The organism is Paenibacillus sp. P3E (genome assembly GCF_001909045.1).
Classification (GTDB): domain Bacteria; phylum Bacillota; class Bacilli; order Paenibacillales; family Paenibacillaceae; genus Paenibacillus_AQ; species Paenibacillus_AQ helianthi.
This window is the reverse complement of sequence record NZ_LVWH01000003.1, coordinates 1-115,343: the sequence shown is the minus strand read 5'-3', so window position 1 is coordinate 115,343 and position 115,343 is coordinate 1. Positions and strand designations below refer to the sequence as shown.

Below are 115,343 nucleotides of genomic sequence, written 5' to 3'. Positions count from 1 at the left end.
CTTCAATAATGTACTTTGGGGTCCCTAATCATGTAAAATATAATTAATACTGCTTATTTTGACATAGGAGGTTTACCCTATATGCCCGTGCGTCAAGAATCCATGCAAATTATGAACGCTGTTCGCAATAATCTGGAATCCTGCATCCTTGGTAAATCATTTGAAATAGAGCTGCTGCTCACTGCTCTCCTTGCCGGCGGACATGTCCTGATTGAGGATGTGCCGGGAACGGGCAAAACCCAACTGATACGGGCCCTGTCCAGATCCATGTCCGGTGAATACCGCCGGATTCAGTGCAACCCGGATATTCTTCCAAGTGACATTACCGGTGTCTCCGTCTATCATCCGCGCGATGAAATGTTCCATTTCCGTCCGGGTCCGGTCATGACTAATATTCTGCTTGCGGATGAGATCAACCGTGCCACCACCAAAACGCAGTCCGCACTGCTTGAAGTGATGGAGGAACGGAACGTTACTGTAGATGGAGAGACGTACCCGCTTCCGCATCCTTTCATGCTATGTGCAACGCAGAACCCGATTGATTTTGAAGGTACCTATACGCTGCCGGAAGCCCAGCTGGACCGCTTCATGCTGCGGATTAGCCTCGGTTATCCGGATGCAGATACCGAGAAGAACCTGCTGCTCAGCCATCAGGAGGGCCAGCCGGTGGACAGGCTGACTCCAGTGACGGGAATGGAAGAGATTGCTTCCATTCAGGAAGAGATCCGTTCCGTCTATATCAGTGATCCTGTGCTGAACTATCTGCTGGATGTGGTCCGGCAGACCCGGGAGCATCCTCTGGTGCTGCTTGGGGCCAGCCCACGGGCGTCCCTGTCATTCATGATGGCCTGCAAGGCATATGCCTTCCTGCAGGAGCGCGATTATGTACTGCCCGATGATGTTAAGATTCTAACGCCCTATGCCCTGGGACACCGTATCCTGCTGCGGCCGGAGTCGCGTCTGGATAACGTGAATGTGGATTCGCTGCTCCAGAAGCTGCTCCAGAGCATTCACGTGCCCGTCACGATGAGGCAGTGATATGAAAAGCTATCTGTCTGGGGCGGCCGCGCTTCTTCAGCCCCGCAAAATGGCCGGCGTTCTCGCCATTTGGGGCATCACGCTGCTTTATGTACTTTTTCAGGGCGGCAAAACTTCCTTTATGCTCTTTATTATGGTCACTGTGCTGCTTCTTTATTTAATGATCGGAGGCCTGGGCGGTGTCCGCCGCGCCAAAGGCACCCGCAGCCTGTATTCGGAGCAGGACAAGCCAGACTTATTATATGCGGGCGGGTTCCTGCGGGTGAAGCTGAGCATCACGATCCCGGGCTTTTTGCCCTTGCCGTATGTAGTGGTGAGAGAGATACTGAAGCGCCACAACGGCGAAACATGGGTGTTTGAAGAAAGTCTCATCCCCAGCCTGAAGGGCCGGGGAGAACTGCACTTCCAGACACCGGCGCTTGAGCGGGGCCATTATTCCTTTGAAGGTACGGATATTCTCTCCGAGGACATCTTCGGGCTTGTGGAGCACAAAGGGACCTTTCAGGCAGAGGGCCAGTTCCGTGTGCTGCCGCGCTCAGTATTTGTGCCGCGCTGGCAGCTGTATGAGCGGAGAGCCCGGCTGGCCGGGCCTCAGGCATCACTGGTCCCTTCTCGCCGCGAGACTACACAGATCAACGGTGTCCGCGATTATGTCTACGGTGACCGGCTGACCCGTATTCACTGGAATGCAACGGCGAAGACCGGCGACTGGAAATCGAAAGAATTCGAGCATGAATCTATTCCCAAAACTGTGCTTGTACTGGACGGAAGTGCGGCATCCTATGGCAGTTCGAATCATTTCGAGCTAGCTGTTTCGATTACAGCCTCGCTGCTGGGTTATGGAATTCGTGAACGGATCGGTATCGGCCTGTGCTGTCTGGACAAGCATACCAAGATGTTCGCACCTGCCGAAGGTAGTGCAGAACGGCAGAAAATGATTCAATATTTGATCGATATCAATGCTGAGGGCCGCGGACCGCTGATTACCAGACTGGAAAAGGCGTCCCGTATGTTTCCCAAGGGCTCATATTTTGTGCTGATCAGTCCCCAGTCAGGCCAGCCTGTTCTGGATGTGCTGCGCTGGGCAGAGAGCCGGGGGATGACGCCCTCGCAAATTCATGCACGTAATCCGGCGTCCATGAAGCGTACTCAGGAGTGGATAGACGTACTGGGATCACGCGGGATTACTGGCTACAGCGTCAGTTCGCTGCAGGAGCTCCCCGCTGTGCTCGGAGGTGATAAGGTCATATGATACGCTGGTTGAATGGAATTAAATCCTCCTGGCATCACTCTTTCAGCCTGCTGTGGCTGATGGTGATTGCACTGCAATGGATTTCTTACACAGAAACCTTCTGGCTTGAAGTGACCACCGCGTCGGTGCTTCTGGCACTGGCTGCCGCGGTGGTTATTGAAATACTTATACCCGCCAAAGCGGTCTACCGGCTGCTGCTTGAAGCTGCGGCTGCGTTATACCTTACCTACCGGATGGTACTTCATTACGGGGCCTACGTTCCTGATCCCTGGATGCCAGGGCTCCGTGACCGGTTGCCGGATATCCTTTCGCATATGGCACCCTATATCTGGTTTGCTTTTGGGGCGCTGGCCTTGCTTCTTATATCCTCTTGGTGGGTATCCTCGAAAGCGCGGATTCTGATGTTTACCGGAATGAATATTGCGGCATTTGCTGCGCTGGACTCTTTCACTTCTTCTATATTATGGCAGGAGGTGGCCTGGACAGTTTCTGCCGGGATGGGCTGGCTGGTGACCCAGCATTTAAGAAGCTTTCAGCTGCAATACCCGCGCGGTTGGACTCATTTGCTGAAATATCCTTTTAAAATCGCCATTAATGTAGCCATTATCTTTTCTCTTGTGATTATTACCGGTGTGAATATGCCTGAGGTGCGCCCAACGCTCACTGATCCGTATACGGCATGGCAGGAATGGAGCGGCAATGGCGGTACTCCAGGCTCCGGCAGCTCCGGCCCGTCAGGTAACGGAACGGGTACAGCCTCCACTGGGAGCACAACCTCTGGTTATAGTACAGATGACAACAATCTCGGCGGGGGCTTCAATTTCGATTATTCACCGGTGATGACGGTGGCCTCGGATCTGCGCACGTACATGCGGGGAGAGACACGCAGCGTATATTCCGGTAAAGGCTGGAGTGATGACGACCCTGAAGCCAGAGGAGGGGTGACAGGGGCTGAAGTTGGACAGAAGCTGGACCGGAATACAGCTACCAAGGTGCAGACCAAAGAGCTGAAGCAGACTGTAAAAGTGCTGGGAGGCAAGTCCTACCCTGTGCTCTTCGGAGGCTACTCCATCTCGAAAGTGAATTCGGTGAATGGACAGAATACAAGCAGCGGCCTGTCCTGGAGAAAAGAAGGCAGCGAACTGCTATGGGAATCGGAGGGGAACGGCAAGGCTTTCCCCCGAGAATATGTGCTGACCTCACAGGTGCCGGTTGTTCCGATACAGGAGTTGAACAGACAGACTTACCAACAGCTGTATGGCGGGGTAAAGATTGATCAACAGTACCTGCAGCTGCCGGACAACTTCCCGGAACGGGTTAAAGAGCTGGCGGCGAAGGTCACAGCCCAGGGGAAGACACCTTATGAGAAAACAGCCCTTCTGCAGCAGTACCTGCAGCAGAGCTTTCCATATACGAACCAGCCAGATCTCTCACGCCGCAAAAGCAAGGATCTGGTGGACAGCTTCCTGTTCGAAATTATGGAAGGGTATTGCGACTACTACTCAACTGCGCTGGTCACCATGGCCCGTTCACTGGAGATTCCGGCCCGCTGGGTCAAGGGCTATGCGCCGGGGGAACAGGCGCAGCTTCCGGACAACCTTGCGATCCAGCAGGGGAGCGATCTCATCAATAACAACTACACGATAACCAATGCAGATGCCCATTCCTGGGCCGAGGTCTATTTTGGGGATTATGGATGGATTCCTGTCGAGGCGACTCCAGGCTTCACGGCACCTCTACTGACACAAAGCCAGGAAGCAGCGCCTGAAGAAACCGCGGCACCAGAAGAAGAAGACACCCAGCCTAAGTCGGAGAAGGTGAACAACGCTTCACAGGAGCAGGGCTTTCATATGGGAACATGGATGGTAGCAGCGGCAGCCGTTGTGCTTTTGTCCTGGGCAGGCTTCCTGCTCTGGCAGCGCCGCTTCAGCCTGCGCTTCTTCATCCAGCGGCTGCGCAACGGCCAGCCGTTGTCTCCCGTTCAGAAAGTTGAGGCGGAAACGGCGCGCTGGGTAAGGTATGCTCGCAGAAAGGGCATGCTTAAGGAAGAACACGAAACGCTCCGCGAATCCGTCGATCGCTGGAGACACGAACGCCCTGCGGCTTCTGGATCTCTCACAGCTCTGCTGGGGATGTTCGAACGTGCGAAGTACAGTCCAGAGGTTATTGAAGACAAAGACTGGCGCAGCGTGTATACTGAAGCTTTGCGGCTGCGCAAAAGCATAAAGTCCGGCAAGTAGCGGCAAAGGTGTCAAATGGCCGTTCCGGATTCATTTGCGAAGCGTAAAGAGTATGATATAGTTTTTCGTATGAAATCGAGGTGAACGTATTGTTTGAAAGGTTAATCCCCAAACTCCGGGTGAATACGGTATTCGACATTGCTCTTGAAGAGCTGTACGCTCTTGGATACCGAGGTATCATTACGGATCTGGATAATACGCTGGTCGGCGCCAAAGCGCCTCTGGCCACTCCGGAGCTATTGTTATGGTTCGCGAAGGTGAAGGAGCTGGGTTTCAAGCTCATCATTGTATCGAACAATAACATGGACCGGGTGTCACGCTTTGCAACGCCGCTTAATATTGAGTTTGTGCACCAGGCACGCAAGCCCAGCAATACACCATTTCTAAAAGCAATGAAACAGATGGGGCTGAAGCCGGAGCAGACCATTGTTGTCGGCGATCAGATGCTTACTGATGTATACGGCGGCAACCGCCTGGGGCTGTATACAGTGCTCGTGCTCCCTATCTCTGTGAAGGATGAAGGGATCGGCACCAGATTCAACCGCCAGGTTGAGCGTATAGCGACTACACGGCTTCGCAAGCAAGGATTGTGGCACGAGGAGGATAAATCTTAATGAATTCAACAAATGAAACCAAGCGCCCTGAGAAATGCAGCGGCTGCGGCATCAAGCTGCAGACCACGGACAAGGACATCCCGGGTTATATACCGGAGGTGGCTTTTGAACGGGAACCCGTGATTTGCCAGCGCTGTTTCCGAATTAAGAACTACAATGAAGCGTCTTCCGTATCGGTGGATCAGGATGAATTTTTGCATCTGCTGAGCGGTGTTGGTGAGAAGAATGCGCTTGTCATTCATATTGTCGATCTTTTCGACTTTGAAGGCAGCTTGATTTCCGGCCTGCAGCGTTTCGTAGGCAACAACCCTGTCATTCTGGCAGTCAACAAAAGTGATTTGCTCCCCAAGGTAACCAACTGGAATAAGCTTCGCAATTGGATGCAGCAGCGCTGTAAGGAGCATGGCCTGCGGACTGCGGAGATTGTTCTCTGCAGCGCTAAGCGCAATCAGGGTTTCGACCGTTTGCTTGAAGCCGTCACCGAGCTACGGGGCCAGCGCGACGTGTATGTTGTCGGTGCTACTAATGTAGGCAAGTCTACGCTGATTAACCGGCTGATCTCCGATTACAGCGATCTGGAGCAGGAGCTGACTACCTCCCGTTACCCGGGTACAACCCTCGATACGGTGAAGATCCCACTGGATGACGGACACTACATCATTGATACTCCGGGGATTGTATACCCTTGGCGGTATAGTGAACTGGTGGAACGCAAAGATCTGGGAGCCGTAATGCCCGAAAATCCGCTTAAACCGGCGGCATATCAGCTGAACGAGGGACAATCGCTGTTCTTCGGAGGTCTGGGCCGCTTTGATTTCGTGAAAGGTGAACGGCAATCCTTCACCTGCTATATCAGCGGAACGCTGAAGATTCACCGTACGAAGCTGGAACGTGCGGATTCCCTCTATCAGGAGCACCGCGGCGAGCTGCTGTCTCCGCCGGGAACCGCTGACATGGATAAGCTGCCGCAATGGCAGCGCCACGAGTTCCGCATCGGCCGGAACAGCCAGACGGATCTCTTCATTTCCGGCTTGGGCTGGATCAAGGTGAACGGTACAGGCGGGGCAGTTGTAGCCATCCATGTTCCGCGGGGAATCAAGGTTCTGACCCGTCCATCGCTGATCTGACCTATAGGAGGGCGAATAAGCTGTGACAAGCGCAAGCAGCGATTACAGGAATAAGGATATATTACTTGGGGTCATGGGTGATCCCATCGTCCAGTCCAAATCCCCGGTTATGCACGGAGCAGCACTGAAGGCGCTCGGCATTTCCGGGGCCTACGTGCCGCTGCATATTACACCCGGCCAGCTGGGTGAAGCCATTCAGGCTATCCGTACCCTAGGTTTCCGTGGGGTGAACGTGACAATTCCGCATAAGGTTGCAGTAATGGAGTATATGGACAGGCTGGATGACAGCGCGCTGATTGTCGGTGCGGTGAATACAGTTGTCAACGACGATGGTGTGCTCACCGGATATAATACGGACGGCATTGGATATGTCCGCTCACTGAAGGCGGAGGCGGCGCCGGAATTATCTGGCACCCGCGTTCTGGTCATTGGTGCCGGTGGGGCGGCAAGAGGGATTATTGCCGCGCTGCTGGAGGATCATCCGCTCGAAGTGATTATTGCCAACCGGACAGAGGATAAGGCGAAGCAGCTAGCTGCGGCCTTTCAGTCGAAAGGTGCGGTCTCCGGAATTGGAATGGATGAAATCCCGGCCCATATTCCCGGAATGGATATTGTGATCAATACCACCTCTGTCGGTATGTATCCTCACACCGATGCCACGCCGATTGACCCTGCTTTGCTTCGGGAAGGAATGATCGTCAGTGATCTGATCTATAATCCGCTGCATACCAGGCTCCTTACGGAAGGACAGAAGCGGGGCTGCAGGATTCATGGCGGCCTTGACATGTTCGTCTATCAGGGAGCCTATGCGCTTGAGTACTGGACCGGACGAAGTGCACCGGTAGATATCATGCGTCAGACGATTATAGATTGTCTCAGGCACGACTGATATGCAACTTACATCTCTTCGCCTGCTGGTACACTCTTTTCTCCCGTTTTGGCTTATTAGTTCGGTATAGTTAGGGTAATAATATTTGTTAATTAAGGAGCTTGTTCATTTATGTTAACTGGAAAACAAAAACGCTATCTCCGTTCGCTTGCCCATCATCTGGATGCGGTATTTCAAGTCGGCAAGGGCGGTGTCAACGATCATCTGATCCGCCATATCGAAGAGGCTATTGAGAAACGCGAACTGATGAAGATCAGTGTGCTGAATAACAATGCGGATGATCCGAAGGAAATTGGCGCTGCACTTGCGGAGCAGTCGGGTTCCGAGCTGGTGCAGGTTATCGGCAAGACCATCATTCTGTACAAGGAATCACGCGATAACAAAACCATCGAGCTGCCCCGTTAATACGGCCTTCGCAGCTTGCGGGAGAGTGTAGTTTACCCTGATAATAAGAGGAGGTAGACCTCTTGAAAGTTGGAATTATGGGAGGGACCTTTGATCCTCTTCATATCGGCCATATGATGGCAGCGGAGACGGCGAGGGAGTCCTATGCGCTGGAAGAGGTATGGTTCATGCCGTCGCATATCCCGCCGCATAAGCATGAGGCAGGAGCATCCGGCGAGGAACGGCTGGCCATGGTTGAGGACGCAGTCAGGGATCACGACGCGTTTGGCATTCTGGACCTGGAAATCGCCAGAGGAGGCGTCTCTTACACCTTCGAAACCATCACGATTCTGCAGGAAAAGTATCCGCAGCATGAGTTTTTTTTCATTGTCGGAGCTGATATGGTCCAGTATTTGCCAAAATGGCACGGGATTGAAGAGCTGGTTCGGCGTCTTACCTTTATCGGAGTCGGCCGGCCGGGCACTCCACTGGATCTTGAAGCGTTGCCCGGCTTTATTGCCGAGAAGGTACTGCTGGCGGATATGCCGCTTGTAGATATCTCCTCCACGATGCTGAGAGCCAGAGCCGCTGAAGGCAAGTCTATTCGTTATATGGTGCCTGATGCTGTATACGATTATGTTCAAAGGAGTGGATTGTATGGCATTCAGCCGCGAAGCGCTGATTGAAGCGGTCTCCGCCCAGATGCCCGACAAACGCTGGAAGCACACACTGGGCGTGATGGAGACGTCGGTGAAGCTGGCAGAGCGCTATGGCGGGGATCCGGTCCGTGCGGAAACAGCAGCGATCCTGCATGATGTGGCCAAATACTGGCCGGTGGAACGAATGAAAGAGATTATTGAGCAGAACGGGCTGTCCGCCGAGCTGCTGAGCTATGATAAGCAGCTGTGGCATGCGGAAGTTGGCGCTTTCGTTGCCGAGCATGAGTATGGAATCACCGATCCTGAGGTGCTGGATGCGATCCGTTTCCACACTTCCGGACGTGAGAACATGGGCCTGCTGGAGAAAATCGTCTGTCTGGCTGATTACATCGAGCCGGGAAGGGATTTTCCGGGAGTGGAAGACATCCGCAAGCTGTCCAAGGTAAGCCTGGAGGAAGGGCTGATCGCAGGGTTCGACTCTACCATCAGTCTGCTGCTTCAGAAACGCCGCATTGTGTTCCCGCTGACTATGCTGGCCCGCAATAACTTAGTTAGAATAATGGAGGATAAAATATGAGTGTAGAATCAAGCAAGCTTTTGCAATTGGCCCTAAAGGCCGCCGATGATAAAAAAGCAATGAACGTGGTCGCGCTTGACTTGCGCAGTGTGTCACCTATCAGTGATTATTTCGTCATCTGCCACGGGAATTCCGATACACAGGTTCAGGCCATTGCCACTGAGGTGCGCAAGGTTGTTCATGAAGCCGGCGGGGTCATCCGCGGCATTGAAGGTATGGATGCAGCCCGCTGGGTGCTGATGGATCTGGGAGATGTGATCGTACACGTATTCCACCGCGACGAGCGGGAATATTACAACATCGAGCGTCTGTGGTCCGACGCCAAGGTTGTGGAGACGGTATGAGTCTGATTGCCGGAACTACGGTTACCCTGGAAGTCTTGCGTGAGGTATCCCCTTACGGCTACTTTCTGGGCGCTGGTGACCAGGATGTGATGCTGCATTATACGGAGCTTGTTGGCAGTAAGCCGAAGAATGGCGACAAGGTTGAAGTGTTCATTTTCTTCGATACAGAGGACCGTCTGGCGGCCACAATGAAGAAGCCGTTCCTGACCTTGGGTGAAATGGCTCTGCTCGAAGTGGCGGATATTCACCCCCGTCTGGGCTGCTTCCTGGAGATGGGACTCGGACGGCAGCTGCTGCTGCCGATCCGTGAGCTGCCGGAGCTGATTGAGCTGCGCCCGCAGGTGGGGGACAAGGTTTTTGTACTTATGGAGCATGATAAGCAGGGACGTCTGCGCGCCAAGCTCGCCGGAGAGCAGGAGCTTGCGCCGCTGTCGCTGCCTGCACCAGAGTCCTGGATGGGACAGACCGTTAAGGCAAGAGTGTACAAACCGCTTCAGATGGGTACTTTTGTACTTGTTGACGGCGGCGTGCTGGGTTTCGGAATCATCGGTATGGTGCATACCTCAGAGCGTACCCGCTTGCTCCGGCTTGGCGAGGAATTCGAGGCTAGGGTCTCCCATATCCGTGAAGACGGCCGTGTGAATCTGTCTATGAGCCAGCGTAAGGAAGTGGGCCGGGATGTCGATTCCGCAGCGCTGCTGGACTTCCTGAACGAACGGCCTGGCGGAGCGATGCCTTATTCAGATGCCACGCCTCCCGACATCATCAAGCAGCGGTTTGGCATCAGCAAATCGGCATTCAAGCGTGCGCTTGGCAAGCTGATGAAGGAAGGGCTGGTTACCCAGAAGGAGAACTGGACCTATCTAGCCCGGAGCGAAGAGGCCGGAGCAGACCAGAGCCCAGCCAAGGATAACCAGGAGCCTGAACATTAATAATCCGGAAACGGAAGAACAGTTATACAGTTTCATTCACAGAAAGTCGGTGTAAGCCAGTGTCTTCCTATGGGAAATTTGCTTATGTATACGATGAGCTGATGGCGGATATGCCCTATCCGGATTGGCTGGCCTTTGCGGAGACGGCCTGGAATAAATACGGCAAGCCGTTGACGGTGGCGGAGCTGGGATGCGGAACCGGAAGCATTACGATCCCGCTTGCCGCTGCAGGCTACCACATGACAGGAATTGATCTGTCTTCGGATATGTTGTCTGTAGCGCAGATGAAGATGGAGCGGCATCCTCAGGGACGCCGTTTCCTGCGTGAGGGCAGTGTCCGCTGGGTACGGCAGAATATGAAGGAGTGGGAGCTGCCGGAGCTTGTCGATTCGGTTATTTCCTTTTGTGATTGTCTGAACTATGTGCTGGAGGAGCAGGATATCCGGTCCGTATTTAAACAGACCTATGCCGGCCTTAAGCCGGGAGGAAGCTTCCTGTTCGATGTGCATCATCCCAATACACTTATCCGCTACGAAGAGGAGCAGCCGTTTGTGCTGGACGAGCCTACGGTATCTTATATCTGGACTTGTGAAATGGATGTGCCCCGCCGTGAGATTGAGCATCACCTGTCCATTTTCGCCCGTGAAGAGGGAGGAAGCGGCCTATACCGCCGTTTTGAAGAGACTCACATCCAGCGGGCTTATGATCCTGAGTGGATGACAGAGGAGCTGCGGAAGGCCGGCTTCAGTGAAGTGAAGGTCTATGCCGATTTTGAATGGGTGGAGGCCGACGAGAGTGCCGGACGGCTATTTTATGTAGCTGTAAAATAAACACTAAGTATTATGAGGTCCTTACCTGTATCAGGGTAGGGCCTTTTTGATGTCCCTGCACCAGGATTGGATATTTGTCGAAAAAAAACCGGCTCTGTATACCTACAGGGCCGGCATCTTTCAATCTTGTTAGCGGTGCTCGAACAGATCAATGGCTCCCAGCACGATGTGGGCTATGCCAAAACCAAGAATACCTGTAGCGGCAATCTTATATCTGCTGCCAAGAAAAGCTGCGCTTGAAGCGGTGACTACAGTTCCGAGAACGGTGGGAATCATACCTTCACGCATTCGAAACACTCCCTCTTTAGCTGGATTGAAAGACCTAGTTAGTGTGGGTTAAAGTGAGGACATTTATACGGTGGGGAAGGTCACCATCTCTTCCATCAGTTCCAGGCAGCCTCCCCGGAAAGTTCATCAACCTAGTCTGCGAGGGGAGGTGTAAGCCGGGAAGCAGCCTCTTCAACCTCATGTACATTGTAGAGCACACGGGCCATCAGATCCTGGCTATAGTTGCCGAAATGCTTGCCATAAATCGTCAATCCGCGTTTGTTGACCGGTTTGTCGGTGACGGCAATACGGAAGGTCAGCTCGCTTTTGTAATCCAGCTTGATATCATCCAGTGTAATATCTGAGATACGGCAGCCGTCGATAAAGCTTCCTTCATTGTTGATGCGGATAAGCTTCAGCATTCCGTACTGGTTAAGGTGAGGAGGCCACCAGTCTGGATTGAAGGTGCCGCGGGCATCGCCGAAGTCGCCGGGACTCGTCCAATAGCCGATTTCGATACCATTTACATAAAAATATAAATCCGAGGGATAATTGTCGTTGAACCCAGGTGCCTCCGAACCAATCTCCATGGAGAACTGAATTTCGCGGAAGGTCTGGTTCGCTTTCAGATAATTCGGAATCCGGTATTCAAGAAATCCTTCTGCCATCCAGATAATCTCGGATTCAATCCGCTGGGGATCGGCAAAATAGCGCGGTTCGTCAAAGTCTCCAATGATACTGTCTTTCGTGGCAAGCCCGCAGGTAGGGACCGCCTGATAATTGCTGTAATGCCCAACCTGGATTTCGACCTCGTACAAATTGTCGGTCTCCTTGCTTCGCAAATCTACCATTAGTTTGTCTTTATTCAAATAGCACACCTTTTGGATACCATGCTTGCCGACAGAAGTATTGATCTCAATCAGCCCACTATCCTCAAGCTTCTTGATATGCATTGTGATGGCACCATTGCTGAGATTCAGCTTCTTGGCGATTTCATTGAGGTTAAGGGCTTGATTCGTAGCAAGCAGCTCCAGAATCTGAATCCGGATCTCGGAGCTGAGAGCCTTGAAGATATCAATCCCGCTCATTAGATCTTTAATATAAATCATGATTACTGTACCTTCTTCCGCAGACGTCATTATCAAAACTGTTTTATAAAATTATAAACTAATTAACCTGAAAAGGGAAGTATTCTCCAGTTATTTGTCTATTTGTTTAAAAATTAAGTTTGTTTCAAACTAATTTGTACCTTATATTCATAAATTACTAAAGATAATTCCGTAAAAATGGGGTGTGAAGGGAATTTGTATCATAAAAAAGCTATGTTTTGCATTTTGTTTTGAATACATATGAATAGGTTTAGACAAATTTGTTTACAAGGTACCTCTTGTATGTTATTTTATAACTGTAAGCGAATACATTCAAATGTTTTTTAATTATTTAATGAAGATGTGAAAGAAGAAGCGGCTGCCAGCCACATCAAAAAGGCACAGCCTGCGAAGAGGGAAGAGTTAATTGTTTGCAAAAACATTTTTGTAGATGATTCACTAAAATTATTTCATTAGGAGGAGAAAGTGTGAAGAAAAAATGGGGGCTTTCAGTATTAATGCTTGTTCTAATGTTATCAACAGTATTGGCGGGGTGCGGAAAAGATAATTCAAAGACAATTACGTTCTGGACGCCACTGACTGGTGACGACGGTGCCTATATGGATCAACTTGTAAAGGATTACAATGCCACCAATCCTGAGATTAAAGTGAAACATGTAATCACCTCCGATATGTACACCAAGCTGTCCACGGTACTTAACTCCGGCAAAGGTGTTCCGGACTTAACCATTATTCATGCGGACCGTGTTCCCGGCTATGTCAAGCAGGGTGTACTTGAGCCTATGACAGCCGTAACCGCTGCACAGCCTGAGATCAAACAGGAGAATTATCTGCCGCAAGCATGGTCGACAGGCACAATTAACGGTACTCAATATACAGTTCCTCTTGATATCCACAGTAACGTAATGTACTACAACAAGGATCTGCTTAAGAAATATGGTGCTGAATCGTTCCTTGATGATAATGTGGTAACCATTGATGAAATGCTCTCCTTAAAAGGAAAGCTGGCTGAAGGCGACTACGTCGTTAATGATGCACTGCTGGGCTGGGTTATCCTGGCACAGATCCAGAACCTGGGTGGAGATATTCAGGAGAATGGCAAACCAGCCGTTAACACTCCAGTAATGAAGCAGGCCTTCGAGGATGTGAAAAAAATCAACGATGCGGGACTGATGACCCCTTTTGGTGAAGACGGATACCTGATGTTCCAATCAGGCAACGTATTGTTCTCCACAGACGGTACTTGGAGTTCTACTGCACATGCAAAGGTAGAAGGCTTGAATTTTGGAGTAACGAATGTATATTCGCCAACACCAGATAAGTTTACCAACAGATCGTCCTCCCACTTGTTCACAATGATGAAGAATAAAGACAGATCCGAAGAAAAAGTAGCAGGCATCGGCAAATTCCTGGAATTTATCCGCGAGAATTCAATCGAGTGGGCTAAAGCAGGACAGATCGTAGCCAGTAAGCAAGTCAATGAAAGTCCTGAATTCAAGAACTATATGCAGTCCTTCTTCACTTCCAGTGAAAAAGAAATTAAATCCCTGTACATTTACACCTATGAGTACTATCCGTACATTGCTGAAGCTGTAGATACGTATTGCGGGGACATTGTACGCGGTAATGTAGACATCGATGAAACTCTGCAGACCATGCAGAAATTTGTTGAAGACAAAATCGCCGAAGGAACCAGCGGAACAGCAAAATAACAGAATAGCGGAAATGATAGCATGAAGCAATGGGCCGTAATCCGGAACATTGCTTCATGTCAAAGGAGAAATGAATGCCTATGAAAAAGAAACTGAATCTCGCGCCTGCCTTCTTTGTCGGTCCCCATGTTATCCTGTTTGCTGTTTTTATTTTGCTGCCGACATTCTACGGGATTTATGCTTCGTTCACCAAATGGAATTTGATGAACGAGCCGGTCTGGGTGGGGTTGGATAACTATAGAACTATTCTTTTTGACAGCAAATCGACCTTCCATACGCAATTTAATAACGGCCTTAAGAACACGTTTATATTCGTCCTGCTGAGTGTTCCGCTGTTAATCATTATTCCATTGCTTGTTGCGGTGGCGCTTGAACACAAAAAAGTCAAAGGGAAAAGCCTGATCCAATCGATTATTTACGTTCCAGGCTTAATCTCCATATCTGCTGGGGCGCTGATCTGGCTGCTGCTCTTCAACAAGCAACTGGGGATGGCCGGCAATGTCTTTGGTTCGAATGTTTCCTGGCCGGCGCACCAGCCTTATGCCTGGATCCTCGTTATTATCATCACGATCTGGGGTGGGGTCGGCGGCAACATGATTATTTACCGTGCCTCTATCAGCGGTGTATCGCAGGATTTGTATGAATCGGCAGAGATGGACGGAGCCGGAACGATACGACGATTTACGAGTATTACGCTACCTTCGATCCGTTTCCCGCTGATTTACACCTTTGTTATGACAACTGCCGGGGCTTTCAACGTATTCGGGCAGCCTTTGATGATGACTGACGGAGGACCACGCCAAAGTACACATGTACTCATGATGTATATCCGCCAACTGGCATTCGGTAATGGGGAGTCCATTGCGGGTATGGCTTCGGCTATGGCTGTATTGCTTGGATTGGTTATCCTGGCCATCTCGGCTCTGCAATATTATGTAATGAACCGGAATGCGGCTTAATTTACGATATGGCAAGGAACCCAAAGTGGAATTTAAAAAGGCAGGTGTACCCGTATGTCCAATCAGATGACGCAGCAATACGATAAACGTCCCCGCGTCAAAGAACAGGCAGTGAAAGGAAAAGCCTCGGGGATCAGCATCTCGAAATATGTATCTTACTTGTTTTTGATCGTGCTTTGTATTATTTGGATCATTCCGGTTATTTTTGGCATCACGACTTCCTTCCGGTCACAGTCGGAGGTAGTCTCTTCCGGATTTAGATTATTCCCTAAAAAATGGATTCTTGAAAACTATACCGCAATTCTGGATAATACCTCAACCGCTCCTATACTGCGTTGGCTGATGAACTCGTTATTCATTGCAACGATGCATACTCTTTTTGTGGTTGTAGTTATTTCCATTACCGGTTATGGCTACTCACGGATGAAATTTAAAGGCAGAGATACACTCTTTTTCACTTTGCTAGGCATCTCGTTTTTCCCTGGCGTGGTGAATCTGATCCCTTCCTACAAAATTATTGACGCGTTAGGCTGGGTCAACACCTCGTGGGCGATGATTATCCCGGGACTAGCAGGCATGGGCAATATCTTTCTGGTCAGACAGTTTATGAACGGAATTCCGAAGGACCTTGATGAATCCGCTCACGTGGACGGTGCAGGACATTTCCGGATTTATTTCTCGATTATTATGCCTCTCGTCAAACCTGTATTGATCGTATGCGCCTTGTTCTCCTTCACCGGATCATGGAATGACTTTTTGTGGCCTGTAATCGTGTTTACGGATGTGGATAAAATGCCGGTTACTGCGGGGCTGTTATTGCTTCAGGACATTTATGGGAATTACCGTATGATCGGGCAGTTGATGGGTTCAGCGGTCTTGGCGATTATTCCAACCTTGCTGTTGTTTATGTTCGCACAGAAATACTTTGTCCAATCGATCAATCTGAATTCAGGTATTAAGGGTTAAGTAAATAGAGAACGGGTAAGGAGAGAGAAACAATGACTGTGAAGATGAGAATTCTATCAGATCTGCCCAAAAGTACAATCAATAAAAATATCTACGGGCACTTTGCCGAACATCTCGGCAGATGTATCTATGAAGGGATTTGGGTGGGTGAAGATTCTCCCATTCCCAATACGGATGGTATCCGCAATGATGTCATAGCTGCGCTGCGCAAGCTGGATATTCCCGTGCTTCGCTGGCCGGGCGGCTGCTTCGCCGATGAGTATCACTGGAAGGACGGCATCGGCCTTCCCGAAACGCGCAAGCGGATGATCAACACCCACTGGGGCGGCGTAGTCGAGAACAACCATTTTGGCACGCATGAATTCTTCCGGCTCTGTGAGCTGCTGGAATGTGAACCGTATATTTGCGGTAATGTCGGCAGCGGCACTGTTCAGGAGATGTCCGAATGGGTGGAGTATATGACCTTTGACGGCGAATCTCCCATGGCAGGACTGCGGGCCGAGAATGGGCGGGAACAACCGTGGGCACTGAAATATTTTGGCGTCGGGAATGAGAACTGGGGCTGCGGAGGCAACATGCGTCCGGAATATTATGCCGACCTGTATCGCCAATACCAGACGTATGCGCGTAATTATGGTGACAACAAGCTCTACAAAATCGCCGGCGGCGCTAACGTGGACGACTATAACTGGACGGAAGTACTGATGCGCGAAGCCGGACGGTTTATGGATGGTCTGAGCCTGCATTCTTACACGATTCCGGGAAGCTGGGAAGAGAAGTGTTATGCACTCGGCTTCGATCAAGGCGAATGGTTCGAAACGATGAAGAAATCCCTCCATATGGACGAGCTGATTACCCGGCATTCAGCGATCATGGACAAATATGATCCGGAGCAGCGGGTAGGATTAATTATAGATGAATGGGGAACCTGGTTCCTCAGTGAACCGGGAACGAATCCGGGGTTCTTGTATCAGCAGAATACACTGCGTGACGGGCTCGTGGCCGGGATTCACCTGAATATTTTCCAGAATCACAGTAAACGGGTGCAAATGGCGAACATTGCACAAATGGTCAACGTATTGCAGGCGCTTATCTTAACCGAAGGCGATAAAATGCTGCTTACGCCTACTTATCACGTCTTTGAGATGTACAAGGTGCATCAGGATAACGAGCTGCTTGAGGTGGCTTTTGAGAGTCCGGTGTACAGCATGGGCGGAGAGTCTCTGCCTCAGGTAAGCGTGTCTGCTTCCCGGGATGCTGCCGGCAAGATTTACATTTCGCTCTGCAACATCAGCCATGCGGACAGTGCCAGCCTAAGCATTGAGATGATCGGCACTTCGGCAGGAAGCGTATCGGGCCAGATTCTGACCCATTCTGACCTGAATGCCCACAATACCTTCGAAGCACCGGAAACTGTGGGTACGGCTCCTTTCACGGAGGCTGCACTGAAGGACGGAGTGCTGGACTGCCAGCTGCCTCCCGCATCGGTTGTTGTCCTTACCCTGGAGTAAAAGAACGATATAAAGGAGAAACATTATGAGTAGGAATAGAGAATATAGCAATCCGCTTGTGGAGCAGCGTGCGGATCCTTGGGTCTATAAGCATACGGATGGTTATTATTACTTCACGGCTTCGGTGCCGGAATACGACCGGATTGAAGTACGGCGGGCCAAAACCATTGAAGGCCTCCGGGATGCCGTACCTGCTGTGGCCTGGCGCAAATATGAGACCGGGCCGCTCAGTGCCAACATCTGGGCTCCCGAGATCCATTATATTCAAGGCAAGTGGTACATTTACTTCGCGGCTGCCCGGACTACGGAGACCAAGGAAGGGCTGTTCGATCACCGTATGTACGCACTGGAGAACGAATCCGCGAATCCGCTGGAGGGACACTGGGTGGAGAAGGGCCAGGTGAAGACAGCCTGGGAGTCGTTCGCTCTGGACGCAACAACCTTCCAGCACAAGGGAGTGCTCTACTATGTATGGGCACAGAAGGACCCGGATATTCCGGGGAATTCCAACCTGTACATTTCAGAGATGGAGAATCCGTGGACACTGAAAGGCCCGCAGACCATGATATCCAAACCGGAGCATCAATGGGAAATTATCGGATTCAGTGTCAACGAAGGTGCGGCCGTACTGAAACGGGGCGGCAAAATCTTCATGAGCTTCTCGGCCAGCGCCACGGACCATAATTACTGCATGGGGCTGCTGACAGCTGACGAAGACAGCGATCTGCTGGATGCCGCTTCCTGGAACAAACACCCTGAGCCTGTATTCCAGACCAGTGAAGTGAACGGACAGTATGGTCCAGGTCACAATAGCTTCACGGTTAACGAAAATGGGGAAGACGTGCTGATCTACCATGCGCGTAATTACAAGGAGATCACCGGAGACCCGCTCTATGATCCGAACCGCCATACCCGCGCCCAGGTGCTGGAGTGGAATGAAGACGGCACGCCGAATTTCGGAGTGCCGGTGAAGGATGGCGGGAAGTAAGGAAGCAGATGTAGGTATCATAACATTGGTATATGAATAGCTATTAGGCAAGTAACAAAAGTGTCCTGCCAGCCCTAATTAGGGTTGCGGGGCACTTTTTGCTGTTAAAAGAAAATATACGATTAGACTAAAAAATAAAATGAAGTCCTTAGGGTCTAATATGTGATTTACCAAACTGTGGGAACGCATATACTCCGAATGGTTTCCGACTTCTGAATAAGAACAGGTTGAAGGCCCGAATTTCGAAATGTATTATGGAATGGCACGGCATGGGAATGGTACGGGCGAAATTTGGATACCAGTGAAGGAAAAGTAACGCTCTGACTCGAGTGAAACGTAGGTATTGCAATAAAGAAGATGATAGTTGAGCATACCCAGATTAAAAAAAGGGCCATCCGGCGATGGATGGCCCTTAAACTTGCCGTTACAGACCGTACCACAAGCATAGCCAAAGCCGTCATTACAAGAGCGGAACACAGGCCACCAGCCTTGTGTCCCGCTCTTATTCACGTTTACTCATTCTTTTGCGCCTTCTCATACTCCACCTCGATCAGCTTGAAAAAGTCGGCCGGCTTGATTTTTAGTCCATTGCAGAGGTCAAAAATTTTTGTGACGGAAGGTTCGTTTCTGCCAACCTCAATCATGGAAATATAGGATCGGTCGACATTGCATTCATGCGCTAGATCTTCTTGGCTTAAGCCTTGTTTGATACGTATCGCTTTCACGGTTTTACCGATAATTTGCTTAATGATATTGGACGGATCGCTCAAGGAAATTTACCCCTTTTAAGTCCATTATCAATCTGATATAATGACCACAACAGATAAAGTATTCAACAAAAAGTAAAATATATACAATTTATGAAGTTGTTTATGAAAGCCCTATAGCACACTCTCAATCCTCCCAAGTTACTCAACCTGCAAATATATCTCACAAATAACGTACCCTCAAAAAGCAAAAATATTCTTTTAGCCCAAAGGAGGCTCTACCCGTGCGCCTATCCTTCCTGAAATCAATCAATCCGGATGTTATTGTGGAGATGTTAGAGATGGCTTGCCGCCTGGAGAAGTGGAACAAGGTGATTGAGACGGCAGAGATTTTGCATGAATGCGTGCAGTGCTTGTACCAAGAGCAGCAGTATCGGAAGGCTAAGTCCTTGCCGCTGCTGACATTCGAGCTGGAGCATCCAATGGTCTATTACTACGGGTTCAGTCATCTGATGCGGGGAATGGCTTGCCAGGAGAAGGGACAGTATGCAGAATCACAGGCGTACATTGATAAGTATGCCGAGCTGGGATGGCTGGAGGATCTGGGTGAGGATGGGCTGGAGGTTGTAGAGGAATACCGATTCCTGGCTGAGGCGAACGGGTATGCGCTGGAGCTGCTGTCTGGTCGTGTGGAGGTGCTGGCTACCTATACTGACTTTTTACAGGAGAATCCTGAAGAAGTGCTACCGGGGCTGGATACAATTCTGCGGGCCGCGCTGCGGCATGGACTGAATGTGGATGAGCTGCTGGTGACGTTTGCGGAACAGACGGCTGAATTCGGTACATATGAGGATGAGGGCAATCTGGCACACTATTACCGCTTCAGCCATCATCTGGCGTTGTATCAGAAGCGGGCGGGAAGAACAGAGGAGGCACTGGAGCAGGTATTGCAAGCCTTAAGGCTTGCCCATCGGTCGGGGAATGATAGTTATTTTACAAGAAGTCTGGCGCTCTTCGAATCGCTGCGGGATTGGGCGGCGGCGGAGCAGGTGCTGGAGGTTCAGGGAATGATTAAGGAACGGTGACCCAAGGCGGTTCGCCGCTCCATTCATGAAAATGATGCCTTCACTTACAGTAATTTTACTAATCTCCGCAAGCTACAGTTAACAGCATTGTTTTCCTAATGGGAAGCCCTCTTTAAATACCTTAGTTATAGTGGTTTGAACTATTTTACGTTTCAAACTGGGCGTTTGCCGTTACTAGGGCAGGTGTCCCTACATAGAAATAAGCTAATGAGAAAGGCTTATGTCATGAGTAGGGATGGTGTAAAGTAGATGGCACAAAAGTTGAAAAATAAAAGTACACGGTTAACCGGAAGGATTGTAATTCCGGGCAATCCGTCATACAATACGGCCAGAATGGAGTTCAATAGGCGCTTTTCTAAATTTCCAAGGGTCATTGTTTTTTGTCAACGAACTCAGGATGTGATCAACGCAGTCAAATGGGCTCGTGAGCGGGGCATACGGCTGCGAGTGCGTAGTGGACGGCATAGCTATGAAGGCTTCTCAGCTGTAAATGGCGGTATTATTATCGATGTGAGCGAGATGAATAAGGTTAAGGTTGATCGGAAAAATAGAGTGGCCATTGTACAAACGGGAAATCCACTTGCCCGTGTGTACAAAAAACTGTGGAATAAGCGGGTGGCAATTCCGGCGGGGACTGCGCCCGACGTAGGCGTAGCTGGGCTTACCCTGGGAGGCGGCGTTGGACTACTTTCCCGCAAATATGGACTTACGTGCGATAACTTGAAACAAGTGAAGATGGTCGTAGCTTCGGGGCGATATGGGGCAAAGGCGATTGTGGCAAACAGAAGGAAACATTCCGATCTGTTGTGGGCATCACGAGGCGGAGGGGGAGGGAGCTTTGGTGTTGCTACAGAATATACTTTTCGGGTCAGACCGATTTCATCGGTTTCTATATACAGTATTAAGTGGAAATGGAGTGATCTTGAGAAGGTGTTACCGGCTTGGCAACGCTGGGCCCCATCTGTCACAAACCGCTTAACCTCAACAATTGAGGTGGCTGCCAAACAGGTGGGAACTATTGTATCTACCGGGCAATTGCTTGGCGGTGCAGAGGAGCTGCGTCGATTGATTAGACCGCTCTTGCGAGCAGGCACTCCGGTGAAGGTAATGGTGAAGACAGTGCCTTTTATTGAAGCAACCAAATTTTTTGCCGAATCGGACCTGAATTTGGAACCAAAGTTTAAAATAACCGGGGCCTACGGGTTCCAACCTTTACCGCCTGAAGGAGTACGAATTATATGCGACTTTTTATCTAAAGCACCCAACAGGCATTCTAGTGTGTGGAGCCAGAGCTTAGGTGGTGCAGGAAGCGCGGTGAGCCAGGTATCGCCTACTGAAACGGCCTATCCTCATCGGAAGGCTGAGACAATCTACGAACTGTCAGCCCGGTGGAGAAATAACAGGGAGCAGGAGCGGAATATTCAGTGGGTGAAAAGGTTCCGCAGAGCGTTGCGTCCCTTTGTTAAAGGAGATTATGTGAATTTTCCCGATTTGCAGATTAAGAACTGGCCCAAGGCGTATTATGGCGAGAACTTTGGCAGATTGAAGCAGGTGAAACGAAAGTACGATCCTCATAATGTGTTTCGTTTTGCTCAGAGTATTCCAGTGGGTAAACAGGTCAGAAAATGACAATACGCACACCAGATCGAATTAAAACAAGGAGCTGTCGACGGCAGTTCCTTTAGCAATTTCTAACCATACGATCAACTGGAATAGTCCAATGCAAACGAAGAAAACAACACATTGTGTGGCATGCACTCGTGTTGCTTTCCGTGTTTTAATATTATATATGTTGTTGCTAGATAGGCTTGCCCGGCTTTTAAAGATGCGAACCGCCACTTGCGTCGATCAACTGACCGGTTACCCAGCGGCTGTCCGGAGAAGCGAGTAAGGCGGCGATATCCGCAACGTCTCCGGGTTCTCCCCAACGGTTGAAAACGGACAGGCCTGCCGCATATTTTTGTCCATCTGGATCGCTCAAAGTTCCTTCATTCATCTCGGTGTTGATGATGCCGGGTAGGATGGAGTTGACCGTAATATTTCTGCTCCCCAATTGCTTGGCCAGCAGCAGTGTAAAGGTATTGATCGCTCCTTTTGTCATGCTGTAAGTGAAGACACCTGGGGAAGCTACCCGCGTCACGAAGGAAGAAATGTTAATGATGCGCCCGCCGTCCTTCAACCGAGGCAAAGCTTGCTGCGTTACAAAAAACGGCGCTTTGACGTTAATCGTCATCACTTCGTCAAAAGTAGCTTCCGTCGTTTCTTCAAAAGTAAGAATTTGCCCGATTCCCGCGTTGTTGACCAAAATATCGAATCCGCTGTCGTCCCCGTGCTCTCGAATTGCTTCGTCCAGCGCCGTGATCAACTCACGAATGCCTTCAGGTGTGCTCAAATTGGCGCCAATCGCACGGGCGTTTCCTCCATTTTGGACGATTTGTTGCACGACCGCTTCTGCTTCATTGCGGCGTTGGCCGTAATGTACGGCGACAAAAGCGCCCTCCTGCGCAAGACGCAACGCGACGCTGCGCCCGATTCCCCGGCTGGCCCCCGTTACTAACGCTATTTTTCCTGTTAATTTGCTCATCAATTCTCAGCTCCTCATCCTCTGTTCCTCTACAGTTATAACATAGGAGTGCTGTTGAAATGTTGCTATCCTATTGCTTTGGATTAGCGGTAAGGTCCATTGCGATGGACCAATGCAAAGCCATAAGTACATTAACCCGAAGGCAGAAGTAGCTTTCACTTCGATAAAGCTTCCGCAATGAAGTCTTAATATTCATCAAATAGATGATATGGAGAACCCTACCATCAGTAACGGCGAAAAAAGGGAGTGTGCGGACACTCCCTTTGAGCTAATATTGTCTGTTATCCAATAATACTTAATTTGCCGTCTTATTGACAAAATCAATCTCATTTCTGATCCCTTTATGGGCGTCATTCCACAGGCCCTTTATCAGGCGAATGCGCAGCAGGCATGTGTTAGGGTCTTCGTCGTTATTGGCTTCGTTATACCACCCGGCGAATATTGTGCGCAGCTTTGTCATCATCTCCGCGTTTTTCTCGTCACATACCCAGCCCAGGTTTTCACCGATCCCATCGGCCGTAAAGTTTTCGACGATGATGCAAACGGCGACTTCGGGGTTTTGGGCGATCTGCTGCATCTTGCCTGAGGTCGCGTAAGTGACGGTGTAGAACGCGCCGTCCTCATAATAGGCGTCCACAATGCGGGCGGCGGGACGGCTTTTGCCATTGGCCCCCGGTTCAAGTGCTATGGTGGACAGAGTGATCAGGCCGTCCTTGTTACCCACTTGTTCTTCGAGCAGCTTCATGGCTTCGTCGTACTTGCTCATTATATTACCTCCTAAAATGTCGTAAGGCATACAATATTAAGCTTATCATTGTAAAATCTTAGTTCATGTGAAGAATAATACGAAAAAATATTAAATCGCTATCATAATCCTCTGCCCGACTTAGGGTGGAATTGCCGCGAATGATATCCCCTTAGGCAGTGGAAGAATTAATTATTCACTGTGGAGCGGAGGGGGATTCTTTATGTCTTCCGTATTTTGAGAGGATTTTGAGAGAAGGATCTTATAACATGCAGGGAGGGTATGTATGAGCCAAGGAAGAGGGGAGTAAAAGTAATGAATCAGAAGAGTACGTTTCATTTCACAGGAAAACAGTGGGTATCGGTCATTTTAATTTTTATGGTCTCTATCTCATTATTTGTTTTTCCTGTGCAAGCGGCAGATCAATGGAGTCAATATGCCAAGATCGGACAAGCAGGCAATAAATTTCTTGGAGCGTTTTCTAATCCGTACAGTGTAACGGTAGACAGCAGCGGGAATGTATACGTGGCCGATTTTGAAAACCATCGCATCCAGAAGCTGACGGCCGCGACAGGCGTGTGGAGCGAGTGGAAGAAGGATGGCGGCGGATCAGGCAGCGGTCTGGGGGAGTTTGCCAACCCTAGCGGCGTGGCGGTAGACAGCGGTGGAAATGTATATGTGGCGGACTATTATAACCACCGTATTCAGAAGCTGACGGCAGCTACAGGGGTATGGAGCGAGTGGAAGAAGAGCGGCGGCGGATCAGGCAGCGGCCTGGGAGAGTTTAGTTATCCCCGCGGCGTGGCAGTAGACGGCGACGGGAATGTGTACGTGGCGGATTCTAAAAATCACCGCATCCAGAAGCTGAATGTTGCCTCAGGTGTGTGGAGCGAGTGGAAGAAAAGCGGAGGCGGGACGGGCAGCGGCTTAGGTGAGTTTAATGAACCCTCTGGCGTGGCAGTAGACGGCGACGGGAATGTGTACGTGGCGGATTCTAAAAATCACCGCATCCAGAAGCTGACGGCAGCTACAGGGGGGTGGAGCGAGTGGAAAAAAAGCGGAGGCGGAACGGGCAGCGGCTTAGGCGAATTCAATCAACCCTCTGGCGTAGCGGTAGACGGCAGCGGCAATGTATTATATGTGGCGGATTCTAAAAATCACCGCATCCAGAAGCTGGATGTCTCCTCGGACGTGTGGAGCGAGTGGAAGAAAAGCGGCGGCGGATCAGGCAGCGGTCTGGAAGAATTTAATAATCCCAAGGGCGTGACGCTGGACAGTAGCGGGAATGTGTATGTGGCCGATTCCGGAAATCACCGCATCCAGAAGCTGACGGTAGCTGCGGGACTATGGAGCGAATATGGGTATCAGGGAGCAGTTGCTGGCACAGGTTTGGGCGAGTTTAGTTATCCAGCCGGTATGGCGGTGGACAACCAGAATAATCTGTATGTAGCCGATTTCGATAACCACCGCATTCAGAAGCTGGATGTCGACTCGGGCGTGTGGAGCGAGTGGAAGAAGAGCGGCGGCGGATCAGGCAGCGACCTGGGAGAGTTTGATTCTCCAACAGATGTTGCTGTAGATAGCAGAGGAAATATGTACGTTGCAGATCCATATAACCACCGCATCCAGAAGCTGACGGCAGCTACAGGGGTGTGGAGCGAGTGGAAGAAGAGCGGAGGCGGAGCGGGCAGTGGCTTGGGCGAGTTCTGTTATCCCGGTGGCGTAGCGGTAGACAGCAACGGGAATGTGTACGTGGCCGATTCCAGTAACCACCGCATCCAGAAGCTGACGGCAGCTACAGGGGTGTGGAGCGAGTGGAAAAAGAGCGGCGGCGGATCAGGCAGCGGCTTAGGTGAGTTCAATGAACCGTCCGGTGTGGAGGTAGACGGCGACGGGAATGTATATGTGGCGGATATGGGAAATCATCGTATCCAGAAGCTAACGGTAGCTACAGGCGCGTGGAGCGAGTGGAAGAAGAGCGGCGGTGGAGCGGGCAGCGGCTTAGGCGAATTTAATGAACCATACAGCGTGGCGGTAGACGGCAGCGGCAATGTATATGTGGCCGATTCCAATAACGAGCGCATCCAGAAACTGACGGTAGCTACAGGGGTATGGAGCGAGTGGAAGAAGAGCGGCGGCGGAGCGGGCAGCGGCCTGGGCGAGTTTAACAGTCCACTCGGCGTGGCGGTAGATAGCAACGGGATCGTATACGTATCCGAATTCAGCAACCACCGCGTTCAGAAATTGAAAATCGTGTCTGTCCCTTCGGACGCGCCGACTGCAGTAACGGCTGAGGTAGCGAATGGCGAATCGCAAGCCACCGTGAGGTTTACAGCCCCGGTTAGCAATGGAGGCAGCGACATAACCGGCTATACCGTGACCTCAAGCCCGGGGGGCTTGACGGCTAGCGGTACAGGCAGTCCAATCACGGTTACCGGTTTAACATACGGAACGACGTATACCTTCACTGTCGTTGCAATAAATGGCGTAGGGAGCTCGGCCGCTTCGGCTCCTTCGAATAGCGTCACGCCGACAGCATCGACAGCGCCTGCTGCGGTACCTGACGCGCCGACTGCAGTAACGGCTGAGGTAGTGAATGGCGAATCGCAAGCCACTGTGAGGTTTACAGCCCCGGTTAGCAATGGAGGCAGCGACATAACCGGCTATACCGTGACCTCAAGCCCGGGGGGCTTGACGGCTAGCGGTACAAGCAGTCCAATCACGGTTACCGGTTTAACGTACGGGACAACGTACACCTTCACTGTCGTTGCAATAAACGGCGCAGGGACCTCGGCGGCTTCGGTGCCTTCGAATAGCGTCACGCCGACAGCATCGACAGCGCCTGCTGCGGTACCTGACGCGCCGACTGCAGTAACGGCTGAGGTAGCGAATGGCGAATCGCAAGCCACTGTGAGGTTTACAGCCCCGGTTAGCAATGGAGGCAGCCACATAACCAGCTATACCGTGACCTCAAGCCCGGGGGGCTTGACGGCTAGTGGTACAGGCAGTCCAATCACGGTTACCGGTCTAAAGTACGGGACGACGTATACCTTCACCGTCGTTGCAATAAATGGTGCAGGGAGCTCGACCGCTTCGGCTCCTTCGAATAGCGTGACGCCGATTGCGCCTCCAACCGCGCCGGGCGCACCGACGGGCGTAACCGCCGTTGCGGGCAACCGTGAAGCGATTGTGACCTTCACCGAACCGGCCAGCAATGGAGGCAGTCCGATCACGGGTTACACCGTCGTGGCAAGTCCGGGCGGCATAGCGGCAACGGGTACGGGCAGTCCGATCAGAGTGACCGGCTTAACGAATGGCATAACCTATACGTTTACGGTAATTGCGACCAACAGTGGCGGCAGCAGCACCGCTTCCGCCGTTTCTAACGGCGTAATACCCGAAGCTCTTCACGTTGACAGCGGTGGAGACACCTCGCCGCAAGGAAGTGCGCCGGCCCAGCCAACAGCCAAATCTGATGAAACGGCTGCTATCGTTCTTGTTAACGGCCAAACGGAGAGTGCAGGAACAGCAAAGGTAACAAGCGTAAATTCACAAACGGTAACAACCGTCACGATTGACGAGAAAAAGCTGGAAGATAAGCTCGCGAAGGAAGGCCAGCTTGCCGTAGTAACGGTTCCGGTGTACACCAAATCCGATGTCGTGATCGGAGAGCTCAACGGACAGCTAGTCAGGAAAATGGAAATGCGGCAAGCGATATTGGAAATAAAAACGGATCAAGCGACCTTCCGTTTACCAGCTGAGCAGATCGACATCCAAGCGATCTCGGAGCAGGTAGGCAAAGCGGCAGCACTGCAAGATATTAAGGTTCAGATTGAAATTGCTAAGCCCAGATCGCCGATTCCATGGGTTCCAAATGAAGCTGCAGAAGGAACGGTGGGAATTGTCGTTCCACCGCTTAATTTTACGGTAAGAGCTCTTTATAAGGACACCACCATTGAAGTCACTGAGTTCAAAGCTTATGTTGAACGTACAATGGTTATTCCGGAAGGTATCGATCCTGGTAAAATCACGACTGGAGTCGTCATTGAAGCGGATGGAACGCTGCGCCATGTGCCGACAAAAATCGTACTCCTGAACGGCAAGTATTATGCCAAGGTGAACAGCTTGACGAATAGCAGCTATTCTGTGATATGGCATCCGCTTGAGTTCAAGGATGTAGAACGGCACTGGGCTAAAAAAGCCATAAACGATATGGGATCACGCAAGGTCATCAATGGCGCTGCCAAAGGTCTCTTCAATCCTGACCAGGACATTACGCGTGCGGAGTTTGCGGCCATCCTGGTTCGCGGTTTAGGACTAAAACTAAAAGCAGGGGTACCGCCTTTCAGTGATGTTGATCGGAAGGATTGGTTCGCCGATGCGATTGGGACGGCATTCACGTACAACCTGATCAGCGGATTTGATGATGGCAGCTTCCGCCCGAATGATAAGATGACACGCGAACAAGCGATGGTCATTCTGGCAAGAGCGATGATCATTACCCGGCTTGAGGTGATGGATCACCAGATGACAAAGCAATTTCCAGACTCTTTCACTGATGCGGAGACGATATCGACTTGGGCAAAGAGCGGGGTTTCCGACTGTTTGAAAGCCGGGCTTGTTTCGGGACGAAACAGTGGTGAGCTGGCTCCAAAAGCCTTCATAACAAGAGCGGAAGTCGCGGTTATTGTTCAAAGACTTCTGCAAAACTCTAATCTAATCGATAATTAAATAGTTGCCCTACTCGAAATATCCCTCGACCGATAGAATCCGGTTTGAGGGATATTTTTCATCCAGCCGTTATAGCGTGCAAGGAGAGCCTTATCATAAGTAACGGCAAGTTATTGAGTTTTTCAGCAAAGATTTGACGATAGAAGAACCTTTGCAATAATCTACTAATTGCGTTATTAATGGAATATTTAGACGTCCATCGTGGGGCTTCCGATCCTGTTGTTTTTTGTTTTTGTCCCCATTTTCGCGCCTGGGCTGAAGGAACCGTTTGTTATGGATGTGATTGGCATCATTCCTTCGCACCATTTCATGGAGGGGTTGTCAGCTCTTGTTCTGGACAAGGGGTTGGGGCAGATCTGGCTGAGCCTTGCCAACTTGCTCGTATGGATGGTTCTTCCCACGTTGCTGGTCTTCATAATTTACGCTGGCAAACGTTTTGACAAGTAGCGTCACTAACGGACTTTGCAAGGGGAGGAGACTTCGTATGAGCAAGGGGACGAAAAATGTAATCCTAGGTGTGATAGTACTCGCCGTCGTATTGTTTATCAAATGGCTTTGGCTCACGGGCGGGATCATCGGTAAAATTATATATTCCACAATCAGGAGACGTTGATAAAAAGCGGATACTTCACACATGGGGTATCCGCTTTACTTTACCTATGTAGACTAAGGCCTTACATTACAATAAACACTTTATGGCTCTGCTTAAAGCAGTGTTCCAAGGTCTTGATTCGATCAATTCAATCCCATTTCGCTTACAGGTATCCGCTATCCAATCTCCATACGAAATACTTATTTCAGCTCTATAATGTTGTAATTCGCCACCTTCTCTTGCTAAATAATTCTGCACTATTTGATTTTTGTCTGATTCCTGTATAAATATTGATTTTACCTCCGGGTTATCGAAAGATAATGTAAATTCAGGATCAATAAAATCACCTTCAATAATGATAGGTACTTTATCTTCAATATGCCTGTTTACGAGTTTTTTTAATACTGGAGCCATTTCTTTGCTTACACCAATCAGCCAGTCGATATTGCCGTCAACTCCAACATCTTTCCAGTCAATACCAGAATCCCAATAATGAATTACAGGAAAATGCTCCTTTGCTGTAACTGTTTTTACGGATAGGTGAACATCATCTACTTCCAAGACATTCACACCATAAAATCGAGCAATTTCATAAGCGATACTTGATTTACCTATTCCCGATGCTCCACCAATAAACAAAACTGTCCAGTTTCTATTATTATTCATTTTGCCAACCTTCCAACCTCATTTATATATTCATCCGAATAATGTTATGTAGTTCGGTATTTTTCTACTATTCCCTTTTTTTCCTACATTGGGCCGCGCTGCGGCATGGACTGAATGTGGAAAGGTTGCTGGAGACGTTTGCGGAGCAGACGGCTGAATTCGGTACATATGAGGATGAGGGCAATCTGGCACACTATTACCGCTTCAGCCATCATCGGGAGTTGCACCTGGAGGTGTTCAAGCGCCGACGGCTCCTCCACCGCAATTCATACCCAAATGTCGGCCACCACATTTGCCATCGACCCCGGCGTTAATGTAGCGTATCAGTTTAGTAAAAAACTAATAGAGGTAAAGGGACTTCATTCCGTATCGGAATGAGGCAATACCCATATGCTGTACCCATTCGAGGGGGACTTTTGCAGATTCACAGCAAAAGTCCCTTCCGTCGGTTCGGCAGGGCAGGTCTAGCCCGAATCCAATCTATAAGCAAAAATGTAAGCAATTAATTCGCATATTTTCGTATCTGATGAAAAAAATAACAATGATTTTCCGTAAAAATTCTTTTATAAAACTAACGTATGATGTAAGATGTATTCTAACCTTCTTTAATGCGGTGAACCGCAAAATCAGATGGAGAGAAAGGGCTGAAGCACATGAGCATTACAGAGAACGTGGCACTGGCGCAAGAGACCTTAAACCCCTTTGAAATTGTGCAAAAACAGATTGATGAAGCGGCTGCCTATTTGCAGCTTCCGCAGCATATTACCGATATTCTGAAAAAACCGAAACGTGTGCTGACCGTCAACTTTCCTGTCAAGATGGACGACGGCAGCGTGGTCGTCTTCGAAGGTTACCGTTCCCAGCACAACGATGCGATCGGTCCGGGAAAAGGGGGCATTCGTTTCCACCCTGACGTTACGCTGGACGAGGTCAAAGCATTGTCGATGTGGATGTCCTTCAAATGCGGCGTTGTGGGTCTGCCTTACGGTGGCGGCAAGGGCGGGGTTATCTGTGACCCGCACAAGCTGAGCAAAGGCGAACTGGAACGCGTCAGCCGGGGCTTTATGGAGGCTATCGCCGATTTCATCGGTCCCGATAAAGATATTCCAGCGCCGGATGTCTACACGACACCGGAGATTATGGGCTGGATGATGGATACATACAGCCGCCTGAAGGGCGTCAACACGCCGGGCGTCATCACAGGCAAACCGCTCATCCTCGGCGGCTCCAAAGGACGGAATGAAGCAACGGCACAAGGCTGCGTGTACACAGTGCTTGCTGCGCTCAAGGAGCTGGACGTATCTCCGGAAGGCGCAATAGTTGCGGTGCAGGGCTTCGGCAACGCCGGACGGATTGCGGCTAAACTGCTGGCCGAACAAGGCTGTAAGGTTGTTGCGGTCAGCGATTCGAGGGGCGGATTGTATCAGGCGGAGGGTCTTGACTTGCCGAGAGTCTTTGCGCTCAAAGACCATGCCAAGCTGGCTGACTACGGCGAGTCTTACGTGATTACTAACGAAGAGTTGCTGGAGCTGGATGTCGATATCCTTGTCCCCGCGGCACTGGAGAATGTGATTACCGGCGCCAATGCAGCCAACATCCGGGCCCGGATCATCGCCGAAGCGGCCAACGGCCCGACCACTCCGGAGGCGGACAAAATTTTGCAGGAAAAGGGCGTGCTAGTCATTCCCGATATTCTGGCAAATGCAGGCGGCGTCACCGTATCGTATTTCGAATGGGTGCAAAATCTGGCCAACTACTACTGGACGGAAGAAGAGGTGCTGGAGCGTCTGTCGCAGCGGATGTACGCTTCCTATGATGCGGTCCGTGCCTTATCCCGTGAGCACGGTACCAATCTGCGCACCGCTGCTTTTATGATCTCCATTAAACGGATTAGCGAAGCGATGAGTGCCCGAGGCTGGATCTGATCCAGCATATTATGAAATGGAGGACACAATAACCATGACCCAACCTATTTCCATCGGCATCGTCGGCTACGGCAATCTCGGACGTGGCGTCAAGGCGGCAATCCGGCAAAATCCTGATCTTCGGCTGGAAGCGATTTTTACGCGCCGCGATCCCCACACGTTAGAGACGGGCACACCGATGGTGTCCATTAACGATATTGAGGCTTATCGGGGAAAAATTGATGTGCTGATCCTATGCGGTGGCTCCGCAACCGATCTGCCGGAACAGGGCCCGGCTCTGGCAAAGCTGTTCCATACGGTTGACAGCTTCGATACCCATGCGCGAATTCCGGAGTATTATGCGGAAGTGGATGCCAGCTCCAAGGCGGCGGGGACTGTCAGCGTCATTTCTACCGGCTGGGACCCGGGACTGTTCTCACTGAACCGTCTGCTGGCAGAAGCCGTGCTGCCGGAAGGCAGCGAGTTCACCTTCTGGGGTAAAGGCGTAAGCCAGGGTCATTCCGACGCCATCCGCCGTGTTCCCGGAGTCAAGAACGGCATCCAGTACACTATTCCGCGTGAAGAAGCGGTGGCGCGCGTACGCAGGGGGGAGAACCCGGTGCTGGCTACCCGCGACAAGCATCTGCGCGAGTGTTATGTAGTGGCAGAGGAAGGCGCAGACCGCGAGGCGATTGCGGAGACGATCCGCAGCATGCCGAATTATTTTGCCGATTATGAGACTGTGGTTCATTTCGTGAGCGAAGAGACGCTGGCTGCCGAACATGGCGCAATGCCGCATGGCGGCCATGTTATCCGAAGCGGGCGGACCGGGGAGGGGAATACGCAGATCGTCGAGTTCAGTCTGAAGCTGGACAGCAATCCCGAATTTACCGCCAGCGTGCTCGTCGCCTATGCCCGCGCGGCCTACCGTCTGGCGCAAAAGGGAGAGTCCGGCGCGCACACCGTCTTCGATATCCCGTTCGGCCTGCTCTCGCCGAAATCGCCGGAGCAGCTCCGCAAGGAACTGCTGTAACGTTAGTGGAGATCCTAGTGGAAGAAAGAAGTTCGTGCAGGAAAAATCGCAGAATCAGCAGGACGTGCATGAGCTAAAAAGAGGAAGCTTAAGCTAGGTGTAGCTTGAGCTTCTTCTTTTTTTGTTGCCGCAAAGTTTTATTATACAGAAAGCAGCACAACGGCGAAGAGCTGGAGTGTGATGAGGAGTTGTCATATCGCATTAAATGTCTGGAGGACGATATCCCGTATATGGGATTTTTCCATGATATCTACTCGTGTGAAGAACCCTTTGAGTATGAGGGCCTGCACGAAGTATAGGCAAAGTCGTCGTTACAAGAGCAGAGCACAGCACAGGTTAACAGCCTTACGTTCCGCTCTTATTTGCATTCACTCATTCTTTTGCGCCTTCTCATATTCCACCTCGGGTCAGCTTGGAAAAGTCGGACGGCTTCACTTTTAACCCTTTGCAGAGGTCGATAATCAAGACTATTGATTTTAAAATTCAGATACGTGGTTGTAATATTCGGAAAAAACTTTTAGTTTAACCTATATATCTTTAATAATATAGATTGTTGGAAAATCTATTAATAAATATAATAGTAGCAAATATAGTTAGCCAGGAAGGGAAGCTTATTATGATTCCATTAGACGACGTAGACAAATGCTACCCATTAATAAATGAGCGAGCACAACGTTTTTTGAGCGAGCAAGAACTGAAGCAATATCGCTCTCTCCCACAAAACGAGGTTGAACACCAGCTTAAACTGTTGCTGGAAAGTCCGATTGCCCACTTTACCGTTGTAAATGAAGTCTACTTCAGAGCGCGTTGGGCAGAGGTTTTTGAAGCGCTGCAGTTGGGAGATGACCTGACATTATTGGAGGTGGCTTCCGGCGATGCAGATATGGTTCCCCAGGTCATGGCACGAACCCATCCAAACAGTACATACATAACGGCCAATATGAATAAAAGCCTCACCACCAGTTTGCTGCAGAAAACGCTGGGCCTTCCCCTGCATATGAAAGTCATAGAGGAAGATGCAGCTTATCTCGAAAAACATCTGCCATCCGGGTCAGTGGATCTTATCGTTTTTCAGCATGCGGTCAATGATATCATCCAGGCGATTTTGTGCGGACAGGCTGGAATCGACACCATCCATACGGATTGGATGGAAACTTTGCCGGCCATGATCAAACTTCTTCAGCAGGAGGTTGCCTCAGGTACACTCGAAGTTCATGCCATGCAGCCTTTTATCACCTTGATCCACACTTTATTGAAATCTCTGCGGACAGATGGCATTATCGCTATGAATCATTATATGTTCCAATTGGACCTTGACTGGGGCTACCCGGTAGATTTGTTTGAGAATATCATCCCCCTGACCAGACGCTGGTTGAACGGGATTCAGGGCTGCGAAGAGATTTTTATTCCCGGTTTTGACCGGCAATGGTGGATCTTTTTGCAAAAAAGATAAGGATGCTCCACAATAGTAAGAACAGCCCCTGGAGATTTTTCCTGGGGCTATAATTTTGCTGTAAAAAAGGACCAAACGGTAAGGGGGATTGGCTTTAGGTCACGAATATGATATATGTACCAAAAATTGCTTGAGCCGGTTTTAAGCATACTGGCAGGATAGCAGATTCAACAGAAGGATAAGCAGGATATATAATGGAACTATTATATTGCGATACTTAACAAAAAACGTTCAGTTCTTGCAAAGCGATGTCATGAAAATATTCCTATAATTTTATTAGAGAGGAGGTGCATAGTGGATAATCTTAATGCCTTTGAGAGTGTAGTGGAATACTTGGAGAATATTATACCGACTTCAGATGAGGTTGATTATAGCGTTATTTCTAAAATTGCTGGTTGCCCTGCCCCATTATTTCAGCGTATTTTCACATATATTTCAGGAATTTCAATTAATGAGTACTTAAGGCGGCGGCGATTAACCCTAGCGGGTCATGATTTAAGAAATAGCAGTGAAAAAATCATCGACATAGCTATAAAATATGGTTTCAATTCTCACGCTTCTTTTACAAGAGCTTTCAGGGAGCATCACAATGTTTCTCCCTCTAGTGTTAGGAAGGACAGAGAGAAACTTAGTGATCATCCACGCACCTCCTTTACAAACATTAGAATTGTAGGAGGTAAACGAATTATGGCAGAGCTAAAAAAAATCGAGTATGCACAATTTGGAAGTCGAAAAATTGTGGGCATGATGAAAATGACCTCATTTCAAAAAGCGGGAGAAGAATGCTGGGGTTCAGCAATCAAGGAAGGCGTTTTTGATAAAATACAACAAGAAGTTGGAAAGTGGATTTGCAAAGATATTGATGACTATTTTGGACTTGGGCATATGAGTAAATTTGAAGGGAAAGATAATTTTCAATATATCATTGGTAAATATGTAGAACTTGATGCACCTGTTCCAGAAAATATGTATGCAGCAGATATACCCGCTGGAACGGTTGCTAAGATATGGATTGAAGCCGACTACCTTAACGATATTATTGATAGTGCATACTTAATTTGTTCCGAAGCAATCGAGAAAACAGGATACAAAATTGACTTTGGAAATTTTTATTGGTGTGATGTCTATACATATGACCGATACTGCACACCGCTGGAAAAGGGACAGAAGATTATTCTTGATTATTTGTTGCCTGTTATCAAAGATGAATAGCTGAATACCGTTCAGCTGACGGAGACGACAGTCGAGGAAAATGAAAGAGGGCCATCCCACAATGGATGGCCTTTAAATTTTCCGTTACAGATAGTGCGGTGAACCGTACCACAAGAGGGACAATATGTTAATGCAAGTCTTAAGTATTACCTTCTTGTGGTAATATAAGTAAGTCAGAGTGTATTCTGAATTTCGGGAATTAAAGAGTCAACTTGAATACGGGCCATTAATGGATTGGAGTGGTTTAAGTGAATCAATTTCTTCAGATGGGAGCAAATACAACCTTAAGTGCCGCAAAAGGTAATATTACGATTAGTCACGAAATTTCTACTTTAATAGATATTTCACTAACAGCATTCCTTTTAACGGATTCCGACAAGGTACAAGGAGATAGCGGGGTTATCTTTTATAATCAACCAAAAAGTTCCTCAGGTGTAGCTACTCTTTTACCATCCGAGAAAGTGGGCCATACAAAAGTTCATAAAATTAATTTCGACATGGGTAAAGTCCCTCAAGGTATAACAAAAATAGCTATAACTCTGACAGAGGATCACAGCACGGGATTTTCGAATGTAAAGAATTTAACAGCCGAGATATGTACCGAAAATACGATTATTCAGTTATCACCATCCAGTTTCACGCACGAAAATGGAATCGTAGTTTTGGAATTATATCTAAGAGATGGTCAGACGAAGGCAAAATCAATCTGGCGCGGATTTGATTCCGGGCTTGAAGGGTTATGTAAAAACTATGGTGTTGAGGTTGAAGCTGATGAGCCAGACAAGCATTCCGAACCTCAGACAATTCAAAATCATACCTCAAAAGAGCCTGATTCGAAGTTATCAATAAGCCTTGAAAAGGTAAAGGGTAAGATAAATCTCGATAAAGGGCAAAAACCGGTTATTATTGATAAAACACCAGAAATCACGGCTACTGTATCTTGGAAGACTGGGACGGATTATGATATATATGCTTTAGTCTACACAAAGGATGGAAAGCAGATTGATGTAGCTATGTTTGGTGCGGAGGGGACACCTCCTCTCAAAAGTTTTGGTAACGGGACTGTGGAACATATGGGCGATGTCGGGAGAAGCAGCAAAGCAATGAAGACAGAGGTTATAAAATTAAGATTAAAAGATGATATTCTTGCAGTTGTTCCTGTGGTTTATTCAGCTCAGTCCAATGGAACCGGTTCATTCTACAGATATAAGGTGTCCATGAGTATAGATAATCATAATGGAACGTCCGTTACGATATCCGCCAAGAATGCCAATAATAATGATAAGATTTATACCTGTGTACCCGGAATACTTCATAATACGCCAGACGGCGTTATTATAAGCCCATTGGAGCTTTACAGTAGACCGAATTCGGAGTTTAGGCCTATTCTCAGGATGGGACCTTCAAATATGGTAGAAGTTATAATGGATCAAGGGCCCTTAAATGATTATAAATAGTTTGTCGTAGTCTGAGTAAGGAAATGAAAAAAGCTCAAGCACAAGTGGCTTGGGCTTTTTTCATTAGGTTATTGCTTCTAGTACTGCCTAGTTGAATAAAGAATGGATTTTATTCTCTTGTCCTGCTAAACACTAATGAAATTGTCGTACCAGTCCCCAATTGGCTCTCTATTTCGATCTGTCCCCTGTGTTGGATCACAAGCTGCTTGGAAATTGCCATACCGAGTCCAGTACCTTGGATTAATTCATCCGTATTGGTACCGCGATAGTAGCGTTCGAATAGCAGTTCCTTCTTTTTAATATCTATGCCTACCCCGTTATCTTGTATCTGGATTACAAATTGCGAAACGTTATTCTTAACTATAGAAACGTTGATCCATGTACCTTCAGGATTGTGGAGGGCAGCATTTGCAAGCAGATTCTCCAGTACGCGTCTGAAGTATCTGGCATCTATCGGATAGGTAATCGGTGCTTCCGAAGCCTTATAATGAATCGGAACATTGGCGAATTGAGGATGCTGTTTCCACTTTTGTATGGCTTGATCGATGAATTCATTCATGTCTGTCGGGATGAATTCAAACGCAAAGGCATCGTTTTTCAACCGGTAGGTTAAGGTTAAATCGTTAATCATTTCATCCATATAAGTGGATTTCTCACGCATAATGGCTGCAAATTCACGAATTTCTGCTTGTGACCATTCATACGTTCTCGATTCCATGAGATGTGCATACCCCATTATGGAAGACAGCGGTGTCTTCAAATCATGCGACACACCTGCAATCCAGTCTTCTCTTGTGATCTCCAGCTGCTTACGAATATGCTCGTTCTTCTGTAATGTCTCTGTTAAGTGAGCTAAGGATTGTATCAATTCGGCATGTACGCGGAATCTTTCTTTTAAATGTCCAGACTGCTTACGGCTAAGAGGCATCCCATTGGAGTTAGGACTGGTCGGTTCACGTAATTCCCCCTTGGCCAAAGAGTGAAGCCAATCAATCATATGCAGAATAGGTGTCCCAAACCGGTGACCGTACCAAAGAGCAAGAAGCAGGAAGAGAATAAGAATCATCACAAGCAAAGCAGCAGATCTCCAGAAGAATACAGTAATATCTTCCTTATACGTATCGCCATTGACCCATGAAGCCACCGTTGTAGACAGAGGAGCATGAATGACCCAGGTGCTGCCTGCCGCAGAATCATAAACCGTAAATGATTGCATGCCATAACGTTCCGGATATTGGTTACGCAGCATCAAATCCTGAAGGCTATAATGATCTGGCGCTTCGCCCCTTTGTCCGTAACCTCCTAGTACCTTCCCATTCCCATCGAGAAGCTCGATCCAGCCATGAATATCATTAAGCTGCTGCTTGAAGCTCTCGTTCACTTCAATCTTGCCCGCTCTCCATGTCACTTGCTGCAGCAAGTTTTTTTTGAGCATGGCAATATCATTCTTCACTCCGTATAAGAGGGTATAGGCTTGTCCATCCAGCTCTTGAATCCATGCATATAGTCCGTAAGGGAAATCCTTCTCCGCTTTCCAATAGCTCATCAGCTCACCAGGAGTGTAACGTTCTGGTACATCAGCTGGAGTATGGTAAGCGGCAATAGTCTCTCCAGCCTTATCTATAACCTGTAGCCAGCCCCCCTGCTCGCGTACCTCGGCAAGAAGTTTCGGATCAAATTGTATTTTACCGTCATGATGGGTAATAGAGTCTGTGAGCACAGGCAAACTGGGCTGAATGGAGTCCAGTTGTTGATCAAGCCGCTCCAGCTTTACAATGCTTAAAGTAAATGTACCTAAAAATAGAACAAATAGTAGGACGCCGATAAACAACAATTGCCTAATATATTGAAGGATAAACCTTTTCTTGATGTTCATCGCATTAATTCTCAGATTCACGAACAAGTTTGTAACCTAGGCCACGTGCAGTAATCAAATATACTGGCTCACTGGGATTGGGTTCAATGCGCTCGCGGATACGATGGATATGAACCATGACTGTATTGTCATCACTAAGACTTTGCTCGCCCCAAACTTGCTCGTACAGTTGTTTTTTACTGAATACCCGGTTGGGGCTTTGGCAAAAAAACAAGAGGAGCTGAAAGACCTGAGCCGGACAATCGACGGTGACATCATTCACGCGAAGCTCTCCAGCATATTCGTCCACTTGAAATGTTCTGTAAGTGTATATCCGGTTCATAGTGGGAACATCGGCAGTTTTGAGATACCGGCGCAGCTGTGCCCGGACACGCGCAATCACTTCTAGCGGATTGAACGGCTTCGTAATGTAATCATCGCCCCCAACGGCAAAACCGGTCAATTTATCAAAATCGCCTATCCGAGCCGTTAAGAACAGGATAGGGGCATCCGTCGTTTGCCGAATCCATGGACAGATCTCGAAGCCGTTTTGCTTCGGCAGCATAACATCAAGCAGGATGAGGTCATACTTGGTGGTTTGGCAGGCTAGTAAGGCCTGTTCGCCTGTTGTGGCCGTATCGACGAGTGGAAATCCCTCTTTATTTAACACGGTTTTCAATAGTTTTAGAATGGACGATTCATCATCCACAATTAGAATCTTTGATTGATTCATCGCTTCCTTATCTCCCTATTACATAACTTGGTATTCATTTAAATATATCATTCATTTTGTTTCAGCAGCACAATATAAATCTTAACGGAACCTTAACTTTTCAATCTCCTGATTAATACAATCATAAGGTTTCGTTTCGCAGGTATTAAACTTCATCGCATACACTTATCCGTGAAACCCATATAAAGGAGAGAAAACGGATGAACAATATCATTAGCAAAAGAAATCTGATGCTGCTTAGCCTCGCTGGCATACTGACTGTGGGCTCACTCGCAGCCTCGGCGTCGGCTGAGTCCGCCAAGCCTGAGGTTGTATCAGCAAGCTCTGTCTCGAAAGTAGCAGTAGCCGCTGCTTCCTTCCGGCCGGACCAACTTTTAAAACTGCTGCAGCAAGAGAAATATGAACGTATTTATGGACAACTCGGAGCCGAATTCAAGAAGCAATTCTCGTTAAAGGATTTCAAGAAACAAGTCAGCCTCAACCACAAGAACGTCACATCCTATAAACTGGTTAGTCATTTTCTTATAAACAATACCAGCTACTATGCTTGGAAGGACCCCAAAGGAAAAAAAACGATACAAGCTCTGTTTGACAGAAACAACAAGATAGAGGGCCTGATATTTAATACGATGCAGCAGTATCCCGAGACGGATGCGAAGCGCACTCAAACGACTTTTGAACTTCCTTTTCAAGGGAAATGGTTTGTCTATTGGGGGGGGACGAACGAGCTAATTAATTATCATTACGGGGCTGAGCAGCAGCGGTATGCGTATGATCTCATCGTGGTGAACAATGGGTTCAGCTATAAAGGCGACGCCACCAAAAATGAAAGCTACTTTGCTTTCGGAAAACCTATTCTGGCTGCCGCAGCGGGTAAAGTCGTGAAAATCGTCAATGACATCCAAGACAATAAGCCTGTTGGTAAGGAGAATACGGAGCAGATCGCCGGGAACCACGTCATTATCGATCATGGCAACGGAGAGTTCAGCTACTATGCTCATCTGCAAAAAGGATCGGTCAGCGTCAAAGCCGGCGACGTAGTGAAGGCCGGAGATACGCTGGGTAAGTGCGGTAACTCGGGTAATTCCAGCGAACCACATCTTCATTTCGAGGTTGCCAACAGCGCGGAACTGTACACTACGAAGTCACTGCGCGTTCACTGGAAGGACGCCGATGATTATGAGCAAGGTGCCTATATATTAGCGCCCTAACCGGACTTCAGTACCGAAGAGTAGAAGATGATACAATAATTTCAAATGTTAAAGGACGGCAGAGATGCCGTTCTTTTGGTGCGCCCAGCCATGAGGCAGTAGTAAATCATAAGTAACGGCAATTTTTTTGGCGTCTTCACATACCATATCCAGTCGGTTCTTTAATAGGTATATCTATCATGTGAAATGTGAATTTATGTCGAATCATGTTGAAAAAGGTGCCGGTAATTATCTCGTAATCGCTATATGAGCGCTTGGTTTCCTGTATAATTTACGAATATGCAGATAGTTGAAGCTGCTGATTCCTGATCGCAACCAATCCCTCACGAAAGAGAGCAGTGACATGAAATCCATCGCTTGGGTAACCGACAGCACCAGCACAATTGACTCTGAATTCGCCATAAATAACCATGTATATATTGTTCCTCTCCGTCTAATTGTCAATAATGAATGTTATAAAGAAAATATCGAAATCACCGCCGACCAGTTCTATGATAAAATGCGCCAGAATGACAAGGTTGGCAGTTCCCAGCCGCCGATCGGTGAGTTCGTAGAGTTATACGAGCACCTGAAGGAAGAGTATGACGAAATTATTGCGATCCATTGTTCCTCCGAGCTTAGTGGTACTTTCCATACCTCTATACAGGCAGCGGATATCGCTGGAGTTACCGTAATTGGCATTGATTCCAAGGTAGGCGCTTACCCGATCCGTGAGATGATTCTGCGCGGCGTTCACTGGCAGCAGGCAGGTTGCTCAGCGCTGGAGATTAAGAGCAGAATCGAAAATATCATTGAAGAGATGTCTTTCTATCTGATCCCTGCCAGTCTCAGCCAGCTGCACCGCAGCGGGCGACTCTCTGGCTCCCAGCTTGTACTGGGCCAGCTGATGCGGATTCATCTGCTGCTGAAGTTCGATGAAGGCAAAGTTGTCGTTGTGGACAAAATCCGCACCTTCAAGAAGACGAAGCAAAAGTTGCTGGAGACACTCCACAAGGATATCTGGCGGATCCAGGATATTTGCATTATGCATGCCAACAATATGGAAGAGGCGCTGAGCCTGGAGTCGGCCATCAAGGAAATGTCGCCTTCTGTGCGTACAGAAATCATGACTTTTGTTCCGGTAGTAGGTGTTCATATGGGCGAGGGAACGCTCGCGCTTTCATGGATTAATAATACAGCCCTTAACAGTATCACTGTTCAGGATAAAGTACTGGAGCCTATGCTTTGGGATTGAGTCCCGCTCGGCCAAATTGCTTGCATACAAAAAACCAGCAGGTCCCGGAGTGGGTCTGCTGGTTTTTTGCGAACCATGGGAGTCCAAATTAATCTCTTCGCCAGGTCATAAAAAATGCTGTTCTGGAATCAGAGGTAAAAATAGTCTATCATAAATGCTGATGAACATAGGTTTGAGAGCTGATAACAGATAGTACAAGGAGATTAGATGAATAATTCGATCAATATTCTCGTGGCCGAAGACGACAGTGACATCAGTCGGCTGCTGTGTAGCATTATTAGAAAAAGCGGTTACGTGCCACAGCCTGCCTTCTCCGGAACAGAGGCACTGCTCTATCTGGAGCAACGGCAATGGAGCATGGTACTGCTCGATCTGATGCTGCCGGGAATGACGGGCGAGGAGCTGCTTAAATGGATCCGCGTGCGGGGTGGTGTACCAGTGATCATCATTTCGGCCAAGGGTGAACAGCGGACCAAGGTGTCAGCTCTGCGCGGAGGGGCGGATGACTTCATTACGAAGCCTTTTGATATCGAGGAAGTATCAGCGCGCATCGATTCCCATCTGCGCCGGTATGCGCAGATCGCTCCTCCGGCTGTGCCGAGCGTATTGCAGCATAAGGGATTGGTGCTCGACCACGATTCCAAAACGGTTACGGCAGAGGGGGCGGAGGTTGTGCTGACTGTCCGGGAGTACGAGATTGTCGCATTGTTTTTATCGGCACCGAAAAAGGTATTCACGAAAGCCAATCTATACGAAAGCGTATGGAATGAGCTATACCACGGAGACGATAATACGGTCAATGTCCATATGAGCAATTTGCGGAGTAAACTGGCGAAGGCTGCGCCTGGCAGCGAATTTATCGAGACGGTATGGGGCATGGGCTATCGGCTGAAGCCTTAAGACATTCTTAAGAATTGGCTTTAGCCCCTCTTAAGTTTTCGTTTCTATACTTGGTCTATCACATAAGGGAGGCCAAGACGACAATGAACGAATATGTATTGCAAACGAATCAATTGTCTAAGAAGTTCAAAGGCAGCGTAGCGCTGGATAAAGTAAATTTGTCTATCCGCAAAGGCTCCATATATGGCTTTATTGGGCAGAACGGAGCCGGAAAATCGACGCTGATGCGCATCGTTACCGGACTTGCTTTTCCGTCCGACGGAAGTATCGAGCTGTTCGGAGCCAGCGATGAGCGGGCGTTGACCCAGGCCCGCAAGCGGATGGGGCTGATTATCGAGAGCCCCTCGTTGTTCCCCCACATGACTGCCGCCGAGAATCTGGAGGCGAACCGTCTCCTCCGGGGCATCCCCGGCAAAGACTGCGTCGACAGGATGCTGGAATGGGTCGGTTTGCAGGGAACAGGCAGGAAAAAAGTGAGGAATTTCTCACTTGGCATGAAGCAGCGGCTGGGTCTGGCGATCGCCTTGCTGGGCGACCCCGAATTTCTAATTCTGGACGAGCCGACCAACGGACTCGATCCGATGAGCGTTATCGAGATGCGCGAGCTGCTCAAGCAGCTCAACCACGAACGAGGGATAACGATTCTGATCTCCAGCCACATTCTGAGTGAGCTGCATTTGCTGGCAAGCCATTACGGCATTATTCATCACGGCAAGCTGTTGGAGCAGCTCACTGCACAGGAATTGAACGATAAATGCCAGCAATACGTGTATATCAAAGCGGATAACCCGGACAAGGCAGCAACCGTTATTCAGAATGAGTTCCGCACAGCCGATTTCGAGGTGATGCCGGATGGGGCCATCAAGCTGTATGGCCACATGGAGCAGCCAGGCAAAGTATCGTCGACGCTTTTCTCCGCAGGCCTGGAAATCGAGCAGTTTATGCCGATGGGCGAAGACCTGGAGAGCTATTTTATGAAGCGGATCGGAGGTGCCGGGCATGTATAACCTGATCAGGTCAGAACTGTTCAAGCTGCGTAAGGACAGATCATTCCGGGTGCTGCTGCTCATAACCGCCGCTCTTTCACTGGTGTATCCACTGCTCTACTATTTTGACAATAAGTCGAGTGGAGATCCGCAATTTACAGGAGCCGAATTTCTGATTAAATTTATGGCAAGCAATGGCTATGTGATCAAATTCGGCGTAGCAGCGTTGGCCGGATTCTTCATCGCGAGTGAATATGCGACGGGTGTCATGAAGACGATCGCATCATCGGGCAACGATAGAGGACGGCTGTTCACCGCCAAGCTGATCGGATTCTCGGTCGGAGCCATGGCTGTCTCTCTGGTATTCCCGATCGTAAGCACGACCGAAGTTTCACTACTTTCAGGTTTTGGCCATTTGCCGGAGGGGGTTGACGCGTTCTTCATACCACGGGCCCTCGGACTAACACTGCTGTACACTGCAGGCTACGCGGCGATCGGGGCGCTGTTCACTGCCGTGTTCACCGAAAGCGGCAAGACGATCGGCTTCTCGATGATTTTCTTCCTTATGATTGACACGATTTTGGGGGGCTTGGGTGAGTACATCCCTTTCTTTACTACAGTGTATGATTATTCTATCTTCAAGCTGATGAACGATATCGGCAAGCCCAGCATCGACGGCGGCGATCTGCCGGCGCTCCTGCTTGTGCCATTGCTGACGATTGTCGCAGCCGGGCTGCTCGGTATTCTCGTGTTCCGTAGAAAGGAAATAAAATAAAAGTAAGAGGGGCGGAAGAGAGTTGCTTATCATAACGCTCATATCGGTTACGGTGGCGGCTCTTCTGCTTGCCCATCTGCTGCTGATGAGGCGGGAGCTGGGACGGATGACATCGCAGCTGCGCCGCTATAATGAGCGGACAACCGGTAAAAAAATAGACGTAACGCTATTTGACCGGCGGCTCGAAGCGCTTGCGGGTCAAATTAACAGCCAGTCCGACCTCGTAGTCGATGCAGAGGCCCGCAGAAGACGAACAGAAAATGAGCTGCGGCAGGCAATTACGAACATTTCCCATGATATTCGTACTCCGCTGACCTCCATCTTTGGATATATTCAACTGCTGGAAGCAGAGCCTATTACGCCCGAGGAGAAGCACGAATACCTCACAATCGTTAAAAATCGCACGAAACGGCTGCAAGCGCTATTGAACGATTTCTTCGAGCTGTCCTTAATTGAATCTTCGGATTATCAGCTTAAGTCCGAGCGGATCGAAATGACTGTCCTCCTGTCAGACATTCTGGTTGGTTTCTACGACCGGTTCAACGAACGGAACATTACGCCGGATATCCGGCTGCCGAAGGAAGCGGTGGCTATATATGCTGACGAATCAGCCGTGCAGAGGGTCGTTGAGAATTTGCTTATTAATACTGTCAAACATGCGGCCGGTCATGTGGAGATCTGCTTCGAGCAACGGGAGAAGACAGCCATGTTCAGGATCGTGAATGAAGCGAAGGAGTTATCCGACATCGATGTGAGGCTGCTATTCGACCGCTTCTATACGGTCGACCGCACCCGGTCCGCCCAAGGATCGGGACTTGGTCTTTCCATAGCGAAAAGTCTAATGGACAAGATGAACGGCTCACTGACAGCGGAGCTGCATGGGGGCAATTTAACGATGACCTGCCGTTGGAAGCTGTAAGGCGCAATGCCAGCATGAGCCTGTCATTTGCATCATTCGGTTCATCCAATGTGCATTTTACTTTCGATGTTAATAAAACTTGTGATGCATTTCATTTCCTGATTTATCCATTACACTTATACTCTTGGTTAAAGTACTTCTATTTCCGGAGGTTTTGTGAATATGGAGCGAATCCGTGTAATTGAGATCCCACCTCTAACGGTCGTTAATTCGGGAAACATATCATCTATGGAGGATTTCGAAGCGTTTGACCAATGGTGGTCTTCTGTCGATGTCAAGCATTATATTACGCCCCGCGACTTTATGTGGTATAACGTCAAGAAAGGTTACTTGGAATGGTTTTTTGCGCTGCCGGAAGGATACAAAGATACAGGTGGATATGAGGTTACCGGTTTCCCTGGGGGATTATATGCAGTTGCAACTTCAAAAGATGCAGAGGAAGTGGCCATCCAGGAAACTAAAGCATCCATTCGCGCATGGGTTGAGACAAGTGGGTGCTTCGAAATATCAACAAGCGAGAATGATTCAGCTGAACGTTACGAAATGACCCATGTTACTACACCCAAGGTATTCAAAGAGAAAATGGGCTATCATCTATCGGATATATTCGTACCGATTGTGGCGAAATGACAACACAGGCCACATATTGCTTTCACTAATCAGCAAGTTTTTTGTAGAAAAGCTCGCAGGAGCCTGTGTTTACATCATGACGACTATAGGGGAGAGGGTAGTCACACTCCGGTCGAAACGATGCGTAAACAGGCTTCTGCGGGTTTATTTGTGTTACAGAATGATGTAGTAGGCAAAGAAAATTAATGCCGTCAAACTCTTTAGCGTTGTACTTTGATGAAAATATAATAAACCAGATTTCTTCGGGTTATGTTCCGCCGCTGAGATTCACAACATCTTTAAGTTCTGGCTGTTATTTATTTGGATGTTCAAGACATAATCATCCGGAATATTGGAAAAGGGAAGGGGTTCCACTCAGCGGCAGCAGTGGAATGAATGGAGAACAGATCAAATCGGACAGTATGTAGGCGATATCCGTCAGGATATTTCCCGGTCCTCGAATCCGGATATGCAGCTTGGCGTGTATATTTTGCCGCCGGAATTTACAGAGGTTGGGCAGAATGTAGCCAAATTCAAGGATTCTATCGACTTTGTCGCCCCTATGGCGTACTTTGATGACTGGGAATTCAACAGCGACTGGGTGTACAGCACGGCATACGGTATCCTGAAGGATACGAGCGACCGGATCAGCAGCAGCCAAGTGGAAATTGTAGCAACGCTGGATAATGACTGGACTGATGATCAATATCAGGAGATTTACCAGGGAATCCGCGAGAATTACCCTGGCGTGAAGCGTCTGTCGTTCTTTTCTTATGGGACCTGGCCTGAAGCCGAGCTGGCCAAAATCGATGAACGTACAACATGGCCGACACCGGACTGGACACCTCCGGGTGAACATGACTATCCGGCTCAGCTGCCAACAGGGTGGAAGGCAAGGAATATCGGCTCCATGCCGGGGAATGTTGTATACAATTCTTCCAAAAAGCAATTTACAATGAGCAGCACATCCACGGATATTTGGGGGAAAGCGGATCAGATGAACTTTGTCTATCAACCTGTGAAGGGTGATGCGGAGATCATTGTTCAGATGCGTTCAACTGAACGTATGGACGGCTGGGCCAAGGCCGGCGTTATGATTCGGGAGTCGCTGGGGCATGATGCAAAGCACGCAGACATGATGATTACCCCTGAGAATGGGGCAACCTTCCAGTATCGGAAAGAGACGGCGGGCAGCTCGGTTGACCAGACAACAGATGCTTCTGCTCCAAGCTGGCTTAAGCTGAACCGAAAGGGAAATACCTTCACTGGCGCAGTTTCGTCTGACGGGAAGCGCTGGACGAAGGCCGGAACCGTACAGATCTCGATGAACCGCCAGGTGTATATCGGTATAGCGCTCAGCAATCCGGGGGATGACGCGAAGAATAAGGCTGTGTTTGGCAATGTGAAGATCACCAATTAAGCCCTAATCCGCAAACATGAGGCCAACCACAACGGATAGCCTCATGTTTGCCGGTACAGGCATTAACTTTATAAATCACAAATTTACTTAAAGATCCGTTGCGAAAATTGATACAGCCCGCTGCTCCAAACTTTCCCTTCATGTCCGCCCACATCCAGATACCACGTGTGCGGGATATTCATAGTGTTCAAGCTATTATGGAAATTTTGGCTGACCCACAGCAGATTATCCGAAGCACCGCATGACAGCCACAGCAGCTTCAGCTGGCTGGCAACCTGGTAAATTAAAGACATTAAGTAAAAAAGCTAACCTAAAAAAGATTGACTAATCATTAGAAGATAGGTAGGGGCAAGGTTTCTGGGGGGAAGCTCGCAGGAGCTTATATTTACAGCATACCAACCACAGGATCAGGGAAGGTCATACTCTGGTCGGAATGATGCGTTAACAGGCTTCTGCGAGTATACTCAGGGTGAAGGAATTGATTGTACATTCTTAGGTCTGTAGAATCGTTAAGGGTCACTCATAGAACAGCAGCCGCTTGGCATAAGCGTTGCGGAAATCTGAGGGCGTCAGGCCGACGATCTTCTTGAAGGATTTCATGAAATTATGGCAGTCTGTGTATCCGAGCTGGATGGAGACTTCGCTGATGTTCTGATTAGTGTCCGCGAGCAGGAATTTGGCCAACTCCATCTTTTGCTGCAGAATGTACTGCTTCAACGAGATGCCGGAGATAGTGGTAAACAGATGGGAGAGGTACTTATCGTTATATCCGAAGTAAGCGGCGATTTGCGACACCTTGATATGCTCGCTCCGGCTCCATTTTATGTAGTCCACGATATCGTTGTAGAGCTGCTCCTGTTTGGTTTTTTTGGACGGATTGGAGTCCGCATGGAACAACTGGTTGTACAGCTCGCATAAAATGACCGTCGCCATGTAATTGTTCAGCGTTTTATGATTGTAGCCACGCACTGAATCCTGCAGTTGCTTCATCATTACGATAATTTTCTCCAGGCTCTTCAGGGTCCCATATTGGGGTAGCAGAATGACGTTATCTTGCTCACTATGGCTGGAGGTGGCCACATCGGTGATTGTGATCCCGGACTTGGCCGAAAAATGCAGCCAGTAGAAGCAGCAATCGGATGAACGGGTTCCGTATTGTCTGGTAAGCGGGGGAAGTAAGAGATATTCACCCTTGGAGACTACAAATTGCTGTTTGTCACCCGCCAAATATAACACGCCCTCAGTCATGACAATAAGCTCGTAATCCTGCAGTACTCTGCTCAGGTGAACCCAATCGGAGGACGGTGCGACAAATTTGCCGGTGATCTCCAGATCAACCGGTGTATCCACATGCAGTTCAAAAGTAGTCATCCGTATATCCCCTTTTTCAGACTTTTATACACTTGTTAATACTCTAATTATTAATGAAATCCGGCCCGAAGTAAAGCGCTTACGACCTAAAGGGTTTAGGAAACATCTAACCTTTTTACACATGTTCAAATTATAAAACGATTTGGGTTTCACTCTAATGTTGGGAGGACGAAGTGAATGCAGAAGATAAAGTATATTTCAATTGTGAAGTGGGGTTCACTTCTGGTGGCCGGGATTTTGATTGCCATAATAGTGAGAAATAATGCCGGCCTTTTAGGTCAGTTCAGAAGTTTTACAGTAACGATAGATAATCAATCGGATTATGAGCTTACTTCAGTGGAAACAGGGGTGCTGGTAAGTGGGCCTAACGGGGAAATTGTCGGTAACCATTCGATAGACGTATTTAAGCAAGCGGTTAAAAGCGGGGAGATAGTCAAAATCCGCCCAAGTCTCCAGTTATCCGGAGAAGGCGGAGTGTACTTGAAATATACTAATTCGAAAGGAGAAGCTTCAAAAAAGACCATCTGTTCTTACACAGAATCTTTATCAGGCTACTCCAAAGTTATCATTACAAATGATAATATATCGGTTGAACAGAATTGCAGTTAGCAATGAGGAAGACTTCGAAGCCTCCGGTCGTGTTACTTTACAGATACTACTGCACACCAAACGAGCATCGTCTATATAGACGATGCTCGTTTGGTGTGCAGACTATGAAGTTACGGAGTGTATTGCTGTACGATCGAGATCACCTTGCCATCCTGAACCGTAATGTGGTATGGGGACTGGCTGAGATCGATGATGTCCTTTTTGGCGAATTCCGTCATGAACTTGTGAAGCGTAATGGCTTCATTCCATTGTATATCCAAATCCCCCGGTTTCCCTGTATGGTCGTAAATCTGCATCGTTACCGTAGCATTATCAGCGATGGGATAGGAAGTGAGCGAGTCACTGTCATTCACAATATAGTAATCATCCGGTACTCCGCCAAGCTCTGCTGCAGCCTCAGGCTCACGTTCTGCAAAGATACGGTTCGCTTCAGCACCTTCGTACCATTCGATTGGGTCGGCGGTCATGATCGTATGTCCGTCATTGGACTTCAGCGCATGTATATAAACCGTCAATTCCTGACTTATATTGCCGCTTTGTGCATCTGCGCGTGTACCTACCGTACTAGCCGTAGTCACGAGGGAGAGGAACAGGAGGACCAGAGCAGGAAACAGAACAACCGATTTTCTTTTGAACATGTAAAAATTCCCCCTTGATATGAATATGACACGGTGTACATCTATATAACTCATTACCCTTCGCTGGTTTTCTCAAACGGGCTTTGTACCTTTATAAACGTAATTCCGGTGAAAATGTTGCAAAAAGTTTTGAACCTGTGAAGCAGAAAAATATAGGACAAGCAGAAATGAATTTATTACTTTAAATAAGCCATTCCTGGGCATATTAAGCTATCCAGATTACGGCATGGGGGGAAGCGCAAATATGGCGGCGATATGGCAAATATACAAAAGGGATTGGATAGGCCTGCTCAAAGCTCCGGTAGCCCTAATGCTGGTTGCCGCACTTGCGGTGCTGCCCTCGGTCTACGATTGGGTAAATGTGGCGGCAGTGTGGGACCCGTACAGCAATACATCCGGCATCCAAGTCGCGGTGGCCAGTCTCGATAAAGGGGCCACTGTGAACGGTACAGGTTTCAACATTGGGGATGAGGTGCTGGAGAGCCTGCATGGCAACAAGTCGCTGGGCTGGACGTTCACTGATGCAGAAGCAGCAGTGCAAGGGGTGCAGCGCGGAGATTATTATGCCAGCATTGTTATACCGGAAGAGTTCTCACAGCGGATGGCAGGGGTCCTCGAAGGTGAACTGGTAAAACCGGAAGTAGACTATACAGTAAATGAAAAAATGAATGCCATTGCTCCAAAAATTACTGCCAAAGGTGCTTCCGCTATTACCGCTCAGATTAGCGGGCGCTTCACCGAAACTCTTAGCCGCACAGTGCTTACTGCCCTAAGTGCCATTGACCGTGAATTTCAGGCTGAGCTGCCTGTCATCCGTAAGGTGGAGCAGGGGCTTTTCAAGCTGGAAGCGAGCCTGCCGGAAATTGAAAAGGCAGGGAAGCTGGTATTGAAGCTGCAGGAGGACTGGCCGCAGATCGCCGGTGCCGCCGGACGGATGGCTAGCGTTACGGACAAGCTGCCGGAAGTAGAAGAGGCCGGCAGGGCAGCGGAGCTGCTGGATGAGCATTGGGGGCAGATCAGCGATGCCGCGGGCAGGCTGCAGGAGCTGCAGGGCAGGCTCCCGGACCTAACGCACGCGGCACAGCTCTTGTCCGGTCTGGACGCTGATTTCATTCAGGCCAGACAGGTGCTGGGCCTTGCCGCAGACCGGCTGGATGAGGCTGCAGCCGTTGTCGCTGCGGCCGCCAAGGGCCTGCCGAAGACCGACAGGATTGCTGCAGGAGGGCCCGCCTTCGGGCAGGAGCTGCAGCAGTTCCTTACGCAGAACAGCGCGGCTTTTGCCGCTGTTCCGCAGGTGCTGCAGCAGAATCTCTATCTGCTGCAGCAGAGTGCAGACAGCGCCGCGCTGCTGGCAGGCCAGCTCGCTGAAGGCCCCCCGCTGCCGGGCGCAGCGGCGGCGGACCAACTGCAGCTGGCCGCAGACCGGCTGACCGCCGGAAGCGGCGCGCTGCAGCACACGGCGGCTCTCTTCGCCGCCGTGAACACCCTCGCGCCGGGCGCTGTGCCGGGCAGCGAGCTCCGCGCCCTGGCCGGGGCGCGGGCTTCTTTTGCCGCCGGCGCTGCGCAGGCGGCACGCCTTGCCGCCGCATTGCGGGGCGGCGGCAAGCTGGACCCCGCCGCGCTGGCGCAGCTCGGTGAGAATTCCGCCCGCAGCGCTGAGGCGCTGGGGGGAATTCTCACGCGCTACGGCGCGGAGGGGCAGCATGCGCTGCAGGGCACGCTGCAGCAGCTCACTCTGGCGGCGGGGCACGCCGCCACAGCCTTGCAGGAGGCGCCCGCACGGCTGGCGGCGCTGGACACGGTGCTGGATGAAGCGGGAACCGCCATCCAGTACGGGCAGACCGGCCTGGCCGCACTGCGGGAACCTCTGCATGTGATGGGAGATGAGGTTCGTGCGGCGGCAGCCGGAATGAACGGCCGGCTGGCAGCGTTCAGCGATTTCGTCACGCATGTGCTGCCGCGCATTCAGAACGGGCTGCCCGCTGCCGGAGAAAAAATTCATACGGCGGCTGAATTTGCCCGCAAGGACCTGCCGGGGGTAGAGGACAAGTTCCGCCGTGTGTCCGAACGGATTACCGCCGGACTTCCCCGTGCAGATCAGGGGGTGGACCGGGCTGCAGAACTGGTGCGGAATGATCTGCCTGTCCTGGAGCAGGCCGTCCGCCGCGCTGCTGATACGGTCCGCAAGATCAAGAAGGAGGTCAATCTGGAGGAAATCGCTGAACTGCTGGGCGGAAATATCAAGGGAACCAGCGATTTTCTCGCAAATCCCGTGGTGCTGAAGGAAAGGGCATTATACCCGATTCCCAATTACGGTTCGGCCATGACCCCTTTCTATGTGGTGCTTGCCTTGTGGGTTGGAGGAACCCTGCTCATTTCCCTGTTGCGGACTGGTGTCGATACTGGAGGGGTCGCATACCGCAGGTACCAGTTGTATTTTGGCCGGCTGCTGACTTTTCTGACCGTAGGAATTCTACAGGCTCTGGTAGCCGTACTTGGCAATATATATCTGCTGAAATGCTATGTTGCCGACAAGCTGTGGTTTGTGCTGTTTGCCGTCCTGATCAGTATTGTATTTGTGACGATTGTGTTCACGCTGGTCTACATCTTTGGCAGCCTGGGCAAAGGCATAGCCATTGTATTTATGGTGCTCCAGTTCTCCAGTTCGGGAGGAACCTTCCCGGTCAGCATTACCGGCCGCTTCTTTCAAATCCTGAACCCGTATATGCCGTTTACATATGCCATCAGCCTGCTCAGAGAGGCGGTTGGCGGCATACTCCCGGAGGTTGCTGTTCGTGATGCTCTGTATTTGGTTCTTTTCGGCTTGCTTGCTCTATTGCTGGCCCTTACCCTGCAGAAGCCCCTCGAGCGGTTCATCCGGCGTGCCGCAGAGCAGGCGGAGGAGTCCAGGCTGATCTCCTGACCTGGGGCCAGGCAGTGGAACGGCTGCGATCAGATCTGTCAACCCATATTTAGCGTGCCAATGCACATTGACCTATCCCGGTATAAAACCTAATATATAGGAATATCTGGATTATAGTTCAAATATATGGGTTCTTAGGAAGGTGTTTGTTTGGAATCAAAAACGACAACAATACAATCAGAACTGGAAGCTTATTTGAAAAAAGAAGGTATCACCATTAATCAATTCGCTGGGGTATCAGGGGTGAACTCCGGTACGCTCAGCAGTATTATCAATGGGAACCGCCCCATTGCCATGAAGCAGCTGGACCGGATAACAGCGGGGATGGGGCTTCCCGAAGGTGAATTTTATGAATTATACATAGATGAATGTGTTGTTCACTCCACCCCGGACTGGCGGCGGCTGGGCCCTTTTCTGCAGCGCTGTGCGGAGCTGGACAAACTTGAATGCATTCGGCAGGTTGTCCAGACCCTTATGGATAATATCTCCTATGCCCAGGCACTGTTTGAAACAGCGGAGGAATTCTTTGTCCAGGGCAAGCGGCAAGCGGCAGCGATGTTATATGAAGGTGTGGCAGAGAGTGAGAAATATCAACATTCGGAGCGGCTGGCCCTCTGCCAGTACCGGTTGTTTACCATAGCCCTGGGGAAAGATCAGGATGCCAATCTGCGGACAGCGATGCATTTTGAATACTTTGTCGAGCGGCTCGACGAGGTGGACCAGCTGAATGCGCTGAAGGATTTGGCCAATATTTATGCGTCCTTGCACCGCTGGAACAGAGTGGAGGCTCTGGCAGAGGAGATGGGGCACAAGGCATCTATCCAATATCAGAATAAGTATCACAAGGTCAGCCGCCGTACGGTCCAAAAAGAACCTGCGAGGCCCCTTTGTTTCTATATCCTCTACGCCCATCTGCTCCGCGCGGCAGTTTGTGATGAACGCGGGGATTATATCCAGGCTCTTCATTATGTCTCGCTATATTCCGATTTCAGCTGGGTTCAGGAGACGACGGAGGAGGCCCGGCAGATTATGGAGCAGTTTAAAGAATGGGCTGAAGCCAATACATATCTGTATCGTCTGATGACAGGAGAGACCAAGGTGCTTGCGGATTATGTTGAATTCATTAACGGCAGAGAGAACGAAATGGTCCCGGGCCTGACCAAAATCATGCAGGCGGCCAACCGCCTGGACTTCAACGTGGATGAAATCATTGAACGCTTCGAGCCTCATCTGGGCCTCAAAAACCTGAAGACCCGAATGGGGAAACTGAATGCTCAGGTGACCGAAGACAAATATACGGTACTGCTGTACGAATTGGCGGTGTATTGCTTAAATGCCCAGAAAATCAAGAATGGTATCGCTTACTTATTCCAATGTCTGGAAACTTCTGTTAGAATGAATAGTGACAGCCATATTGTTCAGTGCGTAGTATTATTTGAGCAATACAGACATCTCAGTTCCGGCGAGGATCAGGAAAGATACAAAATTCTAATTGGCGAGGTGCAAAAGATTAATGATAAGAAAAGTGGCTCTGCTGCTGGCAGTAGGTAGCATTTTTTTGGCTGTTGACGCTCCGGCATTAGTTATGCAATCCGCTTCAACGCATTCATTCATTGAACCTTTGACACATGGGGTAGGTGCCGAGTAATACCTGTAAGGCCTTTTGTGAAATGAAGTTCTTCCTGCAGCTTTCGACCGAATCATCTTCAGAAGCCCCCAAGCCTCTCTTTCCTAAGAGAGGTTTTATTATTTGTATATCCAGAAAGCGTGTTCTATAGGTCGCTGTACGTGCAGAGGAGCATTCCCTTCGATCTAGTGTTTTTGAGCATTTTTCTGCTAGGATGGGAACCAAACGGGCGCTCCCGGGGCAGTATCCACAACCACTAAATTTAAATCAAAGGATGAGTATGGATGACTAGTTCAGCTACTGGAAAAAACAAGGTTTTTCTGTTTCAAGGCGATTCGATTACCGACGGCAACGCATGCGGCTTACTGGCTGTGGGACGGCGTCCATCCGACACATTCCGGTCATGACCTGATTGCCAAAGAATGGCTGAGCGTTGTTGCAGATAGCGGCATTTTGAACGGCTAATCAGGTGGTTACGCCTTCATTTTCTAACATAATGAATACACAAAGGGTACCCTTGGGGATGGCCTGGCCCCATTTGCAACAGGAGCGGGGCAGCGGTATGGGCTGAATTTTATAGTGGGCACAATTAATTAACTACACTGAGCATCTCTCTGATATGGAGGGATGCTCTATTTGATTTCATTCAGCAGAAGGGGAGCTGAAGAAGGAATGGCCGGGCGGGCCAGATTTACCGGCTGCTCTGGAATTCTAGAAGGAAATGATCGAGACCATTGCTGGGGTAGGAAATCAAGGTGAACTTGTTGACATCAACCCGAAATCGGTCGTATGGTACAGGGGATGAAAGCTGGTTGCCGGAGAACTGGCGGAATTTTTGCGGTAGGAAGGAGAGCGGGCATCCATGAGGTTCTTTCGAAAGTGGGGCAGTCTAATCTGGAGCAAGTCGAGTGAACGTTATTATCAGGTGTCCATCAAGCAGCGGGTACTTCTCTCATTTCTCGTATTGATAGCGCTATCCATTAGCGCGATGGGAGTTCTAACCTACCGGATAGCCGGAAAGGAAATTCAGAACAATGCGTTTGAGACCAGTAAAGAGACCGTGGATAAGACACTGCAGCTGCTGGACTATCGGCTGAATGATGTGGCGATGTCGGTCCAATCACTGATGCTCAGTGATGCCTACAGGCAGATGATGATTGATGTGCAGGCCCATGATGTGACGAAATATTATGTTCATTTATCGGAAATGCAGTACGTCCTCTCGCAGGCAACCTTCAATGAGCCAATGATTGAGAACGTTCTCATAGCTACACCGATCGGGGATTTTTATTCCACCACCCAGGTCCGAGCACAGGATAATTCATTTTACGGCTCGGAGCTGTACGATAATAGCAAAAAAAGCCCCGGCGGATACTGGGCCAAAGGGCACTACGACCGGCTGTTCACCGGGAGCCAGCGTGTGGTGTCCTTTGTAGTACGGGGAATTTATGAGCAAACGCCGATCACCAACGTGTTCATTGTGGTCAATCTCAGAGAGAACCGGATTGCTTCACTGCTTGGTCAGGGCACTGCCGGTAAGGACCGAAAGTATTTGCTTCTGAACAAGGAAGGGGAGACGGTAGTGCAGACGGGCTGGACTGCCCAGGGGGGGCCGCCGAAAGAGCCGGAATTTCTGCAGGACAGAACAGCGGACAGCGAGGGCAATTTCTTTTATCCTTTTGACGGTGAGGATTATCTGGTCAACTATAAGCAGTCGGCGGTTGCGCCGGAATGGATTCTGGCCGGGATGCAGTCCAAGGATCAGCTCCTCGGACAGCTCAAAGGCGTGCAGCGGACGGTTCTGTATGTGATTCTGGTGTTTCTTTTGACGACCTGGTTTTTCTCAAACAAACTGACGGCGGCACTTCTCCGTCCCTTGTTCAAGCTGAGCCGGCTGATGCGCAGAGTGGAGGAGAACCAGCTCAGCGTTTCTTTTGAGAGCAAATACAACGATGAAATCGCCCAGGTTGGCTTTCAGTTTAACCGGATGATGACGGAGATCAAAACCCTGATCGAAGATGTGCGGCAGAAGGAAAAAGGCAAACGCCATGCGGAGATCCGGGCGCTGACCGCACAGATGGAGCCCCATTTTCTATACAATACGCTCAATACGATCTACTGTAAGTCCGTGATGGGTGAAAATGAGGATGTCAACGAGATGATCCTCGCATTATCGCAAATGTTCCAGCTGGGGCTTGGCGGCGGCAAGGATCTGATTACGCTCGAGGACGAGCTTTCGCATGTGCAGCAGTACTGCGCCATCCAGCAAAAATGCTATGAGAATCTGTTCGTGTACCGTGCTGAAACGGAAGAGGAGGAGCTTTTGTCGGTCCCGATTCCCAAAATACTGCTGCAGCCGATTGTGGAGAACAGCATCCAGCACGGGTTCTCGGACCGGAGGAGCGGCGGCTGGATACATGTGAGGATTTCGCTGGAGCAGGCCATGCTCCATATTGTGGTGGAGGACAATGGCAAAGGCATGGATACCGCCAAAGTGGAGCTGGGGATGACTGAGCGGGAGCTTTCCAAAAAAGGATATGCCCTGGTCAATATCAGGCACCGGCTGCAGCTCTATTACGGCGATGAGGCGCGGATGGAGCTGTCCGGCCAGGCAGGCGTAGGCTCGCGAACCGATCTATGGATACCGCTCAGTCTGCAGAAGGAAGAGGGAGGAAGTTATGGAATATCCTGAAGTAAGGCCGGTCAAAATTTGCGTGATCGACGATATAAAAAGCGTAGTAGACATGATTGCCCGCAAGCCTCAGTGGCAGGAGTACGGCATCGAGGTAGCCGGTACGGCGCTCGACGGGGAAGAAGGATTGCAGAAGATCCGTGAGCTGAAACCCGATATTGTGCTTACCGACATCCGCATGCCGCGAATGGACGGGTTGGAGATGACCCGGGCGATTCTGGAGTTTGCCCCGCACTGCAAAATCATTATTCTCAGCGCGTACTCGGAATTCTCCTATGCCCAGCAGGCAATTCGTCTTGGGGCCATGGATTTTGTCAAAAAGCCCTTTTCACTGGAGGAGATCGTGAATGTGGTGCTGAAGGCAAAGGAACTGTGTCTGGAGGATCGCAGAGAGCAGGAGAACCTAAAGGCTATGCAAGCCCGGATCAAAGAAAGTCTGCCGATTCTGCGCCAAGAGTATCTGACTCTCCTAATGCAGCATAGGGAGACTGAGCCGGGTGCGAAAGCGCGATGGGAGTATCTTGGCATTCCGCTGGCGCAGGAAAATTTCACAGTGTTTATCGTCGAGATCGATCAGTTTGCCGAAAAGTACTGCCGCCAGCCTGTGCAGGAGATCGAACTGATCCGCTTCAGCCTGCAAAATATATTGGAAGAGACGATCTTGGCCTGGACGCAAGGAATTCTCTTCCGTGAGGCGACGAACCGTTATGTCGGAATCATCAACGGGGACGACCCCCATATGGCGGAGCAGATCACCGAGGCTTGCTGTGCCAATGTCAGCCGCTATTCCCGCTGCACGGTTTCGATTGGAATGGGACTGGGCGTATCTGCGATCCATGAGCTGGCCGATTCCTATACGCAGGCGCTTGGTGCCCTGGCGTATCATTTCTATACTGGCGGCAACGCTGTATACAACTACGCGAGTATCGTCCATAAGCAGCGGGCTGCGAGCCACTATTCTGTTGCCGCCGAACAGGAATTTCTTTTCGCGCTCCGCTCAGGCAACCGTGAGAAAAGCCAGCTGGTGCTCGTACGGATATTCGATGAGCTGCTTCAGCTCGACCCGCTGCCCGCGCCGCAGTATGTGGAGAACATCGGCTACGAGTTGTCATTCAAAATCTGCCGGGTCATGCTGGAGCTATTCCCTTATGAGAAGGTCCAGCCGCTGGAGCAGGAAGTGAACCGTCTGAAGAACCGCCCGCATCCTTCGTTGCAGGAGATCCGCTCCCTTCTGGAGGGACTGTGCGCCGAGGGCTGCCGCTGGATTGAGGAAGAGCGCTCCATCGAATCCACACGGATTATCCGTCAGGCTAAGGCCTACATTTGTGCCAACCTGCACACCAGCCTGACCCTGGAGCAGGTGGCGAAGCAAATCAGCCTCAGCCAGGGCTATTTCTCGAACTTGTTCAAGAAGGTGGCGGGCATCTCCTTTCAGCAGTTCGTCATGCACGAGAAGATGGAGAAGGCGAAGACAATGCTGATTGAAGGGCTGCAGGTGCAGGAAATCGCCATGGAGCTTGGCTATGAGCACCGCCGCTACTTCAGCGAGGTATTCAAGAAACACACCGGCATGACACCGTCGGAGTTCAAGATATCTTATCTCGGCAGGGCAGACTTTTCACAACTTACGAATCCACGGGGATGAACAATCCGCTGATGCTGCGGGTGTTCATCCCCGTTTGGCATTAGTTCAGCAGATATCTGCCCTTAATGTGGGTTTACCCGCATTATGCAGATGAATGGCCTGCCCTATAATCAGAGTGTAAGGCAAACACAGCTTTGAACATATAAGGGGGCTAACAGAAATGAAGAAACAACTGCTTCTGACTTCGCTGAGCGCGGTGCTGGCATTCGGTCTGGCCGCATGTGGCAACTCCAATACTGCTGAGAATTCCAAGGAGCCATCAAACTCTGGAGCGGGATCGGCATCAGGCGAAAAGACCAAAATCAGCTACTGGACAGGTGACCGCCATGACGCCGAATTCGTAAAGGAAAAGGTAGCCGATTTCAACGCAACGAATACCGATGGCATTGAGGTGGAATTGGTCGTCAAGGGCGATGATTTCGATACAGCGCTGGATCTGTCCTTCCAAACTGCCGACTCTCCGGATGTGATCCGGGTGAAAGAAAACACCATCGGCACTTTTTATAAAAAAGAATATCTCGCTCCAATCGACGAGTATCTGTCCGATGACATGAAGGCTAAATTTCCGGAGATGGTTAATCTGAACACCTTTGACGGCAAACGCTACAGCCTTCCGAATTACGGTACGACGATGCGTCTGGTCTACAACAAGGACCTGTTCGCCAAAGCAGGAATTACCAAGCCGCCGACAACCTTGCAGGAGCTGGTGGACACTGCCAAAAAGCTGACCGCAGCGGGAAAAGCAGACGGTGCCTACGGTTTTGCGCAGAACTTCAAAAGTCCGGCCAGTGCACTTGGACGCTCAGCGCGGGTTATTGCTGAAATGAGCGGCTTCGGCGGCTTTGGCTATGACTTCAAAACGGCGCGTTATGACTTCAGCGGTTTCAAGCGGATTATCGAGGCTTTCAAGCAGATCAAAGATGACGGCAGCATGCTTCCAGGTGTGGAATCGCTGGATATCGATCCACTGCGGGCACAGTTTGCCGAGGGCAAGATCGGGATGTACCTGAGTTTTTCCTCGGAACCAGGGGTCTACAGCACACAGTTCCCGGCCAAAATCGACTGGGCTGCGGCACCTGCGCCTACGATTGACGGCAACGCAAAGGGCGCTTCGGGCTTCCTCGGCGGACAATGGCTGGCTCTGAGTGCCAAGTCCAAGCATAAGGATGCTGCCTGGAAGTTCATGGAGTATATGTACAGTGATCAAATGCTGACAGCCTATCAGGAGAATGGTTATGGCATCTCGATGGTCCCTTCCATCAGCGCCTCCGCCAAAATCCCTGAAGTCAAAGGTATCGAGGGGTTCCTGCCGAATCAGTATGACGGGGTATGGCCGGTGTATCCGGCAGTGGCACCGGAAGGTATGAAATCGGACGACGCCTTCTTCAAATACATGCTGAACGGCGGGGATCTGGATGCTACGATTGCCGATCTGAACAAACGCTACAACGCTGCGCTGGATGATGCGATGAAGAATGACGGCCTGAAAGCCGAACCGGACCCAGGCTTTAATCCGGCAGCGCTTGCAGGGAAGTTCGCCAAATAAGTTAAGAGAAGCTTATCCGAGCATTTCACAGAGACCATTTAAGGAGGGGGATTTCTTCCCCCATCCTTATCTTTTGACAGCAAGACAGGAAAGGAGCCTGGAGGAACCCATGAACAAAACCAAGAATGCCACCTTTGCCTACAGCTTTCTGCTGCCAAGCGCACTGCTCACGCTTGTGCTGGGAATTTACCCGATTGCCTGGGCATTCCGCTATATGTTCTACAATTACAAGGGCTATGGAACTGCCCGGTTCATCGGCCTCGATAATTTTAGCCGGATTCTGCGTGACGCAGAGTTTTGGGATTCTGTCGTTAATACCTTTGTCTATGCGGGAGGCAAGCTGCTGCTCTCGATCCCGCTGTCCCTGCTCCTGGCGGCGATTCTGAACCGTAAAATCAGAGGGAGACAGCTGCTGCGGGCCGTTTTTTTCATGCCAACAGTAATCAGTACGGCCGTTATGGCTGTAGTCTTTTTTACGATCTTTAATTCGTACAACGGAATTCTGAACCAGTTCCTGATCAAATTTAACATTTCATCCTCCGGCATTGACTGGCTGGGTCCGAAACATGCCATGCTTACGGTCATTCTGGTGGCGGTGTGGGGTGCGGTCGGCAACTATATGCTGCTGTTCCTGGCCGGACTTCAGAATATTCCCGAGGATGTTTACGAGAGCTCTTCCTTGGATGGAGCTAATAAAATACAGCAGTTCCGCTTCATCACCCTGCCGATGCTGGGACCCGTGCTGCAGATGGTCATTATGCTGGCGATCATCAATGCGCTGAAGGGCTATGAGAGCATAATGGTGCTTACCGAAGGCGGCCCTGCGGGCAAAACGGAAGTCATGTTCCTTTACCTGTATAAGCTGTTCTTTCCGGTCGGGGGCAGCTCAGCCTCAACCCAGGTGCAGGAGTTTGGATATGGAAGTGCGGTCGCATTTGTTTCTGCGCTTATTGTGGGGATGATTTCCGTGATTTACTTCTATGCCTCCAGACGAATGAATCGGATTGATTGAGGAGAGATGTGAGATGAGAACAAAAGAGATAACGGGAAAGACGGTTTTATGGATCTTTTTGCTGGCACTCGCCTTTGTAACCTTGATTCCTGTGGTGATTACCATTCTCGGCTCGTTCAAAACAAACGTTGAGCTGACTACAGGCGCAACCTTCCTGCCAAGCAAATGGCATTTTTCCAACTACGCGGATGCCTGGGACAAAGCCCACTTCTCGACGTATACGGTCAACAGTCTAATCGTGTCGCTCTCCACGGTCGCCGGTACACTGCTGGTAGCCTCTATGGCTGCCTATGTAGTAGACCGGATGGATTTTTTCGGCAAAAAATTCTATATCGGCATGCAGTCATTCACAATGTTTGTCGCCGTAGGGGCAGTGGTGCTGCGTCCGCAGTTCGACCTGATGGTCAGGCTGCACCTGCACAGCTCGCTGTGGGGGGTCATTCTGATTTTGATCTCCGCGCATGCTTCGATCTTTTTTATCCTGCTCAGCTTCATGAAAGGCATTCCGCGTGAACTGGATGAAGCTGCACGGATTGACGGAAGCTCACTCGGCCGCACTTTTTGGACTATTATTCTTCCTCTGCTCGGTCCTGGACTGGGGGTAGGCGCACTCTTTACCTTCCGCGGCGCGTGGAATGAATATCTGCTGCCGCTCGTGTTCACCATGACGAAGCCGGAGCTGCAGACGCTCACTGTGGGCCTGGCGAATCTGAAGTATGGCATTTCCGCCGCCTCGCAGACTCATTACATGATGGCTGGTGCCTGCCTGTCGATTATGCCGATTCTCGTAGCGTATGTCTTTGCCAATAAATCTTTTATGCAGATGACGGCTGGTTCCCTGAAGGGGTAGGCTGAGCCATTACGATCTCCTCTCCCTATGGAATATACTGCTTATAACAACGTAGATAATACTATTACTTTAGGCTGTTTTTAAGACTACAAGCAATAATCAGGAGGTTTACAACATGACCGTTCAGGTTCCCGCAATTCTTACATCCAGTCCGCTGATTCACCGCTATCCCGGCAATCCGGTGCTGGATGCGTCTATGGTTCCCTATAGGACAGCGCTTGTATTCAATGCAGGCGTCACCAAGTTCAAAGGCAAATATGTGATGGTGTTCCGCAATGACTATGGCTCGCTTACGGAGCAGACGATTGAGCCGCATCACACGACCGACCTGGGGATTGCTTTCAGTGATGACGGCTTCCACTGGGAGGCCAGTCCCAAGAAATGCTTCAAGCTGCATGACGAAGAGATCATCCGCGCTTACGACCCGCGTCTGACGGTGATCGGGGAGCGCTGCTATATGTGCTTTGCGGTCGATACCAAGCATGGCATCCGGGGCGGGATCGCAGTGACGGATGATTTTGAAGAATTTGAGATCCTCAGCCTGTCTTCGCCCGATCTGCGCAACATGGTGCTGTTCCCGGAGAAAATAGGCGGCAATTACGTCCGCCTGGAGCGTCCGTTTACTGTGTACAGCCGTGGCGGCAAGGACCGCTTTGATACCTGGATTTCGGAATCCCCGGATATGAAATATTGGGGCAATTCCGACCTGCTGTTCGCTGTGGAGCATGTTCCTTTCGCCAATGACAAGGTTGGACCTGCCGCACCTCCGGTAAAGACGGACAGGGGCTGGCTGACAACCTTCCATGCGGTGGATATTGACCCGGCACGCGGCAAACACGGCTGGGAGCCTGCCTGGAAGAAACGGTACACCGCAGGCATCATGCTGCTGGATCTGGAGAATCCGAAGAAAATTATCGGCATGTCCAAGCAGCCGCTGCTTGCCCCGGAGACCCGCTATGAGGTTGACGGCGGCTTCCGCAACAATGTTATTTTTCCGGGAGGGATGATTCTGGAGGATAACGGTGAGGTCAAAATCTACTACGGCTCCGCCGACACGATCGAATGCCTCGCGACTGCACATGTGGATGACCTGATCTCTCTGTGCCTGAAAGGCTGATGAACAACCATGATAAACCGGATGGCGAACGGGGAGATGAACAAATGATGAACTTGCGGGATGACCTGAAGAAACCGTCTAACGCATACCGCTCCGTTCCGCTCTGGTCCTGGAATGACCGGCTGGAGAAGGGGGAGCTGGAGCGGCAGATTGAAGAGATGCACCGGGCGGGGATTGGCGGCTTCTTCATGCATGCCCGGGGCGGGCTGCAGACGCCATACATGGGCGAAGAATGGATGGAGGCCATCCGCATTTCGATTGAGAAAAGCCGCGAGCTCGGGATGAACGCCTGGTTCTATGATGAAAACGGCTGGCCCAGCGGCTTTGGAGACGGGAAGGTGCCCGCCAAAGGACTGGCCTATCAGCAGAAGCAACTGCTGTGTGAACAGGCTCCATTTCAGGATGCGCCGGAACTGGAACGGACAATTGGCTGGTATGCCGCCGCAGCGGACGGACAGAGCTACCAATTGCTGCTTCCGGGCGAAGAAGCCGGTGCCTCCTTGAGAATCAGCTATGAAGTAAATTCCTACTATACAGATACGCTCAGTCCGATGGCAGTAAAAGAATTTATCGATACCACCTACGAGCGTTACTGGGAGCAATTCGGTGAAGCCTTCGGTGCGGAGCTGAGCGGTGTATTCACGGATGAGCCGCAGTTCGGGCGCGGCGGGCTTCCCTGGTCTTTTGAGCTGGGGGAGATGTTCAATTCAAGGCATGGAGGCGATGTGAGGGCGGTTCTGCCAGCGCTCTTCCTGGATACCGAAGGCTGCAGCGAGGCCCGATATGCTTACTGGGAGACCGTAACCTTCATGTTCACACAGGCATATGCCAAGCAAATCGGAGACTGGTGCGCAGGCAAGGGCTGGTCGGCGACCGGGCATGTCGTCGATGAGCAGGAGCTAATGCATCAAGTGACCTCTGTTGGTGACCCGATGGCCTTCTATGAACACTTGCAGATTCCCGGCTGCGACTGGCTGGGCAGGTTTGTGGGGAGCGATGCGCTGGTGCCGAAGCAGGTTAGCTCGGTGGCCCGCCAGCTCGGCAAGAAGCGGACAATAACCGAGAGCTTTGGCTGCTCCGGCTGGAACGTCAGCTTCGCTGACCTTAAACGAATCGGCGAATGGCAGTTCGTACATGGCATTAATCTGATGTGCCAGCATTTGCAGGGGTACTCTTTGAGGGGATTGCGCAAACGGGATTACCCGCCATCCCTGTTTTATCAGCAGCCTTGGTGGAGCGACTATAAAGGCTTCAATGACTATTTCGCCAGGCTGTCCCTGCTGCTCTCCGAAGGCTCGGCCCAGGCGGAGGTTCTGTTGCTGCATCCGGTGCGTACAGCATGGACGCTACAGCGCGGCGGGGATCATTCCGCTGTGGTGCCTTATCATGAAGCTTTTGCCCAGCTCACAAGATGGCTGTGCCAGAGCCTGATCGAGCATGACTATGGCAGCGAGGGCATTATCGCCGGACATGGCAGGGTCAGCGGCGGGCGCTTCATCGTCGGCGAAGCGGCGTACCGTGTAGTTATTGTACCGCCTAGTGTGACCGTCGACAGGCAGACTGCGCAGCTTCTGCGGAAGTTCGTTGCGCAGGGGGGGAAGCTGATTGCTCTTGATCCTTGTCCGTCGCTGGTTGACGGTAAGGAGGATGTTGAATTCGCACGCTTCATGCAGGCTGCTGTTCTGACGGAATGGAGCCGCGAGGCGTTGTGCCGGGCGGTGTCCGCGGCCAGCAAGCCGTTCATCCGAATCAGCGGTGAAGACGGGGAATCCGTCGCTGCGGATACGATCAATGTACGGACCCTGGAGCTTGCGGGCTCAACGCTGCATTATGTGGTGAATTCCGGCACGGAGTTCTACCCGCTGCTGAATATACAGCTGGCCCGTGAGGGCACAGTTTCGCTGATTGATCTAGAAACCGGAGATATCCGTCCGCTGGAGCTGGAGCAGATGGAGCGGGAACTGCTGGGGCTGGGCGTGCACCTGCGGCTTCCGCTGCATCCCGGCCAGTCCTATATACTGAAGCTTGATCCGCTTCCGAATTCACCATCATTAACAGGGGACGGTAAGGCGACCGAACCTGTGGTGCCAGGGGAGAATGTGGATAACCGGGCGACCATGGCGGTGAAGCTGGCAACAGATTGGGAATTGGTGCACTCCGATCTCAACAGTCTGACGCTGGACAACGCACGCCTTCGTGTGGATGGAGGGGAATGGTCACAGCCGCAGCCGGTGATTTTTATCCAGGAGGAGCTGCTGGGTTACGGACGGCCGGTTGCGGTGGAACTGGAATTTGAATTTCACATCGATTTCGACACGGCCAGACAGCGGGAGCTGTTTCTTGTACTGGAACGGCCGGAGGAGCTGGAGATCGAACTGAACGGGGTTAAGGTAGAGGCGGTCAGCGGCGGCTGGTGGCGGGATATCTCGTTCAAGACCCTAGATATCAGCGGCCTCGCGGTATCCGGCCGGAATACGTTAGTTCTGAGAATGGAGTTCCTTGGCTCACAGGAAATCTCGGAACGACTGGCCCGGGCTAAGGCATTCGAAGCGGAAGGCAACAAGCTTACGATCGATCAGGAGCTGGAGAGTATCTATCTGCTTGGCGATTTTGGAGTACATTCGGGTTCGGGGTACACGGACGGAGAACGCAGAGCGGTATTCACGGATGGACCCTTCCGTTTGACGGAGCCGCCACGGCAGGTGCAGACAGGGGATTTAACCCGGCAAGGGTTTCCTTTCTTCTCCGGCAATATGCGCTTGCGTCAGAGCCTGACCGTCGATGCAGCGCAAGCAACTGCTGTGAAATGCTTCTTTCAGGCCCCACCTGATGCAATAGTAACAAAGCTGTTCATTAACGGGGCCGAGGTGCGCACCTTTTTGTGGGAGCCGTACCACGCAGAAGTTTCGTCCTTTTTGCATAGCGGGTGTAATGTCATCGAAGTGGAGCTGACGAGCAGCTGCCGCAACCTGCTGGGACCACATCATCATATCAAAGGTGAAGTCTACAAGGTCGGGCCGGACAGCTATAAGGATAAGCCGGGCTGGACAGACAAGGACCTGGATAAGGATACGCATGTGTATCAGGCGCGGTACGCGTTTGTAAAGTTTGGACTGGCGGCAACTCCGCTTATTCATGTAGAGCAGGCTTAGCACAGACAACCAAGTGGTTACATGAACAAGGCATATTGAACTTCAGAAGCCAGCGGCAAACCTAAGAGCAGCACATATTCGCCGGGAAATTGACTCTGCAATTTTGGGGTATTGTGTTTTTTCGCATATTGTCCCCGTTCTCTTAATGAACTATAATCTTCATTCTAGGACAAGCCGCAGGTTATACGAGTAGAAAAAGATATGGAGAGGATGGCCGGAATGAATGTGGAAGTGTACACTTTAAATGCTTTTGCCAAAGACGGAAGCGGTGGAAACCCCGCCGGAATAGTGCTGGATGCAGGCTCCCTGAATGCAGCGGAAATGCAGCGTACGGCGAAGGAGGTTGGCTTTTCGGAGACGGCTTTTGTGGAAAAATCGGCGATTGCCGACTTTAAGGTCCGTTATTTCACTCCGGCCAGCGAGGTGGATTTATGCGGGCATGCGACGGTTGCTGCTTTTTATCTGATGTATTCCTTGAACCTGGCTACGTATGCCACCTATACCCTGGAGACCAAAGCCGGATTATTGGAGGTCAGCATCAGCCATGATGGGGATGTCTATTTGTCGCAGGCGCTGCCACAGTTCTATGAAACCTTGCCAAGAGAAGAAATTGCAGCATCGCTTAGAATCGGCGCAGAGGAATTGGCTGGGGAACTGCCCATTCAGATTGTGTCCACGGGGCTGCGGGATATTCTGATTCCGGTCAGTACCCGTGAGCTGTTAGCCAGGATACAACCTGATTTTGCCGCAATAACAGTGGTCAGCGAGAAATATAACGTCATCGGCTACCACCTGTTCACACTCGATACCCCGGATGATGCCGCAGCCGAATGCCGGAACTTTGCGCCGCTGTATGACATTCCCGAGGAGAGCGCAACAGGGACCGCAAGCGGCGCGTTACTTAGTTATTTGTACAAATACGGGCAGCTGTCCATTCAGCAGGCTCAGCATGTAGTGTTCAGGCAAGGATATTCGATGAGCTGTCCTTCCGAGATTAAGGCTGGAATAAGCCTGAACCATGGCGGAGAGATTACCCGGGTTCAGGTGGGCGGGATCGCAGCAGGCATACAGCGGAGAAGCATTGAGATCTGAGTGCTGGTCTCGAAGAGAGAACAATTATGGGATAAGGTTAAGCTATTCTGTCCAAGAGGCGGCACAGGTGGCAAGCAGCAGTTCATTTCTTGATCTAAAAAATACAGCCCGTTGGCATGCCGTGATATTTTCGGCTCCAAACGGGCTTTTCGTTATCTGTGGGAACGCGGCTATAGTCTAAATTTGTAATTGAGAAAAAGGAGTGAATTGTGGCATAATCTGAGAAATGAGATACCTTAAGGGAGTCGAAGCAAAAATAATATATTTGATTGCATTCATTTGGGTGTTCGGTTCAATTAGTGCGTTGAGCATAAAAAGGAAATAGCAGGAAAATGTATATGACACATTACGCGAACGGAATTATGGGATGATCAAGGGTATGAGAGGATCAGATCAGACCATTGGAATGTCTAAAACAGTAATAATTTATCGTTTATCAATTAAAATATATTGTTAAACAATAAATCATGTGTTAAATTCAAATTGACCATACTGCTGTTCTTCAACAAAAGTGACGCACATTAGAGGAGATACCATTATTGAAATCAATCATACAACTACTGCATTTTGGCTATCATCAGGCGATGAGCTGTATCTTTCCGGTTGCGATCTTTGGAACCCTGGCTCTTTCCAGCGTAGTCAAGCTGCCCTTCATTTACCGTTATGATGCCGTTCTACTTATACTTCTTGCCGTGCAGTTCCTGATGTACCGCAGTGGACTCGAGACGCTCGATGAGATTAAAGTAATCTGTATATTTCATATTATTGGATTAATGCTGGAAATGTATAAGGTAAGGATGGGATCGTGGTCATACCCTGAACCTGGATTTACGAAGCTATTCGGTGTACCGCTCTATAGCGGATTTATGTATGCCAGTGTAGCAAGCTATATGTGTCAGGTATGGCGCAGACTGAGGATGGATATGACCGGCTGGCCGGGGCTTGCCTTTGCGGGGCTATTGGGGGGAGCCATCTATCTGAATTTCTTCACACATCATTTTCTTCCGGATTTTCGCTGGTGGCTGACGGCGCTTGTGCTTGTTGTCTTCTGGAGAACATGGATCATCTACCGGGTACAGAACATTACTTATCGGATGCCCTTAACCCTGGCCTTTTTCCTTGTAGGTTTTTTTATCTGGTTAGCTGAAAATATAGCCACATTTTTTAGTGCATGGAAATATCCCAACCAGCATGAGGCCTGGCATCTGGTTAGCTTCAGTAAGATCAGTTCATGGTTCCTTCTGGTCATTATCAGCGTCATTATTGTTGCCCAGCTAAAACATGTTAAAGCCGGGCGGAAAACGTAAGATTCATGATAGTGGTTAGCTTGATCTGACGGAGACAATAGTTCAATACAATAGCGGCAGTCTGGGACTTTGTAATTCCGTCCAGGCTACCGCTGTTTTTTTGTGTACCCGTCTCAATACGTAAGCTGATTCAGGATCAGGGCAGCCGCACCTGCCGCGACCGCATTGTCGCTTAGGCTGCCTTTGGTGAAGCGGACCTTATACTGCTCGCGGTAGTAGGTTTTTTCGAGGGCGGTCCTTGTGGCCTCCTGATAGAAAACATCGGCAGCCGAGAATAAGGGACCGCCCAGAATGACCTCCTCAGGGTGGAGAATATTAATCAGGTTGGCCAGCCCAATGCCGCAATAGGCTGCCGCTTGCCCGAAGATTCTGTTCACTGCGGAATCCCCGGCCTGCAAGGCTTCAATTAAATGGCTGAATTCCAGATCCTCCGGGCGGTCTGAAAGCTCTCGGAGGATGGTGGCTCTACCGCGGTTCCACTCCTCACGGGCCTGCATTTCCAGAGTGCGGATGGAAACGTAGGATTCCCATGCCCCGTAATTGCCTCCCGGGACGCTTGAGGCGACACCAGTGCTCTCAATGATCATCTGCCCGACAGCCCCTTCGGTGTCGATGACACCGTACAGAATCCGGCCTTCATTCATAATGGCGGAGCGCAGACCGATGCCGGCATGCAGGTAGAGCAGCTGATGTTGCCGCCGGTCGCCGCCGGCCCAGTATTCGCCAAGCAGCGCGGTGTTGGCACCGTTATCCAGGCACACCGGCACCTCGAGCCGCTGTTCCAACTGCTCTTTGATGCGCACCTGCGACCAGCCTGGTGCGGCGAAGCCGGCGGGTGTCAGAATCGTTCCTTCCTTACGGTCCAAGGGGCCAACAGCCCCAATCCCAAGTCCGATGACCCGGCTGATGTCAATGGAAGCCTGCTCCAGCATACGCAGCACCTGGGCATACACGGAATCCATCAGACGTTCCGGAGTGGCATACTCATCCATAGCCCAAGTATATTCATCCAGCAGGGTTAGATGCAGATCTGCAAGGACCAGCCTCGAATGGGTCCGGGAGATTTCCAGGCCGAACACATAGCCGTAGGCAGGATTGGTCTCATAGAGCGTGGGCCTTCTGCCGCCGGTCGATTCCCCGTAGCCTACCTCCAGGAGCAGGCTTTGGGCAAGCAGTTCATCGAGGATACGGGTTAAGGTACTGACGGTCAAGCCGCTTTCCTCGAGCAGTGTTTGTTTGGATACGGTCCCTTTTTTTCTGACAGACAAATACATATCCTTGGTTCTGGAACTGGGAATAAGTTCATGAATAGGCAGCACAAAGGTCTCTCCTTATTAGCAAGTATCCCGATCAGGTAGAGAGGGGAATTCCGACTAAACCTGTTAACAGAATGCCATAAAAAGGGTGGGTCCGCAACTTTCATAACGAACAAGGAGGTGCTGAAAATCACCCGTCTTACAGCGGCAGATTCCGCCGCCGGAAAAATCTATGGCTGCTGTACGGTCGCCAGACCGGGATACAGACAGATCATGAACAGCATGCAGAAGGCGGAGCCGATGGCGTAATTCATAATGCCCTTCAAATTAACCCGCAGCATATTGGACGAGCTGTTTCACATCTTTTTCTATGGGCTATCAGATACCTGAAGGCGGGTTAGAGCAGGGTTTTGAAGGTATGACGGATCACATCGCCGCGGCTGATAATACCCACAAGCACACGGTTTCGCTCCACCGGGACCTTTTTGATCTGTTTTTTGCCTAGAATGGTGGCGATTCTCTCAATATCTTCATCCCAGGGAACGGTGATCACCTTCTTCTTGGCGATATCCATGACATTCAGGTTCAGCAGTCTGCGGGTCCGCTCCTCAAACTCCTCATTATCCCCGACAAATACATTGATCTGAAAAAAAGAATCGACGATAAGATCCTCATGTTTGCCGATATACCTCATGATGTCCCCATCGCTCAAATAAGCGACAATCTCATTTCTCTCATTTACTACCGGCATACCGCTGATCCGGAACTGAATGCATCGTTCGATAAAGGTGCGAACCGTATCGGTTTCCTTGACTTTGTATACTTGTCTGACCATAAACTCTTGAGCTTTCATAATTTCCCTCCGCAGGCTACGATTCCGCAAAATAACTTGTATAATGAAAGTATATACTTGTATTATACAAGTGATAATGGTAATGTCAATGATCATACTACGCATTTTCTACAAGAAAGGACACTATTATCATGGATCATTCAATTGATGTGATAGAGCTGGAGATGGCCATTCTGGTCCGGCGCCTCGTTTCAATGACCACCTATAGAAAAATTGGTAATCTGGACCGCTCCGCTTATCTGCTGCTGCATCAAATTGCCTCCCACGGCTCGGCCGGAGTGAAGGCTCTGTCCGACGAATTCCATTTGGATATTTCCACAGTCAGCAGACAGGCTGCTGCCCTGGAACAGAAGGGGTATGTGAAGCGTATCCCCGACCCGGTAGACGGGCGCGCGTATTCGCTTGAAATGACGGATATGGGTGAAGAGGTGCTGAATGAGAACAAACAGGCACGGCAAGAGAGCATAGGGAAAATGCTAAGTGCCTGGAGCGATGGGGAACGTGTGATTTTTGGCGAGCTTTTACGGAAATTCAATGCTGCGATTCATGAAGAAATTCCGGAGTAGGACAAGCGTTCCGGGATGAATTCTACTCTCTGAGATAAGCATAGTACAACTAAATGGTTACTGAATTTTATCGTGCAAAACAAGTGGGTTGTGGAAATGTTGAGCCTTGGGCGGGAGTCATCCCCTCAGGGTTTTTTTGTGAGATAAGGGGATTTGGCTGTTCTGCCGGGATTTGCCCCCTCTGAACCGGGAGAGCTGTACGCCGAACACCGCAATTGTACCTATTCAAAACGGGCGGCGGCCCCCTATGATCTACTCGTGTAGAAAGCGCTGTCATTTGAAAGTGCATATACATGCGGGCAGGTCCGTCCGAAAAGGAAAGCGCTTTATTAACTGCGAGGGGAGCTGGGATAATTTGAAGTCTTTGGCTAATAAGATCGGGATCAGTCTGCTGCTGTTTATGATGGTGGCTGTACAGGCCGGATGGACAGGAACCACAGGAAATGTGGCGGAGGCGGCGGACAAATCGCTGGCGAAGAAGCCATATATGGGCTGGAGCAGCTACAGTATGCAGGTGTATGAACCCTCCGGCAACTGGATATCGGCGGAGAGTATCAAGAAGCAGTCCGACGCCATGCACGAGAAGCTGCAAGCTTACGGTTACGAATATATTAATATTGATGCGGGCTGGAATGGCAGCATGGATGAATACGGCCGGCCTATGCCGAGCACCGAGCGTTATCCGCACGGTTTTCAGGAGGTCATTGATTATGTGCATAACAACGGGCAGAAGATCGGGATCTATCTGATTCCAGGCCTGTCAATTGACGCGTATAACAAGGACCTTGAAATCTATGGAACCAACGGGGAGTGCCGGGTACGTGACATTGCGGTGCAGCCGCTGAAAATCATGGATTACTGGGATTCCTACAGCTACAAAATCGATTTTCAAAATCCCTGTGCCCAGAAGTACATCGACTCCATAGCTGATCTTCTCGGGGAATGGGGCATCGACTTTGTAAAATTCGACAGTGTAACCCCGGGGTCGGGTATCAACAACCTCAGCCGTGATGCACGCGGTGATGTCGAGGCCTGGTCCAAGGCTCTGGACAGACATAATATCTGGTTCGAGCTATCCTGGGCGCTGGACCATAACTATGTGGATTTCTGGAAAAAATATGCCAACGGCTGGCGGATTCAGTGGGATGTGGAGTCCTATGACAGTAACGTCGGCTTGACGCAGTGGGCCAACATTGCCAGACTGTTCCCGGACGCCGCGATCTGGTGGAGAGATGCCGGACCCGGAGGCTGGAATGATTACGATTCCCTGAATGTCGGGAACGGTGCTATGGACGGATTGACGAAGGATGAGCGGCAGACCGCCATGACCTTCTGGGCGGTCTCGGCGGCACAGCTCTATATCGGAAATGATATGACGCGGCTGGACGATTATGGAATGCAGCTGCTGACCAATGACGAGGTTATTGCCGTCAATCAGGCCGGACATCCCGCCCATCCGGTGTCTATGGATACCCAGCAGCAGGTCTGGTATGCCAACAACGGGGATGGAACCTATAATGTTGCTTTGTTCAACCTCGGCAGCCGCAGTGCTGCAGTGGATGTCAAATGGAGCGACATTGGACTTGAGGGACCGGCAACTGTCCGCGATCTCTGGAGTCATAGTGAGCTGGGTTCCTTTGACACGGGCTTCAGCGGCGGGGTACTGGAGCCGCATGCATCCCGGATGCTGAAGGTAACCGCCAAGAGCGGAACCTCCACCGTGAACGATGACGATACGAACGTCCGTTATACCGGCTCATGGCAGCGCAACGGAGGCAAAGAGCAGACCCCGGGTTCTCAGGATATCACTGTGAAAATCACGGATTCGGCTGCAGCTCCCGGAGAAGGACAGCCGGGCGGTAATCCTTCTCCTAGCCCGGTTACCCGTTCGGTCTATATCAACGACAGCGACAGCAGCATCACATACAGCGGCGACTGGTCGTCGCAGTCCGGCAGAACCGCCGGGGATTACGGGGCAGATGTACATTATACCGAGACAGACGGTGATTTCTTCGAGTACACCTTCAAGGGAACAGGTATTGAGCTGCTAACCGAGAAGGATTCCTCGCAAGGGGACGTACAGGTCTATCTGGATGATGCCGTGAGTCCGCAAACGGTAAGCACCTATACCGCTGGAGCCAAGGAAGCACAGCAGACCGTTTACAGTGCCAACGGCCTTACCGACGGTGAGCATACGCTTAAGGTGGTTAAGGATTCAGGCCAATACATGCTGCTGGATGCGCTGAAGATCAATGTTAATCAGCTCATTGCCCCTGCCACAGGAAGCTTCGACAAGGCGCCTGACAAACAGGCTGATGTAGCTGTCACACTGCCTGCAGGCAGTGACTCCCTTCTGGAGATTAAGAACGGCGGGGCTGTACTTACGGAAGGAAGCGATTATTCCGTCACCGGAGGCGTTGTGAAGATCAAGAAGGAATATCTTTTCAATCTGCCTTCAGGTGCGGCGGAGCTCTCGTTCTTCTTTGACGGAGGCGCAAGCGAAGTGCTGACAGTGACCATTACAGGCTCAGCTACGGTTCGCTATTCGCTGATCAACAATGACGATCCGGGGATCACTTACAATGGCACCTGGTCACGCAGTTCCGGGAGAGGAATGGGCGACTACAAGGATGATGTGCAATATGCCGAGAAGGATGGGGATTCCTTCGAATACACCTTCAGAGGCACTGGCATACAGCTCTATACAGAAACGGATACCTCACAGGGCGACATGGATATATATGTGGATGGGAGGTTCCAGCAAACGGTCAGCGCTTATCATAACGGACGCCAGGCCCAGCAGAATCTGTATAGCATTGCTGGTCTGCCTGAAGGCTTCCATACCCTCAAGGCTGTGAAAAAATCAGGCAGCTTCATGCTGCTGGATATGCTTAAGGTGGAAATCCCCGACCTGATTAATCCGGTAGAAGCAGCCTTCGACCAAGCAGTCCCGGCAGATATCGAAGTTAAACTGCTTCGTCAGCCGGAGCTGTTCGGCGGCATCAGCCAGGGCACCTATAAACTGATGGAAGGTACGGATTATACACTTGCAGGAGACACTGTAACCCTCAAGGCGGCGTACCTCGCCGCGTTGCCCGCGGGTACTCTTCCACTGACATTTGCCTTTGGCGGAGATTATCAGAACGATATTCATTTTACAGAGACGGACGGTGATTCTTTTGAGTACACATTCAGCGGGACTGGAATCTCCCTCTCTGGACCCAAAGGGCCGGATATGGGCGACATGGAATTCTATGTGGACGGTAAGCTGATTCAGACCGCAAGCGCCTACAGCAGCAACCGGCAGATTCTGCAGAATCTCTTCACCCTTGCAGAGCTGGCCGATAGCGTTCACGTACTGAAGGTGGTGAAGAAATCAGGTGCGCTGATGTTCGCCGATCAGCTGAAATACAGCGTCAGCACCAAGGCCGGTGAACCGGCAACACCTGGCGAACAACCGACACCGGCACCTACGTCAACACCATCACCTTCCGCTACCGCATCACCGGCCCCGGTAACTTCAGGACCCTCTGTTACTACGGGTCCGGTAGTGACCGCGTCTCCATCCGCCACTCCTGTTCCAAGTGCTTCGCCGGAAGCAAGCCAGGGGCCGGTGAAACAGCATGCGGCATATATGAGCGGGTATCCGGACGGTTCCTTCAAACCGGATCACAAGATAACCCGTGCCGAAATGGCGGCACTGCTATTTAAGGCTTCTGCACGGGAGAAGCAAGGAAAGGCTGCAGTCTTCAGTGATGTGCCTTCCGGATATTGGGCAGCCGAAGCAATAACTGGCGCAGCAGAAATGGGACTGATGACAGGCTACCCGGATGGCACTTTTAAGCCGAATCAACAGGTCACGCGGGCGGAATTGGCCAGTCTTGTTGCACTGCTAAGCAAGAATAATCCCATCCCCGGAGGCGGATATACAGATGTTGCCGCCAGTCACTGGGCACGGTCAGCCATTCTTCAGGCCCAGGGAGCAGGCATACTGAATGGCTATGCCGACGGCACCTTCCGTCCCGGAAAGGCACTGACCCGTGCCGAAGCGGTGACCGCGATGAACAGGGCACTCGGCAGAGGCCCGCTCTTCGGTGCCGAAGCCTCCCCGTGGAGCGATGTTCCGCTCACCCACTGGGCATTCAAGGATATCCTCGAGGCTGCCACTGCTCATGAATATAAGGACAGGAACGGTGGCGGAGAACAACTGAGCGATTAAGGAGGAGCAGATAAAAAGCACAGGAGCCGGCAACGGCTCCTTTTCAATCGAGAAGAAATCCGAACGATTCGGCTGCAGCCTGTGCATCATTTCCCAGGCAATGAAAATAGTCGGATTATGTATAGAACCTGTATACGTGGCCGTAGTGCAGCAAATGTTTCTGATGATGCGGATTTAGAAGGCCCTATTCCATTCTTCCTATACAGGACGAGGATGATGACTATAGAGCATTCAGCGGATTCTGTGTCCGCCTGACCAGAAAGATAAGCTTTTTATGGAGAGTAAAGGCGTTCTAGCTGCCGGGAATGCTCCCGGTCGTATTGCAATCTAGACCGTCTTTTCCAATGGCGCTGGAGACAAAAGCTTGACTGTGAAGCAATTTGTTTTAAGCTTATGCTGTGAGCGCTACCAACTGAGAGGGGAATCCAACCATGCTCAAATACTCCAAGGTTTTCCGCAGATTTCTGATCTCCTACATCATTATTCTAATTATTCCGGGCATAGGCGGCTACATGTCTTACCGTACATCGATCTCTGTAACAGAGTCCATTTCCATTGAGAACAGTGTGATCCAGCTGCAAAAAAGCCAGGAAATTCTTGAGCGCCGGATGGCTGAAGTCGAGGGGCTGACCCGACAGCTCGCGGTGAATCCCGAACTGAACGTACTGTTGAATGAACGGGGAGAGGGGACCAATGTCTACGGAATCTGGAGGACCATGCGCAATGTGCTGACCTTCGGCCAGACGAATGATTTCCTGCAGGATTATTATATTTATCTGGCCAATTACGATCTGGTGCTGACCCCCGGCTCTTCTTACCGTCCGGAGCATTACTATGAGATATATCATTACAACGAACTTCCGCTGGCGGACTGGAAGAAGCAGGTTCTGCAGAAAACCCACCGGAGTGAGATCAAACCGCTGAGCGCCTTTGTCAGCAAAGGGGCACAAACCTCGGTGATCACCTACATGCAGTCACTGCCGCTCGATAGCTTCAATGATTCTTCTCCGGCCGTTGTGGTCGTGATGATCGACGAGAAAATCATCGCCAGCCTGTTGTCTGGCCTGACTGAACGCTACGGGGGCTGGGTTCATATCAGCGATGCCGATGGGAAGACCATTGTGCTGCAAGGAAAAGATGAGGCGTATGTGAACCGGCTTCATGCGGATTCCTCGTTTGATAACAGCAAGGTCAGCCAGTTTTACCGGGATGATCTGGTGATTTCAACCCGTTCGGATTCGAACGGCTGGGTATACCAGGCAGGTATTCCCCGAGGCATCCTGCTGGAGAATGCCAATAGAATCAAATATATGTCCTGGCTGATTACCGGAGGCGCTCTGTTCCTCGGATTACTGGCCGGCCTGGTGCTCGCCTACCGGAACAGTGCACCGATCAACCGGATGCTAAATGTGATGAAAGAGCAGTTCGGCAAGGAGGAGACGGCGGAGCAGAGTGAGTTCGATTTCCTGAGCGGAAATATTGCCAACATGATCACCAAGAATAAGCTGCTCGAAAGCGAGCTTAACCGTCAGCTGCCTCTGGTCAGGGATGCTTTTATTAAGCGGCTGGTTGCCGGAGAATTTGAGTCACGGGAGGAGATTGTATCTGCTGCCGCCCAGGCGGATATCGGGCTGAATCAGGGAACCGGCTATGCCGGACTGATCCAGATTAACGGCTATGCCGGGATGGATAGCGTGGAGATCCTCAATGAGCTGAACGCCGCCCGCCTACTGGTGAAGCAGGCGCTCGCTTCGCTTACCGGACCGCTGCCTATGGCCGATATGGGCTCGGACAAAATGGTCGGCCTGTTCTTCTCCGGCCCTGATGAATCTGCATCGGACCAGGAGGTAGCGATTACACACATCATGGAGAACTTGGCGCAATATGTGCTGAAGGAATATAAGATTTCGGTGCAGTCCGGGTTCGGAGGCTATTTCGCTTCAGTAACAGAGGTCAGCGGGTCGTTTGAGCAAGCGAAGCAGGCGCTGGAATATGCCGTGTATACGAACAAGAAAGGCATGACGTGGAATCATGAGGCCAGAATCGAGAATACGACCTATTATTATCCGCTTGATACGGAGCAGCGGCTGATCAGTACGATCCGTGCCGGGGAGCTGGCTGAGGCCAAACGCATTATGGATTCCACCTTTGCGCAGAATCTTGGCGGCCGGGAGCTGTCCATTGAGATGAAGCATCAGCTGATCGGGGAGATGAAGGGCACCTTTTTGAAGCTGCTGGATCAAAAAATCTTCATGGAATCTCCTTTGTTCGAAAGCGTCAAGCAGCGGATCATCGACATCAGTTCCTCGGAGCCGGCGGATAACATCCAGGCCGAATTCCATGCCGTCATGGAGGGACTCTGCGGGTACATCGCCAATAAAAAGAAGGACGCGCATACCCAGATCATCAAGCAGATCTACCAGTATACCGAGGATATGTATTCGGACACCGAGCTGACCCTGTACCGGGTGGCAGAGCATGTGGAACGGCCGGAAAAATACATCTCCCAGCTGTTCAAGGAGGTGACTGGTGTGAATTATTCCGATCATCTGGTGAAGGTCCGGATGGACCAGGCGGCGCTCCTGCTGAAAGACAGCAGGTATACGGTGGATGAGATTGCGGCAAGAGTGGGCTACAACAGCTCACATTCCTTCCGTAGAGCCTTCAAACGGTTAACCGGCATTTCCCCCAGCACCTACAGACAATCGAATGCTGAATAGAAAAGTGTTGGAAAAAGTAAAACTAACTGGCCCGAGCACCCTGCGCTCGGCAGACTAAGTGGAAAAAGTAAAACTAATCTAGCTCATTTCCCTCGGTGGAGGGGGATATGGAATTTTTAAGTTTCCTTTTTCCACCTAAACCTTCACATTTGCTGTTTTCGGCGGTATTAAGTTCACTTTTTCCACTTGTGCTTATCTCCTGGTCCGGGGAAGTTGGGAAGGACAGGTGAAGCGGGGGCCCCTCGGAGAGGGGGATGCAGATTCTCCTGCAACCCCAAGAATATAGCGGCTGCATTGTCCCTCCCGGGCGGTGCAGCCGTTTCTGCCCAAGGGGTATGCCAAATAATGTATCCGCTTGCAAGACCGCGGAAATCAGGCCGTCCCAGGAAGTGATGCCCCCTGCAAACCGGGCGATCTGTACGCAAAATACGGAAGTGTACCTGTTCAAAGCCGGTTATCATGCCCTATGATCAACTCGTGAGAAAGCGCTATCACACAAACAAATAGTACAAAGCGAATGCTTCCGAACCGATTTTTGCTCGAACTAATGCAAGGGAGCAGCGGCTGGCAAACTAAGCATCTGCTTACGAAGTAAGTTTTTGACGCGATGTGAAATCAATGAAGTAACGCTGGCCAAACTTTTAAGGGGGGAGATTCATCTGGAAAAAGAAATGGTTATGAGCACCCAAACGGCGCCCCGAAGCAAACGCCAGGGCTGGCTGCATACCGCCGGAAAAAATATCATGAAACACTGGCAGCTGCATCTGCTCGTCATTCCGCCTTTGCTGTTCTTTCTGATCTTTAAGTATTATCCAATGGCGAATGCTGTACTGGCTTTCAAGGACTATAACGTAATTAAGGGGATATGGGGCAGCCCCTGGGTCGGCTTTAAGCACTTCGAACTGTTTTTTGAGAATCCGCTGTTCTGGACGCTGGTCAAGAATACCATTCTGCTGAGCGGCTATCTGCTGCTGGCCGGGTTTCCGATTCCGATCCTGCTCGCGCTGATGATAAATGAAATCCGTGGCGGCAGGTTCAAACGGTTCGTCCAGCTTGTATCGTTTGCGCCATATTTTATCTCCACTGTAGTTATGGTCTCCATTATTATGCTGTTTCTGGCTCCGCGTCTGGGGTTCGCCAACATCGCCATGAATTTCTTCGGCCTGGATTCGGTGAATTTCCTGGGGGAGCCCGGCATGTTCCGCTCCATCTATGTCTGGTCTGACATCTGGCAGACCGCAGGCTACAGCGCCGTGATCTACCTGGCCGCACTGGCTGGCATCGATCCTACACTATATGAGGCGGCTCGGGTGGATGGCGCTTCACGGTTTCAAAAGATCCGCCACGTCGATCTTCCCGGAATCGTACCTACGATTGTGATTATCCTGATTCTGAATGTGGGTAACGTGATGGCGATTGGCTTTGAAAAGGTCTATCTGCTGCAAAACCCGCTGAATATCGCTAATTCTGAGATTATAGCCACCTATGTCTACCGGATCGGCCTTTTGAATGCCAATTATAGCTTTGCTACCGCGGTCGGCTTGTTCAATTCACTGATCAATCTGGTTCTGCTGGTTACCGTGAACGGACTGGCCAAACGAATCACCAATAACAGCATCTGGTAAGAAAGGAGTTCCTGTATGGCAGCTTCGGCAGCAGTTCCCCAAAAAATTAAAGAATCCGTCGGTGACCGGATATTTCTGACTGTGGTGTACACCGTACTCATCCTTGTAGTTATCGTTGTGCTGTATCCGCTTATCTTCATTATCAGCAGCTCCATCAGCAGTCCGGCAGCTGTCACCTCGGGCCGGGTCTGGCTGTGGCCGGTCGATATTTCCTTCAAGGGCTTCAAGGTCCTGTTCAGTACGCATGAGATTATCAGCGGGTATGCCAATTCCATCTTTTATACGGCAGCCGGTACGCTGATCAGTGTGACCCTGACGATTATGATCGCCTACCCGCTGTCGCGCAGAGCTTTTTTTGGCCGCAATGTGTTGATGATGATCATTACCTTTACAATGATCTTCAGCGGCGGGCTGATTCCCACCTATATGGTGGTCCGGGAGCTGCACCTGATCGATACGCGCTGGGCGCTGCTGATTCCCAATGCGATCTGGGTATGGCAGGTGATTATTGCCCGGTCCTTTTTCCAGTCCTCCATTCCCGAGGAGTTGCTGGAAGCCAGTGAGATTGACGGCTGCAGCGATATGCGCTTCATCCGCAGTGTAGTGCTGCCGCTCTCCAAGCCGATTATTGCGGTGCTGGTGCTGATGTATGCAGTCGGCCAATGGAATTCCTATTTCGATGCCCTGATCTATCTGAAATCGGCTGACTTGTTCCCGCTGCAGCTGGTGCTGCGCAGTATCATTATCCAGAACAACAGTGCCGGGGCGATGGATGCCATGGCGATGGTAGAGCGGCAGCAGATGGCCGAACTACTGAAATATGCGCTGATAGTCGTCGCCACCTTGCCTGTGCTTGTCATTTATCCTTTTGTGCAGCGGTATTTCGTACAGGGCATGCTGGTCGGCTCAGTCAAGGGGTAAGGGGAAGCGATGAACCGGTAAGGGGGTGAGGCCTTTCTTAAAAGATAAGCATTTATATGCTTCGTGCAATAAATGATCCTTATCTTTCTCGCTATAAACGGATATTGTCTGTTTAAGGACGGGCAGCCGTTTCCATTTGGCAACACATAACCAACCTGTCCAACTACAAAGAGGGAGTTGATCAGCTTTGAAGAAAAGTTTGTTAGCCTTGTTAATGCTGGTAACGGTATTTACAGTTGTGATCAGTGGCTGCTCGGGCAAAAATAATACAGAAAGCCCGTCCGGTACAGCATCCGGCACAGCGTCTGGCAACGGAAACGCAGCGGAGGCGTCAAAACCTGTGGAGGTCAGCGTCTTTGCCGTCCAGGAATCAGGCATTGATATCCCGACCAATAAATTCACCACATTCGTTCAAGACAAGTTCGGCATCAAATTCAACTGGCAGATTAATCCCTCCGACGGCGCCAAGGAAAAACGCCAAATCTCACTCGCCAGCGGTGACTACCCCGATGCTTATTTGCTCACTGCCTACATTGATGAATTCTCCCAGGGGGATGTGCTGAAATATGGCCAGCAGGGCGTTCTGGTTCCGCTGAATGACCTGATTGACCAATATGCACCGAATATCAAAGCAGCCATGGAAAAGCACCCTGAAATGAAAACGCTGAATACGGCTCCTGACGGCAATATCTATGGTCTGGGTGCTTACGCCGAGTGCTTCCACTGTTCCTATCCGAACAAAATGTGGATCAACACCGAATGGCTGAAGAAGCTGAACCTGGAAGAGCCGAAGACTACAGAGGAGTTCAAGCAAATGCTGGAAGCCTTCAAGACGAAGGACCCGAACGGCAACGGCAAAGCCGATGAAGTGCCGCTGAGCGGTTCTACTGAGGATTTTGGTGTACGCATTATTCCTTATCTTATGAACAGCTTCGTCTATGATGATGACCGCAACTACTTGAATATGACGGACGGCAAGGTGGAGTCAGCCGCTGTTAAGCCGGAATGGAAGGAAGGCCTGACCTATATCAAATCGCTGTATGATGCCGGTCTGATCGATCCGGGGGCTTTTACCCAGAATGCGGAGGCCTTTAAGAAAATCGGTGAAAATGCGGATGCCGAAATCCTCGGCGCAGGTGCAGGCATGCATCCGGCGATTTTCATCAACATCGATCCAGGTAACACCCGTTCCGCACATTACAATGCCCTGCCACCGCTTACCGGACCGAAAGGGATCTCTTACACGACACATGATGCGGGCGGGGTGTCACCAGGCGCCAAGTTCGTCATCACTAACAAAGCCAGTGAAGAGGCAAAAGTGGCTCTGATCAAGATGGTGGATTATATGTTCACACCGGAAGGCCAGACGAACGCGGCAAGCGGCATGAAGGGAATCGACTGGACCGATCCGGTGGCAGGCGATGTCGCACTAGGCAAGGATGTCAAACCGGTGATCAAGCCGATCCCGATGGCGGAAGGCGAAGCGGCGCGTAATGCGGGCTGGAGCGGAATGGGACATTTCTACATGCCGAAGGAATACCGCGACACCTTCGTTCAGGCGACTGATATCTATTCCTCGAACGGCTACGAACGCAGATTGTACAATGCTTCGCTGCTGTACCAGGGTCATGAACCTAAGGAGTTGTTCCCGCTCTGGTCCATCTGGATTGATCCGACAGAGATTGACGAAGCCAGCATGCTGCAGACGAATCTGAGAAACTACATTGAGCAGAATGAGCTTCAGTTCATTACCGGCAATAAGGATCTGAACAAGGACTGGGATGCCTATGTGAAGGGTCTGAAGGACCTGAAGCTGGACCGCTACCTGGAAATTCTGCAAAAGGCGTATGACGCTTCAGTGAAATAAGCTGCTGCACAAGCAACCGTGCTACGCCAAACCGATGCCGGCCTGCCAAGGCCGGCATCGCTGTTTCCGCTATTGTTTTTTAGGGAACGGATGGTTTGAACGGAGGTTTTATTCATATGCCAGATCAGAGGACAGACAGGAGGATGCTAATTGAGCGATTTGAAATTATGGTACTCCAGCCCGGCTGCGGGCTGGGGCCAGGGACTGCCGATCGGAAATGGCAGGATCGGCGCAGTGGTTATGGCGGCTCCGCAGCGTGAAGTGTGGAGTATGACCGAGGTGACCTACTGGTCTGGACGAGAAGAGGCTGTTCCCGGCCCGTTTGGCGGGAAGGAGGCACTACGGCGCATGCAGGGGCTTTTTATGGCTGGTGATTATGCAGAAGGTGACCGGCTTGCCAAGCGATATCTGCAGCCGGAGAAGCGGAATTACGGGACCCACCTGGGATTGTGCGAGATTGTGTTCTCCTTTGAAAGTCCGGACAGGCAAGGGGAAGCTGAGAAGGAAGTGGAGCGGGCAGGGAATATGGAAGCCCGGTTCAGACGCGGGCTGGATTTGGATCGTGCAGTTGCGCATGCGGAGTCTCAGAGCGGTGGTTGCACGGTGCTGCGCGAGGTTTTTGCCTCCCATGCAGATGATGTTGTAGCTGCGAGGATCTGGAGTGAATCGCCTGGTGGCGTATCCTTCACGTTAAGTGCTGCTGGCGGCACAGGCTCGTTCATTGTCCGCTCTGTGAACGGGGATACCCTGGAATTTCAAGCCCAAGCGAGGGAGCAGGTACACAGCGACGGCACCTGTGGAGTAAGGGCTGAAGGCCGAATCAGGGTCGCAGCCTCCGGGGGAACCTTAAACTGCCGGGATGGCCGGTTGATAGTAGCCGGGGCGGATGAAGCCTGGATTTATTTTACGGTCAGCACCGATTACCAGCATGCAGGAGCGGACCTGCAGGCACAGAGTGCAAGAAGTCTGGAACAGGCGGCTGCTAAGGGCTATGCCAGACTGCGCGCTGATCATATCCGGGATTACCGTCAAGAATTCAGCAAGGTCGATGTCCGGCTGGGACGCTCGGAGATTTCGGAGCTGCCGACGGACAGACGCATCGCCCTGCTGCAGCAGAATCACAGCGGAGACCCGGAGCTGTTTGCATTGTTCCTGCAGTACGGCCGCTACTTGATGATTGCCGGGTCACGTGCAGACTCGCCGCTGCCGCTGCATCTGCAAGGGATCTGGAATGACGGCGAAGCCTGCCGGATGGGCTGGAGCTGCGATTACCATCTGGATGTCAATACCCAGATGAATTACTATCCTGCCGAGATTGCGAATCTGGGAGAGAGTCATCTGCCGCTAATGCGTTACATTGAGGCTTTGTCCCGTGCGGGTAGAGTGACAGCAAGAGATTTCTACGGTAGTACAGGTTGGGTTGCTCATGTGTTCTCCAATGTCTGGGGATTCACCGCACCCGGCTGGGAAACCTCATGGGGGCTCAATGTCACCGGGGGACTGTGGATCGCCATGCATCTGATCGAGCACTACGAATACAGTCAGGATCTTGAGTTTCTGGAGGGGCAGGCCTACCCTGTACTTAAAGAAGCAGCAGCCTTCTTCCTAGACTACATGATCATACATCCGGCGTACGGCTGGCTGGTGACAGGACCTTCGAATTCGCCGGAGAACAGTTTCTATCCGGAGGGTCATAGTGGTGAGAACCGGCAGCTCTCTATGGGGCCGACTATGGACATGGTGCTGGTCCGGGAGCTTTTTGAATTCTGTCTGAAAGCGGCAGCGCTGCTGAATAAGGATGAAGAGCTTCAGGCGCAGCTTGAAGAGGCGATCCACAAACTGCCGCCGCTGCAGATCGGCAGACAGGGGCAGCTGCAGGAATGGCTGGAGGATTACAGGGAGGCACAGCCGGAGCACCGTCATCTCTCCCATTTGTTTGCACTCTATCCCGCCAGCCGGATTACACCCGAGGAGACGCCGGAGCTCAGCGCGACGGCCCGGGTCACGCTGGAGAACCGCATGATGCAGGATGAGCTGGAGGATGTGGAATTTACCGCCGCGCTGTTTGGGCTGTACTTTGCCCGGCTCCATGACGGGGAGCGGGCCTATAGGCATATCTCGCATCTGATCAGCGGGTTATGTCTGGACAATCTGCTGACCTATTCAAAGGCTGGTATTGCCGGAGCGGAGAGCAATATCTTCGTCATTGACGGCAATTTCGGCGGAACGGCTGCCATTGCAGAGATGCTGCTGCAGAGCCGGGCTGGAGAGATTCATTTGCTGCCCGCGCTTCCAGCAGATTGGAGCACAGGCTCGGTAGCAGGGCTTTGCGCCAAAGGGAAGGTCGAGGTAGATATGGATTGGAAGGATGGAATACTAACCACGGCTACATTACGCACCTTTTCAGCGGGTACAATAACTGTCCGCTCGGGTGAACACCGGAGTACTCTTCTCACCGAGGCTGGGGGAAGTTATACACTGAACAGCCAGTTGGAGCAGCTGCAGGTAGGTTAGAAGCAATGACCCCAGTTATTTTTGTGAAGTGAAGTATTCCCTGCAAAAGCGCCCTCCAATTTCAATCAGAGATTGGAGGGCGCTTCAATGTGGAGGATCTGAATCCATAACCAGATCCAGCTATTCCCTGCTGTGTTTTACCATGCGGAGGGTCTCACCGGTAACTGTCTGCAGCGTTCCTGTCCCTCCTGTGCAGATCTGCCGCCCAACGGAATCTCCGGTACATTCGGCTCCATAGGCCCAAGGGATATAGAAGGACAAATCGGCTCCTGCTTCACTGAACACCTCAATCCACTGCACTTCACCCGTTTCAAAAGCTGCACTGACCAGGAAGCCGCCCACCGCCCGCAGGCTGCGGAATTCTGCTCTCTGATGCTCCGGCCAGTTCGGGAAGAACCGCAGCACCCCGTTGTAACTCTGAAGCAGGCACTCATTGATTACGGCGGGCAGCGAGAAATTCTCGAACCAGACACCCATCCGGGACATGAAGTCAAAGTCCGCTGTATCCGGGTACCGTCCCCCGCTCATCAGCACTCTGTCGGTGCAAGTGCCGTTAGGCAGCAGACAATAGGCAATTTGCCGCTTGAACCGCTCCAGATCGAGGATGCCGAGCCGCGCCCCGGCCAGAGCTTGGAATACCAGTTCATTCCCGCCTTCATTCCGGTGATTGCGGTAGGACTCCACCGCCGTCTGGTATTCTTCCGGGGAAGAGTGCAGACCATGCTCTTCTCCGGGAAAGACTGTTGCGAGCGGAACTGGGACGTTGTAGACGACCTCGGGATTCTCTCCTGCCACCGACACAAAGACCTGGCCTGCATTGGATTCGGCTGTCGGATATTCGGGAAAGTGATTAAGAATTTCCTGAACCTCTGCAAGCAGGCCGTCTTCCGCTTCCTCTTGTCCAAGCACCGCACAGGCCCGGATAAATGCATGGAAAATAAATTTTGTCAGAGCCAGATCGATCAGACAATCACTGTTCCGGGCAAAGCCCGGCGCAATCTCGTATAGCTCCGGTACGACAGTAGGAAAGATATGATAACAGTCGTCATTCCAGCGCGGACCCCGGGCTTCCGGCCGCTGCATGTAATCTGCCATGAACCGGACGGCTTCCCGGATCGGCTGAAATGCGCGGCTGCGAAGGAAGGCTTCATCCATGGAGTAGAGGTAATGCCACCATAGGCTTTGCACGGTCCACGGCGTTTCACAGACCTCCCAGCCCCAGTGCGGAACCGGATAAGGCATCATCGTCATTTCTACCGGGTAGGCGGAATGGGGGAAATAAGCACCGCGCAGCCCGTAGTAGTCCCGTGCCCATTGTTGGCTGACCGGCAGCACATGGTCTACCATATCCGCATAAGGCAGATGCTTGTCCAGATGGTTGCTGGAGAATGCTGCCCAGAATGGCTGCTGTGTATTGTAGTTCATGTGATAGTCCCCATGCCATTCGGACCCGATGGAACCATAGCTCCAGTTGGCGAACAGCCCGGGACAGGTGACCCCTTCACGGACAGAGCAATTTAAAAAGTACAGATTGCGGTACCAGACCCGCTCCAGAAATTCGTCCTCCAGGGACACACTGGAGCACTCCCAGTATTCCTGCCACTTTTCGTTTGTCCGTTGCCAGGCATCGGTGTACCCGGACAATTCGGGCGGGTGCATCTGCGCTGCCGCCTGCTGGATTACCGTCCTGCGGCCCTCCCATAGCTCCGCGCAGGCGGAGAAGCCGCTGCCGGTATCAGCGATGCTGAGCCGGTCCCCCTCACCGCCAGCCGAAGGAACTGCGCCTGTGATGCGGACCGCCAGCCGGAAAGCCTTATCTTGGTCATGCCCGCTATAGGGAACCTCGGGAGCCTCCACACAGGGCAGGACTTGGGTAAAGGACAGCACTCCCGCCGCGGGATCAACATCGATTACAGCGGAGGGGAACCCGGAAGGCGTGTTGGGGTCGGGAATGAGCCGTGCTTCGTGAAACAGCGATAGAGCTTTGCCGCTAGCAGAATTGCATACAGACATCCACAGCCGGTCCTGAACGGCATCCACAAAAACCTCCAATACAGCCCGCTCCCCCTGGACCAGAAACTCAACCGTGCAGCGTCCGTCCCCGATGTGGAGGGTGTGCCCCAGCACCTCGGCTGTACGCCGGTCATACCGGAGCAGCAGTGAACCGCAGGGCATCGGACGCGGGTAGCTTTTGCTGTAGTTGTCCCCGGCCATCTCGCAATATTCCCGGTACCACGGGTGGTCCATGAGCTGCGGTAATTCAGCGGGAAGCGCTTCGAACCGCTTATAGACCTCTTTAAAGGTCATAATCTCCTCAGCATGTTGCTCCGCTATTCGGATATCCCAGACATTATTGTGTCCAAAATGGAGCATCACCGCATCCGGGCGGGTAGTGAGCACCACCCCAAGCCCGCCGTTTCCCAGTAGCGCTCCTTCAAAAAAATCTGCTGCCGGTCCCTCCAAAGTAAGGTTATGCCGGGCCGCGTGTTCCTGGGCCTGTTCTTTTGCCAGCGGCAAAGACAGGATTGAATCCTCTGAATTTCCTATACTTGTGGTTTCATGCATAGGTTCTCCTCCTTTCATCTCTGCAAATGCGTAGCAGGCCAGCCGTAGCAGTCGGCGCATTAACCCTGGCCTCCAGTCTTCTACAATGTAACCGGTTGATGGCCGGTTGTATTTAGCAAGGTGTCGTATTTTTGCACGATCGGCGGATGAATTCGCGGATGGTTATACAGTAATCAGGCAATAGGGGATCGAAAGGTAGATCACAACTGCCAGGAAAGGCCTGCACAGGGAAAAAGGTACGCAAGGCACCGCAAACGTACCTTTACGGAGCTGGAAAGAATCACTACGATTAATTTAGAAAGCGTTATCATTTATTGTTCAGATGATGAAATTCTTTTGAGGGGGATCTTAACCATGTCCAAAGCAAAGGGCAAGCTATCCAATCTTTCGAACTCAGCCCATCAGCCTCATTCAGCCAATCAGACTCGTTCCATCCGGGGCAGCAAGAGCCGTACCGGGCAGCCCCGGTCAGGATCTGCCTTTGCGATATCTGTCGTTATGATTGCCGTTCTCGTGATTGCGGCGTCCGTGTTTTTTCTACGGCCATCAGCGGCTTCCTCAGGCCTCAGCGGACTGCCCAACTATACGGAAATCCGTGGGGAATACGATGCCGAAGGCCTGAAATATGAGAAGCAGCCCCATCTGGGCAGCAGCACTGCCAAGGTGAAGGTGATTGAATTCGCAGATTTCAAATGCCCTTCTTGCAAAAAATGGAAGGAAACGTACTTCGAACGCTTCCAAAAAGAGTTCGTCGATACCGGCAAGGCAGAGCTGTTCTTCATGAACTTTGCTTTTATCGACCGGGATTCGATCATGGCAGCCAGTGCGGGGGAAGCCATTGCAGCCCAGGACAACGAACAATTCTGGGAGTTCATGAGCAAGCTCTACGACCATCAGGGGGATGAGACCAAGATCTGGGCCACACCGCAGTTTCTGCTTGATTTCGTCAAAAATAATATCGGCGGCATAGACTATGACCGCTTTGCCAAAGATCTGCAGGAGCATACTTACATGCTGCCGGTGAAGGAGGATTTCAAAACGGCTGGAAACTATGGAGTCAATGGAACACCACAGTTTATGGTGAACGGCAAACTGCTGAAGGGTGGCTCGTATGAGGAATTAGCGGCAGCCATTGAAGCGGAGGCAGCATCCGCCGGCGCCCAATAAGCATAGCGGGAGGATGGTGAGATGAAGCTTTCAGCCTTGCACCCGTATGTCTATCTGGCCACCCGGTATCCTTTTGCCAAGGGGCAGTCAAGCTCGAAACGGATTTGCTATATGAGCTCTGTCTATCTGGTCAGTGAGGGTTACGGGGTACTGGAGACCGAGGGGACACAAGTCCAGGTAAGCCCGGGCTCACTGGTCTATCTGCCTCCCGGACAGTCCCATGAATGGCTGGCTGATCCGGCAGAGCCGATGGTACATCTGTGCTGTTATTTCGACTGGGGTCATGTGGACCGGGAGGGCCATTTCGATTGGGCCTGCCCGATCTGTTATGAACCGGAGCCGCTGCTGCCGGAATGGTTGGGTCCGCAACTTCCGTATCCGCTCCCGCTGCAGCTTCAGGCCGGTTCTGTCCGTGTGTGGGCTGAACGGTTTCAGAAGTTCTACACTTCAGGTCAATTTGTAAATGAGCAGACGGTTATTCGCAATTTGAGCATTCAGCGGAACTTCCAGGAGTTTATTGATTTTTTCCTCCAACAGACGCTGAGGGACCCGCCGTTCCCGGACCGCCGGATCAGCGCGCTGCTGGAGCGGCTCGAACAGGATTTGCTGCATGAAGTGCCGAGGCCGCTGGAATGTTATTACCGGGAATTGAAGCTGAGCCGGGGGCATTTCTTCGAGCTGTTCAGAAAGTCAGCCGGCTGTTCGCCCGTCCAGTATATGAACCGCTTCCGGCTGAACCGGGCCAAGGAGGATCTGCTGCATACCTCGCTGAGTATCACAGAAATCGCCGGGAAATATCATTTCAGCTCGGTCCATTATTTCTCCCGCCTGTTCCACCGTGAGACCGGACAGACACCCCGGGAATTCCGCTCGGGGTAAGACCTGCTCCCACAGCTCCCGAAAGTCATACTGAAGGGGCTTCAGTTGATTCTAAATCATCCGGACCCGGGGACTGCTACTGCTGAAGCGGGAGGGAATGTTTGGTTGTGGGGATGGTGCAATCTTTGGGGCTGCAGCCACCGGCATTCCAAGATGAAGGGTCTGGGGCTAAGGAAACATTGGATTCCCCTTCATCCCCACCCACAGCTCCGACTGCTCCAATTGGGCGGCCAGCTGCAGCAGCAAATCCTCGCGGCCCTTGGAAGCCATCACCTGAACTCCAATAGGCAGGCCTGCCGGTGTAAGGTGCAGGGGAACGCTCATGGCGGGCTGACCCGTGAGATTGGACAGCTGTGTAAAAGGGGTATAAGTCAGGCTGGGCTCGAACATTTCGTAGATCATCCGCCGCTGCGCATCCTTCGGCAGCTCGCTTACGTGCAGCAAAGCTTCTATTTCCTCCGGCTGCTGGGTAAGCTCTCCTATCTTAGGTGCGGAATCCGCATTCGCAGGTGTGATGTAGAGGTCAAAGCGGCTCAGCAGGCCCGCCATTTGTGCGGCAGCCACATCCCATTCGTTCAGGCTGTGCACGAATTCGGCGGCGGAGACCTTTTTACCGGCTTCCCCCAGCACCCAGGTCACGATGTCCACCTCATGTGCCGCAATGCTGCGGCCCATCCCGGTTTCCAGAGACAGGAACATGGCCGCCACTTCTCCGGCGTTCATCGTATAGTAATTTTCCATCAGCCGCACGCCGTTTACCGGACTAAGCTTCTCTTCGACCTCATGGCCTTCTTCCTGGAGCCATTTTACGGTTTTTAATACAGCTGCAGCCGCCTCTCCGGTGACTGGGGTTCCGACAGGCGAGGCTGTTGTGAAAGCAATCCGCAGCTTGCGCGGTGCGGGATTTATAAGATCGTCCAGATAGACGCCCGGATACAGCGGCGTCTGAAACGCGGCCTCCGGCTGCACAATCTGCAGCAGATCCAGCATGGCTGCGCTGTCGCGCACGGAACGCGTCAGCGCAAAATCAATGGAGGCGCCCTGCCATTGGCGGCCGACTCCCGGCCCTACCGGCGTACGGCCGCGGGTAGGCTTCAGCCCGAACAGGCCGGTGAAGGAGGCCGGGATGCGGATTGAGCCGCCTCCGTCGCTGGCACCCGCAGCCGGTACGATTCCGGAAGCCACTGCGGCGGCAGCTCCGCCGCTGGAGCCTCCGGGGGAGCGGTCCGTGCTCCAGGGATTCCGTGCAGGCCCGTGCAGGAGCGGCTCGGTGATATTTTTCAGACCGAACTCGGGGGTATTCGTGTGCCCGAGCGGAATAAACCCGCCGTTTCGGATACGGGCGACATAGTTCGAATCGCGTTTGGCAATGTTATTCTTCAGCAGGAGGGCGCCAGAAGTGAGCGGCTCACCACCAATCGCCTGGGAGATATCCTTCAGCAGAAAGGGCACACCGGCAAACGGCCGGGACGGATCATCTGCCGGCATGGCATCGGCCTCCTTCAAGGCCGCCTCCCGGCGGGTGCGGACAACGGCATTCAGCAGGGGATTGACCTCGTCCAATCTGGCGAAAGCCGCCTCTACAAGCTCACGCGGCGACACCTCCCGCGCACGGACCAGCGCGGCAAGTCCCAGCGCATCATAGGTGGAATAAGCAGACAATGTCATGATGATAACCTCTTTTCGGCAGGGACACTTGAACGGCAAGGTCCGCTGATCTGTAGTATTGGAAATGGTATGCTTTATGTATCACTATACCAGTGAATATCAGAGATGCTCCTTGCATTATACACCAGCCGGTGCTTAATTGAAGAATCAGAGGACAACCCTGTCCCGCCCGTTTGTCATCGAATCGATAAGTAAAGGGGAGTACTGCGGGCCGGCAGCGGCCGAAGGTACTCCCCTTTGTTTTTATACAGATTCAGGTGATAACGACCGTGCTTAAGGCTGTACGCCCGACACGAGTGTGCCGTTTTGATACAGCGTTACATGATTCCAGGGACTGAAAGCCGTTTTGGCGGCATCAAAGGAATAATCATCTGCTTCGTTAAAATTACTCCAGTCGCCTTTGAATAGCCGCAGCTGGATATCTCCGGTCTGTCCTCCGGCCGGCAAAGAACCTGCTCCGGGGGTAAAGCCGACTTCTAGATAGGAATCAGCACCTGCGGCATTGGCAGTTCCAAAAGTAATGGTAATGTTGGCCGCACCCATCTGTGCCCAGTCCATTGCACCATTAAGTGTCTGCGATCCGTCTTTGGTGAAATAGTACCGTATCTTCAGCCCGCTCAAGTTGACGGCAGAGGTGCCGTTGTTCTTGATATTAAATTGGGGTTTGATCACGTTGTCCGTGGTATTCGTATTACCGGCGCGGTAATAGAGTTCAAGACCGGCTGGAGCGGCTGTTGGAGTTGCAGTGGCAGTAGGTGTCGGTGTGGCAGTAGGTGTCGGTGTGGCAGTAGGTGTCGGTGTGGCAGTAGGTGTTGGCGTTGCAGTAGGTGTCGGTGTTGCGGTTGGTGTCGGTGTGGCAGTTGGTGTAGGTGTAGTCCCATTGTCCGGAACAGGCACGTAACCGGGTGTGGTATAGATTTTGTTGAGTACTGAGGTTGCCTTCGTGCCATAGGGACCGTTCACAATGGAATTTCCCCAATCCGAGAGGCTGCCTGCAGGGCCGCTGGCCATATCGAGATATTCGACGCCGCCGCCGTTTCCATACCAGGACCACGCGAGCCAGCCAACGCCTTTTTCCTGCCCATAGCTCATAATAGTTGCTTCATCGACATCTCCGCTTGTATGCTTCCAGCCGAACTCCCCGACGATGACCGGTACCCCTATGGCCAGGGCATTGTCAATATTGCCCTTTACCGTGGCGGCTGAACCTCCGGCATATTCGTACATATGAATGGAGAAGATCGTGTTTGCAAGCGGATCAGAATTGAATACGGCGTTCCCGCTAGTGAAAATAGAGGACGGATACTGTCCCCAGCCTGCGGCATCCACGACCAGCGTATTCTTGATGCCTGCAGCCCGAAGGGCTGGAATGGCGGATTGATAGCCGCTGGCCCAGGCCGCTGTGCTCCAGGAGCCGAACCATTCGTTGGCAATATTAACGATGACCCGGTCTTCCTTGCCGATTAGCGCATCCTTGATGCTGATCCAATAGTTGACAGCCGCATTCAGCGTAGAAACGTTATCCGAGCCTGTTGCGTCATGCACCTCAAGCATGGCGGTCAGCTTGTACTGATCACAAAGGGCAAGTATATTCTGCACATCGGACAGACTGTCGAGGGACCACTGGCCCCCATCGGAGAGCACGATCCGCACTACATTAGCGCCGGTGGCTGCAATGGCAGGGATAACGGTTGCCAGGTCATTTTTATACCAGGTGTGCGCATGATTTATACCCCGCATGACAAAAGGGCTGCCTGTTGCGTCAATTAATTTGGTACCGCTTACATGAAAGCCCTTGACTGAGACTCCTGCTGCTGCTGCCTGCTTCTGGGGGATTGAGAGGGAGAGGATAAGGACACACGTTAGGGCCAAAAAACAAAAGCTGCGGAACGAAAAATACTTGCTCGGTTTCATGGTAGTTCCTCCTTTGCGGATTTAGATTTGCTTTCAATTTTCTGCATGCTCCCAGAAGTGTATTCGGTACCCGGACCAGACCACCTCCCAATATCCATATATATCCAACATAACATATAAGGGTTTGTTTGGGAATAGTTATTAAAAATAGATAACAAAAAAATCTGATTTTATGGAGGCAAGCTGGTCTACACTTTGGAGAACTGGCGGGTCCGGCATTGACAACAAATTTTGAATTGACTATACTTTCAGTAATCTTATAGCTGATATGCGATGAACGAGACAGTAGCAGCCTTTGTCCCTGTCACAGAAAGCCGGGGGGGATGGAACCCTGGCACACACATGGACTGCGAATTACACTCTGGAGTATCTTGGGTAATGCCAAGCGGAAATCAAGCGAACGATACCTCGCTGTGAGTGGTGCGGGCCCTGCCGTCAGGCGGTCTGTGCAATTTGGGTGGTAACACGGTTAATCATAATCGTCCCTGTGTCTGTATAGACAAGGGGGCGATTTTTTTGTTGTTGCCTGGTCCGCCGTAAAGAGGTACGAGTTACCTGATTCAACGTACATCAGACGAATACGAAAATCATAATAAAGGGGCTGTATCAGCTTGAACATTATCGATGAACTGGAATGGCGCGATGCCATCAATCAGCAGACAGATGCAGAAGGACTGCGGGAGTTAACGAACACGAAGGCAGTTTCACTCTATTGCGGCGTAGATCCAACGGGCGACAGCATGCATATCGGCCATTTAATTCCCTTCATGGTACTGAAACGCTTCCAGCTTGCCGGACACCGTCCGGTCATTCTGATTGGCGGGGCAACAGGAACCATCGGTGATCCGAGCGGCCGCCAGAGTGAGCGTTCCCTCCAGACCATGGAGCAAATTCAGGCGAATGTGGATGCGCTGACGGCGCAGATGAAGAAGCTGTTTGTGACCGAAAGCGACAATCAAGTCCGTATGGTCAACAACTATGACTGGACCCATAAGATTAACGTCATCGAATTTCTAAGAGATTATGGCAAAAACTTCAGCATCAACACTATGCTCGCCAAGGATGTAGTGTCCAGCCGTCTGGAGAGCGGGATTTCGTTCACGGAATTCTCCTACCAGATTCTGCAATCGCTTGACTACCTGCATTTGTACCAGCACGAGGATGTGCAGCTGCAGGTCGGCGGTTCCGACCAATGGGGTAATATCACAAGCGGACTGGACCTGATCCGTAAAAAAGAAGGGGCGGACGCCAAGGTGTTCGGCCTGACCATCCCGCTGATGCTCAAATCGGACGGCACCAAATTCGGCAAAAGCGCTGGCGGCGCAATATGGCTTGATCCGAAAAAAACAACGCCGTACGAGTTCTACCAGTTCTGGGCGAATGCCGACGACCGCGATGTGGTGAAATACCTCAAATACTTCACCTTCTTGACCCAAGAGGAAATCGGCGTCCTGGAGGAAAAGGTACAGAACGAGCCGCATAAGCGCGAAGCGCAGAAGGCACTGGCGGAGGAAATGACCCGCTTCGTGCACGGTGAGGAACTGCTGGAGCAGGCGAAGCGTATTACTGCAGCCCTGTTCAGCGGAGATATCCATTCCCTGACTGCGGAGGAGATCGAGGAAGGCTTCAAGGAAATGCCGACCTTCACATCAGGCAGAGATTCGAAGAATATCGTGGATTGGCTGGTCGATCTGGGTATTGAGCCGTCCAAGCGCCAGGCACGTGAAGACATCACCAAGGGAGCCATTTCACTTAATGGTGAGCGCGTTACCGATATCGGGGCGGAGGTCACTGCAGAAGACGCCATCGGCGGGCGGTTCATCATCATCCGCAAAGGCAAGAAAAACTACAGTCTGGTTAAGCTGGCCTAGGCAGTATACAGATGATCTTCAGCAGGAAAAAGCCGCTGTCTCATAAATAGATACGCCTACAACAGAGACAGCGTCTTATGTTCTTAAAAGAGTAAAAAGCAGCAAAATAGCGATCCTCCGGTCATTGGAGGATCGCTGTTTTTCGTTTTTGGTCATTTGCGGCTTGCTTCATTAGATTACCGCCGGAAGCCCCGGCTATAGAATTCTTTAATCTCTGATCAGGTACGCTCATCCGTAAGGTACGTTTTCACTGGTGGCGGCGAATAGCTCAGGAATTGCTGGATCATGCCGTCTGGAGTGGTATCGGTGAGGACCATTGAGCGGTGCTTTTCCAGCATGAACTGCTCCCGGGCCATCTGGTCGAACAGGGTAATCAGCGGATCATAATAATGCTGGACGTTCAATATGCCGCAAGGCTTCTGATGCAGTCCCAATTGCGCCCACGTAAAAATCTCAAAGTATTCCTCCATTGTCCCCGGGCCGCCCGGCAAAGCGATGAATCCTTCAGCCAGCTCCGACATTTTTAATTTGCGTTCATGCATCGAATCTACCACGATCAGTTCCGTGAGCTGCTTGTGCTCAATTTCCCGGCTTTTGAGAAAATGGGGGATGACCCCGATAACGTTCCCTCCGGCTCCCAGAGCGGCGTCCGCCACCTCGCCCATGAGGCCAACCGTTGCCCCGCCGTAGATCAGGGTGATGCCGTGTTCTGCCAGTGCTTTTCCCAGCGCATGGGCGCTTTCCTTGTAGACGGGGGAAGCTCCGTCACGCGATCCGCAAAATACAGCGATACTTTTCATAGGTGAATAACTCTCCTTTGCATAGTAAATTCACTTACCGGAAGCCGTCTCCCGGAGCAGACTTCTTAACGGTAGCACATCAATCCACTTATTGCACTCGGGTAGGATAGAAAGCGGGCATTGATGTAATGGACCCGGGGGAATGTGCGGCTTGTCATTGTATCCGGGGTGGCATTCCGTCTGAATGGGAATAGGCTTAACAAATAGAGATGTACAAAGGGAGATGGCTATGAGTAAGCGTACCAAAAGATCAATGATTGTACTTCTGTCTGTTGTTGTTCTGTTCGTGCTTCTGGTTAGCGTACTATTCACGGCAAGCGGTGTATTCAAGAAGGCGAAGTATTTGGATCCCTGGAAGCGGGATTATGCCGGACAATTCGAAGATCCACGCCTGCAATTGGCAGCATACGGGCTCCTGGCAGCGAATGGACACAATATGCAGCCCTGGAAAATCCGCCTAGACAAGCAAAATCCACTTAAGCTCTCCTTGTATACAGATCATACGAGGCTTGCGCTGGAAACAGACCCATTGGCCCGGCAGACCCTAGTCTCGCAGGGAACCTTTTTGGAATACCTTAAGGTTGCCGGTGAGCAGCTTGGGTATCAGACGGAGATTAAGCTGTTCCCGGATGGTGAGTACGATGAGCAGAACTTAAGCGAGAGCATGGATCAGAAGGCTGTGGCGGACATTATACTCACCAAGACAGCACCTCAGGTGAATCCGTTGTTCGACTATCTGTTTTTGCCGGATACGAACCGGATGGCCTATAAGCCTGATCCGCTGACACCGGAGCAGACAGCTCAGCTGAAGCAGACCAATGATGATAAGGATTTAACCCTAACCCTACTGGAGGATTCCGCCAGCATTCAGAAGCTGGGAGCCTATGGAGTAGAGGGGACGAATATCGAAACCGGACTTGCGCGGATGAATGACGAATCAGCACGCATATTCCGTTCCAATGAATATCAGAAGAATAAATACCGCTACGGGTTCTCCTTTGAAGGACAAGGAACCACAGGTGTGAAGAAACATCTCCTTCAGGGGATGATTACCCTCTTTCCGTCGTTTAATAACGAGAAAGCATCAACCAAGCTTGCCGTTCAGGCAGCCCGGGAGGCAGCGGACCACTCACCGGCCTACGCTCTGATTGTGAGCAAGGACAATAGCCGCACTAGTCAGGTTAAGGCGGGCATGCTCTACAGCAGGTTGATTCTGGCCGGACATGAGGAAGGACTGGTGATGCAGCCTCTGAGCCAGGTGCTGGAGGAATACCCTGAAATGAAGGAGCCTTACACGAGGATTCACAAGGAGTATGCTCCGGGTGGCGGAACGATTCAGCTCCTGGTCCGCGTGGGCCAGCCGACACAGGATACCCCGCTGAGTATGAGAAGAGAGGTTACGGATCTTATTGCGGACTGAGTAGGAGTAAGTTTGAGTAAGAGCAAGTTTGAGTAAGAGCAAGCTTGAATGGATAAACTTCCAGCCATGTATTTTAGATGGAATTCCCTGGTGTCTTCATGGGTACCGCAAAGACAGATGATGTCTTGCGGTATTTTTTTTGCTCTTTTCCAAAGAACAAAGACTCAGCGGAATGAACTAAGAAAACCACGACACAATCTTTAATTTGGAGTAAGACGCACTAATTGGATTATGCTACGATTTGGGTTGAGAAAGGGGGCGGCTTTTCTATTGTTGTAAGCGCTTTAACAAAATCCGTTTAGAGGAGTGCAAACATGATCAAAATGTTCAAACATTTCTTCCCGGTTTTTCTGGCGGTGATCCTGCTGATTCCATTTGGCGGGCTTGCTCCGGATGTGAAAGCTGAAACTCTGCAACAAGAAGAGACCACTACGGTTTATCATGAAACCTTTGCAGGGGGGGCAGGCGGGGCCGTTCAGTCGGGTGGTGCAAGCCTGACGGCTGTCACCGGTAAAGGTTTTGCCGGCAATGCTGACGGAGCAGCGTTATACGTAAGCAACAGGGCGAACAACTGGGATGCGGCTGATTTTAAATTCAGCAGCCTTGGACTCGAGAACGGAAAAACCTACACGGTGACCGCTGCCGTTTATGTTGATGCGGGTGTAAATCTGCCGGATGGTGCCAATGCGGCGCTCCAAACCGTAAGCAGCTACGGTAATTATGCAGAAGTGCCTTATGTAGCTGGTACAGCCGTTATTTTGACGAAGGAATTCACCGTAGATACAAGCAAAGATCAAGCCTTGCGTGTGAACTCCAATGCAGCCGGGGCTGCGGTTCCGTTCTACATCGGAGATCTCCTTATTACAGGGAAGGGAGCTACGGACGGTGGAGAAGAGCCGCCTAGAGACCCGGCGCTGCCTTTCAACACTATTACTTTTGAAGACCAGACCCCGGGCGGTTTTGAAGGCAGAGCCGGGACGGAGAAGCTGACCGTCACAGGGGAGGAGAACCATACCCGGAATGGTTCTTATGCTTTGAAGGTAGAGAACAGATCTGCTACCTGGAACGGGCCTTCATTGCGTGTGGAGAAATATGTAGACAAGGGAAGCGAATATACCATATCGGCCTGGGTCAAGCTGTTGGATCCCGCAAGCTCCCAGCTCCAGCTGTCTACGCAGACCGGCAGTGGAAGCAGCGCGAATTATGTGGCTCTTTCACCCAAAACCATCAGCACCAGCGACGGCTGGGTTAAATTCGAGGGAAGCTACCGCTATAACAGTGTAGGCGGCGAATATTTGACCCTCTATATCGAAAGCTCAAATCAGGCAACCGCGTCCTTTTATATCGATGACATCAGCTTTGAGAAAACCGGCACAGGCCCAATTGCCATACAGAAGGACCTGATTCCTGTAAAAAATGCCTATCAAAACAATTTTTTGATCGGCAACGCAATCACAAGTGAGGATCTCGAAGGCGTCCGGCTTGAGCTTCTAAAAATGCACCACAATGTCGCTACCGCTGGCAATGCCATGAAACCGGATGCGCTGCAGCAGGTGAAGGGGAAGTTTACCTTTGAGGCAGCGGATGCAATGGTAGATAAGGTTCTGGCTGAAGGGATGCAGATGCATGGACATGTACTGGTATGGCATCAGCAGTCTCCGGTATGGATGAATACGGCAAAGGATGGAGCTGGGAATACCATTCCCTTGGGACGGGACGAAGCGCTCGTTAACTTGAAGACCCATATCCGAACCGTGATGGAGCACTTTGGTGACAAGGTAATTTCCTGGGATGTCGTCAATGAAGCGATGAACGATAACCCGGCGAATCCCTCCGATTGGGAAGGGTCCCTCCGTCAATCTCCATGGTACGATGCCATTGGACCAGACTATTTGGAGCAGGCTTTCCTGACAGCGAGAGAAGTGCTGGACGAACATCCCGATTGGGATATTAAGCTGTACTACAACGACTACAACGAAGATAACCAGAAGAAAGCACAGGCCATTTACAATATGGTTAAATCCATCAACGAAAAGTATGCGCTTACCCATCCGGGAAAGCTCCTGATCGATGGCATCGGCATGCAGGCGCACTACAATGTGAACACGAACCCGGAGAACGTGAAATTGACCTTGGAAAAGTTTATTTCCCTGGGCGTCGAAGTAAGTATCACCGAGCTGGACATTCAGGCTGGCAGCAACAATCAGCTTACTGATAAGCTGGCGGATGCCCAGGGTTATCTGTACGCACAGCTGATGGATATCTTCAGGGCTCATGCAGCCCATATCAAGCGCGTGACCTTCTGGGGACTGGATGACCATACGAGCTGGAGGGCCGCGTCCAACCCGCTTCTGTTCGACAAGAACCTGCAGGCTAAACCGGCGTACTATGGCGTCATTGATCCTGCAAAGTATAGGGTAGAGCACCAGCCTGATCCCACGGATGCCTACCAGTCCACCGCGAATTATGCCACACCTGTTGTGGACGGGACGGTTGATGCGGTCTGGAGCAATGCGGCCCAAATGCAGGTTAACCGGTACCAGATGGCTTGGCAGGGTGCAAGTGGTGTGGCGAGAACCCTGTGGGATGATCAGAATCTGTATGTGCTCATCCAGGTTAGCGATGCCCAGCTCGATAAAAGCAGTGCTAACGTATGGGAACAGGATTCCGTCGAAATGTTCCTGGACGAAAACAACGGGAAAACAACGTTCTACCAGGATGATGACGGACAATTCAGGGTTAATTTTGACAACGAAACGACCTTCAATCCGGCAAGCATCGCTGAAGGCTTCCAATCGGCCACCCAGGTTACCGGAACCAACTACACGGTTGAAATGAAGATTCCCTTTAAAAAAATAACAGCCGGCAATAACAAGAAACTGGGATTTGACATACAGATTAATGATGCCAAAGACGGTGCCCGTCAAAGTGTTGCCGCATGGAATGATACGACCGGAAACGGCTATCAGGACACCTCTGTGTACGGCGTATTGACCCTATCCGGTAAACCCGCTGGTTCAGAACCGACAGCGACACCAACGGCAACTGCAACACCAACACCAACAGCGACATCAACGGCAACCCCTACACCGACGGCACCCGTTGTTACCGGTAACGGCAGTGTTAGCGGATCTACTCCACAGGCAGGAAGTGTTGTGAGCAAAGACGGCGTGGTTACGATCAAACCCGAAGTGAAGACTGATGGCGGAGGGGCCAAGGCAGCAGTTTCGGGCACCGACCTGAACAAAGCGCTTGAACAAGCCGCTCTGTCAGCAAACGGCAAGAAACAGGTCATCATCGAAGTGCCGAAACAGGCCAACGCCCTATCGTATGAAGTGCAATTGCCGGCCCAACATTTAAAGGGTACGGAAAACTTCGTTCTTTTACTGAAGACAGACCAAGCAATCCTTGAGATTCCAAGCAACATGCTGACCAGCATGACCGAAAACATGGAATTCGTGTCCATCCGAGTAAAAGAAGGCTCCAAAGACCGTCTGGCAGCGGCAGCCCGTGACCGGATTGGCAGCGGTCCGGTGATCGAACTGAGCGTGCTTGCTGGCGGCCAGGTTATGGCATGGAGCAATCCGAATGCGCCTGTTAAGGTATCTATTCCCTACACGCCAACGGCGGAGCAGCTTAGCCATTCAGATTCGCTAGTGGCCCTGCACCTCGCTGACAATGGCAGCATGACCCCAATCCCTAATGGCCGATATGACATAGGAAGCGGAGCGCTTGTATTCCAGACCGCCCAAGTTGGTACTTATGCGGCAGCGTATACGTCCATAGGCTTTGAAGATATGGGGAACGTGCCTTGGGCACAGCAGGCAGTGTCCGCCATGTCAGCCCGTGATATTATCCAGGGCACCTCCCGGAGCAGCTTCTCGCCAGCTGCTTCGATGCAGCGGGGGGACTTCATCGCACTTCTTATGAGAGCCCTTGAGCTGAACGGCTTAGGCCAGGACCAAGCCGCATTCAGCGATGTCCAGAGGGACGCTTATTACAGCAAAGAACTTGCTGCCGCGAAGCAACTGGGCATCGTCTCCGGCTATGAAGATAACACCTTCCAACCGGATCAGGCGATTTCCCGCCAGGACATGATGGTGATCGCTGCCCGCGCTCTGGCAGCAGCCGGTAAGAAGGCCAGCGGCAGCAGAACACTGAGTGTGTATTCGGACGCAGACCAAATCTCTGATTATGCCAGAGAGAGCCTGGCATCCTTGGTGAAATACGGCATCGTGAACGGGAAGAACGGCAAGCTTGCTCCGGGTGATGCGCTCACCCGCGCTGAAGCGGCAGTCATTGTGTACCGTATTTGGAAGCTGTAATCACCAGCTCATACACACGTTATCCTTTAATAGAAAACAGCCAGCCGCGGGTAAAATTTCCGGCGGTTGGCTGTTTTGTGAATTCTAACAGACAATTATTTGCAGGCAAACGGATGTATTTTCAAACGGACAGGCCTATAATCATTCCATCGAGATGTTTCCGTTCACTTGAGTGTTTAAGGAGCCTGCCTATGAAGCCTGTTTCTTTCAATCTATTCGGACAACGCTTAACCATTCTGCCCAAAATCATTATCTCCTTCCTGGTTGTGCTTATCCCCATTCAAACGCTCAGTCTGATGATGAACCATTCGAGTGTAAACAAGGTTCAGAACGAAATCCTGCAATCCAGCGCCTCCAATGTGCATTTTTATCTCAGCTCGCTGGAAACGGAGATCAACCGGATTCTCCGCCTGGAGCGGGAATATATCAGCAGTGACGGTGATTTCCTCAAGGCGGGGGTCATTCCCGATTCGATGGACGATTATGAACGGGGCCAGACCATATTACGAATTGAGAACAAGCTCTCCATTCTCAAAAGCTCGAGTCCGTATATCAAGGATATCCGTATCTATTTCCCCAGTCTCGGCCGTACGATTTGGACAACAAGCTTCAGCAGCACCATCCCCGATGATGAGATCAGAGTGATAGCCGGTAAAGACAAGCGGACGCAATCTCCGTTTACTTTTGTGAATAATCGTCTGATTCTTGGAATGCTGTATCCGACTACGGGAAATGACATGATGTTTATGATAGAGGTAGAGCTGTCTATACCGCTATTGCAGCAGTCCATGGCACAAATGTCAGGCAAGAAAAATGCCGGCTCCATTCTCTTGAATGAACCTGAACAATGGGTCATAGGGGATACGAACGATGAATCCATCACCCGATCGATCCGCCAATGGGTATCCGGACAGCAGAACCGTCAGACGGCAAGCGGAATGGACCGGATTGAAATGGACCATAAAATGTATCTGATTTATTATGAGCAATCGGAGTCTCTTGGCCTCACGCTTGTCCATTATGTGCCGGAAGCGGAAGCATTAGGTGTGTTGAAGCAGTATCAGAGCTGGTATTGGGTCATTACGCTGGTCTCTATTCTGATTGTTTACATATTTTCCTATGGAATCTTTCTGCTTATCCATAAGCCGATGCGGCGGCTGGTCAACTCTCTGGCACAGGTGGGGGAAGGGAATCTGGAGCTCCGCCTACAGCACCGTTACAATGATGAATTTCAGGATGTATTTCAGCAGTTCAATACGATGGTAAGCCGGATCGGCACCCTGATCGGGGAGGTATCGGAGCAGCAGACACGCTCTCAGCATGCAGAACTGAAGCAGCTCCAGTCCCAGATCAATCCTCATTTTTTATATAACAGTCTCTTTATTCTGCTGACGCTAATCCGGCAGGAAGATAAAGACAGTGCGGAGCGGCTGGTGCTTCACATGGGCAATTACTTTCGTTATATCACCCGTACCGGCGAGGACGAGGTATCACTGGAGAATGAAATGATGCATACCCAGGCCTACGCAGGTATCCAGTCCTTAAGATTCCCGGATATTCAGATCCGCTGGGGTGAAATACCGGAGGCTTGCCGGATTGTCCGGGTTCCCCGGCTCATCCTGCAGCCTCTGGTAGAGAATGCGTATCTGCATGGACTGGAGAAGATGGAGGGACCTGGGCTGCTGCTAATTGAAGTGGAGCACCATGAGAATCTACTGATGATTCGAGTAGAGGATAACAGCGGGCATCTGAATCCGGAAATGATTGAGGAGCTGAACCACCGGCTGCACACGATCGCTTATTCGGGGGAAACAACCGGAATGTTCAATGTACACCGCCGCCTGCAGCTCAGATATGGGCAAGCCTACGGTCTGGAGCTCGCAATAGGTCATTCGGGAGGGCTCTGTGTAACGCTGCGCATCCCGCTCTAGCCCTGCTATAGAAGGAGGATTTCATGAGTAAGTTATTGATTGTGGACAATGAGAAGATTATTGTGGACGGACTGGTTGGGTATTTTCTGGATCTGAAGCTGGATGCGCTGGAGGTGTATGGCACGCATTCCGGTAAGGAAGCGCTCCGGCTGCTGGAAGAGACCAAGGTGGATATTGTGCTGTCCGATATCCGTATGCCGGGAATGAGCGGGCTGGAGCTGCAGCAGCAGGTATCACAGCGATGGCCGCATTGCCGTATGATTTTTCTCTCCGGCTATGATGATTTTCAGCTGATCCAGCAGGCTATGCGCGGAGGGGCCGGTAATTATATTCTGAAGACCGAAGGGTATGAGGTTATTGGAGCGGCAGTCATAGCTGCACTCCAGCAGCTGCAGGAAGCTGTCCGCTTCCAGAGCTTGATCGAGCGCTCCAGAGAGCAGTTTCGCTCCACACTGCCGTATATGGGCAAAGAACTGATGAATCGTCTGCTGCAAGGGGACCCGGTTGCACTGACCCAGCGTGTGAAACAGTTCGAGCATCTTCAGATTCATCTGGACAGCCAGTCTCCGGTGCTGCTGTTCCTCACACGTATCGATCATTGGCGGGGAATAACCGCCCCGTCTGACCGGGCGCTGATCATCTATTCCATCCAGAATATCGCCGCAGAATATCTCCATCCGTTCTTGTCGTGCTACTCTTACCCCTATGAAGCTTCACGGATGATCTGGTTTGTTCAACCCAGAGAGGACGAGAGTCTTACGGAGACGGACAAGCTGCGGCGGCGTTCTCTGCTGTTCCTCCAGCACTCGCTGGAGGATATTCAGGCGGCTTGCCATCAACTGCTGAATATTACACTTTCCTTTGCCGTCGGCAACTCCTTTCACGAATGGGACGCACTGCAGGAGCCTTTCGAATCGCTGAAGCTGCTGCTGAACCGGGGGCTTGGCATCAAGGAGGAAGCGATTCTGCTTGAGACTGCGGATGCCGTCCATCCCGCTCCCGGAGAGAGCACCCCGAGACATGCACCGGCAATTTCCTTTCAGATACATAAATTGCAGGAGCATTTGGAGAATGGGGAGCGGGGAGAGTTCTACGATCTGCTTGGTCATATTCTCGGGCTGCCGGTGCGGGCGGACGGAAATGAAGAGATGATCCGGCTGGAGGTTGCCTTATCACTCGGCGGGATGTATTTGTCAGCCATTAACCGGTGGGGGATCTGGCAGGAGATTGCCAGACAGCTGGATCTGGATCTGCTCTTCCGTATAGGGGCAGAGAGGGATTGGAATGAATACAAAGCTTACTTTATTCAACTGGCCGATGTGTTGTTTGATTGCAGGACCCTTCAAAGTACGAATCAGGAGAATGACATCGTTGAGAAACTGGAGCATTATATCAGCAGTCATTTAGCGGAGGATTTATCCATGACCAGACTGGGCATGGTCTTCAACCATCATCCCTATTATCTCTCCCGATTGTACAAGCAGACCACAAAGACTGGTCTGCTGGATTACATAACAGAGCTGCGGCTGAATAAAGCGAAGCTGCTGCTGCAAGAGAGCGACTTGCGTGTTCAGGAGGTTTCCCAAGCAGTCGGCTTTATTTCTGAAGGGTATTTTTACCGTTTTTTCAAGAAAACAGTAGGAATGACGCCGAGTGAATACCGCGAGAAGCCCAAACTGTAAATAAGACAGTTCATCTGTAAATTGAATAGTAGAGAGGCTGATTTCCCCCATGCTATGGTTATTTTGGCAACACCATTATTATAGAAATGGGTGATGACATTGAGTAGAAACGCATGGACGGGAAAAAGAAAGAGGGCCTCTTTGCTTCCAGCTGTGATAGCCTTAGTGCTGCTAGGGGCAACCACAGTGAGTGCCGGCGACACCTGGCCGTTCACTGGTGAAAGCGCTCACGGAGCCAACCAGCCTAGTGTACATGGCTATACCAGCAGTCAGATTGCCAACTGGACCCCGCAAACGGATCCTGATTCTGCGCTGCTCCGGTCCCGCGTGCCACTGCAGACCCGAATCGCCCCGTTTACGGCAACACAGGCGAATCAGACGCTGAATCCTAGTGTGCAAATGGGCACCATTGCCGGGGATTATGGAAATGCTTTCATTGAGAATGCCCCCTATACTAACAAGTTTGCCCAATACCATTTCAACTTCTGGCAGTACACCGATTATTACTCTTACTGGCATGGAACAGCCACCGCATATACCCCACCTTCCTATTACGACAGCCTGGCGCAGTCCAACTGGCAGGAGAAGTGGTTCGAGTTCGGGATGCTGAACATCCCGAATCCAACCTATACCGATGCCGCGCACAAGAATGGGGTTCTCTCCCTGGCAGGCATCTTCTTCTCCAATAATGACCGCGGTCAGCAGACCTATAAGCAGATGCTCGTTAAGAATGCCAGCGGCCAGTTCACGGTAGCCCTCAAGCTGATTGAAATGGCCCAATACTATGGCTTTGACGGGTTCTTCATCAACCAGGAAGAGCTGAGTCCTGACATCGCCGTCGCTGATATTCCGAATTACATCGCATTTATGAAAGTTCTTCAGGACGCCGGACTTTATGTGCAGTGGGATGATTCGGTCAATACCAGTACAGGTGCCAATACATTCGCCCGCACCTTCAATGCCAATAATATTTCCTTCCTGTACAACGGCGGGAAGCAGGTATCCAATTCCTTCTTCTTCGATTACGGGATGACCGGCACACAGATTACCAATGCAATCAATTATCTTAACAGCTTCAATACCACCAATGGCACCAGCTATAACATTCTTAAGAATGGATTCGCAGGGATTGAAGCGGGCGCCAACCGCTGGAGCACCACGAACAGTTCGCAGCTGAGCAGCAAGCTGAGCGGAGGCGTGCCCAGAGTCAGCCTGTCTACGCTCGGGGCAGATTTTGTGCATTCCGGCCTGGATGAGGATATGGGATTGTCTTATCCGGTCAGCCACCGGTCAGAGAATAAATATCAGTGGATGACGACCTTGCGTGAGCAGCTGTGGTGGTCCGGTCCTAATGTTAATCCGAAGAACACAACCCCATCTTCCACCAATACAGTTACTGATGTATACGCAGATAACCGTAATTGGCCGGGTGTAGCCTCGGTTATTGCTGAACGCTCGGTAATCGGCGGGAACAACTTCAGCACCAGCTTCAATACGGGACACGGGCTGTCTTACTACGTGAACGGAGCGGTCTCCAATACAGCGGAATGGTCTAACATGAGCTTGCAGGACATTCCGGTGACCTGGGAGTGGTGGCAGGATACAGCCGGTAACCGGCTCGCTGTTGATTTTGACTATGGCCCTTCCTATGACCTTACCGGCACAACCCGGTTCAGCTATCAACAAATCGGAGGCTACAAAGGCGGCAGTTCACTTGTGGTCAAAGGAAATCTGAATGCGGAGAATTTTCTCCGTTTGTATAAGACCGACCTTAGCGTAAATGCCAATTCCAAGGTATCTGTTACCTACAATAAGCCTTCCAATACTGACACCTCCACGATGTATATCGGACTTGTAACGGCAGCCAATCCAACTACAGTTGTCAAAATCGCTGTTCCCGGCAGCGGCAACAAGACCACAGGCTGGACCACTGCTGAGCTCAATTTGAGCGCCTATGTAGGCCAGAAAATCGCTGCGCTCGGACTTGTCTATAACCCTGGCTCCGCCGCAGTTGCCAATTATCAGATGAACGTCGGCCAGCTCCGCGTGTATGACGGATCAGCAGTTTCCCCGGCAGCTCCAACCGGACTTGCCATCGCTTCTGCTTATCCGGGTACCGGAGAAATGGTGCTCAACTGGGATATGAACACCAACTATGCCCAGGTCAAACAGTATAACGTGTACGTTAATGACATTTTTATGGGCGGCAAATATGACAGTATGTTCTATATTAAGAAATTACCTGCCCAGTCGGGCACCATCAAGGTTGTTCCTGTAGGTGCTGACGGTAATGAAGGAACGGCTGCGACCCTCGCCTACAACCTGAATAATGCGGTTTCGAATCTGAGCGCAAGCTCACAGTCCAATGGTGATTTGACCGTATCCTGGACGAATCCGGCCGGGGTAGCAGGCTCGATCAAGGTAACCGTTAAATCATTGAATCAAATCACGACTCCAGCGGCTGTCTCGGCTCAAACCACAGTTGCCCAAGGAACTACCTCGGCTACCTTCAGCAATCTGCCGGTGAACGGGGATGATTATGAGGTAACTGTAGCTATCGGCAGCAATCTGCCGGTATCCAAAAGCGGCAATTTCATTGATGTGGTCTGTGCTCCTTATGCCGAGAGCTGGTCATGGAGCGGGAATACGCTGAATCTGCCTATGCCTACGACCCGGGATTGGCGTTATCTGTACGTGTATGAGAACGGAACACCAAGATCCTTCGACACCACTTACAGCAGCGGCAGCAAACCCCGTATTATCCGGGGGCGCACAACCAAGGCAAGCCTGAGCTTCACCTCCACGACTACTTCTGTATACGTGGTCATGGAAGACTATGCGGGCAATCTTTCAGCTCCGCTTACACTTAGATAGACGAATTCTAGGGAGGCTATTACATGCACACGAGCAAAAAGGTGATAGGAAGCAGTGGTCTAGCTCTTATTCTGGCCATGGTATTGGTATTGTCAGGCTGTTCCGACAATGAGGCCCAAGTGAACAATGAACCGAAGGCACAGGAAACAGCGGCCGGCACTGCCGGAACCAATGCCCCTGCAGGACAAAAGGACGGGAAGTATGATCCTCCGGTTGAGATTGTAGCGGCACAGCTGGCAGAATCCAACTGGGTATATGATTCCGGAGATGATATTAACAACAATGTGTGGAGCCGTTATTTCAGCGATACCCTTGGCATCAAGGTGAAGCTGGATTGGACCGCGGCCAAGGCAGAGGATTATACCAACAAACTGAATGTCATCATCGGCTCGGGAGATAATCTGCCGGATATGTTTCAGGTCAATTCCACTCAACTGCAGCAGCTTGTTGAGGAGGGCCAGCTTGCCGATTTGACAGAAGCCTTTGAGCAATCTGCCAAGCCGTTCACCAAAGAGCTGATGAACAAGGACGGAGGCATCGGGATCAGCTCCGCTACTTTTGACGGCAAGCTTATGGCGCTGCCTAATCTGGCGGGAACCATAACCAATAATGATGTGCTCTGGCTGAGATCGGACTGGCTGAAGAAGCTGGGACTGGCCGAACCTGCAAGCATCGGGGATTTGGAGGCTATCGCCGATGCCTTTGTGAACAAGGACCCGGATGGAAACGGCAAGAAGGACAGCTACGGGCTGGGCATCGCCCAGGGTCCGGTAATGACTGGAGGAGATGTTGCCGATCTCGGTGGCTGGTTTGCCGGATTTAAGGCCTATCCCGGAATGTGGGTGAAGGGCAGCGACGGCAAGATTGTCTATGGCGGCATTCAGCCTCAAGTCAAGGAAGCTCTGCTTAAGCTGCAGGAGCTGTACAAAAACGGACTCATCGACAAGGAATGGATTGTCAAGGATGGAGGCAAGCTGGGCGAGGATATTATTGGCAATAAGCTTGGTATGTGGTATGGCGGGAACTGGAATTCGCTCTGGCCCATTGATGTCAGTAAGAATGCCGATCTGGTCAACTTGAAGCCTTATTCCATTGTATCCGTAGATGGCAGCAAGCCTGTGGTTCAAGCGGTCAACCCAACCGTCAACTCCTATACGGTCATCCGCAAAGGATACGAGCATCCGGAGGCGGCTGTGAAGCTGCTGAATGAATTCCAGGAAAAAATGTGGGGAGCAACGTCCGAGAATGCCAAATTCGGGGCAAATATGAATGTTACACCGGTCGTCAGCTACTTTAAATATCCGCTCGTGCAATCCTGGCCGACCACCAAAGATATTCCCGATAATCTCGATGCAGTGGAAGCGGCGCTTGCCTCTGGAGATTCCTCCAAACTGAATTCCGAGCAGATCGAAGCCTTCAACGCAATTCAAGCTTTCAAAAAAGGAGATATCGCCAAGGGCTACGGCACCATGCGCCAATTTGACGCTTTTGCCATTATCAAAAAAGATAATTTGCCGAATCAGCTGAAATCCGAGTTTTACGGCGCTCCTACTCCAACCATGGTGACCAAAAAAAGCTCGCTGGATAAGCTGGAGCAGGAGGTCTTTACGAAAATTATTATGAATAAAGGCTCCGGCGAGGATTTTGACAAGTTCGTAGCGGACTGGAACTCTCTCGGCGGTGACCAAATCACCAAGGAAGTGAATGATTGGAAAGCCTCACATTAAAAGAATATCGGTGAGCGGAGGGGGAGGATTCTTCCCCTTCGCCTATTCGAATGGCCTCATATCAATAAATGGATTGAGGGAGACGAAGAGAATGCGCTATCTGAGGAGTTTCAAAGAACATACAATCCTGCACCTGATGCTGCTTCCCGCTCTAATTCTCGTGCTGGTCTACTGCTATTATCCTATGGCCGGCATTGTGATAGCGTTTGAGAAGTTCTCAGGATTTAAAGGGATGCTCCATTCCCCCTGGGTGGGCTTCGATAATTTCACCTATGTGTTTAAAATGCCGGAGTTTCTGCCGGTGCTGCGAAATACGGTATGGATCGCCGTGATGAAAATGATTGGGAATTTGATTGTGCCCATCCTCATTGCCCTGCTGCTCAACGAGGTGGTGCACACTTTTATCAAAAAAGGTGTTCAGACCCTGATCTATCTTCCCCACTTCCTCTCGTGGGTCATTCTGGCCGGGATTCTGAAGGATATTCTTTCGCCCTCCTCCGGTGTGGTCAATCAGGTGATTGCCTTCTTCGGGTTCAATCCGGTGTTCTTTCTGGGGGATAATCAATGGTTCCGTTTCGTACTGGTGGCCACCGATATCTGGAAAGAATTTGGCTTCAATACGATAGTTTATCTGGCAGCTCTTACCGCAATTAATCCTTCCCTGTATGAAGCCGCGCTGATGGATGGTGCCTCGCGATGGAAGCAGACGCTGAATGTGACCCTCCCGGGGATATTGCCGATTATTATTCTCCTGGGGACACTGAGTCTGGGCAATGTGCTGAATGCAGGCTTTGACCAGATCTTCAACCTGTACACACCTGCCACCTATTCTTCGGGAGATGTGCTGGATACACTGATTTACCGCATTGGGATTGTTGATGCCCAGTACAGCGTATCTACAGCTATCGGACTATTCAAATCGCTGATTTCGCTATTCTTCATTTCGAGCTCCTATTATCTGGCCTATCGCCTGGCGAATTACCGAATCTTCTAATTAAAGGGGTTCCTGATATGTATAAACGTTCAAAATCCCGGATGCTGTTTATGATCTGCAATTATGTCTTCCTGATCGCCTTATCTATCGTTTGTCTTCTGCCTATGCTCAATGTGCTGGCGGTCTCCTTTAGTTCTTCGGGCGCGGTAAGTGCAGGTCAGGTCAACTTCTGGCCGGTGGATTTCAATCTCCACTCTTATGCAGTCGTGATGAAGTACGGCACATTCATGCATTCCCTGTTCAACTCAGTCGAACGGCTTGTGCTCGGCTCTGTACTGAGTCTTTTCATCTGTGTCCTTACCGCTTATCCGCTCTCCAAGGAAAACGATAAGTTTCCCTGGAGAAGCATTTATGCATGGGTTTTCGTCATTACAATATTGTTCAACGGCGGTCTGATTCCTTCCTATCTGGCAGTAAAACAGACGGGGCTGCTGGATACGATTTGGGCTCTGGTTCTCCCTGGTGCCGTTAACGTGTTCAATGTCATTCTCGTCCTGAATTTTTTCAGGGGGCTGCCTAAAGAACTGGAAGAATCGGCATTGATGGATGGTGCGAACCATTTGACCGTGCTCTTCCGCATCTATCTGCCCGTTTCCCTTCCCTCGCTTGCGACCGTTGCGCTGTTAACGATGGTATTCCATTGGAATTCCTGGTTCGATGGACTGATCTATATGAAAAGCCCGGAGCATTATCCGCTCGCGACTTATCTTCAAGCCGTTACAATAGATGCCAATTCGCTGAAAAATATGAAAATGCAGGACCCGGATACCTTGAAATTCGTGTCGGACCGTACGGGACGGGCAGCTCAGATCTTTCTGACAGCGCTCCCCATTCTGCTTGTTTATCCATTTTTACAAAAGTATTTTGTGAAGGGTCTCGTACTCGGCAGTGTTAAGGGATAACTCCAGGAAAGGGAGGTCAGAGAAGCTTATGAGTGACAAGTCTAATCAGCGCTCCCCCCAAGAACGGGCAGAGCATCTGCTGGGACAGATGACCTTGGAAGAAAAGGCTGCACAGCTGGTTCAGCCCTTCGGCTGGCAAGTCTACGAACATACTGAAGGGGAGATTACTCTTACTGAGGATTTTAAACGTCAGGTAGCAGAAACGGGCATCGGCTCGCTCTACGGCATGCTCCGCGCGGATCCGTGGACCGGAGTGACCCTGGCCAGCGGTCTGTCCCCGCGCCAGGGGGCGGAGGCAGTGAATGCGATTCAGCGTTATGCCATCGAGAACTCGCGCCTCGGCATCCCGATCCTGATCGGGGAAGAGTGCTCGCACGGCCATATGGCCATCGGGGCGACCGTATTTCCGGTTCCGCTGTCACTGGGCAGCTCGTGGAATGTGGACCTGTACCGGGAGATGTGCCGGGCGGTGGCACTGGAAACCCGGAGCCAGGGTGGAACGGTGACCTACTCGCCGGTGCTGGATGTGGTGCGCGATCCCCGCTGGGGCCGGACGGAGGAATGCTTTGGCGAAGATGCCTACCTGATCAGCGAGCTGGCGGTGGCCGCCGTGGAGGGGCTGCAGGGAGAATCGCTGAGCAGCCCGGATAGTGTGGGTGCTACACTGAAGCACTTCGCCGGGTACGGCAGCTCCGAGGGCGGCCGCAATGCCGGTCCGGTGCATATGGGCTGGCGCGAGCTGCTGGAAGTGGATCTGCTGCCGTTCAAGAAGGCGGTGGAAGCCGGCGCGGTGTCCATTATGCCCGCCTACCATGAGATTGACGGCGTGCCCTGTACAACGAATACCGCACTCCTGGAGGAGATTCTCCGGGGGGCATGGGGCTTTGACGGCCTCGTGATTACCGATTGCGGCGCCATCGAAATGCTGGCCGCCGGCCATGATGTCGCTGAGGACGGTTTGGATGCGTCCATCCAGGCCATCACAGCGGGGATCGATATGGAGATGTCCGGCGTCATGTTCGGAGAACATCTCGTCGGTGCTGTCCGCAGCGGCAAGCTGGCGGTGGAGGTTCTGGACCGCGCCGTGCAGCGGGTGCTGGAGCTGAAGTTCAGGCTCGGCCTGTTCGAGCAGCCGTACGCCGATCCGGAAGCGGCCGAGAAGTTCATCGGCAGCGCGAAGCACCGGGAGCTGGCCCGGAAGCTGGCTGCGGAGAGCATCATTCTGCTGAAGAATGAAGGCGGGACGCTGCCGCTAAAGGTCAGCGGGGGCAGCAGTGACAGTGAACGTGACAGTGGTAGTGATAACGGTAGCGGTAGCGTTGATGGCGTCCGTGCGAGCGGCGTAGGCAATCCTGGCAGCGATGGCGGCGTCGGTGCGAGTGGTGCAGGCAACAGTGGCAGCAGTGGCGGCATCCGTGCGAGCGGCGTAGGCAACGGTAGGAGTGGCAGCATTTGTTCGAGTGGCGCGGACAACAGCCTGAGCGGCTGCGTCAGTTCGAGTGCCACAGGCAATAGCGGCAGCGGGAGCACCGGCAAGGTTGCGGTCATTGGCCCGAACGCCGATGCGCCGTACAATCAGCTGGGAGATTATACCTCACCGCAGCCGCGGTCCAGTATCGTCACCGTCTTAGACGGGGTCCGCAGCAAGCTTGGAGCAGAGCGGGTGCTGTACGCCCCCGGCTGCCGGATCAAAGGCGAGGACAGGGAAGGCTTCGAAGCCGCCTTGGCCTGCGCCGCACAGGCCGACACGGTGGTCATGGTGCTCGGCGGCTCAAGTGCCCGCGATTTCGGCGAAGGCAGCATCGACCTGAAGACCGGAGCGTCAAAGGTGACAGAGCATGCCTGGAGCGATATGGACTGCGGCGAAGGGATTGACCGGATCTCGCTGGCCCTCTCAGGTGTGCAGCGGGAACTGTTCAAGGAAATTCATCAGCTGGGCAAGCCGGTCATTGTGGTCTATATCAACGGCCGTCCGGTGAGTGAGCCCTGGATTGAAGAACATGCAGATGCCATTTTGGAAGCCTGGTATCCCGGCCAGGAGGGCGGCCATGCGGTGGCGGATATTCTGTTCGGAGACGTGAATCCTTCCGGACGGCTGACCATCTCCTGGCCGAAGGATGTGGGTCAGCTTCCGGTGTACTACAACGGCAAGCGTTCACGCGGCAAACAATATCTGGAAGCCGATTCGCAGCCCCGCTACCCGTTCGGGTTCGGACTGAGCTATACGAGCTTCCGCTACTCAGAACTCCAGGTGGAGCCGCAGGCAATCACGGCAGACCAAACCGCAACCGTAACGGTCACCGTGACCAACACGGGAGAACGGGAAGGTGCCGAGGTCGTTCAGCTCTACATTTCCGACGTGGTGAGCAAGGTGTCCAGACCCGCGAAGGAACTCAAAGGCTTCCGCAAAATCACGCTGGCTCCAGGCGCAGCGCAAATCGTAGAATTTGAAGTCGGCGCGGAGCAGCTGCAATATATCGGCCCGGAGGCTCAGCCTGTCGTGGAGCCGGGCGGATTCAAGGTGCTGGTGGGCCGTCATGTCAATGAGGTGCTGGAAGCCGCACTCGAGGTAACGGAGGGGTCACATGGAACGGATTAGAAGATTCATCCGCGAGCTGTCCGAGCGGCAATGGCTGGAGCAGCAGGCGCTGGAAGGCTGGGACATTCAGGCTTCGGTCTATACCGTGCCGGGTCAATATGACGGAATGCGGCCGTATACCGAAGGCGGAGATTTCAACCTGTTCCCGAGTGTGCAGGGAACCACCTATTTTTTTCGCCGTACACTGGAAATCCCGGCAGAATGGCAAGGGCAGCGTACGGGGCTCATATTTGAGTCGGGCGGCGAGGGCTTGCTGCGGGTGAACGGGGAATCCCGCCACGGCCTTGACCGGAACCACACCTTTGTAACCCTGGAAGCCTCGCCGGACGGCCGGCCGCTGGAGCTGGAAATCGAATTGTTCGATCCCATTCCCGAGCCGGTGGACCCGCTGAATCAGCAGGCGGTCATCCAGCCGCCGATCCGGGCCATCCGCACCTGGCTGGTACGGGTCAATGAGCCGGTCCAGAGCCTGATGTATACCGCCGTCATCGTCCGCGATGCGGCGATCCTGCTGCCCGAAGCGGATATGCGCCGCGCGCGTATGCTGGAAGCCTTGTACCGGGTGATGGATGAATATTTGAATTTAAATGAGCCTGAGGTTCGTGAAGGCAGTGCTGTAGCCGCCCTGGAAGAGGCGCTGCGTACAGATATTGCAGGGATTGGCGGCAACGCAGAAGGCACCATTCATATGGTC

84 protein-coding genes and 2 pseudogenes are annotated in these 115,343 nt (G+C 51.2%); 69 read left to right on the top strand and 17 right to left on the bottom strand.

The genetic code is table 11. From position 1 onward, the window contains the following. Positions 1-81 precede the first annotated feature (81 nt). The 12 genes from A3842_RS02330 to A3842_RS02275 all read left to right on the top strand — a co-directional run bounded on the left by A3842_RS02330 (position 82) and on the right by A3842_RS02275 (position 10,886). The gene (locus A3842_RS02330) at positions 82-1,038 is read left to right on the top strand and encodes an AAA family ATPase (protein ID WP_074085972.1); all 957 of its coding nucleotides are present in this window, start codon (positions 82-84) and stop codon (positions 1,036-1,038) included. Position 1,039: 1 nt separating this feature from the next. Further along, complete coding sequence (locus A3842_RS02325; protein ID WP_074100292.1) at positions 1,040-2,290, top strand: DUF58 domain-containing protein; 1,251 nt, start codon at positions 1,040-1,042, stop codon at positions 2,288-2,290. Next, the gene (locus A3842_RS02320; protein ID WP_074100291.1) at positions 2,287-4,530 is read left to right on the top strand and encodes a DUF4129 domain-containing transglutaminase family protein; all 2,244 of its coding nucleotides are present in this window, start codon (positions 2,287-2,289) and stop codon (positions 4,528-4,530) included. The genes A3842_RS02325 and A3842_RS02320 overlap by 4 nt, the downstream gene beginning before the upstream one ends. 89 nt (positions 4,531-4,619) lie before the next feature. Then, complete coding sequence (locus A3842_RS02315) at positions 4,620-5,144, top strand: YqeG family HAD IIIA-type phosphatase (protein ID WP_074100290.1); 525 nt, start codon at positions 4,620-4,622, stop codon at positions 5,142-5,144. Beyond that, a complete protein-coding gene (gene yqeH, locus A3842_RS02310) occupies positions 5,144-6,271 on the top strand; it encodes a ribosome biogenesis GTPase YqeH (protein ID WP_074085968.1) in 1,128 nt (375 codons plus the stop codon). Before A3842_RS02315 ends, yqeH begins: the two co-directional genes overlap by 1 nt. A gap of 22 nt (positions 6,272-6,293) precedes the next feature. After that, complete coding sequence (gene aroE, locus A3842_RS02305) at positions 6,294-7,160, top strand: shikimate dehydrogenase (RefSeq protein ID WP_074085967.1); 867 nt, start codon at positions 6,294-6,296, stop codon at positions 7,158-7,160. A gap of 111 nt (positions 7,161-7,271) precedes the next feature. After that, positions 7,272-7,565 (top strand): ribosome assembly RNA-binding protein YhbY, encoded by a 294-nt coding sequence (yhbY, locus tag A3842_RS02300; RefSeq protein ID WP_019912522.1) that lies wholly within the window; start codon positions 7,272-7,274, stop codon positions 7,563-7,565. 62 nt (positions 7,566-7,627) lie between these two features. Continuing rightward, a complete protein-coding gene (locus A3842_RS02295) occupies positions 7,628-8,230 on the top strand; it encodes a nicotinate-nucleotide adenylyltransferase (RefSeq protein WP_074100289.1) in 603 nt (200 codons plus the stop codon). Continuing rightward, complete coding sequence (yqeK, locus tag A3842_RS02290) at positions 8,202-8,780, top strand: bis(5'-nucleosyl)-tetraphosphatase (symmetrical) YqeK (RefSeq protein ID WP_074100288.1); 579 nt, start codon at positions 8,202-8,204, stop codon at positions 8,778-8,780. Before A3842_RS02295 ends, yqeK begins: the two co-directional genes overlap by 29 nt. Beyond that, complete coding sequence (gene rsfS / locus A3842_RS02285) at positions 8,777-9,124, top strand: ribosome silencing factor (protein ID WP_025705473.1); 348 nt, start codon at positions 8,777-8,779, stop codon at positions 9,122-9,124. The genes yqeK and rsfS overlap by 4 nt, the downstream gene beginning before the upstream one ends. Then, complete coding sequence (locus A3842_RS02280; protein ID WP_074085964.1) at positions 9,121-10,056, top strand: CvfB family protein; 936 nt, start codon at positions 9,121-9,123, stop codon at positions 10,054-10,056. The genes rsfS and A3842_RS02280 overlap by 4 nt, the downstream gene beginning before the upstream one ends. 59 nt (positions 10,057-10,115) lie before the next feature. Continuing rightward, positions 10,116-10,886, top strand: coding sequence for a class I SAM-dependent DNA methyltransferase (locus A3842_RS02275; RefSeq protein WP_074100287.1), 771 nt, complete (start codon positions 10,116-10,118; stop codon positions 10,884-10,886). Between the two features lie 129 nt (positions 10,887-11,015). Here the strand turns inward: A3842_RS02275 and A3842_RS02270 are convergent, their stop codons facing one another. Continuing rightward, on the bottom strand, positions 11,016-11,174 hold the full coding sequence (locus tag A3842_RS02270) for an asparagine synthase (RefSeq protein ID WP_074085962.1): 159 nt from the start codon (positions 11,172-11,174) through the stop codon (positions 11,016-11,018). Between the two features lie 131 nt (positions 11,175-11,305). Next, the gene (locus tag A3842_RS02265) at positions 11,306-12,262 is read right to left on the bottom strand and encodes an ArsR/SmtB family transcription factor (protein WP_074085961.1); all 957 of its coding nucleotides are present in this window, start codon (positions 12,260-12,262) and stop codon (positions 11,306-11,308) included. A 497-nt stretch (positions 12,263-12,759) separates the two neighbouring features. On the opposite strand from A3842_RS02265, the gene A3842_RS02260 reads away from it, so the two are divergent. The 5 genes from A3842_RS02260 (at position 12,760) to A3842_RS02240 (ending at position 18,398) form a co-directional block, all read left to right on the top strand. Then, positions 12,760-13,974 (top strand): extracellular solute-binding protein, encoded by a 1,215-nt coding sequence (locus A3842_RS02260; protein WP_074100300.1) that lies wholly within the window; start codon positions 12,760-12,762, stop codon positions 13,972-13,974. 80 nt (positions 13,975-14,054) lie between these two features. Next, positions 14,055-14,933, top strand: coding sequence for a carbohydrate ABC transporter permease (locus A3842_RS02255; RefSeq protein WP_074100286.1), 879 nt, complete (start codon positions 14,055-14,057; stop codon positions 14,931-14,933). A 54-nt stretch (positions 14,934-14,987) separates the two neighbouring features. After that, positions 14,988-15,899 (top strand): carbohydrate ABC transporter permease, encoded by a 912-nt coding sequence (locus A3842_RS02250; protein WP_074085959.1) that lies wholly within the window; start codon positions 14,988-14,990, stop codon positions 15,897-15,899. A gap of 32 nt (positions 15,900-15,931) precedes the next feature. Next, positions 15,932-17,410, top strand: coding sequence for an alpha-N-arabinofuranosidase (locus A3842_RS02245; protein WP_074100285.1), 1,479 nt, complete (start codon positions 15,932-15,934; stop codon positions 17,408-17,410). A 25-nt stretch (positions 17,411-17,435) separates the two neighbouring features. Further along, entirely contained in the window at positions 17,436-18,398 is a 963-nt protein-coding gene (locus A3842_RS02240; RefSeq protein WP_074100284.1) for a glycoside hydrolase family 43 protein, read from the top strand. 512 nt (positions 18,399-18,910) lie between these two features. Here the strand turns inward: A3842_RS02240 and A3842_RS02230 are convergent. Then, positions 18,911-19,168 (bottom strand): helix-turn-helix domain-containing protein, encoded by a 258-nt coding sequence (locus A3842_RS02230; protein ID WP_178382017.1) that lies wholly within the window; start codon positions 19,166-19,168, stop codon positions 18,911-18,913. Between the two features lie 221 nt (positions 19,169-19,389). Here A3842_RS02230 and A3842_RS02225 point away from each other — a divergent pair, with 221 nt between their 5' ends. Both A3842_RS02225 and A3842_RS02220 read left to right on the top strand, forming a co-directional pair. Then, entirely contained in the window at positions 19,390-20,190 is an 801-nt protein-coding gene (locus tag A3842_RS02225) for a DNA-binding protein (protein ID WP_143186127.1), read from the top strand. Positions 20,191-20,439: 249 nt separating this feature from the next. Beyond that, positions 20,440-21,819 carry an FAD-binding oxidoreductase gene (locus A3842_RS02220; protein WP_074100283.1) on the top strand — a complete coding sequence of 460 codons (1,380 nt, stop codon included), beginning with the start codon at positions 20,440-20,442 and terminating at the stop codon, positions 21,817-21,819. 190 nt (positions 21,820-22,009) lie between these two features. Here the strand turns inward: A3842_RS02220 and A3842_RS02215 are convergent, their stop codons facing one another. Together A3842_RS02215 and A3842_RS02210 are read right to left on the bottom strand one after the other, a co-directional pair. After that, positions 22,010-22,774 carry an SDR family oxidoreductase gene (locus A3842_RS02215; RefSeq protein WP_074085955.1) on the bottom strand — a complete coding sequence of 255 codons (765 nt, stop codon included), beginning with the start codon at positions 22,772-22,774 and terminating at the stop codon, positions 22,010-22,012. Positions 22,775-23,069: 295 nt separating this feature from the next. Continuing rightward, on the bottom strand, positions 23,070-23,540 hold the full coding sequence (locus tag A3842_RS02210) for a pyridoxamine 5'-phosphate oxidase family protein (RefSeq protein ID WP_074085954.1): 471 nt from the start codon (positions 23,538-23,540) through the stop codon (positions 23,070-23,072). A 294-nt stretch (positions 23,541-23,834) separates the two neighbouring features. Between A3842_RS02210 and A3842_RS31790 the strand changes: the two genes are divergently transcribed. Further along, positions 23,835-28,250 carry a fibronectin type III domain-containing protein gene (locus A3842_RS31790; protein ID WP_178382278.1) on the top strand — a complete coding sequence of 1,472 codons (4,416 nt, stop codon included), beginning with the start codon at positions 23,835-23,837 and terminating at the stop codon, positions 28,248-28,250. 273 nt (positions 28,251-28,523) lie between these two features. Next, positions 28,524-28,697 (top strand): hypothetical protein, encoded by a 174-nt coding sequence (locus A3842_RS32310; protein ID WP_178382277.1) that lies wholly within the window; start codon positions 28,524-28,526, stop codon positions 28,695-28,697. A gap of 232 nt (positions 28,698-28,929) precedes the next feature. Here A3842_RS32310 and A3842_RS02135 read toward each other — a convergent pair whose 3' ends face one another. Continuing rightward, entirely contained in the window at positions 28,930-29,508 is a 579-nt protein-coding gene (locus A3842_RS02135) for a hypothetical protein (RefSeq protein ID WP_074100281.1), read from the bottom strand. 653 nt (positions 29,509-30,161) lie between these two features. On the opposite strand from A3842_RS02135, the gene A3842_RS02130 reads away from it, so the two are divergent. The 5 genes from A3842_RS02130 to A3842_RS02105 all read left to right on the top strand — a co-directional run bounded on the left by A3842_RS02130 (position 30,162) and on the right by A3842_RS02105 (position 36,567). Next, on the top strand, positions 30,162-31,433 hold the full coding sequence (locus tag A3842_RS02130) for a Glu/Leu/Phe/Val family dehydrogenase (protein ID WP_074100280.1): 1,272 nt from the start codon (positions 30,162-30,164) through the stop codon (positions 31,431-31,433). 34 nt (positions 31,434-31,467) lie between these two features. Next, positions 31,468-32,445, top strand: a complete 978-nt coding sequence (locus tag A3842_RS02125) for a diaminopimelate dehydrogenase (protein ID WP_074100279.1) — start codon at positions 31,468-31,470, stop codon at positions 32,443-32,445. 679 nt (positions 32,446-33,124) lie between these two features. After that, positions 33,125-33,898 (top strand): hypothetical protein, encoded by a 774-nt coding sequence (locus A3842_RS02115; protein WP_143186125.1) that lies wholly within the window; start codon positions 33,125-33,127, stop codon positions 33,896-33,898. Between the two features lie 294 nt (positions 33,899-34,192). Next, entirely contained in the window at positions 34,193-35,110 is a 918-nt protein-coding gene (locus A3842_RS02110; RefSeq protein ID WP_074085949.1) for a helix-turn-helix domain-containing protein, read from the top strand. Positions 35,111-35,358: 248 nt separating this feature from the next. Continuing rightward, positions 35,359-36,567 (top strand): TerD family protein, encoded by a 1,209-nt coding sequence (locus tag A3842_RS02105; protein WP_074100276.1) that lies wholly within the window; start codon positions 35,359-35,361, stop codon positions 36,565-36,567. A gap of 109 nt (positions 36,568-36,676) precedes the next feature. On the opposite strand, the gene A3842_RS02100 is transcribed toward A3842_RS02105, so the two are convergent. Together A3842_RS02100 and A3842_RS02095 are read right to left on the bottom strand one after the other, a co-directional pair. Beyond that, positions 36,677-38,464 carry a sensor histidine kinase gene (locus tag A3842_RS02100; RefSeq protein WP_143186124.1) on the bottom strand — a complete coding sequence of 596 codons (1,788 nt, stop codon included), beginning with the start codon at positions 38,462-38,464 and terminating at the stop codon, positions 36,677-36,679. Beyond that, entirely contained in the window at positions 38,448-39,155 is a 708-nt protein-coding gene (locus tag A3842_RS02095; RefSeq protein WP_074085946.1) for a response regulator transcription factor, read from the bottom strand. The genes A3842_RS02100 and A3842_RS02095 overlap by 17 nt, the downstream gene beginning before the upstream one ends. A gap of 200 nt (positions 39,156-39,355) precedes the next feature. On the opposite strand from A3842_RS02095, the gene A3842_RS33140 reads away from it, so the two are divergent. From A3842_RS33140 to A3842_RS02055, 9 genes and pseudogenes are all read left to right on the top strand, one after another. Continuing rightward, a complete protein-coding gene (locus tag A3842_RS33140) occupies positions 39,356-40,366 on the top strand; it encodes a M23 family metallopeptidase (RefSeq protein WP_083609442.1) in 1,011 nt (336 codons plus the stop codon). A 343-nt stretch (positions 40,367-40,709) separates the two neighbouring features. Continuing rightward, positions 40,710-41,600: a DegV family protein gene (locus tag A3842_RS02085; protein ID WP_074100274.1), complete on the top strand. Its 891-nt coding sequence runs from the start codon at positions 40,710-40,712 to the stop codon at positions 41,598-41,600. 207 nt (positions 41,601-41,807) lie between these two features. Next, on the top strand, positions 41,808-42,500 hold the full coding sequence (locus A3842_RS02080; protein ID WP_074100273.1) for a response regulator transcription factor: 693 nt from the start codon (positions 41,808-41,810) through the stop codon (positions 42,498-42,500). Positions 42,501-42,583: 83 nt separating this feature from the next. Continuing rightward, positions 42,584-43,507 (top strand): ABC transporter ATP-binding protein, encoded by a 924-nt coding sequence (locus A3842_RS02075; RefSeq protein ID WP_074100272.1) that lies wholly within the window; start codon positions 42,584-42,586, stop codon positions 43,505-43,507. Next, a complete protein-coding gene (locus A3842_RS02070) occupies positions 43,500-44,261 on the top strand; it encodes an ABC transporter permease (RefSeq protein ID WP_074100271.1) in 762 nt (253 codons plus the stop codon). Before A3842_RS02075 ends, A3842_RS02070 begins: the two co-directional genes overlap by 8 nt. 22 nt (positions 44,262-44,283) lie before the next feature. Next, the gene (locus tag A3842_RS02065; RefSeq protein ID WP_074100270.1) at positions 44,284-45,180 is read left to right on the top strand and encodes a sensor histidine kinase; all 897 of its coding nucleotides are present in this window, start codon (positions 44,284-44,286) and stop codon (positions 45,178-45,180) included. Positions 45,181-45,342: 162 nt separating this feature from the next. Beyond that, a complete protein-coding gene (locus A3842_RS02060) occupies positions 45,343-45,810 on the top strand; it encodes a transcriptional regulator (RefSeq protein WP_074100269.1) in 468 nt (155 codons plus the stop codon). A 233-nt stretch (positions 45,811-46,043) separates the two neighbouring features. Further along, positions 46,044-46,142 (top strand): annotated as a pseudogene (locus A3842_RS33850) (tetratricopeptide repeat protein); the annotation flags it as partial. Continuing rightward, a complete protein-coding gene (locus tag A3842_RS02055; protein ID WP_074100268.1) occupies positions 46,142-47,209 on the top strand; it encodes a DUF1349 domain-containing protein in 1,068 nt (355 codons plus the stop codon). The pseudogene A3842_RS33850 and the gene A3842_RS02055, both read left to right, overlap by 1 nt. 83 nt (positions 47,210-47,292) lie before the next feature. Here A3842_RS02055 and A3842_RS02050 read toward each other — a convergent pair whose 3' ends face one another. Together A3842_RS02050 and A3842_RS02045 are read right to left on the bottom strand one after the other, a co-directional pair. After that, on the bottom strand, positions 47,293-47,502 hold the full coding sequence (locus A3842_RS02050) for an alpha/beta hydrolase (RefSeq protein ID WP_244169749.1): 210 nt from the start codon (positions 47,500-47,502) through the stop codon (positions 47,293-47,295). A gap of 223 nt (positions 47,503-47,725) precedes the next feature. Next, complete coding sequence (locus tag A3842_RS02045) at positions 47,726-48,580, bottom strand: AraC family transcriptional regulator (RefSeq protein ID WP_074100267.1); 855 nt, start codon at positions 48,578-48,580, stop codon at positions 47,726-47,728. A gap of 177 nt (positions 48,581-48,757) precedes the next feature. Between A3842_RS02045 and A3842_RS02040 the strand changes: the two genes are divergently transcribed. Continuing rightward, a complete protein-coding gene (locus A3842_RS02040) occupies positions 48,758-49,189 on the top strand; it encodes a hypothetical protein (protein WP_074100266.1) in 432 nt (143 codons plus the stop codon). Positions 49,190-49,299: 110 nt separating this feature from the next. On the opposite strand, the gene A3842_RS02035 is transcribed toward A3842_RS02040, so the two are convergent. After that, positions 49,300-49,827, bottom strand: a complete 528-nt coding sequence (locus A3842_RS02035) for a hypothetical protein (protein ID WP_074100265.1) — start codon at positions 49,825-49,827, stop codon at positions 49,300-49,302. 244 nt (positions 49,828-50,071) lie between these two features. On the opposite strand from A3842_RS02035, the gene A3842_RS02030 reads away from it, so the two are divergent. The 12 genes from A3842_RS02030 to A3842_RS01980 all read left to right on the top strand — a co-directional run bounded on the left by A3842_RS02030 (position 50,072) and on the right by A3842_RS01980 (position 68,790). Further along, on the top strand, positions 50,072-52,750 hold the full coding sequence (locus A3842_RS02030; RefSeq protein WP_074100264.1) for a YhgE/Pip domain-containing protein: 2,679 nt from the start codon (positions 50,072-50,074) through the stop codon (positions 52,748-52,750). Between the two features lie 150 nt (positions 52,751-52,900). Beyond that, positions 52,901-54,301 (top strand): helix-turn-helix domain-containing protein, encoded by a 1,401-nt coding sequence (locus A3842_RS02025; RefSeq protein ID WP_178382276.1) that lies wholly within the window; start codon positions 52,901-52,903, stop codon positions 54,299-54,301. A gap of 360 nt (positions 54,302-54,661) precedes the next feature. After that, positions 54,662-54,784: a hypothetical protein gene (locus A3842_RS33135; protein WP_256701440.1), complete on the top strand. Its 123-nt coding sequence runs from the start codon at positions 54,662-54,664 to the stop codon at positions 54,782-54,784. Between the two features lie 455 nt (positions 54,785-55,239). Further along, a complete protein-coding gene (locus A3842_RS02020) occupies positions 55,240-57,069 on the top strand; it encodes a cache domain-containing sensor histidine kinase (protein ID WP_074100263.1) in 1,830 nt (609 codons plus the stop codon). After that, a complete protein-coding gene (locus A3842_RS02015; RefSeq protein WP_074085934.1) occupies positions 57,056-58,714 on the top strand; it encodes a response regulator in 1,659 nt (552 codons plus the stop codon). Before A3842_RS02020 ends, A3842_RS02015 begins: the two co-directional genes overlap by 14 nt. Positions 58,715-58,874: 160 nt before the next feature. Beyond that, positions 58,875-60,260, top strand: coding sequence for an ABC transporter substrate-binding protein (locus tag A3842_RS02010; RefSeq protein ID WP_074100262.1), 1,386 nt, complete (start codon positions 58,875-58,877; stop codon positions 60,258-60,260). A gap of 109 nt (positions 60,261-60,369) precedes the next feature. After that, entirely contained in the window at positions 60,370-61,272 is a 903-nt protein-coding gene (locus A3842_RS02005) for a carbohydrate ABC transporter permease (RefSeq protein WP_074100261.1), read from the top strand. 13 nt (positions 61,273-61,285) lie between these two features. Continuing rightward, complete coding sequence (locus A3842_RS02000; protein WP_074100260.1) at positions 61,286-62,122, top strand: carbohydrate ABC transporter permease; 837 nt, start codon at positions 61,286-61,288, stop codon at positions 62,120-62,122. 115 nt (positions 62,123-62,237) lie between these two features. After that, entirely contained in the window at positions 62,238-63,239 is a 1,002-nt protein-coding gene (locus A3842_RS01995) for a glycoside hydrolase family 130 protein (RefSeq protein WP_074085930.1), read from the top strand. Further along, positions 63,239-66,391 (top strand): glycosyl hydrolase, encoded by a 3,153-nt coding sequence (locus A3842_RS01990; protein WP_074100259.1) that lies wholly within the window; start codon positions 63,239-63,241, stop codon positions 66,389-66,391. Before A3842_RS01995 ends, A3842_RS01990 begins: the two co-directional genes overlap by 1 nt. Positions 66,392-66,610: 219 nt before the next feature. Further along, entirely contained in the window at positions 66,611-67,483 is an 873-nt protein-coding gene (locus tag A3842_RS01985) for a PhzF family phenazine biosynthesis protein (RefSeq protein ID WP_074100258.1), read from the top strand. A gap of 539 nt (positions 67,484-68,022) precedes the next feature. After that, positions 68,023-68,790, top strand: coding sequence for a DUF817 domain-containing protein (locus A3842_RS01980; RefSeq protein WP_074085927.1), 768 nt, complete (start codon positions 68,023-68,025; stop codon positions 68,788-68,790). Between the two features lie 113 nt (positions 68,791-68,903). Here A3842_RS01980 and A3842_RS01975 read toward each other — a convergent pair whose 3' ends face one another. Continuing rightward, positions 68,904-70,109, bottom strand: coding sequence for an ROK family protein (locus A3842_RS01975; RefSeq protein WP_256701436.1), 1,206 nt, complete (start codon positions 70,107-70,109; stop codon positions 68,904-68,906). Positions 70,110-70,226: 117 nt separating this feature from the next. On the opposite strand from A3842_RS01975, the gene A3842_RS33130 reads away from it, so the two are divergent. Next, complete coding sequence (locus A3842_RS33130) at positions 70,227-70,355, top strand: hypothetical protein (RefSeq protein WP_256701435.1); 129 nt, start codon at positions 70,227-70,229, stop codon at positions 70,353-70,355. Between the two features lie 88 nt (positions 70,356-70,443). On the opposite strand, the gene A3842_RS01970 is transcribed toward A3842_RS33130, so the two are convergent. Continuing rightward, a complete protein-coding gene (locus tag A3842_RS01970; RefSeq protein ID WP_074085926.1) occupies positions 70,444-70,899 on the bottom strand; it encodes a CBS domain-containing protein in 456 nt (151 codons plus the stop codon). 131 nt (positions 70,900-71,030) lie between these two features. On the opposite strand from A3842_RS01970, the gene A3842_RS01965 reads away from it, so the two are divergent. The 7 genes from A3842_RS01965 to A3842_RS01935 all read left to right on the top strand — a co-directional run bounded on the left by A3842_RS01965 (position 71,031) and on the right by A3842_RS01935 (position 85,331). Continuing rightward, complete coding sequence (locus A3842_RS01965; protein ID WP_305953364.1) at positions 71,031-71,465, top strand: MarR family winged helix-turn-helix transcriptional regulator; 435 nt, start codon at positions 71,031-71,033, stop codon at positions 71,463-71,465. 355 nt (positions 71,466-71,820) lie between these two features. Continuing rightward, positions 71,821-75,684, top strand: coding sequence for an S-layer homology domain-containing protein (locus A3842_RS01960; RefSeq protein WP_074100257.1), 3,864 nt, complete (start codon positions 71,821-71,823; stop codon positions 75,682-75,684). Between the two features lie 431 nt (positions 75,685-76,115). After that, the gene (locus tag A3842_RS01955) at positions 76,116-78,404 is read left to right on the top strand and encodes a helix-turn-helix domain-containing protein (RefSeq protein WP_074100256.1); all 2,289 of its coding nucleotides are present in this window, start codon (positions 76,116-76,118) and stop codon (positions 78,402-78,404) included. 677 nt (positions 78,405-79,081) lie between these two features. Continuing rightward, complete coding sequence (locus A3842_RS01950) at positions 79,082-80,029, top strand: ABC transporter permease (protein ID WP_083609439.1); 948 nt, start codon at positions 79,082-79,084, stop codon at positions 80,027-80,029. Positions 80,030-80,044: 15 nt separating this feature from the next. Further along, a complete protein-coding gene (locus tag A3842_RS01945; protein ID WP_074085922.1) occupies positions 80,045-80,950 on the top strand; it encodes a carbohydrate ABC transporter permease in 906 nt (301 codons plus the stop codon). Between the two features lie 187 nt (positions 80,951-81,137). Continuing rightward, on the top strand, positions 81,138-82,817 hold the full coding sequence (locus A3842_RS01940) for an extracellular solute-binding protein (RefSeq protein ID WP_074100255.1): 1,680 nt from the start codon (positions 81,138-81,140) through the stop codon (positions 82,815-82,817). Between the two features lie 150 nt (positions 82,818-82,967). Continuing rightward, positions 82,968-85,331 carry a glycoside hydrolase family 95 protein gene (locus A3842_RS01935; RefSeq protein WP_074100254.1) on the top strand — a complete coding sequence of 788 codons (2,364 nt, stop codon included), beginning with the start codon at positions 82,968-82,970 and terminating at the stop codon, positions 85,329-85,331. A 120-nt stretch (positions 85,332-85,451) separates the two neighbouring features. Here the strand turns inward: A3842_RS01935 and A3842_RS01930 are convergent, their stop codons facing one another. Then, on the bottom strand, positions 85,452-87,956 hold the full coding sequence (locus A3842_RS01930; protein WP_218618643.1) for a glycosyl hydrolase family 95 catalytic domain-containing protein: 2,505 nt from the start codon (positions 87,954-87,956) through the stop codon (positions 85,452-85,454). Positions 87,957-88,250: 294 nt separating this feature from the next. Between A3842_RS01930 and A3842_RS01925 the strand changes: the two genes are divergently transcribed. Beyond that, positions 88,251-89,063, top strand: a complete 813-nt coding sequence (locus tag A3842_RS01925) for a DsbA family protein (RefSeq protein ID WP_083609438.1) — start codon at positions 88,251-88,253, stop codon at positions 89,061-89,063. A 21-nt stretch (positions 89,064-89,084) separates the two neighbouring features. Beyond that, complete coding sequence (locus tag A3842_RS01920) at positions 89,085-89,942, top strand: AraC family transcriptional regulator (RefSeq protein WP_074100253.1); 858 nt, start codon at positions 89,085-89,087, stop codon at positions 89,940-89,942. A gap of 168 nt (positions 89,943-90,110) precedes the next feature. Here the strand turns inward: A3842_RS01920 and A3842_RS01915 are convergent, their stop codons facing one another. Together A3842_RS01915 and A3842_RS01910 are read right to left on the bottom strand one after the other, a co-directional pair. Beyond that, positions 90,111-91,610 carry an amidase gene (locus A3842_RS01915; RefSeq protein WP_074100252.1) on the bottom strand — a complete coding sequence of 500 codons (1,500 nt, stop codon included), beginning with the start codon at positions 91,608-91,610 and terminating at the stop codon, positions 90,111-90,113. Between the two features lie 273 nt (positions 91,611-91,883). Further along, the gene (locus tag A3842_RS01910) at positions 91,884-93,524 is read right to left on the bottom strand and encodes a cellulase family glycosylhydrolase (RefSeq protein WP_074100251.1); all 1,641 of its coding nucleotides are present in this window, start codon (positions 93,522-93,524) and stop codon (positions 91,884-91,886) included. Between the two features lie 611 nt (positions 93,525-94,135). Here A3842_RS01910 and tyrS point away from each other — a divergent pair. After that, positions 94,136-95,395: a tyrosine--tRNA ligase gene (gene tyrS / locus A3842_RS01905; protein ID WP_074100250.1), complete on the top strand. Its 1,260-nt coding sequence runs from the start codon at positions 94,136-94,138 to the stop codon at positions 95,393-95,395. Between the two features lie 218 nt (positions 95,396-95,613). On the opposite strand, the gene A3842_RS01900 is transcribed toward tyrS, so the two are convergent. Beyond that, positions 95,614-96,195, bottom strand: a complete 582-nt coding sequence (locus tag A3842_RS01900; protein ID WP_074085915.1) for an LOG family protein — start codon at positions 96,193-96,195, stop codon at positions 95,614-95,616. Positions 96,196-96,424: 229 nt separating this feature from the next. Here A3842_RS01900 and A3842_RS01895 point away from each other — a divergent pair, with 229 nt between their 5' ends. From A3842_RS01895 to A3842_RS01845, 10 genes and pseudogenes are all read left to right on the top strand, one after another. Beyond that, positions 96,425-97,615, top strand: a complete 1,191-nt coding sequence (locus A3842_RS01895; RefSeq protein WP_178382013.1) for an Acg family FMN-binding oxidoreductase — start codon at positions 96,425-96,427, stop codon at positions 97,613-97,615. 314 nt (positions 97,616-97,929) lie between these two features. Continuing rightward, positions 97,930-101,940, top strand: a complete 4,011-nt coding sequence (locus A3842_RS01890) for an endo-1,4-beta-xylanase (RefSeq protein ID WP_074100249.1) — start codon at positions 97,930-97,932, stop codon at positions 101,938-101,940. A 191-nt stretch (positions 101,941-102,131) separates the two neighbouring features. Continuing rightward, entirely contained in the window at positions 102,132-103,871 is a 1,740-nt protein-coding gene (locus tag A3842_RS01885) for a sensor histidine kinase (RefSeq protein ID WP_074100248.1), read from the top strand. A 23-nt stretch (positions 103,872-103,894) separates the two neighbouring features. Further along, on the top strand, positions 103,895-105,553 hold the full coding sequence (locus tag A3842_RS01880; protein ID WP_074100247.1) for a response regulator: 1,659 nt from the start codon (positions 103,895-103,897) through the stop codon (positions 105,551-105,553). A 153-nt stretch (positions 105,554-105,706) separates the two neighbouring features. Further along, complete coding sequence (locus A3842_RS01875) at positions 105,707-108,427, top strand: endo-beta-N-acetylglucosaminidase (RefSeq protein WP_305953363.1); 2,721 nt, start codon at positions 105,707-105,709, stop codon at positions 108,425-108,427. A 23-nt stretch (positions 108,428-108,450) separates the two neighbouring features. Beyond that, on the top strand, positions 108,451-110,154 hold the full coding sequence (locus A3842_RS01870; RefSeq protein WP_074100245.1) for an extracellular solute-binding protein: 1,704 nt from the start codon (positions 108,451-108,453) through the stop codon (positions 110,152-110,154). Between the two features lie 91 nt (positions 110,155-110,245). Then, positions 110,246-111,148: an ABC transporter permease gene (locus A3842_RS01865; protein ID WP_074100244.1), complete on the top strand. Its 903-nt coding sequence runs from the start codon at positions 110,246-110,248 to the stop codon at positions 111,146-111,148. Positions 111,149-111,165: 17 nt separating this feature from the next. Continuing rightward, positions 111,166-112,050: a carbohydrate ABC transporter permease gene (locus A3842_RS01860; RefSeq protein ID WP_074100243.1), complete on the top strand. Its 885-nt coding sequence runs from the start codon at positions 111,166-111,168 to the stop codon at positions 112,048-112,050. Positions 112,051-112,078: 28 nt separating this feature from the next. Next, entirely contained in the window at positions 112,079-114,649 is a 2,571-nt protein-coding gene (locus A3842_RS33125; RefSeq protein ID WP_256701430.1) for a glycoside hydrolase family 3 N-terminal domain-containing protein, read from the top strand. Then, a pseudogene (locus A3842_RS01845) lies at positions 114,636-115,343 on the top strand (alpha-mannosidase); the annotation flags it as partial. The gene A3842_RS33125 and the pseudogene A3842_RS01845, both read left to right, overlap by 14 nt.

Bases quoted from the DNA above. Each gene is read 5' to 3' on its own strand.
- A3842_RS02330 (WP_074085972.1), top strand. From the start codon at position 82: ATGCCCGTGCGTCAAGAATCCATGCAAATTATGAACGCTGTTCGCAAT.
- A3842_RS02325 (WP_074100292.1), top strand. From the start codon at position 1,040: ATGAAAAGCTATCTGTCTGGGGCGGCCGCGCTTCTTCAGCCCCGCAAA.
- A3842_RS02320 (WP_074100291.1), top strand. From the start codon at position 2,287: ATGATACGCTGGTTGAATGGAATTAAATCCTCCTGGCATCACTCTTTC.
- yqeH (WP_074085968.1), top strand. From the start codon at position 5,144: ATGAATTCAACAAATGAAACCAAGCGCCCTGAGAAATGCAGCGGCTGC.
- yhbY (WP_019912522.1), top strand. From the start codon at position 7,272: ATGTTAACTGGAAAACAAAAACGCTATCTCCGTTCGCTTGCCCATCAT.
- yqeK (WP_074100288.1), top strand. From the start codon at position 8,202: ATGGCATTCAGCCGCGAAGCGCTGATTGAAGCGGTCTCCGCCCAGATG.
- rsfS (WP_025705473.1), top strand. From the start codon at position 8,777: ATGAGTGTAGAATCAAGCAAGCTTTTGCAATTGGCCCTAAAGGCCGCC.
- A3842_RS02280 (WP_074085964.1), top strand. From the start codon at position 9,121: ATGAGTCTGATTGCCGGAACTACGGTTACCCTGGAAGTCTTGCGTGAG.
- A3842_RS02270 (WP_074085962.1), bottom strand. From the start codon at position 11,174: ATGCGTGAAGGTATGATTCCCACCGTTCTCGGAACTGTAGTCACCGCT.
- A3842_RS02265 (WP_074085961.1), bottom strand. From the start codon at position 12,262: ATGATTTATATTAAAGATCTAATGAGCGGGATTGATATCTTCAAGGCT.
- A3842_RS02260 (WP_074100300.1), top strand. From the start codon at position 12,760: ATGCTTGTTCTAATGTTATCAACAGTATTGGCGGGGTGCGGAAAAGAT.
- A3842_RS02255 (WP_074100286.1), top strand. From the start codon at position 14,055: ATGAAAAAGAAACTGAATCTCGCGCCTGCCTTCTTTGTCGGTCCCCAT.
- A3842_RS02250 (WP_074085959.1), top strand. From the start codon at position 14,988: ATGTCCAATCAGATGACGCAGCAATACGATAAACGTCCCCGCGTCAAA.
- A3842_RS02245 (WP_074100285.1), top strand. From the start codon at position 15,932: ATGACTGTGAAGATGAGAATTCTATCAGATCTGCCCAAAAGTACAATC.
- A3842_RS02240 (WP_074100284.1), top strand. From the start codon at position 17,436: ATGAGTAGGAATAGAGAATATAGCAATCCGCTTGTGGAGCAGCGTGCG.
- A3842_RS02220 (WP_074100283.1), top strand. From the start codon at position 20,440: ATGGCACAAAAGTTGAAAAATAAAAGTACACGGTTAACCGGAAGGATT.
- A3842_RS02215 (WP_074085955.1), bottom strand. From the start codon at position 22,774: ATGAGCAAATTAACAGGAAAAATAGCGTTAGTAACGGGGGCCAGCCGG.
- A3842_RS02210 (WP_074085954.1), bottom strand. From the start codon at position 23,540: ATGAGCAAGTACGACGAAGCCATGAAGCTGCTCGAAGAACAAGTGGGT.
- A3842_RS31790 (WP_178382278.1), top strand. From the start codon at position 23,835: ATGAATCAGAAGAGTACGTTTCATTTCACAGGAAAACAGTGGGTATCG.
- A3842_RS32310 (WP_178382277.1), top strand. From the start codon at position 28,524: ATGGATGTGATTGGCATCATTCCTTCGCACCATTTCATGGAGGGGTTG.
- A3842_RS02135 (WP_074100281.1), bottom strand. From the start codon at position 29,508: ATGAATAATAATAGAAACTGGACAGTTTTGTTTATTGGTGGAGCATCG.
- A3842_RS02130 (WP_074100280.1), top strand. From the start codon at position 30,162: ATGAGCATTACAGAGAACGTGGCACTGGCGCAAGAGACCTTAAACCCC.
- A3842_RS02125 (WP_074100279.1), top strand. From the start codon at position 31,468: ATGACCCAACCTATTTCCATCGGCATCGTCGGCTACGGCAATCTCGGA.
- A3842_RS02095 (WP_074085946.1), bottom strand. From the start codon at position 39,155: ATGAATCAATCAAAGATTCTAATTGTGGATGATGAATCGTCCATTCTA.
- A3842_RS33140 (WP_083609442.1), top strand. From the start codon at position 39,356: ATGAACAATATCATTAGCAAAAGAAATCTGATGCTGCTTAGCCTCGCT.
- A3842_RS02085 (WP_074100274.1), top strand. From the start codon at position 40,710: ATGAAATCCATCGCTTGGGTAACCGACAGCACCAGCACAATTGACTCT.
- A3842_RS02080 (WP_074100273.1), top strand. From the start codon at position 41,808: ATGAATAATTCGATCAATATTCTCGTGGCCGAAGACGACAGTGACATC.
- A3842_RS02075 (WP_074100272.1), top strand. From the start codon at position 42,584: ATGAACGAATATGTATTGCAAACGAATCAATTGTCTAAGAAGTTCAAA.
- A3842_RS02070 (WP_074100271.1), top strand. From the start codon at position 43,500: ATGTATAACCTGATCAGGTCAGAACTGTTCAAGCTGCGTAAGGACAGA.
- A3842_RS02060 (WP_074100269.1), top strand. From the start codon at position 45,343: ATGGAGCGAATCCGTGTAATTGAGATCCCACCTCTAACGGTCGTTAAT.
- A3842_RS02050 (WP_244169749.1), bottom strand. From the start codon at position 47,502: ATGTCTTTAATTTACCAGGTTGCCAGCCAGCTGAAGCTGCTGTGGCTG.
- A3842_RS02045 (WP_074100267.1), bottom strand. From the start codon at position 48,580: ATGACTACTTTTGAACTGCATGTGGATACACCGGTTGATCTGGAGATC.
- A3842_RS02040 (WP_074100266.1), top strand. From the start codon at position 48,758: ATGCAGAAGATAAAGTATATTTCAATTGTGAAGTGGGGTTCACTTCTG.
- A3842_RS02035 (WP_074100265.1), bottom strand. From the start codon at position 49,827: ATGTTCAAAAGAAAATCGGTTGTTCTGTTTCCTGCTCTGGTCCTCCTG.
- A3842_RS02030 (WP_074100264.1), top strand. From the start codon at position 50,072: ATGGCGGCGATATGGCAAATATACAAAAGGGATTGGATAGGCCTGCTC.
- A3842_RS33135 (WP_256701440.1), top strand. From the start codon at position 54,662: ATGACTAGTTCAGCTACTGGAAAAAACAAGGTTTTTCTGTTTCAAGGC.
- A3842_RS02020 (WP_074100263.1), top strand. From the start codon at position 55,240: ATGAGGTTCTTTCGAAAGTGGGGCAGTCTAATCTGGAGCAAGTCGAGT.
- A3842_RS02015 (WP_074085934.1), top strand. From the start codon at position 57,056: ATGGAATATCCTGAAGTAAGGCCGGTCAAAATTTGCGTGATCGACGAT.
- A3842_RS02010 (WP_074100262.1), top strand. From the start codon at position 58,875: ATGAAGAAACAACTGCTTCTGACTTCGCTGAGCGCGGTGCTGGCATTC.
- A3842_RS02005 (WP_074100261.1), top strand. From the start codon at position 60,370: ATGAACAAAACCAAGAATGCCACCTTTGCCTACAGCTTTCTGCTGCCA.
- A3842_RS02000 (WP_074100260.1), top strand. From the start codon at position 61,286: ATGAGAACAAAAGAGATAACGGGAAAGACGGTTTTATGGATCTTTTTG.
- A3842_RS01995 (WP_074085930.1), top strand. From the start codon at position 62,238: ATGACCGTTCAGGTTCCCGCAATTCTTACATCCAGTCCGCTGATTCAC.
- A3842_RS01990 (WP_074100259.1), top strand. From the start codon at position 63,239: ATGAACAACCATGATAAACCGGATGGCGAACGGGGAGATGAACAAATG.
- A3842_RS01985 (WP_074100258.1), top strand. From the start codon at position 66,611: ATGAATGTGGAAGTGTACACTTTAAATGCTTTTGCCAAAGACGGAAGC.
- A3842_RS01970 (WP_074085926.1), bottom strand. From the start codon at position 70,899: ATGAAAGCTCAAGAGTTTATGGTCAGACAAGTATACAAAGTCAAGGAA.
- A3842_RS01965 (WP_305953364.1), top strand. From the start codon at position 71,031: ATGGATCATTCAATTGATGTGATAGAGCTGGAGATGGCCATTCTGGTC.
- A3842_RS01955 (WP_074100256.1), top strand. From the start codon at position 76,116: ATGCTCAAATACTCCAAGGTTTTCCGCAGATTTCTGATCTCCTACATC.
- A3842_RS01950 (WP_083609439.1), top strand. From the start codon at position 79,082: ATGAGCACCCAAACGGCGCCCCGAAGCAAACGCCAGGGCTGGCTGCAT.
- A3842_RS01945 (WP_074085922.1), top strand. From the start codon at position 80,045: ATGGCAGCTTCGGCAGCAGTTCCCCAAAAAATTAAAGAATCCGTCGGT.
- A3842_RS01930 (WP_218618643.1), bottom strand. From the start codon at position 87,956: ATGCGCCGACTGCTACGGCTGGCCTGCTACGCATTTGCAGAGATGAAA.
- A3842_RS01925 (WP_083609438.1), top strand. From the start codon at position 88,251: ATGTCCAAAGCAAAGGGCAAGCTATCCAATCTTTCGAACTCAGCCCAT.
- A3842_RS01920 (WP_074100253.1), top strand. From the start codon at position 89,085: ATGAAGCTTTCAGCCTTGCACCCGTATGTCTATCTGGCCACCCGGTAT.
- A3842_RS01915 (WP_074100252.1), bottom strand. From the start codon at position 91,610: ATGACATTGTCTGCTTATTCCACCTATGATGCGCTGGGACTTGCCGCG.
- A3842_RS01910 (WP_074100251.1), bottom strand. From the start codon at position 93,524: ATGAAACCGAGCAAGTATTTTTCGTTCCGCAGCTTTTGTTTTTTGGCC.
- A3842_RS01900 (WP_074085915.1), bottom strand. From the start codon at position 96,195: ATGAAAAGTATCGCTGTATTTTGCGGATCGCGTGACGGAGCTTCCCCC.
- A3842_RS01895 (WP_178382013.1), top strand. From the start codon at position 96,425: ATGAGTAAGCGTACCAAAAGATCAATGATTGTACTTCTGTCTGTTGTT.
- A3842_RS01890 (WP_074100249.1), top strand. From the start codon at position 97,930: ATGATCAAAATGTTCAAACATTTCTTCCCGGTTTTTCTGGCGGTGATC.
- A3842_RS01885 (WP_074100248.1), top strand. From the start codon at position 102,132: ATGAAGCCTGTTTCTTTCAATCTATTCGGACAACGCTTAACCATTCTG.
- A3842_RS01880 (WP_074100247.1), top strand. From the start codon at position 103,895: ATGAGTAAGTTATTGATTGTGGACAATGAGAAGATTATTGTGGACGGA.
- A3842_RS01870 (WP_074100245.1), top strand. From the start codon at position 108,451: ATGCACACGAGCAAAAAGGTGATAGGAAGCAGTGGTCTAGCTCTTATT.
- A3842_RS01865 (WP_074100244.1), top strand. From the start codon at position 110,246: ATGCGCTATCTGAGGAGTTTCAAAGAACATACAATCCTGCACCTGATG.
- A3842_RS01860 (WP_074100243.1), top strand. From the start codon at position 111,166: ATGTATAAACGTTCAAAATCCCGGATGCTGTTTATGATCTGCAATTAT.
- A3842_RS33125 (WP_256701430.1), top strand. From the start codon at position 112,079: ATGAGTGACAAGTCTAATCAGCGCTCCCCCCAAGAACGGGCAGAGCAT.